Source organism: Achromobacter xylosoxidans A8 (genome assembly GCF_000165835.1).
Classification (GTDB): domain Bacteria; phylum Pseudomonadota; class Gammaproteobacteria; order Burkholderiales; family Burkholderiaceae_B; genus Achromobacter; species Achromobacter xylosoxidans_B.
Genome location: NC_014640.1, coordinates 1234899 through 1345914 on the forward strand (window position 1 = coordinate 1234899; position 111016 = coordinate 1345914).

The 111016-nt window shown below is 65.9% G+C and carries 103 protein-coding genes and 2 tRNA genes (2 of these 105 only partly in view); 62 read left to right on the top strand and 43 right to left on the bottom strand.

Annotation, left to right across the window (positions count from 1 at the left end):
* From hemH to dnaJ, 6 genes are all read left to right on the top strand, one after another.
* A protein-coding gene (hemH, locus tag AXYL_RS05805; RefSeq protein WP_041654993.1) for a ferrochelatase crosses the window boundary here: on the top strand, positions 1-1013 show its 3' portion. 103 nt of this gene lie to the left of the window's left edge; 1013 of the gene's 1116 nt are visible here — the last part of the coding sequence; the start codon falls outside the window, past its left edge; its stop codon occupies positions 1011-1013.
* Positions 1003-1236 (top strand): hypothetical protein, encoded by a 234-nt coding sequence (locus AXYL_RS05810; protein ID WP_013391860.1) that lies wholly within the window; start codon positions 1003-1005, stop codon positions 1234-1236. Before hemH ends, AXYL_RS05810 begins: the two co-directional genes overlap by 11 nt.
* A gap of 235 nt (positions 1237-1471) precedes the next feature.
* A complete protein-coding gene (grpE, locus tag AXYL_RS05815; protein ID WP_013391861.1) occupies positions 1472-2029 on the top strand; it encodes a nucleotide exchange factor GrpE in 558 nt (185 codons plus the stop codon).
* Positions 2030-2043: 14 nt separating this feature from the next.
* Positions 2044-2448, top strand: coding sequence for a thioredoxin family protein (locus AXYL_RS05820; protein WP_013391862.1), 405 nt, complete (start codon positions 2044-2046; stop codon positions 2446-2448).
* 80 nt (positions 2449-2528) lie between these two features.
* Positions 2529-4454, top strand: coding sequence for a molecular chaperone DnaK (gene dnaK / locus AXYL_RS05825; RefSeq protein WP_013391863.1), 1926 nt, complete (start codon positions 2529-2531; stop codon positions 4452-4454).
* A gap of 109 nt (positions 4455-4563) precedes the next feature.
* Positions 4564-5694 carry a molecular chaperone DnaJ gene (gene dnaJ, locus AXYL_RS05830; protein ID WP_013391864.1) on the top strand — a complete coding sequence of 377 codons (1131 nt, stop codon included), beginning with the start codon at positions 4564-4566 and terminating at the stop codon, positions 5692-5694.
* Positions 5695-6011: 317 nt separating this feature from the next.
* On the opposite strand, the gene AXYL_RS05835 is transcribed toward dnaJ, so the two are convergent.
* Entirely contained in the window at positions 6012-6401 is a 390-nt protein-coding gene (locus tag AXYL_RS05835; protein WP_013391865.1) for a DUF4148 domain-containing protein, read from the bottom strand.
* 285 nt (positions 6402-6686) lie between these two features.
* Positions 6687-9443 (bottom strand): M16 family metallopeptidase, encoded by a 2757-nt coding sequence (locus AXYL_RS05840; RefSeq protein WP_013391866.1) that lies wholly within the window; start codon positions 9441-9443, stop codon positions 6687-6689.
* A 122-nt stretch (positions 9444-9565) separates the two neighbouring features.
* On the opposite strand from AXYL_RS05840, the gene AXYL_RS05845 reads away from it, so the two are divergent.
* From AXYL_RS05845 to AXYL_RS05855, 3 genes are all read left to right on the top strand, one after another.
* Entirely contained in the window at positions 9566-10165 is a 600-nt protein-coding gene (locus AXYL_RS05845; RefSeq protein WP_013391867.1) for a GNAT family N-acetyltransferase, read from the top strand.
* 249 nt (positions 10166-10414) lie between these two features.
* Positions 10415-10792: a hypothetical protein gene (locus AXYL_RS05850; protein ID WP_013391868.1), complete on the top strand. Its 378-nt coding sequence runs from the start codon at positions 10415-10417 to the stop codon at positions 10790-10792.
* 115 nt (positions 10793-10907) lie between these two features.
* Entirely contained in the window at positions 10908-11465 is a 558-nt protein-coding gene (locus tag AXYL_RS05855) for a GNAT family N-acetyltransferase (RefSeq protein WP_013391869.1), read from the top strand.
* A 20-nt stretch (positions 11466-11485) separates the two neighbouring features.
* Here the strand turns inward: AXYL_RS05855 and AXYL_RS05860 are convergent, their stop codons facing one another.
* Together AXYL_RS05860 and AXYL_RS05865 are read right to left on the bottom strand one after the other, a co-directional pair.
* A complete protein-coding gene (locus AXYL_RS05860) occupies positions 11486-12658 on the bottom strand; it encodes a vWA domain-containing protein (RefSeq protein ID WP_013391870.1) in 1173 nt (390 codons plus the stop codon).
* Between the two features lie 28 nt (positions 12659-12686).
* Positions 12687-13568, bottom strand: a complete 882-nt coding sequence (locus tag AXYL_RS05865; RefSeq protein WP_013391871.1) for an AAA family ATPase — start codon at positions 13566-13568, stop codon at positions 12687-12689.
* A 175-nt stretch (positions 13569-13743) separates the two neighbouring features.
* Here AXYL_RS05865 and AXYL_RS05870 point away from each other — a divergent pair, with 175 nt between their 5' ends.
* Together AXYL_RS05870 and AXYL_RS05875 are read left to right on the top strand one after the other, a co-directional pair.
* Positions 13744-14097 (top strand): c-type cytochrome, encoded by a 354-nt coding sequence (locus AXYL_RS05870; RefSeq protein WP_013391872.1) that lies wholly within the window; start codon positions 13744-13746, stop codon positions 14095-14097.
* A 12-nt stretch (positions 14098-14109) separates the two neighbouring features.
* Positions 14110-14472, top strand: a complete 363-nt coding sequence (locus tag AXYL_RS05875; RefSeq protein WP_013391873.1) for a c-type cytochrome — start codon at positions 14110-14112, stop codon at positions 14470-14472.
* 72 nt (positions 14473-14544) lie between these two features.
* On the opposite strand, the gene AXYL_RS05880 is transcribed toward AXYL_RS05875, so the two are convergent.
* Positions 14545-14970, bottom strand: coding sequence for a DUF1841 family protein (locus tag AXYL_RS05880; protein ID WP_013391874.1), 426 nt, complete (start codon positions 14968-14970; stop codon positions 14545-14547).
* Between the two features lie 202 nt (positions 14971-15172).
* Here AXYL_RS05880 and icd point away from each other — a divergent pair, with 202 nt between their 5' ends.
* The 3 genes from icd to AXYL_RS05895 all read left to right on the top strand — a co-directional run bounded on the left by icd (position 15173) and on the right by AXYL_RS05895 (position 19566).
* Entirely contained in the window at positions 15173-16429 is a 1257-nt protein-coding gene (icd, locus tag AXYL_RS05885) for an NADP-dependent isocitrate dehydrogenase (RefSeq protein WP_013391875.1), read from the top strand.
* Positions 16430-16547: 118 nt separating this feature from the next.
* On the top strand, positions 16548-17807 hold the full coding sequence (locus AXYL_RS05890) for an O-antigen ligase family protein (RefSeq protein WP_013391876.1): 1260 nt from the start codon (positions 16548-16550) through the stop codon (positions 17805-17807).
* Between the two features lie 217 nt (positions 17808-18024).
* Positions 18025-19566 (top strand): methyl-accepting chemotaxis protein, encoded by a 1542-nt coding sequence (locus tag AXYL_RS05895; RefSeq protein ID WP_013391877.1) that lies wholly within the window; start codon positions 18025-18027, stop codon positions 19564-19566.
* On the opposite strand, the gene AXYL_RS05900 is transcribed toward AXYL_RS05895, so the two are convergent.
* The 9 genes from AXYL_RS05900 to kdpF all read right to left on the bottom strand — a co-directional run bounded on the left by AXYL_RS05900 (position 19544) and on the right by kdpF (position 30045).
* The gene (locus AXYL_RS05900) at positions 19544-20443 is read right to left on the bottom strand and encodes a 4-hydroxy-tetrahydrodipicolinate synthase family protein (RefSeq protein ID WP_013391878.1); all 900 of its coding nucleotides are present in this window, start codon (positions 20441-20443) and stop codon (positions 19544-19546) included. The genes AXYL_RS05895 and AXYL_RS05900 overlap by 23 nt on opposite strands.
* A gap of 3 nt (positions 20444-20446) precedes the next feature.
* Positions 20447-20770 carry a hypothetical protein gene (locus AXYL_RS05905; protein WP_237709981.1) on the bottom strand — a complete coding sequence of 108 codons (324 nt, stop codon included), beginning with the start codon at positions 20768-20770 and terminating at the stop codon, positions 20447-20449.
* 145 nt (positions 20771-20915) lie between these two features.
* Positions 20916-21692 carry a TorF family putative porin gene (locus AXYL_RS05910; RefSeq protein WP_013391880.1) on the bottom strand — a complete coding sequence of 259 codons (777 nt, stop codon included), beginning with the start codon at positions 21690-21692 and terminating at the stop codon, positions 20916-20918.
* Positions 21693-21809: 117 nt separating this feature from the next.
* On the bottom strand, positions 21810-22502 hold the full coding sequence (kdpE, locus tag AXYL_RS05915; RefSeq protein WP_013391881.1) for a two-component system response regulator KdpE: 693 nt from the start codon (positions 22500-22502) through the stop codon (positions 21810-21812).
* Between the two features lie 12 nt (positions 22503-22514).
* Positions 22515-25301, bottom strand: coding sequence for a sensor histidine kinase (locus AXYL_RS05920; protein WP_013391882.1), 2787 nt, complete (start codon positions 25299-25301; stop codon positions 22515-22517).
* 51 nt (positions 25302-25352) lie between these two features.
* Positions 25353-25961, bottom strand: a complete 609-nt coding sequence (gene kdpC, locus AXYL_RS05925) for a potassium-transporting ATPase subunit KdpC (RefSeq protein ID WP_013391883.1) — start codon at positions 25959-25961, stop codon at positions 25353-25355.
* Between the two features lie 24 nt (positions 25962-25985).
* Complete coding sequence (gene kdpB, locus AXYL_RS05930) at positions 25986-28145, bottom strand: potassium-transporting ATPase subunit KdpB (protein WP_013391884.1); 2160 nt, start codon at positions 28143-28145, stop codon at positions 25986-25988.
* 8 nt (positions 28146-28153) lie between these two features.
* A complete protein-coding gene (gene kdpA / locus AXYL_RS05935) occupies positions 28154-29956 on the bottom strand; it encodes a potassium-transporting ATPase subunit KdpA (RefSeq protein WP_013391885.1) in 1803 nt (600 codons plus the stop codon).
* Positions 29956-30045 carry a K(+)-transporting ATPase subunit F gene (gene kdpF / locus AXYL_RS05940; protein WP_013391886.1) on the bottom strand — a complete coding sequence of 30 codons (90 nt, stop codon included), beginning with the start codon at positions 30043-30045 and terminating at the stop codon, positions 29956-29958. The genes kdpA and kdpF overlap by 1 nt, the downstream gene beginning before the upstream one ends.
* A gap of 731 nt (positions 30046-30776) precedes the next feature.
* Here kdpF and AXYL_RS05945 point away from each other — a divergent pair.
* The gene (locus AXYL_RS05945) at positions 30777-31055 is read left to right on the top strand and encodes a DUF4212 domain-containing protein (protein ID WP_013391888.1); all 279 of its coding nucleotides are present in this window, start codon (positions 30777-30779) and stop codon (positions 31053-31055) included.
* Positions 31055-33145 carry a sodium:solute symporter family protein gene (locus AXYL_RS05950; protein ID WP_013391889.1) on the top strand — a complete coding sequence of 697 codons (2091 nt, stop codon included), beginning with the start codon at positions 31055-31057 and terminating at the stop codon, positions 33143-33145. Before AXYL_RS05945 ends, AXYL_RS05950 begins: the two co-directional genes overlap by 1 nt.
* On the opposite strand, the gene AXYL_RS05955 is transcribed toward AXYL_RS05950, so the two are convergent.
* Genes AXYL_RS05955 through trxB form a run of 5 tightly spaced genes read right to left on the bottom strand, consistent with a single transcriptional unit; the run spans position 33142 to position 36855 of the window.
* Complete coding sequence (locus AXYL_RS05955) at positions 33142-34284, bottom strand: hypothetical protein (protein WP_013391890.1); 1143 nt, start codon at positions 34282-34284, stop codon at positions 33142-33144. The two genes, AXYL_RS05950 and AXYL_RS05955, sit on opposite strands and share 4 nt — an antisense overlap.
* Positions 34271-34918, bottom strand: coding sequence for a hypothetical protein (locus AXYL_RS05960; protein WP_013391891.1), 648 nt, complete (start codon positions 34916-34918; stop codon positions 34271-34273). Before AXYL_RS05960 ends, AXYL_RS05955 begins: the two co-directional genes overlap by 14 nt.
* On the bottom strand, positions 34915-35244 hold the full coding sequence (locus AXYL_RS05965) for a DMT family transporter (RefSeq protein ID WP_013391892.1): 330 nt from the start codon (positions 35242-35244) through the stop codon (positions 34915-34917). Before AXYL_RS05965 ends, AXYL_RS05960 begins: the two co-directional genes overlap by 4 nt.
* Positions 35241-35909 (bottom strand): Smr/MutS family protein, encoded by a 669-nt coding sequence (locus AXYL_RS05970; RefSeq protein ID WP_013391893.1) that lies wholly within the window; start codon positions 35907-35909, stop codon positions 35241-35243. The genes AXYL_RS05965 and AXYL_RS05970 overlap by 4 nt, the downstream gene beginning before the upstream one ends.
* A complete protein-coding gene (trxB, locus tag AXYL_RS05975; RefSeq protein ID WP_013391894.1) occupies positions 35896-36855 on the bottom strand; it encodes a thioredoxin-disulfide reductase in 960 nt (319 codons plus the stop codon). The genes AXYL_RS05970 and trxB overlap by 14 nt, the downstream gene beginning before the upstream one ends.
* Before the next feature lie 42 nt (positions 36856-36897).
* Here trxB and AXYL_RS05980 point away from each other — a divergent pair, with 42 nt between their 5' ends.
* Together AXYL_RS05980 and lolA are read left to right on the top strand one after the other, a co-directional pair.
* On the top strand, positions 36898-39282 hold the full coding sequence (locus AXYL_RS05980; RefSeq protein WP_085947787.1) for a DNA translocase FtsK: 2385 nt from the start codon (positions 36898-36900) through the stop codon (positions 39280-39282).
* On the top strand, positions 39282-39905 hold the full coding sequence (gene lolA, locus AXYL_RS05985) for an outer membrane lipoprotein chaperone LolA (RefSeq protein ID WP_013391896.1): 624 nt from the start codon (positions 39282-39284) through the stop codon (positions 39903-39905). Before AXYL_RS05980 ends, lolA begins: the two co-directional genes overlap by 1 nt.
* Positions 39906-39950: 45 nt before the next feature.
* Here lolA and AXYL_RS05990 read toward each other — a convergent pair whose 3' ends face one another.
* The 9 genes from AXYL_RS05990 to AXYL_RS06030 form a co-directional block, all read right to left on the bottom strand.
* Positions 39951-40364, bottom strand: coding sequence for a RidA family protein (locus AXYL_RS05990; RefSeq protein ID WP_013391897.1), 414 nt, complete (start codon positions 40362-40364; stop codon positions 39951-39953).
* 41 nt (positions 40365-40405) lie between these two features.
* On the bottom strand, positions 40406-41860 hold the full coding sequence (locus AXYL_RS05995) for an N-acyl-D-amino-acid deacylase family protein (RefSeq protein ID WP_013391898.1): 1455 nt from the start codon (positions 41858-41860) through the stop codon (positions 40406-40408).
* Between the two features lie 13 nt (positions 41861-41873).
* A complete protein-coding gene (locus AXYL_RS06000) occupies positions 41874-42746 on the bottom strand; it encodes a MurR/RpiR family transcriptional regulator (RefSeq protein WP_013391899.1) in 873 nt (290 codons plus the stop codon).
* A 36-nt stretch (positions 42747-42782) separates the two neighbouring features.
* The gene (locus AXYL_RS06005) at positions 42783-43784 is read right to left on the bottom strand and encodes an ABC transporter ATP-binding protein (RefSeq protein ID WP_013391900.1); all 1002 of its coding nucleotides are present in this window, start codon (positions 43782-43784) and stop codon (positions 42783-42785) included.
* On the bottom strand, positions 43781-44788 hold the full coding sequence (locus AXYL_RS06010) for an ABC transporter ATP-binding protein (RefSeq protein WP_013391901.1): 1008 nt from the start codon (positions 44786-44788) through the stop codon (positions 43781-43783). The genes AXYL_RS06005 and AXYL_RS06010 overlap by 4 nt, the downstream gene beginning before the upstream one ends.
* Positions 44789-44790: 2 nt before the next feature.
* Positions 44791-45666: an ABC transporter permease gene (locus AXYL_RS06015; RefSeq protein ID WP_013391902.1), complete on the bottom strand. Its 876-nt coding sequence runs from the start codon at positions 45664-45666 to the stop codon at positions 44791-44793.
* Position 45667: 1 nt separating this feature from the next.
* A complete protein-coding gene (locus tag AXYL_RS06020) occupies positions 45668-46609 on the bottom strand; it encodes an ABC transporter permease (protein WP_013391903.1) in 942 nt (313 codons plus the stop codon).
* A 141-nt stretch (positions 46610-46750) separates the two neighbouring features.
* Entirely contained in the window at positions 46751-48307 is a 1557-nt protein-coding gene (locus AXYL_RS06025; RefSeq protein ID WP_013391904.1) for an ABC transporter substrate-binding protein, read from the bottom strand.
* A 107-nt stretch (positions 48308-48414) separates the two neighbouring features.
* Positions 48415-49686 (bottom strand): amino acid deaminase, encoded by a 1272-nt coding sequence (locus tag AXYL_RS06030; protein ID WP_013391905.1) that lies wholly within the window; start codon positions 49684-49686, stop codon positions 48415-48417.
* Between the two features lie 154 nt (positions 49687-49840).
* Here AXYL_RS06030 and AXYL_RS06035 point away from each other — a divergent pair, with 154 nt between their 5' ends.
* From AXYL_RS06035 to AXYL_RS06050, 4 genes are all read left to right on the top strand, one after another.
* On the top strand, positions 49841-50632 hold the full coding sequence (locus AXYL_RS06035) for a deaminated glutathione amidase (RefSeq protein ID WP_013391906.1): 792 nt from the start codon (positions 49841-49843) through the stop codon (positions 50630-50632).
* Positions 50633-50713: 81 nt separating this feature from the next.
* Positions 50714-52054: a replication-associated recombination protein A gene (locus AXYL_RS06040; RefSeq protein WP_013391907.1), complete on the top strand. Its 1341-nt coding sequence runs from the start codon at positions 50714-50716 to the stop codon at positions 52052-52054.
* Between the two features lie 42 nt (positions 52055-52096).
* Positions 52097-53455, top strand: coding sequence for a serine--tRNA ligase (gene serS, locus AXYL_RS06045; protein WP_013391908.1), 1359 nt, complete (start codon positions 52097-52099; stop codon positions 53453-53455).
* 232 nt (positions 53456-53687) lie between these two features.
* Positions 53688-53936, top strand: coding sequence for a hypothetical protein (locus tag AXYL_RS06050; RefSeq protein ID WP_013391909.1), 249 nt, complete (start codon positions 53688-53690; stop codon positions 53934-53936).
* A gap of 256 nt (positions 53937-54192) precedes the next feature.
* On the opposite strand, the gene AXYL_RS06055 is transcribed toward AXYL_RS06050, so the two are convergent.
* Positions 54193-54525: a virulence factor gene (locus AXYL_RS06055; RefSeq protein ID WP_013391911.1), complete on the bottom strand. Its 333-nt coding sequence runs from the start codon at positions 54523-54525 to the stop codon at positions 54193-54195.
* Between the two features lie 147 nt (positions 54526-54672).
* Here AXYL_RS06055 and AXYL_RS35065 point away from each other — a divergent pair, with 147 nt between their 5' ends.
* Complete coding sequence (locus tag AXYL_RS35065; protein WP_158307663.1) at positions 54673-54846, top strand: hypothetical protein; 174 nt, start codon at positions 54673-54675, stop codon at positions 54844-54846.
* On the opposite strand, the gene AXYL_RS06065 is transcribed toward AXYL_RS35065, so the two are convergent.
* Complete coding sequence (locus tag AXYL_RS06065) at positions 54843-55355, bottom strand: PmgT domain-containing protein (protein WP_013391912.1); 513 nt, start codon at positions 55353-55355, stop codon at positions 54843-54845. The two genes, AXYL_RS35065 and AXYL_RS06065, sit on opposite strands and share 4 nt — an antisense overlap.
* 191 nt (positions 55356-55546) lie before the next feature.
* Here AXYL_RS06065 and AXYL_RS06070 point away from each other — a divergent pair, with 191 nt between their 5' ends.
* Positions 55547-55744 carry a hypothetical protein gene (locus AXYL_RS06070; protein WP_013391913.1) on the top strand — a complete coding sequence of 66 codons (198 nt, stop codon included), beginning with the start codon at positions 55547-55549 and terminating at the stop codon, positions 55742-55744.
* A gap of 66 nt (positions 55745-55810) precedes the next feature.
* Positions 55811-57007, top strand: coding sequence for an amidohydrolase family protein (locus tag AXYL_RS06075; protein ID WP_013391914.1), 1197 nt, complete (start codon positions 55811-55813; stop codon positions 57005-57007).
* A 10-nt stretch (positions 57008-57017) separates the two neighbouring features.
* On the opposite strand, the gene AXYL_RS06080 is transcribed toward AXYL_RS06075, so the two are convergent.
* Positions 57018-57896 carry a LysR family transcriptional regulator gene (locus AXYL_RS06080; protein ID WP_013391915.1) on the bottom strand — a complete coding sequence of 293 codons (879 nt, stop codon included), beginning with the start codon at positions 57894-57896 and terminating at the stop codon, positions 57018-57020.
* Between the two features lie 158 nt (positions 57897-58054).
* Here AXYL_RS06080 and AXYL_RS06085 point away from each other — a divergent pair, with 158 nt between their 5' ends.
* The 4 genes from AXYL_RS06085 to AXYL_RS06100 all read left to right on the top strand — a co-directional run bounded on the left by AXYL_RS06085 (position 58055) and on the right by AXYL_RS06100 (position 63409).
* Entirely contained in the window at positions 58055-59182 is a 1128-nt protein-coding gene (locus AXYL_RS06085) for a mandelate racemase/muconate lactonizing enzyme family protein (RefSeq protein ID WP_013391916.1), read from the top strand.
* A gap of 159 nt (positions 59183-59341) precedes the next feature.
* Positions 59342-60322, top strand: coding sequence for a Bug family tripartite tricarboxylate transporter substrate binding protein (locus AXYL_RS06090; RefSeq protein WP_013391917.1), 981 nt, complete (start codon positions 59342-59344; stop codon positions 60320-60322).
* Between the two features lie 98 nt (positions 60323-60420).
* A complete protein-coding gene (locus AXYL_RS06095; RefSeq protein WP_013391918.1) occupies positions 60421-62007 on the top strand; it encodes an EAL domain-containing protein in 1587 nt (528 codons plus the stop codon).
* Positions 62008-62227: 220 nt separating this feature from the next.
* Positions 62228-63409, top strand: coding sequence for a porin (locus tag AXYL_RS06100; RefSeq protein WP_013391919.1), 1182 nt, complete (start codon positions 62228-62230; stop codon positions 63407-63409).
* A 42-nt stretch (positions 63410-63451) separates the two neighbouring features.
* Here the strand turns inward: AXYL_RS06100 and AXYL_RS06105 are convergent, their stop codons facing one another.
* Positions 63452-64297 carry an IclR family transcriptional regulator gene (locus AXYL_RS06105; RefSeq protein ID WP_013391920.1) on the bottom strand — a complete coding sequence of 282 codons (846 nt, stop codon included), beginning with the start codon at positions 64295-64297 and terminating at the stop codon, positions 63452-63454.
* A gap of 171 nt (positions 64298-64468) precedes the next feature.
* On the opposite strand from AXYL_RS06105, the gene AXYL_RS06110 reads away from it, so the two are divergent.
* The 3 genes from AXYL_RS06110 to AXYL_RS06120 are packed head-to-tail and all read left to right on the top strand — an operon-like array spanning position 64469 to position 67717.
* A complete protein-coding gene (locus AXYL_RS06110; RefSeq protein WP_013391921.1) occupies positions 64469-66121 on the top strand; it encodes an MFS transporter in 1653 nt (550 codons plus the stop codon).
* A gap of 15 nt (positions 66122-66136) precedes the next feature.
* Positions 66137-67096, top strand: coding sequence for a carbon-nitrogen hydrolase family protein (locus AXYL_RS06115; RefSeq protein WP_013391922.1), 960 nt, complete (start codon positions 66137-66139; stop codon positions 67094-67096).
* 3 nt (positions 67097-67099) lie between these two features.
* Positions 67100-67717 (top strand): flavin reductase family protein, encoded by a 618-nt coding sequence (locus AXYL_RS06120; protein ID WP_013391923.1) that lies wholly within the window; start codon positions 67100-67102, stop codon positions 67715-67717.
* A 612-nt stretch (positions 67718-68329) separates the two neighbouring features.
* Here AXYL_RS06120 and AXYL_RS06125 read toward each other — a convergent pair.
* Positions 68330-68420, bottom strand: a tRNA-Ser gene (locus tag AXYL_RS06125).
* A gap of 280 nt (positions 68421-68700) precedes the next feature.
* Here AXYL_RS06125 and AXYL_RS06130 point away from each other — a divergent pair.
* From AXYL_RS06130 to yaaA, 3 genes are all read left to right on the top strand, one after another.
* Positions 68701-69918 (top strand): cation:proton antiporter, encoded by a 1218-nt coding sequence (locus AXYL_RS06130; protein WP_013391924.1) that lies wholly within the window; start codon positions 68701-68703, stop codon positions 69916-69918.
* 102 nt (positions 69919-70020) lie between these two features.
* Complete coding sequence (locus AXYL_RS06135; RefSeq protein ID WP_013391925.1) at positions 70021-70803, top strand: 3-hydroxybutyrate dehydrogenase; 783 nt, start codon at positions 70021-70023, stop codon at positions 70801-70803.
* Positions 70804-70817: 14 nt separating this feature from the next.
* Positions 70818-71588, top strand: a complete 771-nt coding sequence (gene yaaA, locus AXYL_RS06140) for a peroxide stress protein YaaA (RefSeq protein WP_013391926.1) — start codon at positions 70818-70820, stop codon at positions 71586-71588.
* A gap of 58 nt (positions 71589-71646) precedes the next feature.
* Here yaaA and AXYL_RS06145 read toward each other — a convergent pair whose 3' ends face one another.
* Positions 71647-73869: an FUSC family protein gene (locus AXYL_RS06145; protein WP_013391927.1), complete on the bottom strand. Its 2223-nt coding sequence runs from the start codon at positions 73867-73869 to the stop codon at positions 71647-71649.
* Positions 73870-74340: 471 nt separating this feature from the next.
* On the opposite strand from AXYL_RS06145, the gene AXYL_RS06150 reads away from it, so the two are divergent.
* The 4 genes from AXYL_RS06150 (at position 74341) to pssA (ending at position 78603) form a co-directional block, all read left to right on the top strand.
* Positions 74341-76056, top strand: a complete 1716-nt coding sequence (locus AXYL_RS06150) for an acetolactate synthase 3 catalytic subunit (RefSeq protein WP_013391928.1) — start codon at positions 74341-74343, stop codon at positions 76054-76056.
* Between the two features lie 11 nt (positions 76057-76067).
* Positions 76068-76559, top strand: coding sequence for an acetolactate synthase small subunit (ilvN, locus tag AXYL_RS06155; protein WP_006223608.1), 492 nt, complete (start codon positions 76068-76070; stop codon positions 76557-76559).
* 76 nt (positions 76560-76635) lie between these two features.
* A complete protein-coding gene (gene ilvC / locus AXYL_RS06160) occupies positions 76636-77652 on the top strand; it encodes a ketol-acid reductoisomerase (protein WP_013391929.1) in 1017 nt (338 codons plus the stop codon).
* A gap of 177 nt (positions 77653-77829) precedes the next feature.
* Complete coding sequence (pssA, locus tag AXYL_RS06165; protein ID WP_013391930.1) at positions 77830-78603, top strand: CDP-diacylglycerol--serine O-phosphatidyltransferase; 774 nt, start codon at positions 77830-77832, stop codon at positions 78601-78603.
* Positions 78604-78671: 68 nt separating this feature from the next.
* On the opposite strand, the gene AXYL_RS06170 is transcribed toward pssA, so the two are convergent.
* Positions 78672-79190, bottom strand: a complete 519-nt coding sequence (locus AXYL_RS06170) for a hypothetical protein (RefSeq protein WP_013391931.1) — start codon at positions 79188-79190, stop codon at positions 78672-78674.
* Between the two features lie 313 nt (positions 79191-79503).
* Between AXYL_RS06170 and rpsO the strand changes: the two genes are divergently transcribed.
* From rpsO to AXYL_RS06190, 4 genes are all read left to right on the top strand, one after another.
* A complete protein-coding gene (gene rpsO, locus AXYL_RS06175) occupies positions 79504-79773 on the top strand; it encodes a 30S ribosomal protein S15 (RefSeq protein ID WP_006223612.1) in 270 nt (89 codons plus the stop codon).
* A 93-nt stretch (positions 79774-79866) separates the two neighbouring features.
* Entirely contained in the window at positions 79867-82029 is a 2163-nt protein-coding gene (gene pnp / locus AXYL_RS06180) for a polyribonucleotide nucleotidyltransferase (protein WP_013391932.1), read from the top strand.
* 223 nt (positions 82030-82252) lie between these two features.
* Positions 82253-82978 (top strand): hypothetical protein, encoded by a 726-nt coding sequence (locus AXYL_RS06185; protein WP_013391933.1) that lies wholly within the window; start codon positions 82253-82255, stop codon positions 82976-82978.
* Between the two features lie 13 nt (positions 82979-82991).
* Positions 82992-84209, top strand: a complete 1218-nt coding sequence (locus AXYL_RS06190; protein WP_013391934.1) for a threonine ammonia-lyase — start codon at positions 82992-82994, stop codon at positions 84207-84209.
* 15 nt (positions 84210-84224) lie between these two features.
* Here the strand turns inward: AXYL_RS06190 and AXYL_RS06195 are convergent, their stop codons facing one another.
* The 3 genes from AXYL_RS06195 to AXYL_RS06205 form a co-directional block, all read right to left on the bottom strand.
* Positions 84225-84788, bottom strand: coding sequence for a PIN domain-containing protein (locus AXYL_RS06195; protein WP_013391935.1), 564 nt, complete (start codon positions 84786-84788; stop codon positions 84225-84227).
* Between the two features lie 228 nt (positions 84789-85016).
* A complete protein-coding gene (locus AXYL_RS06200; protein WP_013391936.1) occupies positions 85017-85706 on the bottom strand; it encodes a glutathione S-transferase family protein in 690 nt (229 codons plus the stop codon).
* Positions 85707-86228: 522 nt separating this feature from the next.
* Positions 86229-87152, bottom strand: a complete 924-nt coding sequence (locus AXYL_RS06205) for a carbon-nitrogen hydrolase family protein (protein WP_013391937.1) — start codon at positions 87150-87152, stop codon at positions 86229-86231.
* Between the two features lie 83 nt (positions 87153-87235).
* Between AXYL_RS06205 and AXYL_RS06210 the strand changes: the two genes are divergently transcribed.
* Positions 87236-88168: a LysR substrate-binding domain-containing protein gene (locus AXYL_RS06210; RefSeq protein WP_013391938.1), complete on the top strand. Its 933-nt coding sequence runs from the start codon at positions 87236-87238 to the stop codon at positions 88166-88168.
* A gap of 9 nt (positions 88169-88177) precedes the next feature.
* Here the strand turns inward: AXYL_RS06210 and AXYL_RS06215 are convergent, their stop codons facing one another.
* The gene (locus tag AXYL_RS06215) at positions 88178-89713 is read right to left on the bottom strand and encodes a tetratricopeptide repeat protein (RefSeq protein ID WP_013391939.1); all 1536 of its coding nucleotides are present in this window, start codon (positions 89711-89713) and stop codon (positions 88178-88180) included.
* A gap of 21 nt (positions 89714-89734) precedes the next feature.
* Positions 89735-90823: an RDD family protein gene (locus AXYL_RS06220; protein ID WP_013391940.1), complete on the bottom strand. Its 1089-nt coding sequence runs from the start codon at positions 90821-90823 to the stop codon at positions 89735-89737.
* Positions 90824-90927: 104 nt separating this feature from the next.
* On the opposite strand from AXYL_RS06220, the gene AXYL_RS06225 reads away from it, so the two are divergent.
* From AXYL_RS06225 to AXYL_RS06240, 4 genes are all read left to right on the top strand, one after another.
* Positions 90928-91848, top strand: a complete 921-nt coding sequence (locus AXYL_RS06225; protein ID WP_041652531.1) for a LysR family transcriptional regulator — start codon at positions 90928-90930, stop codon at positions 91846-91848.
* A gap of 163 nt (positions 91849-92011) precedes the next feature.
* Entirely contained in the window at positions 92012-93220 is a 1209-nt protein-coding gene (locus AXYL_RS06230; protein ID WP_013391942.1) for a CaiB/BaiF CoA transferase family protein, read from the top strand.
* 70 nt (positions 93221-93290) lie between these two features.
* Positions 93291-94250 (top strand): Bug family tripartite tricarboxylate transporter substrate binding protein, encoded by a 960-nt coding sequence (locus AXYL_RS06235; protein WP_013391943.1) that lies wholly within the window; start codon positions 93291-93293, stop codon positions 94248-94250.
* Positions 94251-94267: 17 nt separating this feature from the next.
* Positions 94268-95194, top strand: a complete 927-nt coding sequence (locus tag AXYL_RS06240; RefSeq protein WP_013391944.1) for a hydroxymethylglutaryl-CoA lyase — start codon at positions 94268-94270, stop codon at positions 95192-95194.
* 25 nt (positions 95195-95219) lie between these two features.
* On the opposite strand, the gene AXYL_RS06245 is transcribed toward AXYL_RS06240, so the two are convergent.
* Positions 95220-95657, bottom strand: a complete 438-nt coding sequence (locus AXYL_RS06245) for a universal stress protein (protein ID WP_013391945.1) — start codon at positions 95655-95657, stop codon at positions 95220-95222.
* Between the two features lie 221 nt (positions 95658-95878).
* Between AXYL_RS06245 and AXYL_RS06250 the strand changes: the two genes are divergently transcribed.
* Positions 95879-96505, top strand: coding sequence for a DUF4202 domain-containing protein (locus tag AXYL_RS06250; RefSeq protein ID WP_013391946.1), 627 nt, complete (start codon positions 95879-95881; stop codon positions 96503-96505).
* 23 nt (positions 96506-96528) lie between these two features.
* On the opposite strand, the gene AXYL_RS06255 is transcribed toward AXYL_RS06250, so the two are convergent.
* Positions 96529-96616 (bottom strand) — tRNA-Ser (locus AXYL_RS06255).
* A 146-nt stretch (positions 96617-96762) separates the two neighbouring features.
* Here AXYL_RS06255 and AXYL_RS06260 point away from each other — a divergent pair.
* The 4 genes from AXYL_RS06260 to AXYL_RS06275 all read left to right on the top strand — a co-directional run bounded on the left by AXYL_RS06260 (position 96763) and on the right by AXYL_RS06275 (position 100226).
* Entirely contained in the window at positions 96763-97740 is a 978-nt protein-coding gene (locus AXYL_RS06260) for an NAD(P)H-quinone oxidoreductase (protein WP_013391947.1), read from the top strand.
* Positions 97741-97883: 143 nt separating this feature from the next.
* Positions 97884-98630, top strand: a complete 747-nt coding sequence (tpiA, locus tag AXYL_RS06265) for a triose-phosphate isomerase (RefSeq protein WP_013391948.1) — start codon at positions 97884-97886, stop codon at positions 98628-98630.
* A 21-nt stretch (positions 98631-98651) separates the two neighbouring features.
* The gene (gene secG / locus AXYL_RS06270; RefSeq protein ID WP_013391949.1) at positions 98652-99158 is read left to right on the top strand and encodes a preprotein translocase subunit SecG; all 507 of its coding nucleotides are present in this window, start codon (positions 98652-98654) and stop codon (positions 99156-99158) included.
* Between the two features lie 165 nt (positions 99159-99323).
* The gene (locus tag AXYL_RS06275; protein ID WP_237709982.1) at positions 99324-100226 is read left to right on the top strand and encodes a MurR/RpiR family transcriptional regulator; all 903 of its coding nucleotides are present in this window, start codon (positions 99324-99326) and stop codon (positions 100224-100226) included.
* Here AXYL_RS06275 and AXYL_RS06280 read toward each other — a convergent pair.
* Positions 100220-101059, bottom strand: coding sequence for an HAD-IIA family hydrolase (locus AXYL_RS06280; RefSeq protein WP_013391951.1), 840 nt, complete (start codon positions 101057-101059; stop codon positions 100220-100222). The two genes, AXYL_RS06275 and AXYL_RS06280, sit on opposite strands and share 7 nt — an antisense overlap.
* 230 nt (positions 101060-101289) lie before the next feature.
* Here AXYL_RS06280 and AXYL_RS06285 point away from each other — a divergent pair, with 230 nt between their 5' ends.
* The 9 genes from AXYL_RS06285 to AXYL_RS06320 all read left to right on the top strand — a co-directional run.
* A complete protein-coding gene (locus AXYL_RS06285; protein WP_013391952.1) occupies positions 101290-102225 on the top strand; it encodes a phosphate/phosphite/phosphonate ABC transporter substrate-binding protein in 936 nt (311 codons plus the stop codon).
* A gap of 17 nt (positions 102226-102242) precedes the next feature.
* On the top strand, positions 102243-103088 hold the full coding sequence (locus AXYL_RS06290) for a phosphonate ABC transporter ATP-binding protein (protein WP_013391953.1): 846 nt from the start codon (positions 102243-102245) through the stop codon (positions 103086-103088).
* Positions 103085-104104, top strand: coding sequence for a phosphonate ABC transporter, permease protein PhnE (gene phnE / locus AXYL_RS06295; protein ID WP_013391954.1), 1020 nt, complete (start codon positions 103085-103087; stop codon positions 104102-104104). The genes AXYL_RS06290 and phnE overlap by 4 nt, the downstream gene beginning before the upstream one ends.
* An 86-nt stretch (positions 104105-104190) precedes the next feature.
* Positions 104191-104361, top strand: coding sequence for a hypothetical protein (locus AXYL_RS35165; protein ID WP_013391955.1), 171 nt, complete (start codon positions 104191-104193; stop codon positions 104359-104361).
* A gap of 37 nt (positions 104362-104398) precedes the next feature.
* Positions 104399-106654: a phosphocholine-specific phospholipase C gene (locus tag AXYL_RS06300; RefSeq protein ID WP_013391956.1), complete on the top strand. Its 2256-nt coding sequence runs from the start codon at positions 104399-104401 to the stop codon at positions 106652-106654.
* A 79-nt stretch (positions 106655-106733) separates the two neighbouring features.
* Positions 106734-108155 carry a YadA family autotransporter adhesin gene (locus tag AXYL_RS06305; RefSeq protein ID WP_148260583.1) on the top strand — a complete coding sequence of 474 codons (1422 nt, stop codon included), beginning with the start codon at positions 106734-106736 and terminating at the stop codon, positions 108153-108155.
* Between the two features lie 86 nt (positions 108156-108241).
* On the top strand, positions 108242-109183 hold the full coding sequence (locus AXYL_RS06310; RefSeq protein ID WP_013391958.1) for a LysR substrate-binding domain-containing protein: 942 nt from the start codon (positions 108242-108244) through the stop codon (positions 109181-109183).
* 81 nt (positions 109184-109264) lie between these two features.
* Complete coding sequence (locus AXYL_RS06315; protein WP_041655053.1) at positions 109265-110662, top strand: VOC family protein; 1398 nt, start codon at positions 109265-109267, stop codon at positions 110660-110662.
* Positions 110659-111016: the start of an alpha-hydroxy acid oxidase gene (locus tag AXYL_RS06320; RefSeq protein WP_013391960.1), read on the top strand. It continues 818 nt past the right edge of the window; only the first 358 of its 1176 coding nucleotides appear in the window; its start codon is at positions 110659-110661; the stop codon falls past the right edge of the window. The genes AXYL_RS06315 and AXYL_RS06320 overlap by 4 nt, the downstream gene beginning before the upstream one ends.

Here is a 111016-nt window from a genome sequence, read left to right on the forward strand (position 1 = left end):
AGGTCGGTGTGCTGCTGGTGAACCTGGGCACGCCAGACAGCCCGGGCAAGCAGGACATACGCAAGTATCTGGGCGAGTTCCTGTCGGACCCGCGCGTGATCGAGATCCCGCGCTATCTGTGGAAGCCCATCCTGCATTGCCTGGTCCTGACCTCGCGGCCCAAGAAGCTGGAGCCGCGCTACGCCGGCGTCTGGCTAAAGGAAGGTTCGCCGCTGATGGTGTACAGCCAGCGCCAGGCCGACGGCGTGCGCGCCGCCCTGGCCGAGGCCGGCATCGACGCCGTGGTGGAGCTGGGCATGCGCTACGGCAATCCTTCGATCCCCGACGCCATCTCGCGCCTGCGCAAGCAGGGCTGCGAACGCATTCTGACCGTACCGCTCTATCCCCAGTACGCCGCCAGCACCACCGCCACGGTGGTGGACGCGGTCACCCGCCACGCCGGCCGCTTGCGCGACCAGCCCGAACTGCGCTTCATCAAGCGCTTCCACGAAGAACCGGCCTACCTGGACGCGCTGGCCGGCCGGATCGAGCGCTATTGGCAGGAACACGGCAAGCCGCAGAAGCTGGTCATGAGCTTCCATGGCCTGCCGCGTTATTCGATCGAATTGGGCGACCCGTACTACCGCGATTGCATGGAGACCGCGCGCCTGCTGGGCCAGCGCCTGTCGCTGCCGCGTGAGCAGATCGAGGTGACCTTCCAGAGCCGCTTCGGCACCGCCCGTTGGCTGGAGCCTTACACCGAACCCACCCTGAAGGCGCTGGCCGCGGCAGGCGTGACCGAGGTCGATGTGGTGTGTCCGGGTTTTGTGGCAGACTGTCTGGAAACCCTGGAAGAGATCAGCCTGGAGTGCCGCGACGCCTTTATCGGGGCCGGCGGCAAGCGCTTCCGCTACATCCCGGCGATCAACGACGATCCGGCCTGGATCGCAGGGCTGGCCGACCTGGTGGCACGCCACTTGCAGGGGTGGCCCACGCAAATCACGGACTTGAAGGAGAAGGCGCATGCACCATGATCCCAAGACTGGCAAGATCGTTAAAAAGGGGCAGGTCAGCACCCCTGTGGACGAAGATCAGGTGGAACACGAACTGGACGAGGCGCTCGCCGAGACTTTTCCCGCCAGCGATCCCATCGCGATCAGCCCCGAGCCCGACGAGGATCGGGCCGTGGACCGCGCCCTGAAGGACAGCTTTCCCGCCAGCGACCCGGTCGCGCCCGCGCAACCGCACAAGAAGTGAAGTAGCTAGCCGCGGCAGGTGTCCGCCGTTTGCCGGATGGCGGTGGAAAACGCCGAATCTATGCTTGCAGTCTTAGATTTGACGGCATTTGGCGGAAATTGGGCGGGTTTTTGAGTACATTCAGACTGCCTCTGCTGCCCGGTGCCGTCAGGGAATATTTGCTTTCCCGGGCTTGAAATAGGGGTATTGGCCCCCATTCATGTCTGCGAAAGCCATTCTTTTTGGAGGATTCCCCATGACGGCACCCAACGAGCCTGTAGACCAGACGCCCGAAGTCGGCCAGAACGCCGATGCGGCCTCCGCCGCCGAGGACGCCATGCAGGCCGAGCTGAACGAGTTGCGCGCCCAGCTGGACGCCGCCCAGGCTACCGTCAACGAGCAGCAGGACCAGCTTCTGCGCATCCGGGCCGAAGCCGAGAACGTGCGCCGCCGCGCCCAGGAAGACGTGTCCAAGGCGCGCAAGTTCGGCATCGAGTCTTTCGCCGAAAGCCTGGTCCCGGTCAAGGACAGCCTGGAAGCCGCGCTGGCCCAGCCTGACCAGACCGTTGAAACGCTGCGCGAGGGCGTGGAAGTGACGCTCAAGCAATTGACGGCCGGCTTCGAGCGCAATCTGCTCAAGGAAATCGCGCCGGTGCAGGGCGACAAGTTCGACCCGCACCAGCATCAGGCCATTTCGTCCATACCCGCCGAGCAGCCCGCCAATACCGTGGTGCAGCTGCTGCAGAAGGGTTATGCCATCGCCGACCGGACCCTGCGCCCGGCCTTGGTGGTGGTGTCCGCCGGCCAGGGCTGAACAGGCCGCGCGCCATGACGGATCCCCGGTTCGACCCCGCCCAGGTTTTCCAGGTGTTCGGCATGCGTCATGTCGACACCGCGGGATTCGACGAGGCGGTGGTTCAGGCGCCGGGGACGGATCTGCGCTGCGTGTTTCTGTGGGGCCAGGATTGCTACAACTGCAATCTTTTCAAGCAGGCGGCCCTGCTGCATCAGGAAACGCTGCTGGGACTGGGCCTGACCTGGTTCGAGGCGGACGTCTACGCGGACGAAGCGCTGGGAAGGCGCTTTTCCCTGCATGGCGTCCCCACTTTTGTGCTGTACCGCGCCGGGAAGCGGCTGGGCCGAATCACGGGCTGGCCTGGCTTGCCGCAGTTCACGGCGGCCATGCGCCGCTTGCAGGAGCCGGCTGCAGAAAATTCCGGCCAGGCGTCTTGAAAAACCCTGCGGACAGCCCCAGTTATGTGGGGACAAGAAGTTTCTCCCTATTTTCATAGATTCAATCAAGGTAACCGACCATGAGCAAGATTATTGGCATTGACCTGGGCACGACCAACAGCTGCGTGGCTGTCATGGACGGCGGGCAGGTCAAAATCATTGAAAACGCGGAAGGCGCTCGCACCACCCCCTCCATCGTCGCCTACATGGACGATGGCGAGACCCTGGTCGGCGCGCCGGCCAAGCGCCAGGCTGTGACCAACCCGCGCAACACCCTGTACGCGGTGAAGCGCCTGATCGGCCGCAAGTTCGAAGAAAAGGCGGTGCAGAAGGACATCAACCTGATGCCCTATGCCATCGTCAAGGCCGACAACGGCGACGCCTGGGTGGAAGTGCGCGGCAAGAAGATGGCGCCTCCCCAAGTGTCGGCCGACGTGCTGCGCAAGATGAAGAAGACCGCCGAGGACTACCTGGGCGAAGAAGTGACCGAGGCCGTCATTACCGTGCCCGCCTACTTCAACGACAGCCAGCGCCAGGCCACCAAGGACGCCGGCCGCATCGCTGGTCTGGAAGTCAAGCGCATCATCAACGAACCCACCGCCGCGGCGCTGGCGTTCGGCCTGGACAAGACCGAAAAGGGCGACCGCAAGATCGCTGTGTATGACCTGGGCGGCGGCACGTTCGACGTGTCCATCATCGAAATCGCCGATGTGGATGGCGAAAAGCAGTTCGAAGTGCTGTCGACCAACGGCGACACCTTCCTGGGCGGCGAAGACTTCGACCAGCGCATCATCGACTACATCATTGCCGAGTTCAAGAAGGAACAAGGCGTTGATCTGTCCAAGGACGTGCTGGCCCTGCAGCGCCTGAAGGAAGCGGCCGAAAAGGCCAAGATCGAGCTGTCCTCGACGCAACAGACCGAAATCAACCTGCCGTACATCACGGCGGACGCCTCGGGTCCGAAGCACCTGAACCTGAAGATCACCCGCGCCAAGCTGGAAGCGCTGGTCGAAGAGCTGGTCGAACGCACGATCGAGCCTTGCCGCGTGGCCATCAAGGACGCCGGCGTGAAGGTTTCCGACATCGACGACGTGATCCTGGTCGGCGGCATGACCCGCATGCCCAAGGTCCAGGAAAAGGTGAAGGAATTCTTCGGCAAGGATCCGCGCAAGGACGTGAACCCCGATGAAGCCGTCGCCGCTGGCGCCGCCATTCAAGGTTCCGTGCTGTCGGGCGACCGCAAGGACGTGCTGCTGCTGGACGTCACCCCCCTGTCCCTGGGCATCGAAACCCTGGGCGGCGTGATGACCAAGATGATCCAGAAGAACACGACCATCCCGACCCGGTTCTCGCAGACCTTCTCGACCGCTGACGACAACCAGCCGGCCGTGACGATCAAGGTGTTCCAGGGCGAGCGCGAAATTGCCGCGGGCAACAAGGCCCTGGGCGAGTTCAACCTCGAAGGGATCCCGCCGTCGCCCCGCGGCATGCCGCAGATCGAAGTCACGTTCGACATCGACGCCAACGGCATCCTGCACGTGTCCGCCAAGGACAAGGGCACCGGCAAGGAAAACAAGATCACCATCAAGGCCAACTCGGGTCTGTCGGAAGACGAGATCCAGCGTATGGTCAAGGATGCCGAGGCCAACGCCGAGGAAGATCACCGCGTCGCCGAACTGGCTCAGTCGCGCAACCAGGCCGATGCGCTGGTGCATGCCACCCGCAAGTCGTTGACCGAGTATGGCGACAAGCTCGAGGCTTCCGAAAAGGAAGGCATCGAAGCCGCCATCAAGGAACTGGAAGACACGCTGAAGGACGGCGACAAGGCCGCGATCGACGCCAAGGTGGAAGCCCTGTCGACGGTTTCGCAGAAGCTGGGCGAAAAGATGTACGCCGACATGCAGGCGCAGCAAGCCGCCGGCCAGCAGCAAGCGGCCGATAACGCGAAGCCGGTGGACGACAATGTCGTCGACGCCGACTTCAAGGAAGTCAAGCGCGACCAATAATGGCCGGGCGCTGACCTGCCTCTGCCGCCCGGTAGCCGGAGAAATCCGCCTACCGGGCGTACTCATTCTGTAGCACTGAAAAGAAGGCTCGTTTTCGAGCCCACGGATCATGGCAAAACGTGACTATTACGAAGTCTTGGGCGTTGCGAAGAACGCTTCGGACGACGACCTCAAGAAGGCCTATCGAAAGCTGGCCATGAAGTACCATCCGGACCGCAACCCGGACAGCAAAGAAGCCGAAGAGAAGTTCAAGGAAGCCAAGGAAGCCTACGAGGTCCTGGGTGACGATCAGAAGCGCGCCGCCTACGACCGCTACGGCCATGCGGGCGTGGACCCCAACTCCGCCGGCATGGGCGGGGGCATGGGCGGCGGTTTCGCCGACGCCTTCGGCGACATCTTTGGTGAAATCTTCGGCGGCGGCGGTGGCGGTGGCCGCCGTGGCGGCGGCCCGCAGGTCTACCGCGGCGCCGACCTGAAGTACGCGCTGGAAATCACGCTGGAGCAGGCCGCGGCCGGCTTCGACACCGAGATCCGCGTGCCCAGCTGGGAACACTGCGACACCTGCCACGGTTCCGGCGCCAAGGCCGGCACCTCGCCCAAGACCTGCCGCACTTGCGGCGGCTCCGGCGCCGTGCGCATGCAGCAGGGTTTCTTCAGCGTGCAGCAGACCTGCCCGACCTGCCACGGCAACGGCAAGGAAATCACCGATCCGTGCCCTGCCTGCGATGGCGTGGGCCGCATCCGCCGCAACAAGACGCTGCAGGTCAAGATTCCGGCCGGCATCGACGACGGCATGCGCATCCGCTCCAGCGGCAACGGCGAGCCGGGCATCAACGGCGGCCCTCCGGGCGACCTGTATGTGGAAATCCACATCAAGCAGCACAAGATCTTCCAGCGCGACGGCGACGACCTGCACTGCGAACTGACCATCCCGTTCACGTCGGCGGCGTTGGGCGGCGAGCTTCAGGTGCCGACGCTGGGCGGCAAGGCCGAGATCTCGATCCCCGAAGGCACGCAGTCCGGCAAGACCTTCCGCCTGCGCGGCAAGGGCATCCGCGGCGTGCGCGGCAGCTACCCGGGCGATCTCTACTGCCATGTGGTGGTGGAAACGCCGGTGCGCCTGAGCGACGACCAGAAGAACATCCTGCGCCAGTTCGAGGCTTCGCTGAACGATGGCGGCGACCGCCATTCGCCGCAAAGCAAGTCCTGGACCGACCGGGTGAAGGAATTCTTCAGCTGAATCGCCTGATGCAAGCAAGAAGGCCGCGACGTTGTCGCGGCCTTTTTTTCGTCTTGGGATAAAGCAAAGGCGCCGTTGCGGGAAGATGGCGTGCGCAAATGAAAAGACCGCGGCGCGAGCCGCGGTCCTGGTGCTGCTACTACAACTGCGATCACTGCTATTGCTACTGCGGTTACTGCAACTGCTGCATCAACTTCAACTTCAAACTTCAGCTTCTACCGCTACTTCTACTGCTACATCGACCGCTGCTGTCGCCGGTAAAAAACCGGCCTCAAACCATGATGCCGTCCGAGGCCGGCCGGGCCACAGCAAGCAGCTCACCGGGTGATCGGCGGGTACTCGAGTTCGCCGAACGTGTATTGGCCGCTGGCCTTGGCTTGCGCCAGTTCCTGCTGGACGTCAGCGCGCGTCATGGCGCTGGCGGGGGCGGACACAGCCGCCGGGTATTCCAGTTCGCCAAACGTGTATTGGCCGCTGATCTTGGCTTGTTGCAGCTGGGCTTGCACTTCCTGCGAGCTCAGGCTGGTGGTCTGGGGCAGGGCGGGCGGATAGTCCAGCTCGCCGAAGGTGTACTGGCCGCTGATCTTGGCTTGCTGCAGTTCGGTGGCGACCTGGGCGCTGCTCTTGGCTTGTTCCGCGCCGGCGGCTTGGGCGCCAACGCCAACCAGGGCCAGGGATAGCAGCAGGGTGGTGGTTAGGGTTTTCATGGTGGACCTCCAATTCGTCTTGGTTTGGGACCGAATCCGGCGGCCTTCCGTCGTGGTTCGTTGTTTGTTCCCGATGACTGAATTCTGCTCGTTATCTCACCTGGGATAAACCCGTATATCTTGAAAACATCTTTCCAAATAATCGAGTAATCATGTTCGCTTTTATGATTTCGTCCATTTTTGGCATAGTCGAGGGGTGTCCCTGTGAGTTTTGGTGAACTGACTCAGGGCGGCCAGGCGAAAAAAGCCCCGCCGTAGCGGGGCTTTGCAGGGAAACGGGGAGGCTCAGGGTGCGGTCTTCTTCTTGAAGTCGCCGGCAACCGCCGTGCTGAAACCGTCCGCGCGCAGGCTCTTGCGCATGGCCGCATTGACCGATTCGGCGGTCAGCGCGGAGATCTTCTTGTCCATCTCGGCCGACCAGGCGAAAGTGCGGCCGCGTTGCATGTAGTCCAGCCAGGTGCTTGCCAGCACGTCATCCTGGGCGCGGGCCAGGTTGCGGTAGTTCAGCAGGGCCGTGATGCCATCCGAGATCTCCTTGTCCGAGAAACCGTCCTTCAGTACCCGCGCCAGTTCCTCGCCGATCGCCTTTTCCAGGCGCTCGCGGTTTTGCGGGGCGTAGATGGCGTACATGGTCCAGCTGGCGGAGGGTTCGAACGACGAGACCGACAGCGAGCTGCGCACGTTGTACGACAGGCCTTCGGTTTCGCGCACGCGGTTCCACAGGCGCGAGGTTTCGGAGGCGCCGAACAGGTAGTTGGCCAGGTACAGCGCGGCGTAGTCCGCGTCCGTGTCCTGCAGCTTCAGCGGCATGCGCGAGATGTAGAAGGCATTGGCCTTGTCCGGCGTTTCGATGTCGAACTGCTTGGCGGGAATGTCGCGGTACGGGTTGGGCACGCGGGTGTAGGCGGGCGCCTTCTTCCAGCCGGCCAGTCCGGTCTTGAGCGCGTTTTCCACCGCCGCCGGCTCGAAATCGCCCACTGCCGAATACTCGATGTCGCCGGCGCCGTAGAACTTGGAGTGGAACTTGACCAGGGCGTCGCGGTTCAGTCCGCGTATGCCCGCCAGCGATTCCTCGAAGGTCGGCACGTAGCGCAGGTCATTGGCGGGCCACGGGTTGTCCTGGCGCGCCAGCGCGCGGCCGGCCAAGGCCGAAGGTTCGGTCATGGCGTTCTGGATCGAGGTTTCGAGCTGGCGCTGGTATTCCTCGAGCTGTTCCTTGGGGAAGTTGGCGTTGCGCACGATGTCCAGCGCCAGGGCGGTGAGTTCGGGCAGGTTTTCGCCCTTGGTCGACATGGCAATCTTGAGCGTGGTGCCGCCGCCGCTGAAGCCCAGTTCCGCCTGCAGCTTGTCCAGGCGGTCCTGGATGTCCTGGCGCGACAGCTTGGCCGTGCCGCGGGTCAGCAGGTCGGCCACGGCGCTGGAGTTCACGCGTTGGCCGAGCAGGTCTTTTTCATTGCCGAACTGGATCAGCATCTGCGCCTGCACCCGGTTGCCGCGGGTGGCCTTGGGCAGGAGCGCCAGCTGGACCGTACCGTTGGACAGGTCCAGCTTCTTGCGTTGCGTCAGCTTGTCGATGTTCTCGGGCGTGGGATCGAAGGCCGAGGCGGCCTTGAAGTCGGGGTCGCCCTTGTAGTCTTTGAAGACGGCCGTCAGATCCACGCGCTGCTCCTGCGGCGCGCGCAGCGGCTTTTCGGTCGGAATGTAGCGGCCTTCGATGCTGTTGCTCTGGACCAGATAGGTGGTCGCGGCGCGCTGCACGTCGGCCAGCGTGGCCTTGCGGGCGCGGTCGCGCTGCAGGAAGAACAGGCGCCAGTCGCCGGCGGCGATGGCCTCGGACAGCGCCACGCCGACCTGTTCAGGATCGCTGTAGGTCTGTTCCCAGGCGGTCAGCCACTTGCTGCGGGCGCGGTCCAGCTCCTGCTGGGTGAACGGCTTCTTGCCCAGGGATTCCAGCGTGCCGGTCAGCGCCTTCATGGCGGCGTCCAGGCTCTTGCCCGGCGTCAGCTGGGCGGCGAACATCGCCAGGCCCGGATCCAGGTTTTCCATGGTGAAGCCGAACACGCCGGAGGCCAGCTTGGTCGGGACCAGGGCGTGGTAGAGACGGCCCGAGGGCGTGTCGGCCAGGATGGTGGCGGCCAGGTCCAGCGGCACGAAATCGGCGCTGCCGGCGGCCGGGATGTGGTACATCGCCGCGACCAGCGGCGTGCCGCCAGTGCGGCGCAGGGTCACGGAACGCTCGCCGTCCTGAGCGGGTTCGACGGTGTACTCGGGCGGCAGCTTGCGCTCGGGCTTGGGCAGCTTGCCCAGCGTTTCCTCGATATCGGCCAGCGTCGCCTGCGGGTCGAACTTGCCCGCCACGATCAGCACGGCGTTATCGGGCTGGTAGTACTCATGATAGAAGGCGCGCAACTGGCCGATGTCCACATTCTCGACGTCGGAGCGGGCGCCGATGGTGTTCTTGCCGTAGCTGTGCCACTGGAAGGCCGCCGACTGCATCTTCTGCATCAGGATGCGGAAGGGACTGTTTTCGCCGCTTTCCATTTCATTGCGGACCACGGTCATTTCCGAGTCCAGGTCTTCCTTGGCGATCAGGGAATTGACCATGGCGTCGGCCTGCCAGCCCAGGTACCACTTGAGGGTTTCGGGGTTGGCGGCGAAGCTGGCGAAATAGTTGGTGCGGTCGCTGGAGGTCGAACCGTTGGCCTGCAAGCCGCGGCGCGAGAACTCGCCCATGGCGTTGCGGGTGGTGGAGGTGCCCTTGAACAGCATGTGCTCCAGCAGGTGCGCCATGCCGGTCTGGCCGTAGTTCTCGTTGCGCGAGCCCACCAGGTAGGTCATGTTGACGGTGGTGGACGGCTTGGATTCGTCGGGAACCAGCAGCACTCTCAGGCCGTTGGCCAGGCGGTATTCGGTGATGCCTTCAATCGAGGCGGCCTCCGAGACGCCGGCCGGCAGGCTGGCGGCGCCGGCCTGAAAGGCCAGGAAGGAGGAAAACAGCAGCACGCCCAGCGGGCGCGGCAGCTTCGATAGGGACAGGCGCATGGCAGACAATTCCTTTGGCATGGCAGAATCCGTTGGAGTGTATACGTTGGCAATGGTTCAGGGGCTGCGGGGCGGCTTTCTCCGCGACGCATGGCCCGGGACCGCAAGCAAGGATGTCCGTCATGTCTCTATCCCTGGAAGTCGAAACGCCGCGCCTGGTGCTGCGCCAATGGCGTGCCGCCGACCGCGAACCTTTCGCGGCGCTGAACCAGGATCCTCGCGTCACCGAGTACCTGTTGCCGCTGAGCGCACAGGAAAGCGATGCGCTCGCCGACCGGCTGGCTGCTGGCATCGACGAGCACGGCTGGGGCTTCTGGGCCGTGGAGGCGCCGGAGGTGGCTCCCTTTATCGGCTTTGTCGGCATCAAGCCGCTGGCGCCCACTCTGCCATTCGCGCCTGGCGTGGAGATAGGCTGGCGCCTGGCGCAGCGGCACTGGGGCAAGGGCTACGCCAGCGAGGCGGCCGAGGCAGCTTTGCGGGCGGGGTTCGAGCAGGTGGGGCTGGACCAGATCGTGGCCTTCACGGCCACGGGCAACCTGCGCTCGCGCGCGGTGATGGACCGCCTGGGCATGAAGGAAGATCCGGATGGTTTCGACCATCCTGCCGTCCCGCCGGGACATCCGCTGTGCCGGCATGTGCTGTACCGGATTGGTCGCGAGGACTGGCGTGGACGAAAAAATGGTGACGCAGATGCAGGCGCCACGCCGGTCGCGGCGGCATAAAGCGCTGGAAGCGCCGTCAATCCGAAATGCTGCATTGCAGCATGGCGAATTGCCGGGCTGATTTGGGGTATGCCGGCCCGCGGGTGTAAGCTTTTCAGGACGCAGTACCAGTTGCTGACGGGATGCGCGACAGCCCGCCCACAGGCTTCCCGTCCAACGCCAGACGCCGTCTCTTACGCGGCGTCGGTGCTTGTCGTTCGCGCCTTCGCCGCCGGCATCGTGCCGGCGCATTTACCGGAGGAACGACCCATGCTGACCGAGATCGTCACGCGTGCCTTGTCCCAATTGACCGGCAGCTCCTTGAGCGGCGACGGGATCAAAGGACAGTTTCAGTACGCCTATGCCAGTGATGACGGCCAATTCGTGGCCATACTGACCCATGACATGACCACCTATGTGGTGGACTTGAGCACACAACGATATTTTGCGGAGTGCGGTGGCTCGCCACGGGGCTTTGCCGGGCATGTGCTGGAAATGGAAGGCGCGGCGGCTCGCAGCCATCCCTGGCCCGCCGCCAACGACCTGTTCGATCTGGACATGGATGCGGACGAGCTCGCCTGGCGTCAGTGTCCTGGCCTGCGCCGCGAACCGGCCGCCAATCGATCTGCGGAGAGCCGCGCCGCCTGAGAGTGGCCAGAAGCGGCAACACCTACCTGAACCGGCGGCTTCGCCGGTTTTTTTTGCCTGGAGCGGCCGCCAACCCAATAGCCGCAGGGCCCTGCGGCTCGCTACAATTTGCGCCATGACTACGCACGCCGAAACCCGCGCGCCGGATGGCGCAACCCTGGTCGATTGCACGCATGAACGTCATGCCGACCAGATCCTGGCCATACTCAACGAAGCCATCGTCAATTCCACCGCGCTGTACGACTACAAGCCGCGGCCGCGCGAGGCGATGCAAGGCTGGTTCCAGGCCAAGCAGCAGGGCGGTTTCCCGGTGGTGGGGTACGAGAACGCCGCCGGCGAACTGATGGCCTTCGCCAGCTACGGCACCTTCCGCGCCTGGCCCGCCTTCAAGTACTCGGTGGAACACTCCGTGTATGTGGACGGACGCTTTCGCGGACTGGGTTTGGGCGAGGCGCTGATGCAGGTGCTGATCCAGCGGGCACGCGCCAATCAGGTGCACGTGCTGGTCGGCGGCATCGATGCGAGCAACCAGGGCAGCATCCGCCTGCACGAGAAGCTGGGCTTCAAGCATGCAGGCACCATCCGCGAGGCCGGCTTCAAGTTCGGGCGCTGGCTGGACCTGGCGTTTTATCAGCTGACACTGGATACGCCTGAGCAGCCTGTCGACGGCTGAACCCTCGCCGCCGGGCCTTCCTACTTCGATAGCACGCGCATGGCCTGTTCCAGGCCGGCGACCGTCACGGGATACATGCGGCCCTGCATGATGTCGCGCATCAGCGCGATCGACTGGCGGTACTGCCAGGAGGCGGTAGGCTCGGGATTGAGCCAGACCGATTTGGGCCACGCGTCCAGCAGGCGGCGCATCCATTCGGCGCCGGGCTCCTTGTTGTAGTGCTCTACCGAGCCGCCCGGCTGCAGGATTTCGTAGGGGCTCATGGTGGCGTCGCCGACGATGATCAGGCGCCAGTCGGGGTTGTACTTGCGCAGCACGTCCCAGGTATCGAAGCGCTCGTTCTGGCGTCGGCGGTTGCTTTGCCACAGGCTTTCGTACGGGCAGTTGTGGAAGTAGTAGACCTCCAGATTGCGGAACTCGCTGCGCGCCGCGGAGAACAGTTCCTCGACGCGCCCGATGTGGTCGTCCATGCTGCCGCCCACGTCCAGCAGCATCAGCACCTTCACGGTGTTGTGGCGTTCCGGCACCATGCGCAGGTCCAGGTGGCCGGCATTGCGCGCGGTGCTGGCGATGGTGTCGTCCAGGTCCAGCTCCATTTCCGCGCCTTGCCTTGCGAAGCGCCGCAGGCGGCGCAGCGCCACCTTGAAGTTGCGCGTGCCCAGTTCGACCTGATCGTCGTAGTCCTTGAACTGGCGCATGTCCCAGACCTTGACCGCGCTGCGGTTGCCGGCCGAATCGCCGCCCACGCGGATGCCCTCGGGGTGGTAGCCGCCGTTGCCGAAAGGCGAGGTGCCGCCGGTGCCGATCCATTTGCTGCCGCCGGCATGGCGCTCCTTCTGTTCTTCCAGGCGCTCCTTGAAGAGCTCCATCAGCTTGTCCCAGCCGTGCTTTTCGATCGCGGCCTTTTCTTCCGGAGTCAGGCTTTTCTCGAACTGCTTGATGAGCCAGTCCAGCGGGATTTCCTTGCCCGGGGGCAGGGCGGCCGCGATGCCTTTGTAGTAGGCGCCGAAGGCCTTGTCGTAGCGGTCGTAGAGCGCCTCGTCCTTGACCAGCGTGGCGCGCGCCAGGAAGTAGAACTCGTCCAGCGTGGGCGCCATGAGGTCCTGGCGCAGGGCGTCCACCAGGGTCAGGTATTCCTTGACCGAGACAGGCAGCTTGTGCGCCCGGAGGTGGTAGAAGAAGTCGATCAGCATTTGCGGGCCGCCGGTGGTTGCTGGCGGATCAGCGGCGCTGGCCGCCGCGCGTCATGGCCGCCAGGCGTTCCAGCAGGTGCACATCCTGCTCGTTCTTGAGCAGCGCGCCGGCCATCAGCGGCACGGCGGTGGCCGTGTGCGCGTCGATTTCGGCGGCGGTCGAGCCTTCTGCCAGCAGCAGGCGCAGCCAGTCCAGCAATTCGGAGGTGGACGGTTTTTTCTTCAGGCCCGGCGCGTCGCGCAGCGCGAAGAAAGTGTCCAGCGCGGCGCGCAGCACTTCCTGCTTCAGGTGCGGATAGTGCACGGCCACGATGTCGCGCATGGTCTCGCGGTCGGGGAAGCGGATGTAGTGGAAGAAGCAGCGGCGCAGGAAGGCGTCAGGCAGGTCTTTCTCGTTGTTGGACGTGATGATGACCAGCGGACGATGCCGCGCCGAGATGGTCTCGCGCGTTTCGTAAACGTGGAATTCCATACGGTCCAGCTCGCGCAGCAGGTCGTTGGGGAATTCGATGTCGGCCTTGTCGATCTCGTCGATCAGCAGCACTACCGGCTCTGGCGACTGGAAGGCCTGCCACAGCGTGCCCTGCACGATGTAGTTGCGGATGTCGCGGACTTTTTCGTCGCCCAGCTGCGAGTCGCGCAGGCGCGACACCGCGTCGTACTCGTACAGGCCCTGATGGGCTTTGGTGGTGGACTTGATGTGCCATTGCAGCAGCGGCCACCCCAGCGCGCGCGCCACTTCCTCGGCCAGCATGGTCTTGCCGGTGCCGGGTTCGCCCTTGATCAGGAGCGGGCGCTGCAAGGTGAGGGCGGCGTTGACGGCGAGTTTCAGGTCATCGGTGGCGACATAGTTGTCGGTCCCGTCGAAGCGGTCTGGCGAGGCGGAAGTAGCGGACTGGGCTGCGGACATGGTCTGATGGCTTCTGAGGTTTGACGGTGATCAATACCATCGTAAGGTATTAATCCTGAGCAATTATCGTACAATCAGGCGGTTTTGCTTTGGGTTCGACCCGCAACGTGTTTGCCGAGGGCCTTTTCGTGTGAGCAGGCCCTAGTCCTTAGCCATACCAAGAAGAGCCATTCCAATGAAGTTGCGAACCTCTCTGAAGTACACGGTATCCGTGTTGGCCGCGATGGCATCCTGTGCGATCGCCGGCCAGTCTGTTGCTGCAGACGCAGCAGTGGTCGGTAATGTCCAGAATGCCCGCGACAAGGTTTCCATGTGCATCGGTTGCCACGGCATCGAAGGCTACAAGGCGACATTTCCCGAGCTGTACCACGTGCCGATGATCGCTGGGCAGAATGCCAAGTACATCGAAACCGCCCTCAACGAGTACAAGAAAGGCGCGCGCAGCCATCCCACGATGGACGCCATCGCCGGCAGCCTGTCCGACCAGGACATCGCCGACCTCGCCGCGTACTACTCGAATCTCAAGTAAGGGGGCAAACACATGAATCGCTACATGCTTGCCCTTGCGGGCGCGACCCTGGCCATGACGGGCGTTGCCGCCCAGGCGCAGGACCTGGCGGCCGGCAAGGCCGTCTTCGACAAATTCAATTGCGCTTCCTGCCATGGCGCGGACGCCAAGACGGCCGTGGATCCGGCCTACCCGACCCTGGCCGGCCAGCACGCGGACTACCTGGTCCACGCCCTGAAGGCCTACAAGCGCGGCGCTTCCGGCAGCGCGGCCACCGCCAACGTGCGCAAGAACCCCATCATGGGCGCTTTCGCGACCCAGCTGTCGGACCAGGACATCTCCAACGTGGCGGCATGGCTGTCGGCGCAGCCCAGCGACCTGGGCGTGCGCAAGTAAGCCGTCCTGGCGTGTCCCGAAAACAAGAAAGCCCTCGATCGAGGGCTTTTCTTCGTTGGGCGGACGCCGCGCTCAGCGGCTGGCGCGCTGGCGGATCAGATCGATGTAGGTGTCGCTGTCCAGAGGGGTGCCCAGGCGCTGCGCTTCCCAGACCACCTGGCCCAGGCATTCCATGATTTCATGCGCCGCGTGGTGGGCGTCGCTGCGCGCCACCAGTTGCTGGTAGGCGTTCCGGATCCCGGGCGGATGATCGATGGACAGCTGCTCGGCGATGGCCAGATGCATGGAAAGGTGCAGAAAGGGGTTGGTGCGGCCCTTTTCCACCGAGTACTCGGCCGTCATGGCCTCGGGACTTTCCAGGTCGCCGTGGTACTCGGGATGCTCGATGATCCAGTCCAGCGCGATGGCTTCGAGCGGCGTCAGCACTTCGGCAGCGCGGTGTTTGCGCCAAGTTTCGATAAAGAATTCGCGGACTTGGTCGCGGGAAGGATTGAACATCTGAGGGGGCGGAATTCGGGCTGGAGATGCATTATTTTACCGCCGCACGCGGCCCGTCAGGCGCGCAGGCCTTTTTGCGATATAGAATTGGTTGCTATCGGCCATCCAGTGCGCGGTTCCCGTGGGCGATCTTCCCCGCCGGAACGGACACTTCCCGATGCCGGCGCGTGCAGAAAAACCACTCGGAGCAAATGGAGCATTCATGTCCTACCAACATATCAAGGTTCCCGCTGGCGGCCAGAAGATCACGGTCAATGCTGATTTCTCGCTGAATGTGCCCGATCAGCCCATCGTCCCCTACATCGAAGGCGACGGCACGGGCGCCGACATCACCCCGGTGATGATCAAGGTCGTCGACGCGGCGGTGCAGAAGGCCTATGGCGGCAAACGCAAGATCCACTGGATGGAAGTCTATGCCGGCGAGAAGGCCACCAAGGTCTACGGCCCGGACGTGTGGCTGCCCGATGAGACCCTGGAAGTCGTCAAGGATTACGTGGTGTCCATCAAGGGTCCGCTGACCACGCCCGTGGGCGGCGGCATCCGTTCGCTCAACGTGGCCCTGCGCCAGCAGCTGGACCTGTACGTCTGCCTGCGTCCGGTGGCGTACTTCAAGGGCGTGCCTTCGCCGGTGCGCGAGCCCGAAAAGACCAACATGGTGATCTTCCGCGAGAACTCGGAAGACATCTACGCCGGCATTGAATACATGGCCGAAAGCGAGCAGGCCAAGGAACTGATCCAGTTCCTGCAGACCAAGCTCGGCGTGAAGAAGATCCGCTTCCCGAACACCTCGTCCATCGGCATCAAGCCGGTGTCGCGCGAAGGCACCGAGCGCCTGGTGCGCAAGGCCGCGCAGTACGTCATCGACAATGACCGCACGTCGCTGACCCTGGTGCACAAGGGCAACATCATGAAGTTCACGGAAGGCGGCTTCCGCGACTGGGGCTACGCGCTGCTGCAGAAGGAATTCGGCGCCACACTGATCGATGGCGGCCCGTGGTGCAAGTTCAAGAACCCGAAGACGGGCCGCGAGATCATCGTCAAGGACGTGATCGCCGACGCCTTCTTGCAGCAGATCCTGCTGCGCCCGGCCGAGTATGACGTAATCGCCACCCTGAACCTGAACGGCGACTACATCTCCGACGCGCTCGCCGCGCAAGTAGGCGGCATCGGCATCGCCCCGGGCGCCAACCTGTCCGACTCGGTCGCCATGTTCGAAGCCACCCACGGCACCGCGCCGAAGTACGCCGGCAAGGACTACGTGAACCCCGGTTCCGAAATCCTGTCGGCCGAAATGATGCTGCGCCACATGGGCTGGACCGAAGCCGCCGACCTGATCATCTCCAGCATGGAGAAATCCATCCTGTCCAAGAAGGTCACGTACGACTTCGCCCGCTTGCTCGAAGGTGCGACTCAGGTGTCGTGCTCGGGCTTTGGCCAGGTGATGATCGATAATATGTAATTGGCGGCTTGCCGCCAGTACTTTCCTTGAACCCGCCCGCCGTCAAGGCGGGCGGGTTTTGTGTAACTAGCCAAACGGCATGATGCATGCCGCATTAGTCTTTCTCAGGTTGAGTGTTGTGCCCCGACAGTATGTTTCCTTAGCCATGTGGCTGACGTTATTGGTTCCTGCTCTGGCTTTGACCAGTGCCACGGGAGGTCCGGCGATTATCTATTCGGCAGGTTTGATTGCACTGATCGCGCTGACCGTCAATGTGATCAAGCGTTACGAGCCCATGGATTTCCGCGCCATATGGCCCATGGCGCTGGCATTGTTGTTGCCCTTGGCCTGTCTATTTATTACGTCCTTCGCGCGAGGGGTCTGGAGCGGCTCCGAATTGGAGAAAACGCTTCGGTTTGCCCTGGCGGTGCCGGTACTCTGGTTATTGCTCAGAGCGCCGCAAGAATGGTTGAAGCAGATCCAGTGGAGCATCCTGGCCGGTGCGCTGGCGGGGGCGGGAATTCTGATAGTGACCATGGCGTTCTGGGACAGAGGCGCAGTGGTCGATATCGGCGGCCGTTACAACGCCGTCGCCTTCGCCAACATGACCCTGCTGTTCGGCTCGATGTCCTTGTTGTCGATTGGTTGGGGCGCCACGACGCGCTGGCCGCGTGCGGAAAATGGGCTCAAGGTGCTGGCTTTCGCTTTGAGTGTATGGGCTACCTGGTTGTCGCAAACCCGTAGTAGCTGGATGCTTCTTCCCATACTGGCCCTGGTGTTCTTGCTGGGACTGCATGGCTGGAGCCGGCGCCACAAGGTGTATTGCACTGTTGCGCTCAGCGTGGTTCTGGCCGTTAGCGCAGTCGGAATCTGGAACTTCAGCAGTCGCATGAAAGAGGTCGTGACGGATTTGCAGAGCTTCTCTACGTCGGGCGACCGCGATACCTCGTTTGGCATCCGCCTGCAACTCTGGCATGCATCCGTCCTCATGTTCCAAAAAAGCCCTGTCGTAGGCGTGGGTCCGAGCAATTTCCGCGGTGAATTGTTGGAACTGGAAAAGCAAGGCGTGGTGTCGCGCGAGGTCGTCGAGGGTTATGGCGAACCCCACAACGACCTGCTCGCCGCCCTGTCCGGATACGGGCTGTTGGGCCTGTTGAGCATACTCGCGCTGTATTTGGTGCCGGCCTACATTTTTCTGCGCCGCCTGGCCAGCGATGATCGTGTCATACGCGTCGGCGCGCAAATGGGCTTGCTGTTCTGCCTGGGCTATTGCGCATTCAGCCTGACTGAAATGATGTTCCGAAATATGCGCAGCGTACCGACGTATTCCTTGATCGTGGTGGCCCTGATCGCGCTGACCACGCCGCGCTCCGCAGGCGCCCCCCGGGCGCCGGCCTAGGAAAGCGCTGTACGAAAAGCGGAATGAACCGCCACTACAAAAAAACGCAAGGCAAGCGCGCCTTGCGTTTTTTTTATGGGCCTTGCGCTAGATCAATCAATCCGTGCAGCCCTGGCGAAAACCCTGATGCTGTCCCTTATTCTGACGAAATAACTACATAAATCGTCACATTCAGCCTTGATTGGTTTCATGACCGGATGAACAGGATAAGAGGACTATGAAAAATTCCAGCTTGCGCAGGGAGCTGCTGTGGTTCGTGTTCGCGATCGGCGTGGCCGTACTGGCTTTGGGCGGCTGGGACGCCTGGGAGCGCCGCGCCGAGATGGTGGCCGAGCGCAAGACCGAATTGCGCCACGTCCTCGATCTGGCATCCAGCATCGTGCGCAACGGCAAGCAAAGCGTGCGCGAGGGCATGCCTCTGGATGAGGCCCAGCGCAATGTGACGCGACGGCTGGCGCAACTGCGCTATGGCGAGGACGGTTACGTGGGCGCCTTCGGCGACGGCTACGACCTGCTGGTGCACCCCGATCCCAAGCTGGTCGGTACCAATGTCCGGTCCGTCAAGGACAGCGCAGGGCAGCCGATCTTTGAAAACCTCTACGCCCAGGGCAAGGCCGGCGGCGGCTATACGCGCTACCAATTCCCGCGGCCGGGAACGGAACAGGCGCTGCCCAAGATCAGTTACGCCGCCTACGACGCCGACTGGGGCTGGCTGTTGTTCACAGGCCTGTACGTGGATGACGTCGATCAGGCGTTCTATGCCACCTTGTGGCGGCAGGGCGGCGTGACGCTTGGCCTCTTGGTGCTGCTGTTGGCGGCGGCGTTGCGCTTTTTCCGCTCGCACGTCCTTCGTCCGCTGGACCAGGCCGTCGCGGTATGCGAACGCGTGGCCAATGGCGATCTGTCCGGCAGCGTGCCGCGCAACCAGCGCGGCGAGATCGGCCGCCTGTTCGACGCCCTGGCGCGGATGCAGGAACGCCTGGACGGGGCGGTGCGCAGCATCGTGCATTCCACCACCTCGATCGCCGCGGCCTCGCGGCAGATCGCGGCGGGCAGCATGGACCTGTCGGACCGTACCGAGAAACAGGCCGCCGCGTTGGAGCAGACCGCCGCCAGCGTGGAGCAGATTACCGCGACCGCGCAGCAGAGCGCGCAACACGTGCGCGAGGTCAGCGCGCTGGCCGGCCAGGCAGCGCAACTGGCCCGGCAGGGCAGTGATGAAACGCAGCATGCCATCGACGCCATGCGCGAGATTTCACATAGCTCGCAGCGCATCGACGAGATCATCCGGCTGATCGACGAGATCGCGTTCCAGACCAACATCCTGGCGCTGAACGCCGCCGTGGAAGCCGCAAGGGCCGGAGAGCAGGGCCGAGGCTTCGCGGTGGTGGCGGGCGAGGTGCGCGCGCTGGCTCAGCGCTCGGCCACCGCCGCCAAGGAAATCAAGACGCTGATCGAAGCGTCGGCGGATTCGGTGGCGCGTGGCAGCCAGCGCGTGGAGCAGGCCAGCGCGACGATGGGCAACGTGCTGGAGTCGGCCGCCACCAGCGCGCCGCTGATGGGTGAGATCGCCACGGCCTCGGCCGAGCAGAGCGTGGGTATCGAGCAGATCAACCAGGCCGTGACGCATCTGGACGGCGTGACGCAGCAGAACGCCGCGCTGGTGGAAGAGTTCGCCGCGTCGGCTGCGGCCCTGCGCGACCAGGCGGGCGAACTGGCGAACGCGGTGTCCGTCTTCAGGCTGTCTGCAGCCGGCTAGGCGAGCCCTGCACCGCGCTCATGGCCCGTTGCAGGCGTTGTCCAAGCTCGCGGCTGGCGCTGGTCATGGGCATGCGCAGCTCGTCGGCGATCAGCCCCTGCAGGGCCAGGGCGCGTTTGATCGGCGCGGGATTGGGTTCGGCAAACAGCAGTCGGATCAGGCCGCGCAGCGGCTCGAACAGTTCGCGCGCGGCTTCCGCGTGGCCGTCGCGGGCCAGCTGCATGACCTCGACATAGCGCTCGGGATAGATATGCGCGGCCGCCGGGATGGCGCCGCGGCCGCCGGCCAGGAAGTGGTCCAGCAGCGCGATGTCGTCGCCGCATAGCGGGGCCAGCGCGCTGCGCCGGTTCAGCGCCGACAGCACCGAGGGATTGCATTCCTTGACGGCGCTGAAGTTGGGTAGCGCGGCCAGCGCCTCCATGGTTTCGACCGTCATCGTCACCCCGGCGCGCTTGGGGATGTTGTACAGAATGATGGGCCGTTCCGTGGCCCAGGCGATCTGACGATAGTGCCACAGTATGCCGGCCTGCGACGGTCCCAGGTAGTAGGGCGGCGGCACCAGATACCCGGCCGGCCGATACTTGTCCAGGCGCCGGATCGCGGTTGCCACGCCGCGCGTGTCGACGCCGCCCGCGCCGAACACTAGCGGCAAGGCGTGCGGATCGCTGGATATGGCTTCTATCATGCCGATCTTTTCCGGCATGCTGAGCAGATTGCCTTCGCCGGTGGATCCGAACAGCACCAGGCCGGCGATGCCCGCGTTGCGGTAGTAGCGGGCCAGCGCCTGGGCGGCGTCCAGGTCCACATAGCCGCCGCGCATCGGCGTGACCATGGGTAGCCAGAGGCCCTCGAATGCGGTCTTGCGTGGCATGTCCATGGCTTATTGCACCGTCATCGCAGGGGCCGGACGCACCGCGCCGAACTCGGCGCGAGGCAGGCCGGACATCACTGCGTGCATCAAGGCATCCAGCTGTCCGCGTTCGCATTGCAGCTGCAGCACGCTTTGCGCATGGGCGTGATCCACCGACAGCACGTAGACGCCGATGCGATCGTCCAGCGCGCGGTGCAGCGCCAGCCGCACGTTCAGCGCGTCCAGCGTGTCTATCCTGATGGTCAGCGCGACCAGGTCGGCACGGGTTTGCGCGCGCTGCGCGGGCAGGATGCCGGGCATGGGGGAAGGGCGGGCTTGCAGTCGGGGGATCATGGCGGGGGAGCGGGGCGGAGACGCCGCTTGCGGCATTCCGGGGATCCGGTTGGTTGATGACGGTTCCACTATAGGAAGCGCGCCATAAATCCCGCCGATAAAAGCGGACGCGGCGCGTAAAAAACGCGTCAACGTCCGGTTGCGGTCAGAAAGTCTTGGTCAGTGACAGCAGGCCCGTCGCCCGACCCATGTCGCGGCCGCGGGTATTGGTGTAGACGGCGCGGTCGGCATTGGTGTCCAGATAGGCCAGCGATACCGACAGGCCTTGGCCGAAGTCCTTCGTCAGCCCCAGTTTCCAGTCCGTGTAGTTGGCGTGGTCGACGTTGCGCACCAGTTGCCGGCCGAGGTGGGCGTTGAGCGTCAGGCCCCACACGCCCGTATCGAAGTTGCCGGACAGGTCGAAGTACTGGCTGTGCTTGCTGTCCGCGAAACCGAACAGATTGGTCATGGCGATGGAGTACTTGAACATCAGAGGTCCATAGCCGATGCCAGCGTACAGCTCGGTGGTGTCAGGGCTGGTGTAGCCCGACGGATAGTCGCCGGGGTAGTAGTACTGCAGGACGCCCAGGTCTACCGGTACGTCCTGCGCGAGGTTGCCCTTGTAGCCGCCGTAGAAGTCCATTTCGACGGGGGCGGAGACTTCGCTGTTGCTGTCGTTGAGCCAGCTGATGCTGGAGTTCCAGTTGCCCAGGTAGAAGCCGCTGGAATGAACCAGATCGAATCCGCCCTGGATGGCCGGCTTGTTATTGCTTTGCATCAGGCCGCGGTAGCGGTACTGGCTGGCCAACGTGAGATTGGCCGTCAGCGTGAAATCGGAAGCAGACGGCGCTGGATCCGTGGGCACGTCGGCGGCCAGCGCGTTGCCGGCATGAGCGGCGGACAGGGTCAGCAGCGCGAACGCGGCCAGGGTGTGGCGGGGCATGGGAGGGCTCCTGGTGTTGGATGGGATCGCAACAATAGGAGGAACGGCATAAAGGCCGAGACAAGACTTGCGGGCTGCGCGTAAACGCGGCGTCAATGCGCGTCCGCGGCGCGCGGCTCAGCCCGCGAAGCGATAGCCCACGCCGATCTCGGTCAGCAGGTAGACGGGCTGGGCCGGGTCGGCTTCCAGCTTCTGGCGCAGATGGCCCATGTAGATGCGCAGGTAATGGTTGCTCTCGACGTGCGACGGCCCCCACACTTCGCGCAGCAGTTCGCGGTGCGTCATGACCTTGCCGCGATGCGCCAGCAGCGCCGCCAGCAGCCGGTACTCCATCGCGGTCAGGTGCACGTGCAGGCCGCCGCGCTCGACCACGCGCTTGGCGAAGTCCACGCGCACGTCGCCGAAGCTGATTTCGGATGCGTTGCCGGCGCCGCCCCTGGCGTGCCGCCGCAGCAGCACGCGCAGGCGCGCCAGCAATTCGCTGACGCCGAAAGGCTTGGTCAGGTAATCGTCCGCCCCTGCATCCAGCGCGGCGACCTTGTCGGCCTCGGCGCTGCGCGCGGACAGCACCAGCACCGGTACTTCGGTCCAGCCGCGCAGCTCGCGGATCAGGGTCATGCCGTCCTCGTCCGGCAGGCCCAGGTCCAGCACCACCGCGTCGGGCTGTCGGGTGCCGGCCTCGATCAAGCCGCGCTTGACGGTATCGGCCTCGTGCACGGCGCAGCCCTCGCTTTCCAGGGCCTGGCGCACGAAGCGCCGGATGTTGGCGTCGTCTTCAATGATCAGGACGGTAGGCTGGTAATCGAACATGCGTGGCGGCGTTCAAGGGGTTTCGGATTGGATCGGGGGCGGCGTGCCCAGGGGTAGGGTGAAGACGAACTGCGCGCCGGATTCCTGGCCAGGCGCATGCTCGACCCAGATTTTCCCATGGTGGGCGGCGATGATGGCTTCGCATACGGCCAGGCCCAGGCCGACGCCCGGCGTGGCGGACTCGCGATCGCCGCGCGTGAATTTCTCGAAGATGCGGCGTTCCGCGCCCGGCGGCACGCCCGGTCCGTTGTCGCTGACGGCCACTCGCAGTTCGCCTTCGTGCACGTCCGCATGCACGCGCAGGGTGCTGCCGGCGGGCGTGTACTTGGCCGCGTTCTCCAGCAGATTGCACAGCACGCGCTCGATCAGCACGCCGTCGCATTCCACCAGCGGCAGCTGCGACAGGCTGTCCACGGCGACGCGGTGCGCGGCCAGCGGTTCGCGCATGGCGGCAAGCGAGGCGCCGACCAGTTCTTCGATGGATTGCCATTCCAGGCGCAGCGGCGTGTCGCGGTTCTGCAGCCGCGCCATATCCAGCAGGTTGACGACCAGCGCATGCATGCGCTGGGCCTGGTCGCGCATGGCGCGGATGGTGTCGTGGATGCCGGGCGGCAATGCCGCCTGCTGGCGCATCAGCGTGTCCGTCATGCCGACCAGGCTGGTCAGCGGGGTGCGCAGATCGTGCGATACCGCCGCCAGCAGCGAGTTGCGCAGCTTCTCGGATTCCATGCTGACCAGCGCCTGCTGCGCCACTTCCACGTAGTGCAGCCGCTCCAGCGCGATGGCGATGAGGGTGGCGTAGGCTTCGATCTGGCGGCGCGAGTCGGGATTCGAGAACAGGCTGCGGCGCGGGGCCGCCAGCGCCAGCACGCCGCGCGTGCGCATGGGCGCTTTCAGCGGCAGGTACAGCAGCTCGCTGTTGGACAGGGTGGCGGTGCCTGCGCCCGCAGGCTGCCCGTGGTCGTAGACCCATTGGGCCAGCGCCGATTCCAGCGGCGGCATGTCGTCCGCGGCGGGAGACGCCAGCTTCAGCCTGTCGTCCATGCCCAGGATGTACAGCGCGCAGCGCGAGCCGAAGGTGGCATGCACGAAGGCCCCGGCCAGAGTGACGATCTGCTCAGGCAGCAGCGCGGACGACAGTTCGCGCGCGAATTCGTAGAGGCTGCGCGCATCGGCTTCGCGCTTGACCGAGGCTTGCGCCTGCAGCCGCAGGCCGGCTGTGAGCTGGCCGATCAGCAGGCCCACGGACAGCAGCACGCCGAAGGTCAGCAGGTACTGCACGTCCGACACGGCGAACGACGCCAGCGGTTGCACGAAGAAGAAATCGAACAGCCCGACGCTGATGACCGAGGCTAGCGCGGCTGGCCCGCGCCCGTGGCGCAGCGCCACGGCCACCACCGCCAGCAGGAACAGCATGACGATATTGGTCTGGTGCAGGGCCGGGAAGGCCAGCGCGGACAGCGCCGTGGCGGCGGCGCAGTAGCACAGCGCCCAGGCATAGCCCGCCAGCGGCCGCGGATTGCGCTCGTCGGCGCCCAGGCGCGCCCGCTGGCCCAGCGTGAGCGGGTCGCGTCCGGGCGCTGCGGCGGCGGGCAGGGGCGGCGCGCCCAGGCGGATGATGTCGATCTCTGGGCAGCCCGCGGCCAGCATGTCGGCGAAGCTGTGGCGGCGCCACAGCCAGCCCGGTGAGATGGCTGCGGTCAGCACCGCGGACAGCGACAGGCGCAGGCGCTGCAGGCCGCTGGCGCGGGTCCGGCCGATGATGGCCTTGGTAATGTTGTGGCGGCGCACGTAGCGCACCACGGCGTCGACCATGTCGCCGCCGGCCAGGGTTTCGCTGCGCGCGCCCAGCGCATCGGCCAGGGCCAGGCTGCGCTGGATGCGTTCCTGTTCGGCCTGGGGCGGCGGCGCCGCGCGCGGCGTGTCGATGGTGACCACATGCAGATCGCATTCCAGTTGCTGGCTCAGGCGGTGCGCACTGCGGATGACGTACTCGGCGTCCACGTCCGGGCCGATGCAGGCGACCACGGCCTCGCGCGTGCGCCACACGGGCTCGATGGCGCGGTCGCGGCGATAGGCCTGGACGTCGTCGTCGACATGGTCGGCGGTGCGGCGCAGCGCCAGCTCGCGCAGCGCGATCAGGTTGCCCTTGCGGAAGAAATTGCGGGTGGCGTGGCGGGCCTGCTCGGGCAGGTAGACCTTGCCTTCCTTCAAGCGGCGCAGCAGCTCATCGGCCGACAGATCCACCAGAATGACTTCGTCGGCCGCGTCGAAGACCTCGTCGGGTACGGTCTCCCAGACGCGCACGCCAGTGATGCTGCCTACCGCTTCGTTCAGACTGTCCAGGTGCTGCACGTTCAGCGTGGTCCAGACGTCGATGCCGGCGGCCAGCAGTTCCTGGATGTCCTGCCAGCGCTTGGCGTGGCGCGAACCGGGCGCGTTCGAGTGGGCCAGCTCGTCCACCAGCACCAGGTCCGGGTGGCGGGCCAGCGCGCCGTCCAGGTCGAATTCCTTCAGCACGTGGCTGCGGTACGGCACGTCCTGCAGCGGCAGGACGGGCAGGCCCTCCAGCAGTGTGGCGGTTTCGCGCCGGCCGTGGGTTTCGACGATGCCGGCCAGCACCTCGACGCCCTGGGCGGCCTGCGCGCGGGCCGCCACCAGCATGGCGTAGGTCTTGCCCACGCCGGCTGAAGACCCGAAGTAGACGCGCAGCTTGCCGCGCACCGCCTGGCGCGCGGCGTCGTCCAGGGTCTTCAAGAGCGCGTCGGGATCGGGACGCTCGCCAGCGATATCAGCCATGAACGCGCAATAGGTGGGAGGGAACGGCTGGCAATACTATACGCCGCGGCATCAGCGCGCCGGTCGCAGTTGGTCCAGCGCCAGGTTCAGCGTCAGCACGTTGACCGCGGCGTCGCCCAGCACGCCCAGCCAGGGCCTTTCGGTATGGGCCTGGATCAGGGCGTCGACCTGCGCGCGCGGCAGGTTGCGGGCGCGCGCGACGCGCTCCGCCTGATAAGCCGCGGCAGCCGGGCTGATGTGCGGATCCAGCCCGCTGCCGGAGGCGGTGACCAGGTCCACCGGCACGGGCACGGGGTTGGCGGGATCGGCCGCCTTCAGCGCGGCGATGCGGGCCTGGATGGCGTCGGCCAGCGCCGGATTGCGCGGCCCCAGGTTCGAACCGCCGGAGCCGGCGCCGTTGTACGGCATGGGCGCGGTGGCGGACGGACGGCCCCAGAAGTAGCCGGGCGAACTGAACGACTGGCCGATCAGTTCGGAGCCCACGACGCGTTCGCCCTGCTTGATCAGCGAGCCGGCCGCTTCGTGGGGGAATACGGCGGCGGCGATGCCCGTGGTCAGGAAGGGGTAGGCCAGGCCGGTCACCAGCGACAGCGCGGCGAAGACGACCAGCGCCGGGCGCAGGATGCCGCCTTGGCGCGGCAGGGTAGCGAAATTTTTCATGATGAGTTCCTTGCAGTGTGGGGCTCAGGCCCAGCCCAGGGCGGCCAGCACCATGTCGACCAGCTTGATGCCGGCAAACGGCACCAGCAGGCCGCCCAGGCCATAGATCAGCAGATTGCGGCGCAACAGCACGGCCGCGCCCAGCGCCCGGTAGCGCACGCCCTTGAGCGCCAGCGGGATCAGCACCACGATGATCAGCGCGTTGAAGATCACGGCCGACAGGATGGCCGAGGCCGGCGTGGCCAGGCCCATGATGTTGAGCACGTTGAGCTGCGGATAGACGGTGGCGAAGGCGGCCGGAATGATGGCGAAATACTTGGCCACGTCGTTGGCCACGCTGAAGGTCGTCAGCGCGCCGCGGGTCATCAGCATCTGCTTGCCGATTTCGACGATCTCGATCAGCTTGGTGGGGTTGGAATCCAGATCCACCATATTGCCCGCCTCCTTGGCGGCCTGGGTGCCCGAGTTCATCGCCACCGCGACGTCGGCTTGCGCCAGCGCGGGCGCATCGTTGGTGCCGTCGCCCGTCATGGCAACCAGCCGGCCTTCGGCCTGATAGGCGCGGATCAGCTTGAGCTTGGCCTCGGGCGTGGCTTCGGCCAGGAAATCGTCCACGCCGGCCTCGGCGGCGATGGAGGCGGCCGTGAGCTTGTTGTCGCCCGTGATCATCACGGTCTTGATGCCCATGCGGCGCAGTTCCGCGAAGCGCGACTGGATGTCCGGCTTGACGATGTCTTTCAGTTCGACCACGCCGAGCGCGCGGTTGCCGTCGCTGACCATCAGCGGCGTGCTGCCGCGGCGCGCCACGTCTTCGGCCAGGCGCAGGGCCTGCTCCGGCACCGTCGCGTCTTGCGCGGCCAGCCAGGCCTGCACGGCGTCGACCGCGCCCTTGCGGATCATGCGGCCGTTCAGGTTCACGCCGCTCATGCGCGACTGCGCGGTGAAGGGCACGAACTCGGCGTGCGCCATGGCCGGAGCCGGGGCGTGGATGGACTTGTCGGCCAGTGCGACGATGCTGCGGCCTTCCGGCGTTTCGTCGGCCAGCGAGGCCAGGCGCGCGGCATCGGCCAGTTCGCGCGCGGACACGCCGGGCGCCGGCAGGAAGGTCGAAGCCTGGCGGTTGCCGAAGGTGATGGTGCCGGTCTTGTCGAGCAACAGCACGTCCACGTCGCCCGCGGCTTCGACCGCGCGGCCCGAGGTGGCGATGACGTTGGCGCCCATCATGCGGCTCATGCCCGCCACGCCGATGGCTGACAGCAGGCCGCCGATGGTGGTGGGAATCAGGCAGACCAGCAGCGCGACCAGCACCGTCACCGTGACGGCGGAGCCGCCACCGGCGGCGTTGACCGCGTAGATCGAGAACGGCATCAGGGTCACGACCACCAGCAGGAACACCACGGTCAGGCCGACCAGCAGGATGGTGAGGGCCAGTTCGTTCGGCGTCTTCTGGCGCTTGGCGCCTTCGACCATGGAAATCATGCGATCCAGGAAGCTCTCGCCCGGATCGGCGGCGATACGCACGAAGATCCAGTCCGACAGCACGCGGGTGCCGCCAGTGACCGACGAGAAGTCGCCGCCGGATTCGCGGATCACGGGCGCGGATTCGCCGGTGATGGCGCTTTCATCCACCGATGCCACGCCGGCGATGACCTGGCCGTCGCCGGGGATGGTTTCGCCCGCTTCGACCAGCACCACGTCGCCCCGGCGCAGCAGGCCCGAGGGCTGGCTGACGGTTCGGCTACGCCACTCGCCCGGCTGCGCCGTGCTGGCGTCGACGTCGCGAAAGCCCTTGAGCAGGCGGGCATCGATGGTGGTGCGCAAGCCACGCAGCGTGGCCGCCTGTTGCTTGCCGCGGCCTTCGGCCAGGGCTTCGGCGAAGTTCGCGAACAGCACCGTGAACCACAGCCACACGCTGATCGCCAGGATGAACCCGGCGGGCGCCTCGGCCTGGCCGCGCAGGGCCATGATCCACAGCACCGTGGTCAGGATGCTGCCCACGTAGACCACGAACATCACGGGATTCTTCAACTGCGCGGCGGGCGAGAGTTTGCGCAGACTGTCCAGCACGGCGGGGCCGACCAGGGCGCGTGACCACATGCCGAACTGGCGTTCATGGGCGCTGCTAGCCGCGGCGCGGGCGGCGCCGCCGCCGGCGCCAGTAGTAGAGGTTTCAATCTTGGCCATTTTCATTCCTAGCCTTTCAATTGCAGGTGTTCCGCGACCGGACCCAGAGCGAGCGCGGGCACGTATGTCAGGGCGCCTACCAGCAGCACCGCACCGATCAGCAGCACCACGAAGAGGGGGCCGGTGGTGGGCATGCTGCCGGGGCCGGCGGGATGCCGGCGCTTGGCGGCCAGCGAACCCGCCATCGCCAGGATGGCGACGATGATGGCAAAGCGGCCGAACCACATGGCGATGCCCAGCAGCACGTTGTAGAACGGCGTGTTGGCGGACAGTCCGGCGAAGGCGCTGCCGTTGTTGTTGGCGGCGGACGTCAGGGCATAGAGGATTTCGGAGAAACCGTGGATGCCGGGGTTGAGCACGCCGGCCTGGCCGGCCGCCACCGAGACCGCCAGGGCCGTGCCGCAAAGCACCAGCAGCGGCGTGGCCAGGATGACGATGGAGACCATCTTCATGTCGTAGGCCTCGATCTTCTTGCCCAGGTATTCCGGGGTGCGGCCTATCATCAGCCCGGCGATGAAGACGCCCAGGATGGCGAAGGCCAGCATGCCGTACAGGCCCGAGCCCACGCCGCCGAACACGACCTCGCCCAACTGCATCAGCAACATCGGCGTCAGTCCGCCCATGGCGTTGAGCGAATCGTGCATGCCGTTGACCGCGCCGCAGGAGGCCGCCGTGGTGACGGTGGCGAACAGCGAGGTGGCGGCGATGCCGAAGCGGGTCTCCTTGCCCTCCATGTTGCCGCCGGGGGAGAAGGCGCTGAGCGTGCTGTCTGCGCTCGCCTGGGCCGCCATCGGGTTGGGCTGCTGCTCGAAGTAGGCGGCGGACAGCGCGAATACCGCGAACAGCACCGTCATGGCCGCCAGGATCGCGATGCCCTGGCGCCGGCTGCCGACCATCTCGCCGAACGAGAAGCACAGCGCGGCGGGGATCGCCAGGATGGCCAGCATCTCCAGGAAGTTCGCCAGCGGCGTGGGGTTCTCGAAGGGGTGCGCGGAGTTGGCGTTGAAGAAGCCACCGCCATTGGTGCCCAGCAGCTTGATCGATTCCTGAGACGCTACCGGTCCCATGGCCAGGGTCTGGGTCTTGCTGACGGCGGGGTCGGTCACGGCCTGCCCCTTGGCGTCGAGCACGGGCTGGCCCTGGGCGTCCATGCGGGGCTGATCGTAGTGCACAGCCTCGACGGTCTGGACTTCCTGGTAGGGGCTGAAGTTCTGGACTACGCCCTGGCTGACCAGCGCCAGCGCCAGCACCAGGGACAGCGGCAGCAACACATACAGCGTGCTGCGCACCATGTCGGTCCAGAAATTGCCGACGGTGGCCGAGCAATGGCGCGACAGGCCGCGGATCAGCGCGAACACCACCGCAATGCCGGTGGCGGCCGAGACGAAGTTCTGCACCGTCAACGCCAGCATCTGCGTCAGGTAGCTCATGGTCGATTCGCCGCCGTAGCCCTGCCAGTTGGTGTTGGTGACGAAGCTGATGGCGGTGTTCAGGGCGGAGTCCGGCGACACCGCGCCCATGCCGGCGGGATTGAGCGGCAGCACGCCCTGCAGGCGCTGCAAGGCGTAGACCGCGGCGATACCGATGATGTTGAAGGCCAGCACCGCCACGGCGTAACGCTTCCAGCCCATCTCGGCCTGCGGGTCTATGCCCGCCAGCCGGTAGATGCCGCGCTCTATCGGGCGGCCCCAGGCGGTCAGCCGCGACTGCCCGTTTTCCATGGCGATGCGGATATAGCGCCCGAGCAGGGGCGCGATCGCTAGCAGGACTGCCAGGTACACGACCAGCAATCCGATGAATTCGGCGGTCATCAGAATTTCTCCGGTTTGAACAGCGCGACCAGCAGGTACACGAACAACAGGGCGGCCGTCAGGCCGCTCAGCCAGTAGAGCCAGTTCATGGTTGCTCTCCCGAAGACAAGGCTTCGCAGAATCGGAGCAGGGCGAAGATCAGCCCGGCCATGACGGCGAAGACGGCGATATAAATGGCATCCACGTATTTCCTCCCGGGAGCGGCGCTCCCTTCGAACGACGGGCCTGCGCGGCGGATAGGGATGCGCGCCGGGCAGGCGTATTGACCAATCAGGACACCGGCAGGTTACGGAGCAGGGGGTAAAAACGGGGTATACGTTTGGGAGAGGGATATAAATGAAACGTAAACGCCCGCATTCAGGCCGTCGCTGCCTGAATGCGGGCGTGACGCACACACCGTTATGGATCAGACCCAGGCGGCGTGGCGGAGGGGAGTGCAGCGGTGGAGAGGCGTGTGCCGTACCGACTCTAGGGCGTTCTAAAAATCCCAGTATTTAGAACATGCAACCCAAGGTGCACCAATTTGGTGCAGAAAATATGTAAATGAATGCTCCTTCTTAGGGCATTCCCCTAGTGTGACAATCCCGCTTCTGGTGCAGAATCTCATCCCATGCAGGTGAGGAGACAAAGCCCTGCATGGGCAAATACCGGCGGCACCGGTACATAAAAAAAGTAAAGCAGTACCCAAAAAAAGCAAAACGCACAGCGGCTGGCACCAGGTAGTGCCAGCCGTTGTCGCATAAAAAGCCGGCATTTGAAGTACCCGGGCTTTTCAAGCGCCGCGTTTCGCGATAATCAGACAGGGTCCGCTCACCCAGCTATGCCGGAATCGCGCCTTTCCTCCCCAAAGCCAGCCACGACTCTCTATTGGCGCCGCAACCTGCGGCTGATCCTGGTGTTGCTTGTCGTCTGGGCCGCGCTGACCTTCATTCCCGCCTATTTCGCCCGCAACCTGAACTTCGACTTCATCGGCTGGCCGTTCGCGTTCTGGATGGCGGCCTACGGCGCGCCGCTGGCATACCTGATCATCATCGGCATTTACGCCCGGGTCATGAACCGCGCCGATGAACACTCCGAAGACGCCGGGGGACACCGCTGATGCCGTTTTTCAGCGGAGATACGCCCCAGCAATTCAGAGTCCGGCTGCGCCGCATCTACGTGCTGTATACGGCAGGCTTCGCGTTGATGATCCTGTTGATGGCGCTGGCCGAGATCCTGGGCATGCCGCGCAACTGGATCGGCTATGTGTTCCTGCTGGTCACGGTCAGCCTGTACGCCGGCATCGGCATCGTCTGCCGGACCTCGGACCAGGTCGAGTACTACGTGGCCGGCCGGCGCGTGCCGGCAATCTACAACGGCATGGCCACGGCCGCCGACTGGATGTCGGTGGCGTCCTTCATCGGTGTTGCCGGCACGCTCTACCTGACGGGCTATGGCGGGCTGGCCTACATCATGGGCTGGACCGGCGGCTATGTGCTGGTGGCCATGTTGCTGGCGCCCTACTTGCGCCGCTTCGGCCAATACACCATTCCCGACTTCATGGGCGCGCGCTATGGCGGCAACATGCCGCGCCTGGCGGGCGTGGCCTGCGCCATTCTCTGTTCCTTCACCTATCTGGTGGCGCAGATCTACGGCGTGGGCATCATCACCACCCGCATGACCGGGATTTCGTTCGAGCTAGGCATCTTCGTGGCTCTGGGCGGCATGCTGGTCTGTTCGTTCCTGGGGGGCATGCGCGCGGTCACCTGGACGCAGGTGGGGCAGTACATCATCCTGGTGATCGCCTACCTGGTGCCGGTGGTGTGGCTGTCGATCAAGCACACCAATATGCCCGTGCCGCAGCTGTCGGCGGGCGTGGTGCTGCAGCAGGTCACTGAAAAAGAGGTGTACCTGCAGAACGATCCCTCCGAAATCGAGGCGCGCCGGCTTTGGCAAGAGCGCGCCAACGAGATGGGCCACCGGGTGGCGGCATTGCCCGAATCCTGGACGCTGGAAAAGGACAAGCTGCGCAGCCGGCTGGCCCAGCTCAACGCCACCGATGCGCCCATGGTCGAGATCCGCTCGGCGGAGCGCGAGCTGTCCAGCTACCCCGGCAGCGTGGAAGAGGCGCGCATTGCATGGTCGCAGTCCAAAGCCACTTTCGAAGCGCGGGCCGCGCCGGCCACGCCGCATGCGGAACCCTTTCCCTCCAAGGACCCGGAAGAGCAGCGCAACATGCGCATCAACTTCCTGGCGATGGTGCTCTGTCTGATGCTGGGCACTGCGGGCATGCCGCATATCCTGATGCGCTCATACACCACGCCTTCGGTCGTCGAGGCGCGCAAGTCGGTATGCTGGTCGCTGCTGTTCATCCTGCTGCTGTACTTCATGGCGCCGGCGCTGGCGTTGCTGGTGAAGTACGAGGTCTATACCCAGGTGGTGGGATCCAGCTTCCTCAGCCTGCCCAATTGGGTGCATGCCTGGAGCGCCGTCGACAGCAATCTGCTGGACGTGACCGACGTCAACCGCGACGGCATCGTGCAGCTCAGCGAGATCAGCATGGGCGCCGACGTGGTGGTGCTGGCCATGCCGGAAATCGGCGGCTTGCCTTACGTGATTTCGGCCCTGGTGGCGGCGGGCGGCCTGGCCGCGGCGCTATCCACCGCCGACGGCTTGTTGCTGACGCTGTCCAACTCCCTGTCGCACGACATGTGGTATCGCATGGTGTCGCCGCGCATGTCGGCGGCGCGCCGCGTGATGGTGTCCAAGATCCTGTTGCTGCTGGTGGCTTTTGGCGCCGCCTGGGTGGCCGCGCGAAAGCCGGCGGACATACTCTTCATGGTGTCGGCCGCGTTTTCCTTCGCGGCTTCGTCCTTTTTCCCGGCGCTGGTCATGGGCGTGTTCTGGCGCCGCGCCAACAAATGGGGCGCGACGCTGGGCATGGCGGCGGGGCTGGCGGTGACGTTCGCCTACATGACGCACACGCATCCGTGGCTGCGCGAATGGGTGCTGGGCATATCGCGCACACAGCCGGTGGACCTGTGGTGGGGCATCCAGCCGATCGCGGCGGGCGTGTTCGGTGCGCCGGTGGCTTTCCTGACGATCATCGTGGTGTCGCTGCTGACGCCGCCGCCCGACCGCGCCACGCTGGCGCTGGTGGACTATCTGCGCCATCCGGGCGCGTCCAAGCCGCAGGGGGAGCGCGCCTAAGGCGTGCCGCAGGCGTCGGCCTTCCGGTTTTCCGGGTCGATGCAGGACGCCCACTGCGCCGCGGGCATGGCCTGCAGCAAGGTATAGGTCTGGCCGGGCGCCCATAGCCATTGCACGCCGCCCGGCGTCCGGCCGGCGGCGTCCCAGATCCGCTTGCGTTGCGCGGCGCTCATGAGGAACTGTCCGTTGCTGTCGCTGGTGCCTTTTGCCAGGACCTGGGCGGGGTCGCGCTTGGCGGCATAGATGCTGGCCGTGCCCTCGGCCGTCTTCCGGGGCTGCACGACGGTCCAGTCGTAGTGGTACGAGTCCAGCGCGGGCGCTTGCCAGGCCGGGCCGGGCAGTACCAGCACGGCGTACGGGTTCGGGCTGGCGCGGTAGGGCAGCCCCAGCACGGGGGTCTCGTCCGACCATGTCTTCCGTTGGCGTAAATAGCGCTGTGCCTCGCGGCCTTGGACATCGTGCGTCACGACTTCGAACGCGTCGTCGGATTTTTCTTGATACGAAATGGTGCGCAGGAGCCGGCCCGCTTCGTCATGCACGTAGCGGGTCACAGGCCGGGACGCTGCGGCGCAATCGTTGGCGCCCAGTTCGGCCAGCCAGCCGTGGGCGTCGTAGCGCAGGCAGAATCGCGCTGGCGGGTTGCGGCGGCCGTCCCAAGCGCGCGAGCGTTCTTCGTAGCCCGTCAAGCGGCCGCTGGCGTCATAGTAGAAGCGCGTTTCCGCGTGCGGCGCGGGTAGCGCGGCCACGCCCGATTCCCGGGCTTCCTGCACGGCGCTGGCGCTGTAGCGGGCAATGCCGCATAAATGCCGACGGCCGTCCGCGCCGCTTTCCCAGCGCAGCATGGTGACGCCGATGCGGGCGTCGGGCGCGGCCGCGTAGACCGACCAGTCCACGCGTTCTGCCCAGATGATGGCGGTGGCGCGGGCGCCCGTGTCGATGGCCACGCCAGGCAGCCACGAGCGGATGCGCGAACCGTCCAGCGCCAGCAAGGTGTTCGCGTCGTCCAGCGAAACGTCCATCACTCCGGTTGTGCGCTGCGCGGACGCGGCCAGCGGTTCGCAGAGCGCGCTCGCCAGCCCGGGCATCATGGACAGCGCCGTCAGCGCCAGCAGCCGCAGCGCGGAATCAGAGCGTGGCATTGTGCAGGTAGGCGATCAGCCCCCAGAGTTCGCTGCTGACGCCGCCCAGGCGCAGGGCGCCATCGCGCGTGTCCATCAGCAGGAAGGGGTAGGCGTTGCGCTCCAGCTTGCCGGGAGGCGGCAGCCGGTAAGGCGTGAAGTGTTCGCCCGATAGCAGGTAGGTATTGCTCATGTCGCCGACATCCACATGCAGGTACCAGACGGTCAGGTCCGTGACGTTGAGAGCCGGGTCCGCTTCGGGGTATATGCCGCCCTGGCCGGCAGGGATGGCGCTGTCCAGCACGGCCATGAGCACGGCGCGCGGGCCGGGTCTTGGAAAGTAGCCGCCTTCGCCGCCGCGCTGCGTGAAGGCCTGGCGGATGAACCCCGCGCCGCGCGTGCCAGGCGTCACCGTGCGGGTGAACAGCGCGTCCAGCTCGGTTTCCGAGAGCGGGCGGGGCGTGGCGGACAGCCGGTCCAGGTCTTGCTTGAAAGCGGTGAACCAGGCGCGGTAGCGCACGAGTTCGGCGGCGCGGTTGAAGTCCTGGGCCCAGGCGTTGCTTGCCGTCAGAAGGCCCAGGCCGCCCAGGCACAGAGCCGCTGTCAGCCAGCGGCGGATGCGGAAGTACACCGTCGGCTGGGCGCGGGGCTTCAATGCGAGACGGATTTCGAGAAGACGTTCATCACCACCACGCCGGCGATGATGAGTCCGATGCCGATCAGCGCGGGCGTGTCCAGGTGTTGCTTGAACAGCACCGCGCCCACGATGGAAATCAACACGATGCCCACGCCGGACCAGATCGCGTAGGCGATGCCCACGGGAATTTCGCGCAACGTCAGCGACAGGAAATAGAACGAGATCAGGTAGCCGACCACCGTGATGATGGACGGCGTCAGGCGCGTGAAGCCTTCGGATCCCTTGAGCGCGCTGGTCGCGAAGATCTCGGCGATGATGGCCACACCCAGGTACAGCCACTTCATTTGCGCGATCCTTCGGATTGCCGCAGCAGCACCAGCAGGGCGCCGGCGCCGCCTTCGCGTTCGGGGGCCTCGGAAAATGCCAGCACTTCGCTTTTCTGCACCAGCCAGGTGCGGGCCTTGTCCTTCAATACCGGCTCCAGCCCCTGCGAACCGTAGCCCTTGCCGTGCACCACGCGCACGCAGCGGATACCGTGTTCCTGGCATTCGTCCAGGAACGACAGCAGGGCGTGGCGGGCCTGTTCCACCCGCAGGCCGTGCAGGTCCAGTTCGGCGCCGGCGCGCCATTGGCCGCGGCGCAGGTTGCGGGCGGTATCGGGCGCGGCGTCGCTGCGCACGAAGGCGGTGCCGCCTTCGGACAGCAGGTGCGTGATTTCACCGCCATCGGAGACGCCGGCGTCGGCGCGTGCGGGCGTTTCGCCCAAGGCATTGGCGCGGCGCAGCGCGGGCGCGGGTTCCGCCACGGGCTTGTGTTCCACCCGGGCGGCCTGCTTGATCGGCGTGACCGACTTCATGGTGCGCTTGAACGCCGCCATGTCGTCCACGGGGGCGGTTTCGGGCTTTTTCAGCACCGCCACCCGCTGGGCGAGGGCGGCGCGCTCGCGTTCGGCCTGCAGGTCTTTCTTCAGGCGTTTCAGGTCGGCCAGGCCGACCTTACTGCCCCGCATTCTCCAGCCACCGTTGTGCGTCCAGCGCGGCCATGCAGCCCGTGCCGGCGCTGGTGATGGCTTGGCGGTAGACGTGGTCCTGCACGTCGCCGGCGGCGAACACGCCCGGGACCGAGGTCATGGTGGCCATGCCGGACAGGCCGCTCTTGGTGACGATGTAGCCGTCCTTCATTTCCAGCTGGCCCTGGAAGATTTCGGTGTTGGGCTGGTGGCCGATGGCAATGAAGGCGCCGGTGACCGTCATGTCCTCGGTGGCGCCGGTGTCCACGTGGCGTACACGCACGCCGGTCACGCCGCTGTCGTCGCCCAGCACTTCTTCCAGGGTATGGAACAGCTTCAGTTCCATGTTGCCGTTCTCGACCTTGCTCATGAGCTTGTCGACCAGGATGGGTTCGGCGCGGAACTTGTCGCGGCGGTGGATCAGGGTGACCTTGCGGCAGATGTTCGACAGGTACAGCGCTTCTTCCACGGCGGTATTGCCGCCGCCGACCACGACCACGTCCTGGTTGCGGTAGAAGAAGCCGTCGCAAGTGGCGCAGCCGGACACGCCGCGGCCCATGAAGGCCTCTTCCGAGGGCAGGCCGAGGTACTTGGCCGAGGCGCCGGTGGCGATGATCAGGGCGTCGCAGGTGTAAACCTTGCCGGTGTCGCCCGTAAGGGTGAACGGGCGCTTGGACACATCGACCTTGGCAATGTGGTCGAAGATCATTTCGGTGTTGAAGCGTTCGGCGTGCTTCTGGAAGCGCTGCATCAGGTCCGGACCCTGCACGCCATCGGCGTCGGCCGGCCAGTTGTCGACGTCCGTGGTGGTCATGAGCTGGCCGCCTTGGGCCAGACCTGTAACAAGAACAGGGCTCAGATTGGCGCGTGCCGCATAGACGGCCGCCGTGTAACCGGCAGGGCCGGAACCGAGTATCAAAACTTTAGCGTGCGTAGGCGTGGACATGGGCGGGTATCTTTAGGTTAACGCCCAATTATAATGAGCCGCATGCCGCGTATCTCGACTGCTTCTCCGCGCGCTTCGCGCAACACCCGTAACGGGCCTTCCCCCCTGCAGACGCGCTTGTCCGCGCTGCTGCGTGAAGCCCGTTGGATCCTCTTCGCCGCCCTGGCGGCCTGGCTGACGCTGGTGCTGGCCACCTGGAACGCCGCCGACCCGGGCTGGTCGCATTCCGTCCCCGCCGGCGCCATCCACAACCGGGGCGGGACCCTGGGCGCCTATCTGGCGGACATCCTGCTCTATCTGTTCGGTTTTTCCGCCTGGTGGTGGGTAATTCTGCTGTTGCACCGAGTGCGGGCGGGCTATCGCCGCCTGGCCAGTCACCTTCGCGTTACCAATAGTAAGCAGCCGGAAGTGTTGCCCCGCGTCCACTGGGAAGAGGGTATCGGTTTCTTCCTGCTGCTGGTGGGTTCGCTGGGCATGGAAGCCCTGCGCCTGGCCAGCCGCGGCACGCACCTGCCGGGCGCCTCGGAAAATACCAGCGGCGCGGGCGGCGTGATCGGCCAGACGCTGGCCGACCTGATCGGCCGCAGCATCGGCTTCACCGGCAGCACCCTGGCCTTCCTGGTCATGCTGGCCATCGGCCTGAGCCTGTTCTTCTCGTTCTCGTGGCTGTCCATCGCCGAACGCGTGGGCTCCTGGCTGGAAGGCCTGGTGCGCCGCGTCCGCGATTCCTATGCCGCGCGCGAAGACCGCAAGGTCGGCGAGGTCGCCAAGGCCGTGCGCACCGAACAGGTCGTGGCCAAGCAGGAAAAACTGGTGCATGAGCAGCCGGTCCGGATCGAACCGGCGATTACCGTGGTGCCCAAGTCCGAACGGGTCGAAAAGGAAAAGCAGCAGTCGCTGTTCTTCGCGCCCTCGGGCGGCGCCGAAGGCGACCTGCCGGCCATCAGCCTGCTGGATCCGCCCTTGGCCAACCAGGAAACGGTGTCGGCCGAGACCATCGAATTCACCTCGCGCCTGATCGAAAAGAAACTGGCCGACTTCGGCGTGTCGGTCACCGTGGTGGCGGCGCAGGCCGGTCCGGTCATTACGCGCTACGAAATCGAGCCCGCCACGGGCGTGAAGGGCAGCCAGATCGTCAACCTGGCCAAGGACCTGGCGCGCGCGCTCAGTTTGGTCAGCATCCGGGTGGTGGAAACCATCCCGGGCAAGAATCTGATGGGCCTGGAACTGCCCAACCCGCGCCGCCAGATGGTGCGCCTGTCCGAGATCCTGGGTTCGCAGACCTATCACGCCAGCCATTCCGTCGTGACGATGGCGCTGGGCAAGGACATCGCCGGCAACCCGGTGGTGGCTGACCTGGCCAAGATGCCCCACCTGCTGGTGGCGGGTACGACGGGTTCGGGCAAGTCGGTGGGGATCAACGCCATGATCCTGTCGCTGTTGTACAAGGCGGACGCGTCCCATACCCGGCTGATCCTGATCGATCCGAAGATGCTCGAAATGAGCGTCTACGAAGGCATTCCGCACTTGCTGGCGCCGGTGGTCACCGACATGCGCCATGCTTCCAACGCGCTGAACTGGTGCGTGGGCGAAATGGAAAAGCGCTACCGCCTCATGAGCAAGATGGGCGTGCGCAACCTGGCGGGCTACAACACCAAGATCCGCGACGCGATCAAGCGCGAGGAACCCATCCCCAATCCGTTCTCGCTGACTCCGGACGCACCCGAGCCGCTGTCGCCGCTGCCCACCATCGTGGTGGTCATCGACGAACTCGCCGACCTGATGATGGTGGTCGGCAAGAAGATCGAAGAACTGATCGCCCGCCTGGCGCAGAAGGCGCGCGCCGCCGGCATCCACCTGATCCTGGCCACGCAGCGTCCCAGCGTGGACGTGATCACCGGCCTGATCAAGGCCAACATCCCGACGCGCATCGCGTTCCAGGTGTCGTCCAAGATCGACTCGCGCACCATTCTGGACCAGATGGGTGCTGAAACCCTGCTGGGCCAGGGTGACATGCTCTACATGCCGCCGGGCACCGGCCTGCCGGTGCGCGTGCACGGCGCGTTCTGCAGCGACGACGAAGTGCATCGCGTGGTGGAAAGCCTCAAGGCGCAGGGCGAACCCAACTACATCGAAGGCCTGCTGGAAGGCGGCTTGGACGGTGACGGCGGCGAAGGCGCCAGCAGCGTCACCGGCATCGGCGGCGACGCCGAATCGGATCCGATGTACGACCAGGCGTGCGAAGTGGTGCTCAAACACCGCCGCGCCTCCATCTCGCTGGTGCAGCGCCACCTGCGCATTGGTTACAACCGTGCTGCCCGGTTACTGGAGCAGATGGAGCAATCGGGTATGGTGTCGGCGATGCAGTCCAATGGCAACCGCGAGATCCTCGTTCCCGCAGCCGCCGCCGCCCGAGAGGAAGCTTGATGAAGATGTTTCGCCAACTGGCCGCCGTCGCGGCCCTGAGCCTGGCGCCCGCCCTGGCGTTCGCCGCCAGCGCGCAGGAGCAGTTGCGCGCCTTCGTGGCCACGGTGACCTCCGCCACCGGCTCCTTCTCGCAGTACACGGTGAACAACCAGGGCCGCACGCAGCCTGCCCAGACCGGCGTGTTTTCGTTCCAGCGTCCCGGCAAGTTCAAGTGGGCGGTGCAGAAGCCGTATGAACAGTTGGTGGTGTCGGACGGTCGTCAGGTGTTCCAGTTCGATCCGGACCTGGCCCAGGTGACCGAACGCAAGGTCGACGCCGCCATCGGCACCTCGCCCGCGGCCATCCTGTTCGGCTCGGGTTCGCTGGAGCAGTCGTTCGACGTTTCGGCCCTGCCGTCCGAGGACGGGATCGACTGGCTGCGCGCCAAGCCGCGCACCGCCGATGCGGGCTTTTCGCGCGTCGACATCGGCATGAAGGACAACCTGCCGGTGCGCGTGGAACTGCTGGATTCGTTCGGACAAACCACCCGCGTGGATCTGTCCGGTATCGCCGCCAATCCGCAGCTGCCGGCGAAGGAATTCCAGTTCGTCGCGCCGAAGGGCGTGGATGTGGTGAAGATGTGAAAAAAAAGCCTGGCAACGCCAGGCTTTTTCTTGCGTGGTGTCCGCTTAGGGACGCTTATACGCAATACAGTCGACCTCTACCTTGGCGTCGACCACCAGCGACGATTGCACGCAGGCCCGCGCCGGCGGATTCTCTCCAAAGTACTCCTTGAACACCTTGTTGAACGACGCGAAGTCGCGCGCGTCGTCCAGCCATACGCCGCAGCGCACCACGTGTTCGGGGCCGTAGCCCGCTTCTTTCAGGATCGCCAGCACCTGCTGAATGGCCTTGTGCGATTGGGTCACGATGCCGCCTTCGACGACTTCGCCATTGTCCATCGGCACCTGGCCGGACACGTGCAGCCAGCCGTCGGCCGCGACCGCGCGGGCGAAGGGCATGTGCGAGCCGCCCTGGCCGGTGCCGCCGGCGACGCCGTAGCGGGTGATGCCGTTGTTGTCGGCGGTGGGAGCAGTGCTCATGGTTCTCTCCTTGGAATGAGGGTCGGTCTGGCGCAGGGCGCCTATTGGAAGTTCTTGCGCAGGTCGCCGCTGCGAGGCAGCCAGCGGCCGGCGCGGTCGCCGGTGGCCTCGCCCTGGCGGTAGGACAGGGCGCCATTGACCCAGACCGCCTCGATGCCGGCGGCGGTCTGCACCGGGGCGGCGAAGGTGGCGCGGTCGATGACCGTGGCCGGATCGAACAGCACCAGGTCCGCGTGGTAGCCCTCGCGCACCAGGCCGCGCTCGGCCAGGCCGAAGCGCGCGGCGGACAGGCCCGTCATCTTGTGCACGGCCTCGGTCAGCGGGAACAGCCCCACGTCGCGGCTGTAGTGCCCCAGCACGCGCGGGAACGCGCCCCACAGCCGCGGGTGCGGCATGGGATCGTTGGGCAGGCCGTCGGAGCCCACCATGGTAAGCCGGTGCGACAGCACGCGGCGCACGTCGTCTTCGTGCATGTTGTGGTACACAGCGCCCGCCGGCTGCAGACGCGCCGCCGCTTCCAGCAAGGGCAGGCCCCAGTCGGCGGCAATGTCCGCCAGCTTGCGGCGGGCCTGCTCCGGATGCGGCACGGACCAGGTGATGTCGATGTCGAATTCGTCCGTGACCTGCTTCAGATCCAGCGTGGACGAGCTGGCGGAATAGGGATAGCAGTCGCAGCCTACGTGTTGCAGGCGGCCCGCGGTTTCCAGCGTGGCCAGGACTTCCTTCGTGCGGCCCCAGTTGCCGGCCCCGGCGCACTTCAGGTGCGAGACCACCACCGGCACGCGGGCATGTTGGGCGATGTCGAAGGCTTCCTGCATGGCTTCCAGGATGGTCGCGAATTCCGAGCGCAGGTGGGTGGTGTAGAGCGCGCCGAATTCGTCCAGGGCCTCGGCCAGCAGCTTGACCTCGTCGGTATCGGCGTCGAAGGCGGAGGCATAGGCCAGTCCGGTGCTCAGGCCGACGGCGCCGTGCGCCAGCGCATCGCGCAGCTGTGCGCGCATGGCCAGAACTTCGTCGCGCGTGGCGGCGCGGTCGAGCCGGTCCATGTGGTTGCTGCGCAGGGCGGTGTGGCCGACCAGCGCCGCCACGTTCACGGCGGGCTGCGCGGCCTCGATGGCGCGGGTGTAGTCGGCAAAGGTGGGATAGCTGAAGTCGGCGCGGGACCCCAGCAGGTTCATCGGATCCGGCGGTTCGCCGCGCAAGGCCACGGGCGAGGCGCTGATGCCGCAGTTGCCCACCACCACGGTGGTAACCCCCTGGGACAGCTTGGGCAGCATGTCCGGCGTGCGGATGACGTTGGTGTCGTCATGCGTGTGCACGTCGATGAAGCCCGGGGCCAGCGCCAGGCGGGTGCCGTCGAAAAGATGGCGGGCGGACGCGCCGGGCAGGTCGCCGATGGCGGCGATGCGGCCGTCGGCCAGCGCCACGCTGGCGCGGTAGGCGGGTTCGCCGGTGCCGTCCAGGACCAGCACATTGCCTATGAGGGTGTCGTACATCTTGTGTTCCAGTTCAATCGCCCAGCGGCAGGCGGTTCGGGCCGCCGCGGTGTTCGTCCAGCGCCAGTTTGATGCGGCGCAGGCGCTCCCGGTTTTCTTCCTGGTTCAACATGGCCAGTTCGGTCGAGAGCAGGTCTATGGCCAGCATCAACGCGTAGCGCGACGCCGAGGGTTTGTAGATGAAGTCGGTTTCGTCGGTGCGGATGGGCAGGACTACGTCGGCCAGTTCGGCCAGCGCCGAGGTCGCGTCGGTGATGGCGACGATGCGCGCCTGGTACTGCTTGACGATGCGGGCCGCGCCCACGATTTCCGGCGTCAGGCCTGACGCCGACAGGATCAGTACGGCATCGCGCTCGTCCAGGGTGGCCGCGACCATGCGCAGCAGCACCGCGTCGCTGTAGACGGCGATGGGGTAGCCCAGCCGCACCAGGCGCGACTGCACTTCCTGCGCCAGCACGGCCGACGCGCCGCCCATGCCGAACACGTAGATCATGCGCGCGCCGTCGACGATGCCGGCGGCCGCTTCGAACAACTGCTCGGTAAAGTTGGGCAGATGCGCGCGCAGCGTGCTTTCGATGTCGGCGTAGATGCGGGCGTAGAAGGTGCTTTCCTCGGGCGCCGCGCTGGGGTCGAGAAAGCGGCTGCCCACGGTGCTGGCCTGGGCCAGCTTCAGCTTCAGGTCGCGCGTGTCGTCGCAGCCGACCGTGCGCGCGAAGCGCGAGATGGTGGCGATGCTGACGCCGGCCTTGGCGGCCAGCTGGTCGACGGTGGCGCTGGCGCCCCAGATGATGTTGTCCAGAATGGCGTCGGCGACTTTGCGTTCGGTCACGCTCAGCGAGTCCCGTCGACTGCGTATCTGGAAGACGATGTCGCGGATGATGTTCATGTGGGCTTCCTGGGTCTGGTCTGGACAGGGCGGCGATCAGGCGGCCAGTTCGGCATCGCCGATGCGCGAACAAGCCACATAGTGGCCCGGACCGACGTTGGCGGCCTGCGCCTCGGTGGTCGCGCAGCTTTCGATGGCGTACGGGCAGCGGGTGCGGAACACGCAACCGGAAGGCGGATTGACCGGGCTGGGGATGTCGCCCTTTAGCAGGATACGCGAGCGCGGCGCGCGCGGGTCCGGCACCGGCGCGGCGGACAGCAGCGCGCGGGTATAGGGATGGCGGGGGCGGGCATAGACCTCGCTGGTGGGGCCGCGTTCCATGACGCGGCCCAGGTACATCACCACGACCTCATCGCACAGATAGTCCACCACCGCCAGGTCGTGGGCCACGAACAGCATGGTCAGCCCCAGGTCGCGCTGCAGGTCCTGCAGCAGGTTCAGCACCTGAGCCTGCACCGAGACGTCCAAGGCCGAGACCGGCTCGTCGGCCACGATGAAGTCGGGCTCGACCGCCAGGGCTCGGGCGATGCCGATGCGCTGGCGCTGGCCGCCCGAGAACTCGTGCGGATAGCGGCGGCTGTGGTCGGCGTTCAGTCCCACGCGTTCCAGCAGCTCGCCGATGCGGGCCATGCGGCGGTTCTGCGCCAGGCGGTGCGTGTCCAGCGCCTCGCCCAGGATCTCGGCCACGGTCATGCGCGGGTTGAGGCTGGCGTAGGGGTCCTGGAACACGATCTGCATGCGGCGGCGCCAGGGCAGCATCTGTTTTTCGGACAGCTTGGTGATGTCCTGGCCGTCGAACAGGATGCGTCCGGCGGTGGGCGCGAACAGGCGCAGCAGGGCGCGGCCCGTGGTGGTCTTGCCGGAGCCGGACTCTCCGACCAGACCGACGATGGTGTTGCGCGGCACGTCGAAGCTGACGCCGTCCACGGCCTTCACCACGGGGGCGTTGCGCGCCTGCGAGGTGGGGAAGTGGACTTTCAGGTCCTGGATCCGCACCAGCGGCTCTTCGGCGCGGATGGGAATGGGGCTAGTCGTCATATCGGATTCACCTTGATGCAGCGCGCGCGGTGTTCGGTCTGCACCGGCATGAGTTCAGGCACGGCGGCGCGGCAGTCGTCGGCGGCCAGCGGGCAGCGCGGCGCGAAGGTACAGCCGGGCGGCAGCGACAGCACGCTGGGCACGTTGCCGGGAATGGCGCGCAGCCGTTCGCCGGAGGCCAGCAGGGCGGCGGTGGGAATGCAGGACAGCAAACCGCGGGTGTAGGGATGCGTGGGCTTTTCGAACAGGTCGTAGACGCCGGCGTCCTCGACCACGCGGCCCGCGTACATGACCGCCACGCGATGCGCGATCTCGGCCACCACGCCCAGGTTGTGCGTGATGAACAGGATGCTCATGTTCATCTCGGCCTGCAGCCGGCGCAGCAGGTCCAGGATCTGCGCCTGCACGGTCACGTCCAGCGCGGTGGTGGGCTCGTCGGCGATCAGCACGGCGGGGTTGCAGGCCAGGGCCAAAGCGATCATCACGCGCTGGCGCATGCCGCCCGACATCTGGTGCGGGTACTCGTTGACGCGGCGGTCGGCCGCCGGGATTTCCACGCGCTCCAGCATTTCGCGGGCGCGTCGGAGCGCGGCGTCATAGGAGCCGCCTTCGTGCTGCAGCACGGCTTCGGCGATCTGGTCGCCCACCGTGTACAGCGGGTTCAGGCTGGTCATGGGCTCCTGGAAGATCATGGCGATTTCGGCCCCGCGGATCTTGCGCAGGGTGGCCGGCGTGGCCTGAGCCAGATCGTGCTGCGCGCCCTGGCGGTCGCGGTACAGGATCCTGCCGGCCTCGATGCGACCCGCCGGTTTGGGCAGCAGGCCCATGATGGACAGGCTGGTCACGGACTTGCCGGAACCGGACTCGCCGACGATGGCCAGCGTTTCGCCGCGGGCCAGGTCGAAGGTCACGCCATCCACCGATTTGGCGATGCCGTCGCGGCTGTGGAACCAGGTCTTCAGTCCTTCCACGGAAAGCACGACGTCTCGGGTGCTTGCGGTCATGATTACAGCTCCTTGCGCAGGCGCGGATCGAGGACGTCGCGCAGGCCGTCGCCGACCAGTTGCAGCGACAGCACGGACAACACGATGGCGATGCCGGGGAAAATCATGATCCAGTCGGCCGAACCCATGTACTGCTGGCCGGCGTTGATCATGGTGCCCCAGGTCGGGATGTCGGGCGACACGCCCACGCCCAGGAAGGACAGGCCGGCTTCGGCCAGGATCGCGTAGGCGAAGATGAACGTGCCCTGCACCAGGATGGGCGACACCAGGTTGCGCAGCACGTGCACGGTGACGATGCGCCAGGTGGGCACGCCCAGCGCGCGGGCCGCTTCAACAAAGGGCAGTTCGCGGATCACCAGGGTCGAGGCGCGCACGATGCGGGCCAGGCGCGGCGTGTAGACGATGCCCAGCGCGATCACCACGTTGACCAGCGAGGGACCCAGCGCGGCCACCAGCGAGATTGCCAGCAGGATGTCGGGGAAGGCCATCATGGCGTCGATCAGGCGCGACACGAACTTGTCCGCCGTGCGGAAGAAGCCGGCGATCAGGCCCAATGCGATGCCCAGGATGCTGGACACGATGACGACGGAGAAGCCCACCATCAGCGACAGGCGGCCGCCATAGATGACGCGGCTGAACACGTCGCGGCCGAAGTCGTCGGTGCCGAACCAGTGCGCGGCGCCCGGCGCCTTGAGCCGGTTCATGATGGACAGCTTGAACGGATCGTAGGGGCTGAGCCAGGGCGCCAGCAGCGCGGCGGCCACCAGCACGATGATCACGATCAGGCTGATCAGCACGGTCTTGCGCGACACCAGCAGGCGCAGGACCTGCCAGCGGTCGGCACCAGCGGCGGAGTTTGCGGAAGTTGCGATAGCCATATCAGTAGCGCACCCGGGGGTCGACCAGCAGATAGAGCAGATCGATGATGAGATTGATCAGGACATAGATGGCCGCGATGATCAGCAGCGCGCCCTGGATGACGGGGTAGTCGCGGCGCAGCACCGCCGATACCACCAGGCTGCCTACGCCGGGCAGCCCGAACACGGTTTCGGTCACGACCGCGCCGCTGATCAGCAGCGCCGTGGTCAGGCCCAGCACCGTCAGGATGGGGATCAGCGCGTTGCGCACGGCGTGCTTCAGGATCACCTTGCTTTCCGGCAGGCCCTTGGCGCGCGCGGTACGCACATAGTCGTCGCGCAGCACGTCCAGCATGCTGGCGCGGATAAAGCGCGTGATCAGCGCCGAGTTCACCAGGCCCAGCACCACGGCGGGCAGGATCAGGTGCGACAGCCGGGTCATGAGCGAGGCGTCCGGTCCGCCGTAGCCGGCCACCGGCAGCCATCCCAGCTTGACCGAGAACACCTGCATCAGCAGCAGCCCCAGCCAGAAGCTGGGCACGCTGGAGGTGAACATCGAGAACGACAGCACCGACTGGTCCAGCGTGGTGCCGCGCTTGACCGCGGACAGGATCCCCACGGGGAGCGCGATGGCGCTGGCGATCAAGAGCGACATGAGCGTCAGCAGGATGGTGGGCTCGGCGCGGTCGGCCAGCGCCGACAGCACCGGCTTGTTCATGAAGATGGATTGGCCCAGGTCGCCTTGGGCCAGCTTGCCCAGCCACGACAGGTATTGCACGACCATGGGCTGGTCCAGCCCCAGCTGGGTGCGCAGCGCGGCGATGTCCTGCTGGCTGGCCTGCGGACCCAGCATCACGGCGGCCGGATCGCCAGGCGTGACGCGGATGATCACGAACACGATGGTCGCGACGATGAACATCACGGCCACCAGCCCGACCAGCCGGTTTAAGAGATAACGCAACACGATGGATGTCCTAAAAAAGCGTCGTATCGTGGGGAGGGGGCGGCGCGCTTGTTGGAAGGGCGCGCTCTGCGGGGCATGCGCTGATGCGTCGCGCGCGGCAGGAGGGCTGGATTACGCCTTTGCCCTGCCGCGCTACGCCATTTACTTCGACTTCCAGGCGTTCCAGAAGTAGGGCCACGGCACGGCCTTGGTGCCTTGCAGCGACGGCGAGCGTGCCGCTTGGGCGTTGAAGTCGCCGACCTTGATGAAGGGCACTTCGTCGTACACGGCCTGCTGCACGTCAGCCCAGCGCTTGACGCGTTCCTCCTGGCTGCCGGCCTGGTTGAAGGCGTCCAGCGTCTGGTTGCGGCGCGGCGTGTCCCACCAGCCCGGCGCGTCCTTGGACGGGAAGTCGATCAGGGCCGGTTCGGGCAGGAAGGGGCTGTGGGTAATGAAGACGTCCCACAGCGCCGGATCCTGGCGGCGTTGCGTCAGCGTGGCCCAGTCCACCACCTGCATGTCGACGGTGAAGCCGGCGGCCTTCAGGTATTCGGCGGCCACCAGGGCCATCTTGTAGTGGAACTCGTACTGCTGGCTGGTCAGGATGCGGATCTTGCGGTCCTGCACGTTGGCGCCGTCCACCAGTTTCTTGGCGCCGGCGGCGTCGCCCTTGTTGTAGACCTTGCCGCCCAGCGAGGTGGCCCAGGGATAGCCCTCGGGATAGAGGTCGCCGTTGAGCTTGTAGAAGTTCTTGTCGCCGAAGGCGGCGTACAGCATGTCTTCTTCGTTCAGCGCCAGCTGTACGGCCTGGCGGACCGCCAGGTTCGACATGATGCCCTGCTTGGTGTTGAGCACCAGGCGCGGCCAGCCGAAGGGCTTGAGCATGACGGGGTCGGAGCGGCCGTTCTTGAGCTTGGGCAGCGATTCCACCGGCAGCGAATCGACGTAGTCGAACTGGCCGGCCACCGCGCTTTCGACGCGGGTATTGGCATTGCTGACCGGCACGAAGCGGATCTCGTCCAGGTACTGTTTGCGCGCGCCGCCAAAACCGTCGGGCTCGCCTTCGCGCTGCTTGTAGCCTTCGAAGCGGACCAGTTGGATGTACTGGTCGGGCACGCGCGCCTTCAACTGGTACGGGCCGGTGCCGACGAATTCGGTCAGGGCCGGAGCGATCTTGCCCTTGGGCATGATGACGGCGGCGCTGTTGTTCATGGCCAGCAATGCCGTCAGCGGCGCATAGGGCTGCTTGAGCGTGATGCGGATGGTGTTGGCGTCAGGCGCTTCCATGCCGGTGATGATCTTGGCGGCCATCTTGCCGCGCGTGGCGGTCTCGGTCCAACGCTTGAGCGAGGCCAGCACGTCGGACGAATCCATCTTGGAGCCGTCGTGGAAGGTGATGCCCTGGCGCAGCGGGATCGTATAGATCAGCCCGTCAGCCGAGACTTCCGGCAGCTTGTCGGCCAAGAGCGGGGTCAGGTTCCACTTGCCGTCGAAGGTGTACAGCGTTTCGAAGAAATGCTGGGTCAGGATGCCGACCAGGTCAGCCGTGCTGGTCATCGGATCCAGCGTGGGCGGCTCGCCTATGGTGGCGACCGAGATCGTGCCTCCCTTGATCGGCGTGGCACAGAGGGCGGGGGACGACAATGCGGTCAAGCCAATTGCGCCGGCCAGCAGCAGGCTATTGAGCCCACCGCCTCGCCGGGAGGTACGGAAGTTCATGATTCTCTCTCCAGAGGGTCAAAAACGGGTTTTGCTTGTAGTTAGATGAGTGCGCCGGGGTCCCGCGATGCTTCCTGCCCCCGCTCCGGCGCGGCGGGCAGGGACGTTCAGAAGAAGGTTTCGGCCACGTCGGTGACGCGATATTGCTCGTCCACCAGCAGCACTTGGCGCCACTTGTCGAAGGTCAGGCAGGGGTGGGAGATGTCGAAGGCAATCATGTCGCCGACCTGGATGTCGTCGCCTGCGCCGATCTGCATGAAGGCGTGCTGGTCCATCATCGCGCTCAGCTTCCAGTGCGCGGGGGCCTGGCCGGGCGCGGTGTCGCGGCCGGGGCGGAACAGCGCGGCGGGCGTGGGCAGGCCGGCGTCGAAGGCGGCGTCGCGCTTGCCCATGGCGACGATGGCGCGGCCCGGTTCGGGCAGCGACTGCACATAGGCCCAGACCTGCAAGGCCGGCTGCAGGCCGGGTTCCATTTTCTGGGCGACCGGGTTGTGGGCGTTGATGCGCTCGGCGGCCGAGCGGTAGATGCCGACGTCGTGCGACAGGTAGCAGCCGGGGCGCAGCACGATTTCCAGCGGCGCGCCGATATCCAGCTGCGAGAATTCCTCGGCCACTACGTCGAACCAGGCCGAACCGGCGCCCGAGATCAAGGCCGGGCCGTTCTTGCGCAGGCGGCCGGCGGCGGCCAGGCTGCGCAGAGAGTCGGTGGCGCGGCGCAGGAAGGCGCGGATCGCGTTTTCTTCCTGCAGCACGCCTTCATAGACTTCGATGCCGGCCAGGGCCAGGCCGGGCCATTTGCCGATCTCTTCGACCAGCGCCTGCAATTGGGCATCGTCGCGCACGCCGGTGCGGCCGCCCTGCGGGCCCAGTTCGATCAGCACCGGCAAGATCAGCCCCTGTTCGCCGAAGTAGGCGCCCAGCTGGGCCGCGTTGGTGGGGGAGTCCACGATGCAGAAAAAGGTGAAAGCCGGGTCGCGCAGCAGGCGGGCGATGATGGCCATGTTGGCGCGGCCCACCAGCTGATTGGCCATCAGCACCCGGCGGATGCCGTGCTGGTAGGCCGCCTGGACCTGCGGCGCGGTCGCCAGTGTGATGCCCCAGGCGCCGCCCTCGATCTGGCGCCGGAACAGCGCCGGGCTCATGGTGGTCTTGCCGTGCGGCGCCAGCTTGACTTTGTACGCTTCCATGAAGCGTTGCATCCATTGCAGGTTGTGGCGCACGCGGGTCTCGTACAGCACCGCCACGGGCAGGCTGACGTCCTCATTGAGCAGATTCCAGTTCAGCGCGGCCACACCCGCGGTGGTACAGGATTCCGGAAAGGCGCCCAGGCCTTTGCCGTTCGCGTCCAAGGGGGCTGCGGGGGAGGAGGAATTCGTCATGGGGCCGCCTGCTATGGAAAATATTTACGTCAAATCTGGTTTTTTTCATTATCGTGAAAAGAATTTACAAGCGGGAGCTAGGAGTTTCCCGTAGTCGGCGTTGTCCGGCGGTTGGCGCGACAATAGGAAAATCCTCCGACACAAGGAAAGCGTCATGCTGAAAGTTGCTTTGGGCCAGTTCGCCGTCAGCCGCGTCTGGGAAGAAAACGCCCAGGTCTGCATAGACTTGATGGAACGCGCCCGCGCTGGCGGCGCCGGCTTGCTGGTCCTGCCTGAAGGCATCCTGGCCCGCGACATCACCGATCCGCAGATCGTCCTGAAGGCGGCCCAGCCGCTGGACGGCCCCTTCATGAGCCGCCTGCTGGAAGCCAGCCGCGGCTCGCAGCTGGCGACCATGATGTGCGTGCACGTGCCGACAGGTGAAGGGCGCGTCTGGAACACGCTGGTGACGCTGCGCGACGGCCAGATCCTGTCGCAATACCGCAAGCTGCACCTGTACGACGCCTTCAATATGAAGGAATCCACCAACGTCACGCCCGGCATCGACATCCCGCCGCTGCTGGACATCGGCGGCCTGCGCGTCGGCCTGATGACCTGCTATGACGTGCGTTTTCCCGAACTGGCGCGGCGCCTGGCGCTGGACGGCGCGGATCTGCTGGTGCTGCCGTCGGCCTGGGTCCGCGGCCCGTTGAAGGAAATGCACTGGGAAGTGCTGGTCACGGCCCGGGCGCTGGAAAACACCTGTTATGTGGCGGCCACCGGCGAATGCGGCGAACGCAACATCGGCTGCAGCATGGTGGTGGACCCGCTGGGCGTGGTGACGGCGCGCGCGGGCGAGGCGCCGGCGCTGGTGTTCGCCGACATCGACCCCGAACGCCTGGCCCATGCCCGCAAGGTGCTGCCGGTGCTGGCGAACCGGCGCTTCGGGCTGCCGGGGCTGGCCTAGGGCCATACTGGGGAGGCGCGGGCCGTTGCCATGGTGTAATGCTGACTTGAATTACTTGCTGTCTCCCCTCATCTCCTGCCAATGAGCAACGATCTCTTCGCGGCCGATCCTGCGCATCGGCCCTATGTGCCCCTGGCCGAACGGCTGCGCCCGCGTACGCTGTCCGACGTGGTCGGGCAGTCGCACCTGCTGGGGCCGGACAAGCCGCTGCGCGTCGCGTTCGAGTCGGGGCGCCCGCACTCCATGATCTTCTGGGGGCCGCCGGGCGTGGGCAAGACCACGCTGGCGCGGCTGATGGCCGACGGCTTCGACGCGCAGTTCATCGCCATCTCGGCGGTGTTGGGCGGGGTCAAGGACATCCGCGACGCCGTCACGGTGGCCCAGGTGGCGCAAGGCCAGGGGCGCCGCACCATCCTGTTCGTCGACGAGGTGCACCGCTTCAACAAGGCGCAGCAGGATGCGTTCCTGCCCTACGTGGAAAGCGGGCTGTTCACCTTCATCGGCGCCACCACCGAAAATCCTTCGTTCGAGGTCAATTCGGCGCTGTTGTCGCGGGCCCGGGTGTACGTGCTGCAATCGCTCACCGCCGAGGAACTGCAGCAGCTGGTTGACCGCGCGGTGCAGGCCCTGAACGACGGGCTGGAAGAGGGCGAGCGCATCCATGTCGATGCAGACGCGCGCGAACAGCTGGCGGCCTGGGCCGACGGCGACGCGCGCCGCCTGATCAGCGCGGTCGAAGTCGTGGCCGAATCGGCGCAGGCCGCCGGCCGGGACACGGTGGACGCGGCCTGGCTGGAGATCTCGCTGTCGCAGAACCTGCGCCGCTTCGACAAGGGCGGCGATGCGTTCTACGACCAGATCAGCGCGCTGCACAAGTCGGTGCGCGGTTCCAATCCCGACGCCGCGCTGTACTGGTTCTGCCGCATGATCGACGGCGGCGCCGACCCCAAGTACCTGTCGCGCCGCCTGGTGCGCATGGCGGTGGAAGACATCGGCCTGGCCGATCCCCGCGCCACCGACCTGGCCGTGAATGGCGCCGACATTTATGAACGCCTGGGCTCGCCGGAAGGCGAGCTGGCGTTGGCGCAGGCGGTGGTCTACATGGCCTGCGCCGCCAAGTCGAACGCCGTCTACAACGCCTACAACCAGGCGCGCAAGTTCGCGGCCGAGCACGGCAGCGCGCCGGTGCCTATCCACCTGCGCAACGCGCCCACCAAATTGATGAAGCAGCTGGGCCACGGCAAGGCCTACCGCTACGCGCACGACGAGCCGCATGGCTACGCTGCCGCCGAGCAATATTTCCCCGATGGACTCAATCCCTCCTTCTATCGGCCGACCGATCGCGGCCTGGAGGCTAAAATCCAGCAAAAGCTGGCATTCCTGCGCGAGCTGGACGCCCAGGAACGCGCCAAGAAACGGTAACGGGCCGCGCCCGTTGCTTCACGCAACCTCACCGATATCACCATGCTAGACCCGATACTGCTGCGCAAAGACCTGCAAACCGTCGTCGACCGCCTCAAAAGCCGTGGCGTGTCCTTCGACACGGAACGGTTCAATGAGCTGGAATCCCGCCGCAAGGCCGTCCAGACCGAAACCGAGTCCCTGCAAGCCCGCCGCAACGCGCTGGCCAAGCAGATCGGCCAGCTCAAGGCCAAGGGCGAGGACGCCAGCGCCGTCATGGCGGAATCCCAGGCCGTGCCTGTGCGCCTGAAGCAGCTGGAAGAAGAGTTGGCCGCCTTGCAGCAGCCGCTCAACGAATTGCTGATGTCGGTGCCCAATCTGCCGCACGCCAGCGTGCCGCTGGGCGAGTCCGCCGACGACAACGTCGAGGTGCGCCGTTGGCTGCCCGGCGCTGCGGGGGCCGACGGCAACCCGCCCGCCCTGGCGTTCGAGGCGCGCGACCACGTCGCCATCGGCGAACCCCTAGGGCTGGATTTCGACATGGCCGCCAAGCTGTCCGGCGCCCGCTTCTCGTTCATGCGCGGCCCCATCGCGCGCCTGCACCGCGCGCTGTCGCAGTTCATGCTGGACTTGCAGACCGGCACGCACGGCTATACCGAGTGCTACACGCCCTACATCGTCAATGCCTCGACGCTGTATGGCACGGGCCAGTTGCCGAAGTTCAAGGACGACATGTTCGCCGTGTCCAAGGGCGGCGGCGACGACGATCCCAAGGTCGACGACCAGGGCAAGCCTTATGTGCGTGAAGACCAGTACCTGATCTCCACCTCGGAAATCACCCTGACCAGCGTGGCGCGCGACACCATCCAGGCCGCCGCCGACCTGCCGCTCAAGCTCACCGCTCACACCCCGTGCTTCCGTTCGGAAGCTGGCAGCGGCGGCCGGGATACCCGCGGCATGATCCGCCAGCACCAGTTCGACAAGGTCGAAATGGTGCAGATCACGCAGCCCGATCAGTCCTACGAGGCGCTGGAAGACATGGTCGGCCACGCCGAGCGCGTGTTGCAGCTGCTGGGCCTGCCGTACCGCGTGGTGCTGCTGTGCACCGGCGACATGGGTTTCGGCTCGGCCAAGACCTATGACCTGGAAGTATGGCTGCCGGCGCAGAACACCTGGCGCGAGATTTCCTCGGTATCGAACTGCGAGACCTTCCAGGCCCGCCGCATGCAGGCGCGTTTCCGCAATGCCCAGGGCAAGCCGGAATACGTCCACACGCTCAATGGTTCGGGCCTGGCCGTGGGCCGCGCACTGGTCGCCGTGCTGGAAAATCACCAGCAAGCCGACGGTAGCGTGCTGATTCCGCAAGCGCTGCAACCTTATATGGGCGGCCTGACGGTATTGAATCCGGCGGCGCAAGCCTGACGCGACATAGCCTGTCCATCCGTCATTTGGCGGAGTAAAAGACGGAGCCTTTGGGGCTCCGTTTTTTTATTATCAATACATATTCCTGTCGCTTCAGGTCATTAACCTGCGGGCGAGAGCGCTTGATTATGATGTGAGCAATTGTGTATTCCAATAAAAGGGCCGGATAGTTACGGCACAATACGCCCCGTGTGCTACACGCTTCATTCACTTAAATAACAAGGAGTTGCCCATGACTTCAAGAATGATTGGAGATTTTCGTGTGAGATGCTCCGTGGCTCAGGAAGACGAGCAGGGCTACCGTGTGCAGATATGGACCCGCCGCGTCGGCGGTACCGCGCCGGAAAAATGCTGGACCGTGCCCGGGCAGGCGCCGTTTTCGAGCCTGCACGAAGCCGAGCAGGAAAGCCGGCAGTTGTTCCAGGGCATCAACGGGGTGCGTTTCAACGGTGAACCGGAGTTTGCCCATGCGTCCGCATAATGGCTGGTGGCGGTCGTCGAGCGAGCCCCGCCGTTGGATCGATCTCGTTCAGGAAGCGCCGCGGTGGGCCGATGACAAGGCCAGCAAAACCCCGCAGCAACCGGCCGTGCTGGCCGGCAAACCCGTGCAGGCCCCTACGGCCTGAGGCACCTCCGCGCGGCACCGGATATTGCCGCGCAGAAAAAAGGCCACTCTTGCGAGTGGCCTTTGTCTTTTCCGGAGTTATCAGGCCTGCGCCTGGCGACCGTCCCGCGGTTTAATCGTCGCGGTCATGTCCGCGGCCGCGGCCGTGGTGATGGTCGTGTCCGCGTCCGCGGCCATAGTAATAACCGCGGTCATAGTAGCGGCCGCCGCCGCGATAATAAACCGGCGCCGGGTAGACCACCGGCGGCGCGACATACACCGGCGCCGGGCGGTAATAGACGGGGGGCGGGGGCGCCACGTAAACCGGCTGGGGCGCGACGTAGACCGGCGCGGGGTACACGACGCCCGGGATGCCGATCGAGATGCCGACGTCCACGCGAGCCAGGGCGACGCTGGAGATCAGCAGACCAGCGGCACCAGCACCAGCGATAAGCCATTTTTTCATGTTGCACCTGCCTGCCGCATGACGCAGCAAAGTTGAGTATTCGTTGATGCCATTTTCGGTTTTTTTGATCAGGCAGACGTAAGCGGGCCGGCGTCAATCGCGACAATCCGCAACCGTCCCCGCAAACGCGGCATGCGGCTTGCTGCCATGCAGCAGCAATTGCCCGCTCTGGAGCGGCCGCGATTGAAATCGATTGAAATCGCCTGGAATCAGGTGAAGTCGGGCGGGCAGGTTACAGGCGGTCACCATCCGCCCCTGTTTCCCGGTAACGGCGTTGCGCGGACGCAGCAGTTTCTGGGCTGCGAGCGCAAGCCGCGCTAGGCGTCCGGCTCGTCGTCGGCCTGCTGGCGGCGGAATTCGACGACCCATACCCAGGGGTTGGCGGCCCAGGCATGTGAGCCGTAGCGCTCGCACCAGGTCAATGCAAACGCTGTTTGCAGCGGCACGCCCGGCAGCAGGGCGGAGCTTTGATACAGGGCCTGCGTGCCTTCGGCGCGGGCATCGGCCTCGGACAGCGTTTGCAGGCGTTGGACCCGCACCCCGACGATCACTGCGGTGGCGAAGGTATTGCCGACTTCATCGGTCAATTCGATGCTGTCGCCGGATTTTCCATAAGGGCACCTGACCCAGCTGGAGGTCTTGCGCAGTTCGGTTGGATGATCCAGCGAAGGGCCCATGGCCACCCATCTGCCGGAATCGGCGGCATCCGCATACCAGACCGTGGTCAGCTTGGTGGGCTGCGGCTTCAGGATGCGCCGGCTCTGTACTTTGTGGCCGTCCAAAACAGCTTGTTTAAGCGGCTCGCTGAATTGAAGAGACTGCCTTTTCATACGCTCGCGGTTCCTCTCACGATCAAAGCATATGCGCCCATGCGGCGACTGCCGGGTCGACGCATGCCAACGGTGCGGGCGGTTTGGGCCTGGAATCGGGAAGTATGCCGCCTCATGACCATCATGTCAGGCATAGCCTGGGTTTTTGTGTCTTTTTGAATACGGCGCGGGGATGTTTGTATACTCGAAACATGACTACAAACCTGCATGATCTCAAGCCGGGTTACTACTGGTACACCATGGCGAACGACCCGCTGGCCATCATTCATATCCACGAGGATGGCGGCGCCACGCTGATGGGCACGGACTACCGCATCGGCGCCGAAGGCGTGGCCGACATGGTCCGCCAGGGCGAACGTTTTTTCTGGATAGAACCGCCTCAAGCCTGAGTCGACGGCGCGTGCCGCCTGGTCTGTGCAAGGCCGGCCGCCACGCGCGGCGCCTGGAAGCCTGCCATGACTGATCTGTTGTTGAAGAATGTCCGCGCGCCGCAAGGCGCCGCGGTGGATGTGCTGGTGCGCGACGGACTCATCCAGAGTATCGGGCCCGGCCTCGCCGCCGAGTCCGGCGTGCCTGTCGAGGACGGCTTGGGCGCCTTGCTGCTGCCGGGCCTGGTCGAAGGCCATACGCATCTGGACAAGACCACCTGGGACTCGCCCTGGTACGTGAACGAGGTGGGGCCGGCGCTGACCGACCGCATCGAGAACGAGCGGGCTTGGCGTGCCCGCAGCGGCCATGATGCGGCCAGCCATTCGCGCGCCTTGGCGCTGGCCTTCCTGCGCGAAGGCACGACCCGCATCCGCAGTCATGTGGACATCGATACCGACGCCGGACTGCGCCACCTGGAAGGCGTGCATGCCACGCGCCAGGAGCTGGCCGGACGCGTCGAGATCCAGACCGTGGCCTTTCCCCAATCGGGCTTGTTGATCCGGCCCGGCACGGCCGAACTGCTCGACCAGGCCCTGGCGCAGGGCGCGGACGTGCTGGGCGGCCTGGATCCGTCGGCCATAGACCGCGATCCGGCGAGGTCGCTCGACGTGTTGTTCGGCATCGCCGGCAAGCATGGCAAACCTATCGATATCCATTTGCACGAACCGGGCGAACTGGGCGCATTCACGCTGGACCTGATCCTGGACCGGGTCCAGGCGCTGGGCATGCAGGGCAAGGTCGTCATCAGCCACGCCTTCTGCCTTGGCGGCGTGGACGCGAAGCGGCTGGACGGCCTGCTGCGGCGGCTGGCCGCGTTGGATGTGGCCTTGTTGACCACGGCGCCGCCATCGCGTCCCGTGCCGGCCGTGCGCGCCTGCCGCGAAGCAGGGGTGACGATCTTCGGCGGCAACGACGGCATCCGCGACACCTGGACCCCTTACGGCAGCCCCGATATGCTGGCGCGCGCCATGCTGATTGGCCTGCGCAACGACCTGCGGCGCGACGATGAGGTCGAGTGGGCTTTCGATTACGTGACCGCCGCCGCAGCCCGCGCCTGTGGTTTCGCGGACTATGGCCTGGCGCCGGGCGCCCGCGCCGACCTGGTATTGGTCGACGCCAGTTGCGTCGCGCAGGCCGTGGCGACACGGGCGCCGCGCCGATTGGTGGTGTCCGGCGGCGTGGTCGTGGCTCGCGATGGCCGCGACGCGGACCCGCAGCGCTGATCTTCCGCGCTTAGCCCAGGCCGAGCTGAGCCTCGGCCATTTCCACGAACGCCTGCATCAGCGCCGAACGTACGCCCGACCGCAGCCATATCGCGCCCACCGTGCGCACCGGGCAAGGCGGCGGCAGCGGCCAGCGCCTGACGCGGGCTGGCGGTTCGCCCGTGGTCGCCCAGTCGGGCAGCAGCGCCACGCCCAATCCTTCCGACACGAGCTTGGCGATGGAGTCGATGCCATCGAGCTCGAAGCGCACATGCGGCCGCAAGCTGCGCGCGCGCAGGTAGTCGTCGGCCATTTTGCCGCCCACCACGCTGCGGTCATAGCAGATGTAGGGTTCGCGCGCGATGACCGCCAGCGGATCGCGCACCTTCATGTCGGCCGGCGTGACCAGCACCAGGGGCTCCTGCCACAGGTCGCGCCAGGCGCAGGTCTTGGGGATGGCGAACAGCGGATGCACCAGCAGTGCGCCGTCCAGTTCTCCCGACAGCACCTTGCCGTAGAGCAGGGTGGTGGGTGCAGGTTCTATGTAGATTTCGATGTGGGGATGGCGCGCGGTCCAGGTGCGCAGCACGGGCGGCATGATGCCGGTCAGCGCGGTGGGGGTGGCGCCCAGGCGCAGCGGCCCGGCGGGCAGTTCGGTGTCGGACGCGGCGGAACGCAGGTCGCGCACGTCGCGCAGGATGGCGCGGGCGCGCTCCAGAATCCGCAGGCCCGCCTGCGTGGGTTTCACGGTGCGGCCGGAGCGCGCGATCAAGGCGCTGCCCATGTCCGCTTCCAGCGCGCGCAAGCGCTGCTGCACCGTGGCGGGCGTCAGCCCCTGGTGACGCGCGGCCTGGGCGATGGAGCCCAGCTCCACCACGTGCACATAGGTTTGCAGAAAGCGCGAATCCACCGGCGCCGCCCTCCTTAAAAGATGTTTTTTTCATATTCTAAAGATGGATGAAGATAATTGTTGTTTTCTTTGGCCGCGGCAAGAATACAGACAGAGCGTTGAGGCCGCGCACGCCGCGCCGGCCCCGCCCGACCATCCCGCTTACCAAGGAGCCAGTTGTGCCCATCATTGAATCCATAGACGTGTGCGCCGCCGCGGTGCCCCTGGACAAGGTCACCTCGTTTTCGAACCGCAGCGTGTCGACGCGCCACTACGGCCTGGTGAAGGTCCGCTCCTCCGACGGCGTGGAAGGCATCGGCTTCTGCTACGTGGGCAGCGCGGGCGGCGCCATCTTCGAGGCCGCGGTGCGGGATCTGCTGGGGCCCGTGCTGCTGGGTAAGGATTCACTCGCCGTCGAAGGCCTGTGGCAGGCGATGTATCAGGAAGCCCTGCTGCAAGGCCGGCAAGGCACCGTGATGCGGGCGCTGAGCGCCCTGGACATCGCGCTGTGGGACCTGAACGCCAAGACCGTCGGCCTGCCGCTGCACAAGTACCTGGGCGCGGTTGAACTGGAAACCGTGCCGGCCTACGCCAGCGGCGGCTATTACCTGGACGGCAAGACCCCCCAGCACCTGGGCGAGGAAATGGCGAGCTATGTGGACAAGGGCTTCCGCGCCGTGAAGATGAAGACCGGCCGCCTGTCCCCGGCCGAGGAAGAGGCCCGTTTGAAGGCCGCGCGCGAGGCCATCGGACCCGACGTCGAACTGATGATGGACTGCAACAACGCCTGGCAGGACGTGACCCAGGCCATGCAATACATTCGACGCTTCGAACAGTACGATCCGTACTTCATCGAAGAACCCTTCGGCCCCGACGACATCGACAGCCATGCCAAGCTTGCGCGCCTGACGCGCTTGCCCATCGCCACCGCCGAGATCGGCTATGGCCGCTGGTATCACAAGGAGTTGCTGGACAAGGGCGCGGCCGGCATCCTGCAGACCGACGCAGCCGTCTGCGGCGGCATCACCGAATGGAAGCGCATCGCCGCCACCGCCGCCAGCTACGGCGTGGTGGTCTGCCCGCACTGGTTCCATGATGTGCACGCGCCGCTGGTTGCCGCCACGCCCAATGCGCGCTATGTCGAATTCTTCTGGGACGACCAGGTGCTGAATTTCCGCAGGCTGGTGGATCGCCAACTGACCCACAAGCAGGGGCGCGTGGTGCTGCACCAGGAACCCGGCCTGGGCTTCGGTTTCGATGAGCGCATGGTCGAACGCTACGGCAAGTGGAGCCGCGTCGGCAAATAATGGCCGGAACGCGGTCGGTCGGCATCGCCGCCGACTGGCCGCGACGAGCCGCGCAGGAGCGCCGCAGCCAGGTCGCGCAAGACGGCCGGAGGCGGTGAATGCTGGCAGTGTTTCGATAACCAGTCGCCGGCCATCGGACCGGCGCGCGAGGAGACAGCAATGCAACGTAGGCAATTCATGACCGGCGCCGCTGCGCTGGGGGCCGCGCTGGTCCTGCCGGCGGCGGCGCGGGCGCAAGACCTGCCGCAGGGGCCGGTCAAGATCGTGGTGGGTTTTCCGGCTGGCGGCGGCACCGACGTGCTGGCGCGCCTGCTGGGGCAGAAGCTGGGCGTGATGTGGAACATTCCCGTCATCGTCGAAAACCGCGCCGGCGCGGCCGGCATCATCGCCGCCGAGCAGGTGGCGCGCCAGCCCAACGACGGCAACACGCTGTTGATGGCGCACGTCAACAGCCACGGCATCGCGCCGGGTCTGCAGCCCAAGCTGGCCTATTCCGTGGAGCGCGATTTCACGCCCATCGCGCTGGTCGGCAAGACCCCTACCATCCTGATGGGCGGCGCCGCGCAGCCCGCCAAGACGCTGCCCGAACTGGTCGCGCTGTGCAAGGCGCAGCCGGGCAAAATCGTTTTCGGTTCGGCCGGCAGCGGTTCGGCGCAACACCTGGCGCTGGAAATCTTCAAGGCTCGCGCCGGCATCGACGTGCTGCACGTGCCTTACAAAGGTTCGGCGCCCCTGATGAACGACCTGTTGGGCGGCCACGTGCAGTATTGCTTCGAAGGCATGACCACTGCCACGCCGCTGGTGCAATCCGGCAAGGTGATCGCGCTGGCGCAGACACTGCTGCAGCGCTCCAAGAGCCACCCCAATGTGCCGACCGTGGCCGAGCAGGGCTATCCCGGCTTCGAGGCCAGCATCTGGTTCGGCATGGTCGGTCCGGGCAAGATGCCCGCCGCCATGGTCCAGCGCATGAACCAGGACATCGACCGCGTCCTGGCGATGGCCGATGTGCAGGAAAAGCTGGCGCAGGTGGGAGCGGAGGACGGCGGCGGCAGCGTCCAGCGCTTCGCTGACTTCATGAAGCAGGAGCAGCAGAAGTACGCCCAGACCATCCGCGACGCGAAGATCGTGGCTGAAGGCTGAGGCGCCGCCGGCGGGCGGAAATTGATGGAGACACTGGCCCCCCAAAAAGTGTAAAAAGATATAACCTCGCCTGCCGGCGATTCCTGGGGACGGCCTCGATGCCGCGCAAGTTAGTAATCGGCATCGCCATCGCTCTCGCCGCCGCAGCGGCGCTGCTGCCCATCGGCTTCGCACTGCATATGTCCTGGTCCCGCGCCGTCGCGGGCGAACAGCGCTACCTGGATGACCAGGCCCAGCGCATCCTGACGGAAACCCAGGACCTGCTGGACCAGACCGTGGCCACGCTGCGCGACTTGGACGGCCTGGCGTTCGATCCCTGTTCACCGCAGCACATCCGCCATATGCGGGCCCTGGCCCTGCGGGACCGGGCCGTGGACGACCTGGCCTATGTGGCGGGCGGAGTCGTCCTATGCACTACCTGGGGCGTGCCCAGCTACGAGGAGCCGCTGGTTCCGGCCCAGGTCGAACTGGCCAACGGCGCACGTCTGCTGCTGGACGCGGTGCCTGTACTGAGCCCCGGCATCAGGATGGTTGCCGTGCGCCATGGCGATTACAGCGCCTTGTTCGAACCGGGCCGGTTCACCGAAAAGGCGGCTACCGACGGCGCCCAGCTCGCCGTGGTCCTGCCGGGCGTGGGCATGCTCGGCACGCGCAATGACCCCGACCTGGTGCTGGTGTCGCAGGCGCTCAACGGCGGCAAGCTGGACATCGACGAGGCCTATCTCAGCGCCGTCGCGCGCAATGCGGACCTGGCCGTCGTCCTGCTCGAACCACAAACCGAAGCGTTGGACATGTTGCCGCGCGAACGCCTGTTCTGGCTGCCCATCGGCGCGCTGGTCGCCGGTGTCATGATCGCGCTGGTGGTCTGGCTGTCGCGCCGGCGCCTGTCCATCGCGGGCGAACTGGCCGCCGGCATCAGGCGGCGGGAGTTCGCCGTGCACTACCAGCCCATCATCGATCTGCGCACCGGCCGCTGCATCGGCGCGGAGGCGCTGGTCCGATGGACAAGGCGCTGCGGCAATACGTTGCGGCCCGACCTGTTCATCTCCATCGCCGAAGACAACGGGTTGATGACCCGCATCACCGAAGAAGTGTTCCGCCTGGTCATTCGGGACATGGAGGATCTGCTCGGTGAGGACCGCGGGGCGCACATCTCCGTCAACCTGAGCGCCAGCGATCTCAAGGACGGGCGGGCGCTGCGGGTGCTGCAGCGCATGCTCGAAGGGACGGCCATCGACCCCCGGCAGATCTGGCTGGAAGCCACCGAGCGCGGCTTCATGGATGTGGACAAGGCCTGCAGCGTCATCGAGCAGGCCCGCGCGCAAGGCCATGCCGTGGCCATCGACGACTTCGGCACGGGCTACTCCAGCCTGTCCTATCTCCAACGGCTGCCGCTGGATTCGCTGAAGATCGACAAGTCCTTCGTCGACACCATCGGCACCGATTCCGCCACCCACAAGGTGACGGACCACATCATCGACATGGCGAAGTCGCTGAACCTGCTGACCGTGGCCGAAGGCATCGAGCGCCAGGAGCAGGAAGACCACCTGAAAGCGCGCGAGGTGGATTTCGGCCAGGGCTGGTTGTATGGCAAACCCATGCCGGCACCGGAGTTCATCGCCTACTACAAGAAAAACGTGGCCAGCACGCCGCCGCCCAGCCGGATGCCCGACGCGCGGGCTTGAGGCGAGGGGCGATACGCCCTGAAGTGCCAGCAGATCCCGTGTCGCTTTGGCGAATACGGGAAACCTCGCATTGTTCCCGGCGCGTGCCCTTCTTAATAATAGAATCAGAATTCAAATTCTAAATAAAGAGCCACGGTAGCTTGAGAGGCGGCGTAGGTGGAGAAGGGCCGTTGCAGGCGTTGTCGACGTGGCTCGTCACAACAAACCTGAGGAGACACTTGTGGGTCAGGAAGTCGCTATTCGTCGGGACGAGCCGCCATGCCGGCCGGATTCATCAACGTTGCGGGTTTCGGGCGGCATCTCTCGCCTGCTTTCGCGCTTGAGTGTGGGCGTCATAGCCCTGCTGTCGTGCGCGACCGGGGGCGACTCGATAGCGGCGACCCTGCAGTTCTATGGTCTTATCGATACCTTCGTGATGTACGCCCACAATGGTGGCGCTTCTCACTTCAGGATGGGTAGCGACAGCGGCGTGTTCGAACGCAAATACGCGACCGCCACCGATTCGTTCTGGGGCCTTCTGGGGACTGAAGACTTGGGGGATGGGGTGCAAGTCCAATTCCGTCTGGAAGGCGGCGTGCACATGACCAACGGCGCGACGCGCTATCCAGACACTCTCTTCAACCGCGAGGCAAACCTGGCCGTCGGTTCGGCATCCTGGGGGACGCTCAAGTTGGGCAGACAGTACCCGGCGGTGGTGTCCCATACCGCCGATCCGTTCTTCTTTTCCGAAGCGTTCTCACCCGCGGCCTCGGCTTCTCAAATGATGATGGATCTTGGGGAGGGCGCCGCAAGGATACAGGTGCGGGTCAACGACGCCATTTCATATCAGACGCCGTCGATGAACGGGCTGGTCATCCACGCGCTATATGCCCCGCAGCAGCGCAAGAAGCTGTTCGCGATGAATGGAGATAACGCCAGCGGGCCCACCGAGGGCGACACCGGCGCCCTGGCGACCTACACCAGTGGGCAGTGGGTGCTGGGCGGCTCCTACAATGCGTTGCGGTCGGAGTCGTTGCACGGATCATTCCGTACCGATCTGTTTGTCGCCAGCACCGCGTATACGACTGGCGCGCTGCAATCCTCCATCGTGTACACCCTGGTGCGGCCCAAGGCGCCGGGCACCATTTCCGCACAGATCATGACCTTGAACTCCTTATGGCAGCAGGGCCCGCACATGTTGCGCGGCACGCTGCTCTACCGGGCGCTCAATGGCCGATCGGACCACACGATAGGCGGCTTGCTCGGCTACGACTACGCGCTGTCGAAGCGGTCCAGCGTCTACACGCGGGCGGGGGGGTTCAAGAACACTTCCAGGGCCTTCTATGGGCTCGGCGCCAGCGTGCCAATGCAGGCGGGCGCCAGTTCCACTGTTCTCGCGCTCGGCATCATGCACCGGTTCTGACGCCGGCCGGCAGGACTTGCCGGACCCTTTGGGCCGCAGCGCCTAGCGCGCCTGCGGTTCCACCCAACCCGCCGTGGCCGAAATCGAGCGCGCTTTTTCACTGAGCAGCCGCGCTGTATCGGATTGCAGATCATCGTCGATGGCGCCCACGGGGCCCATCAGCGTGATGGCCGCCTTCATCTCGCCCAGCATGTCGAAAATGGGCGCCGACAGCGACGTGAAGTGCGGCAGCAGCGCATCGCGGCAGCGGCTGAGGTGGTGCTGGAGCACTTCCTCGCGGATGGCCTGTACGTCTTTCTGGGTGTAGGGCCTGCCGGCAACGCCATATGCGTCTGCCCCGGCCGTGGCCATTTCCTGCTCCAGCAGTTCGCGCGTGCTGGCTTCCGGCAAGTGGGCCAGGAAGTTGCGGCCCAGCGCGGATGACAGCAACGGCAGCACGCTGCCCACGCGCAGTTCCAGCAGGGGGCGGCTGCGGGCGCCTTCGACGCGGTAGACGATGGTCGGGCCCTTGTTGCCCCACACGCCAAGGAACACGGTGTGGCCGGTGATCGCGGCCACTTCGGCCATGATGGGCCGGGCGGTGGTGAACACGTCGAACTGCTCCAGGGCCGCCAGACCCAGCCGCAAGGCATAAGGTCCCAGGCCGTAGTGGCCGGTATCCGCGTGCTGCTGCACCACGCCCACCTTCTGGAAGCTGACCAGGTAGTAGTGGACGTTGGGTACCGTCAATTCACAGGCGTCGGCGATTTCCTTCAGGGGCAGGGGGCGGCCGGCCTTGCGGATGACGTCCAGGATCCGGAACCCCACTTCGATCGACTGGATGCCCCTGCGCGCGGCGGCAGGCGCCTGTTCCGCGTTCTTTTCTACCTTGCCGGCGGGCCTTGCCATTGCTGCCTCCACTGATTTTCTGGCGGGAGTTTAGCAGCGGGGCGTGCCGCTTCCGCCAGGGCCCAACGGCCGTCGCGCCGGGTTTTCCCTAGTTTTTCATGCCCTGATTTAAGTTTGATAATAGTTAATGACTACAGCATTATCAATCTAAAGCGATTGGGGAAAGCAGGCATGGAAGCGAATGTGGCAATGCAGCGGATCGACGCGGGTCCGACGCTCAGCAGGAAGGAGGAACGCCAGGTGGTGGTGGCCTCGACCCTGGGCACCTTGTTCGAGTGGTACGACTTTTTCATCTACGGGACCCTGGCCGTATTCATGAGCCAGGTGCTGTTCCCGCAGGACAACCCCACGGTGGCGCTGCTGGCCGCGCTGGGCGCGCTGGCGGTGGGCTTCATCATCCGGCCGCTGGGCGCGGTGATGTTCGGCTACCTGGGCGACAAGCTGGGCCGCAAGTACACCTTCCTGATCACCGTGGTCATGATGGGCGGCGCAACCGTGCTGATCGGCTGCCTGCCCACCTATGAGTCGGCCGGCCACCTGTCGTGGATCCTGCTGCTGACCCTGCGCGTGGTGCAGGGCCTGGCGGTGGGCGGCGAGTACGGCGGCGCGGTCATCTATGTGGCCGAGCACTGCGAGCCCAAGCGTCGCGGACTGCTGACGGGCTGGATCCAGATCACCTCGTCGGCGGGCCTGATCCTGTCCCTGATCGTGATCCTGTGCACGCAAGCCGCGATGAGCGCCGAGGATTTCCGCCAGTGGGGCTGGCGCCTGCCGTTCATCCTGTCGATTGTGATGTTGGCGATTTCGATCTACGTGCGCGCCAAGCTGCATGAGTCGCCCGTGTTCACGCGCATGAAGCAGCAGAACCGCCTGTCCAAGAACCCGGTCAAGGAAACCTTCGGCCAATGGTCCAGCCTGCGGCTGGTGCTGCTGGCGCTGATCGGCGTGACCGCCGGCCAGGGCGCGACTTATTTCACCGGCCAGTTCTACGTCATGATCTTCCTGCAGCAGGCCGTGCAGCTGGACCAGACCAGCGTCTACACACTGATCCTGATCGGCTTCATCATCGGCGCGCCGACCTTCGTGCTGTTCGGCTGGCTGTCGGACCGCATCGGCCGCAAGTGGATCATGATGGTCGGCCTGTTCGTTGCCGCCATCGGCTACCACTCCATGTTCGAGGTGCTGCTCAAGGCTGGCAATCCGGCGCTGGCCCAGGCCATGCAGAGCACGCCGGTGCGCGTGCATGCCGACACCAGCGGCGGCGCCTGCGACTTCGGCCTGCAGGCGGCAATGATAGGCAGCCATGCCGACCACAAGAAGGTCTGCGTGCAGGCCAAGAAATTCCTGGTCGGCAAGGGCATCAACTTCGAATACGCCGCGCCGCTGCCCGGCCAGAGCATCGCCATGAGCGTGGGCGGCACGACCGTCAACGGCTTTGACCGCGCCGCATACACCAGCGCGCTGACGGCCGCCGGCTATCCGGAGCGCGCCGATCCCGCGCGCGTCGACCGCACGACCATCATCCTGATCCTGGTGCTGATGACCGCCGTCGTCGCCATGGTCTACGGCCCGGTGGCGTCCTATCTGGTCGAACTGTTCCCGGCCCGCATCCGCTATACGGCGCTATCCTTCCCGTATCACATCGGCGCCGGCATCTTCGGCGGTATCGTGCCGTTTACCGCCACCTACCTGGCCCAGGCCAGCGGCAATATCTTTGGCGGCCTGATGTATCCGGTCGTCGTGACCGCGGTGGTCGGCGTCATCGGCAGCCTGTTCCTGCCGAATACCCGCGCCCGCGCCATCGACGAAGACACCGCGCACTGAGAAAAAAGGAGAGACATGTCCATGCAACAGAGCTTCAAGGCTGCCGTCATCCAGGCGGCCTCCATTCCGACCGACAGCATCGCCTGCGCCGAGAAGGCGGCGTCCCTGATCCGCCAGGCGGCGGAGCAGGGCGCCCGCGTGCTGGTGTTCCCCGAGGCCTTCCTCGGCGGCTACCCCAAGGGCAACTCCTTCGGCGCGCCCATCGGCATGCGCAAGCCCGAAGGCCGCGACGCCTTCGCCAGCTATCACCGCCAGGCCATCCGCCTGGACGGCGAGGAAGTCGCGCTGGTGGCCCAGGCCGCGGCCGACACCGACAGCTTCGTGGTCATGGGCTGCATCGAGGCCGATGGCGGCACGCTGTACTGCACCGTGCTGTACTTCAACGGCCGCGAAGGACTGGCGGGCAAGCACCGCAAGCTCATGCCCACCGCCGGCGAACGCTTGATCTGGGGCTTTGGCGACGGCTCCACCATGCCCGTCTTCGACACCCCCTACGGCAAGATCGGCGCCGTCATCTGCTGGGAAAACTACATGCCCATGCTGCGCATGTACATGTACAGCCAGGGCGTGGCGCTATATTGCGCGCCGACCGCCGACGACCGCGATTCCTGGATTCCCAGCATGCGCCACATCGCGCTGGAAGGCCGCTGCTACGTCCTTACCGCCTGCCAGCACCTGCGCCGCGACGCCTATCCCGACGACTTCGAATGCGCGCTGGGCGATGCGCCCGACACCGTGTTGATGCGCGGCGGCAGCGCCATCATCGATCCGCTGGGCGAAGTGCTGGCCGGCCCGGATTTCTCCGCCGAGACCATTCTGTACGCGGACATCAATCCCAACCAGATCCTGCGCGGCAAGTACGACTTCGACGTCTCCGGCCATTACGCTCGTCCGGACGTGTTCCAGTTGCAGGTCGACACGCGCGAAAAGCGCGCCGTCTCGGCGCTGAACGGCGGCCAGAAACAGGAGGCTTGAGTCATGCATTTTGATTTCAGCGCCTTGCCGACGCAGACGGTCTACAACGTGCTGACCTCGACCGTCACGCCGCGCCCGATCGCGTGGCTCACCACGATTTCCGGCACAGGCGTTGTCAACGCGGCTCCTTTCAGCTTCTTCAATGTCATGGGGCCTCAGCCGCCGACGGTTGCCATCGGGCTGATGCGCCATGCCAGCGGCGAACTGAAGGATTCCGGCGCCAACATCATCGAGAACGGCGAGTTCGTGGTGAACCTTGTGCCGGAGTCGCTGGTCGCGCAGATGAACCAGACCTGCGCCGATTATCCGGCGGACGTGGATGAACTGGCGGCGGCCGGCTTGACCGCGCTGCCGGCAACCCATGTGCGTCCCCCGCTGATCAAGGGCTCTCCGGTGTCGCTGGAATGCGTCAGCCAGGCGACCATCGTGACCGGTCCGCGCCAACTCGTGGTGATCGGCCGGGTGCTGGGCGCGCACGTCGACGACGCCTATGTGCAGGACGCCGAGCGTGGTTACATGGACACGCCGGCCATGGGGCTGATTGCGCGCATGCATGGCGGCGGCTGGTACGCGCGCAGCACGGACCTGTTCCAGTTGGCGCGGCCGACGGCGCCGTTGTGATAGTCAGGCGGGGGCGGCCTGCGCACTTGCCATATGGTGCCAAAGTGACATGGGTCCATAGGTGGGGCTGCGCTTCGGATCCCTCTGCCCGGCCCCGGCTCACGGCCTCTGCTCATGAACGGGGTCCAAACCCAACGCATTAGGCGACTGCCAGCCGAGGACCCCGGAGCCATCCGAAGCGCAGCCCCAGCGGGGCGAGCATCGGAATGGCGCAGGGCAGCCTCGGCGGCTTAAGAACCCCGACATCCGCAAGCCCGAAGCCCTGCCGCCCCGCACTTCGGTTTTGAAAGGCTGGGGTTCTTGAACCGCCGGCGTCCGGACTGCGGGATTCCGATGCTCGCCCCGGTGGGGCTGCGCTTCGGATCCCTCCGCCCGGCCCCCGGCTCACGGCATCTACCCGTGAGCGGGGTCCAAACCACCGCATTAAGCGACTGCCAGCCGAGGACCCCGGAGCCATCCGAAGCGCAGCCCTGCCGGGGCGAGCAGCGGAATGGCGCAGGGCAGCCTACACGCAAGCCGGCGCGCGCTGAGCCTGTGCGTTTTTAGTTTTTATGAAGTCCGAAGGAAAAAGAAAAAGGCCAATCCCGAGGGATTGGCCTTTTTTGCAATACTTGGCGGAGAGGGTGGGATTCGAACCCACGGTACGGGGATACCGTACGCCTGATTTCGAGTCAGGTACATTCGACCACTCTGCCACCTCTCCGTGGCTGGGTTTCGTAACGGCGGTTGTCCTGGATGGGTTGCCCCATAGCCGGGTCTTCCACTAAAGATCCCTGGTCGGAAGGATCTTCGTTGTCGAAGCAGCGAAGCCCGCAATTCTACAGGATTTTTTTTGTTTGTGTAAAGAGGGTGATTGAAAGTCCCCTACAGCGGGTTTCAACCGGCTTTCGGAGGCGGCGTTCTTTGCCCAGAATTCCGGTATGCCTGACGTTCCTGCCCAGGCATCCATCCGTCTCGGCGTTCATCCCGGAACCGCTAGTCCCATGGATCTGATCCTCATTCTCCTACTTGCGGCCGTGCTGTGCGTGCCCCTGACCCAGCTGCTGGGCCTGGGCGCCATCCCGGGCTACCTGCTGGCCGGCGTGCTGGTGGGGCCGTCCTGCCTCAGGCTCGTCACCAATGTGGACACCATGATCAACGTGTCTCAATGGGGCGTGGTGATGATGCTGTTCATCATCGGGCTGGAGCTGTCGCCCAAGCGCCTGTGGGCCATGCGCAACGAAGTCTTCGTGCTGGGTTCCTTGCAGATGCTGGCTTGCGGCCTGCTGCTGGCGGTGGTGTTTGGCGCGGCGCTGCGGCATCTGGCCGGCATGGAGTGGCAGGCGGCGATCCTGTGCGGCCTGTCGCTGGCCTTGTCGTCCACCGCAGTGGCCTTGCGGCTGCTGGACGAGCGCGTGCTGACGCGCACGCCATTGGGCAGATCGGCGCTGGGCATATTGCTGTTCCAGGACATGGCGGCGATCCCGATGCTGGTGGCGGCGGGCCTGCTGGGTTCCGATGGTGCGTCGGCGCCTTCCTTTAAAGAGGCGCTGATTGCCGTGCTGGTGGTGGCAGCCGCCTACCGGCTGAGGCTGCTGGGATGGGCGGCCAAGGCGCAATTGAACGAATTGTTCACCGCCGCCGCGCTGTTGATGGTGGTGGGCGCAGCCCAATTGTTCGACTTTGCCGGCTTGTCCGCCGGCCTGGGCGGATTCCTGGTGGGCGTGCTGATGGCCGAATCCCGCTACCGGCACGATCTGGAAAAGGCGATCGACCCGTTCAAGGGCTTGCTGCTGGGCCTGTTCTTCGTGGCCATCGGCATGTCCGTGAATTTGAAGGTGGTGGCCAACCACTGGCCGTTCATCTTCGTGGGCGTGTTCGCGTTGCTGCTGGTCAAGGCCTTGATCTTGTACGGTTTTTCGCGCTTTCTGGGCTTGCCGCGCTATCACCGCCTGCTGTTTGCCCTGGCGCTGGCGCAGGGCGGCGAGTTCAGCTTCGCCATCTTCAATGAAGCCTGGGACAACCACCTGATGAACCTGGAACAGCGCGACCTGCTGTCGGTCATCGTGGCGATTTCAATGGGCGTGGTGCCTGTGTTGATCAAGCTGCTGGAACGCATCCCCGAGAACCGCGGCGGCATGGCCGATCTCCCGACGGCGGAACCCGCCAAAGACGAGGCGTCCCAGCCGCCCGCGCCGCGCGATCCTCCTCCCGCTGCTTGACCCTGCGCAGCGTACGGGCATGGCATGATTGCCGTCTTGCCGGGCAGCTACACTTGACGCCTGCTTTGCCCGCCCAACGTGCCCGACCACAGGAGAATGCTCATGCTTAAAGGAAAAGTCGCCCTTGTCACCGGTTCCACCAGCGGCATCGGCCTGGGTATCGCCACCGCCTTTGCCCAGCAAGGCGCCGATATCGTCTTGAATGGTTTCGGCGATGCCGCCGAGATCGAAAAGGTCCGCGCAGGCCTGGCCGACAAGCATGGCGTCAAGGTGATCTACGACGGCGCCGACTTGTCCAAGGGCGCCGCTGTGCGCGAGCTGGTCGAGAGCGCGGTGCGCCAGATGGGCCGCATCGACATCCTGGTCAACAACGCCGGCATCCAGCACACCGCCCTGATCGAGGATTTCCCCGCCGAAAAGTGGGACGCGATCCTGGCGCTGAACCTGTCGGCCGTGTTCCACGGCACCGCCGCCGCCTTGCCGCACATGAAGAAGCAGGGCTTCGGCCGCATCATCAACATCGCCTCGGCCCACGGCCTGGTGGCCTCGGCCAACAAGTCGGCCTACGTGGCGGCCAAGCACGGCGTGGTCGGCTTCACGAAGGTCACCGCGCTGGAGACGGCGGGCCAAGGCATTACCGCCAACGCCATCTGCCCCGGCTGGGTCCGCACCCCGCTGGTTGAAAAGCAGATCACCGCGCTGGCGGAAAAGGACGGCGTCGACCAGGAAGCCGCCGCCCGCGAACTGCTGAGCGAAAAGCAGCCGTCGCTGCAATTCGTGACGCCGGAGCAACTGGGGGGCACCGCCGTGTTCCTGGCTTCGGACGCCGCTGCGCAAATCACAGGTACGTCCGTCTCGGTCGATGGCGGCTGGACGGCACGCTAAAAAGGAATACCCGAATGCTGTTTCTGCTTTCTCCCGCCAAGAAGCTGGACTACGACTCGCCGCTGCACATCGAGACGCATACCCAGCCGCTGTTCGTGGACCAGGCCGCCGGCCTGATCAAGGTGCTGAAGACCAAATCGGCTGAGGACATCTCCGAGCTCATGAGCCTGAGCCCGGCGCTGTCCGAGCTGAACGTGCAGCGCTACGCCCACTGGAAGCGCAGCTTCACCCAGGCCAATTCGCGCCAGGCGGTGCTGGCCTTCAACGGCGACGTCTACGAAGGGCTGGAGGCCTCGACCCTGTCGGCCAAGCAGCTGGACTGGGCGCAAGAGCACGTGGCCATCCTGAGCGGCCTGTATGGCGTGCTGCGCCCGCTGGACCTGATGCAGCCCTACCGCCTGGAAATGGGCACGCGCCTGGCTACGCCCAAGGGCAAGAACCTGTACGAGTACTGGGGCCCGGCCATCGCCGGCTACCTGAACGAACGGCAGGCCGGCCAGAAAGCGCCCGTGATCATCAACCTGGCGTCCGAGGAGTACTTCAAGTCGGTCGACCTGAAGGCTCTCAAGGCGCGCGTGGTGCAATGCGTGTTCCAGGACTGGAAGAACGGCGCCTGGAAGGTCATCAGCTTCCACGCCAAGCGCGCGCGTGGCCTGATGGCGCGTTATGCGATCCTGCACAAGGTGTCCAAGCCGGAAGGCCTGCAGGGTTTTGACCTGGAAGGCTACAAGTTCGACGCCTATGCTTCGTCGGACGACAAGCTGGTCTTCCGCCGCAAGGTCTGACCCGGTCCCGGGCCTTGCGCCCGGGACGTCCCGATTTCGCCTGATCAATCCAGGGTAGTCACGCTGCCGCCGCCACTGGCGGCGCGTGCGTGGGATCGGCCAACGCGTGCAGTTCCTGGCGGATCATGTGCGCGGCCTTCAGCATTTGTTTGACCGGATAGACCAGCGCGGCCTGCTCGCCTTCGGTCTCGAACTGGTTCGGCAGGCCGGTAGGCGCCTGCGCCCGGTTTTCGTCCAGCAGGTCCACCATGCCGGCCAGCGCCCGCTGCACGGCCTCGGGCGTGGCGGGCAGGGCGGCCAGCATGGGTATGGCCGCCGTGATCTGCGAGGCCAGTATGTGGTTCTGGATCAGCAGGTTGTTCAGCTCGGGCACGCTCACTTGGTGCGAGGTGGGCTCGCTCATCATGCGGTAGAAGGCCTCGGCGAAATTGCTGAACGAGATGTGCACGTTCTTGCGCGCCAGCCGCCACGCCAGGTCGGCGTCGGTCACTGCCGGGGTCTCGCCCGCCGCGGCGCCCACGGGCGCGCCGTGGGCCTGCATGGCCTCGACGTAGCGCAGGCCCGCGATCAGGTACTCGCGGTTGGCGCGCGTGGCCGCGGCCGCCAGCGGCTTCAGGTAGCGGGCCTCCCACCAGGGCAGGATATAGCTGCAGATCAGCGCCAGCGCGCAGCCGATCAGCGTGTCGATGGCGCGTTCGCCGATCACCGACATGGACACTGTGCCTGGGGATACGAAGTGGAACACCAGCACCACGAACAGCGTATTGAAGGTGGCGCTGGCCATATAGTTCAGCTGCACCAGACTGTTGCCCATGATGCAGGCGCCGAGCAGCGCCGCGAACAGCAGTTCCGGGCGGTCGGTCAGGTTGAACAGCAACAGGGCCAGGATGCAGCCGATCAGCGTGCCGGTCAGGCGCCAGCTATTGCGCTGGCGCGTCAGCGCGAAGCCCGGCTTCATGATGATGACGATCGTCAGCATGATCCAGTAGTTGTGCGCGGAAAATGCCGGCGACAGCCACTGGCTGGCCAGGGTCATGGCGATGGCCGCGGCGGCCGTCACCCGCAGCGCGTAGCGGAAGTGCGGCGAATCCAGGCGCAGATTGCTGGTCAAGAGTCCCACGCGGAATTCCTGGCGCGAAATGAAGCGCGTCAGCGACTTGTTGATGCGCAGCACGTCGGTGGGCTTGGCATCGGGCGAGGCGGCGGTGTGGTCGGCCAGGCGGTCGACGATGCGCGCCGAATTGCGCAGCCTGCGCAGCACCTGGACGATCAGCGCCAGCATCTCGGGCTCGCGCTCGCCCAGGCCCTGCTGCTTGAGCTGTTCGATTTCGTACTCGATGGCGCGCAGCTCGGCCTTGGCGCTGCTGCGGTACTGCACCTTGCGTCCGCGCGACACGTCCAGCGCGATGCGGTTGAGCTCCAGCGACATCTTCACCAGCGCGTCGCGCATGAACATCAGGCAGTCGCTGCCGGCCAGCGCGCGGCGCAGCGCCGCGTAGTCGGTATGCGTGGCCACCAGCGTGTCCAGCAGCTGCAGCATGTCGACGAACATGTTCCAGATCATCACGCGCTGGCGGTCGCCCAGGCCCTTGCCGCGGGGCAGGGCGCGCAGCACCATGTCGCGCGCCGCCTGGTGCTTTTCCGTCATGACGGACTGGCGTTGGATCAGTTCGCGGTAGGCGTCGTCCAGGTCGGCGGTTTCATCGTAGAAGGCGGCGCGGGCCGCCACGTAGTCGGCGGTGGCGAACAGCGCCACCGACATGGCCTGTTGCTCCTCGCGCAGCCAGAACAGGCGCGAGAACCCCAGGCTGAACGCGACGTAGAACAGCGCCCCGCCCAGCGTGGCCGCGGCGTGCGCCAGCACCTCGTGGGGCGCCAGCGGCGAATGCATGGTCAAGGTCATCAGCAGCAGGCCGGCAAAGCCGATCAGGCCGCCGCGCTTGCCGAATACCGTGAACATCGAATAGACGAAGCACTGCGCAATGACCGCCAGCCAGATCAGCACGGGATACGAGGAAGCGAACCCGGTGATGATGACGGTCAGGGTACCCAGCGCGGCGCCGCCCAGCATCTCGTTGGTGCGATGGCGCTGCGGCCCGCCCGGCTGGTCGATGATGGCCAGGCACTGCGCGCCGAAGGTCGCGACCAGCCCCGTGGTGTAGTTGCCGAAGACGCCGCCCAGCACCAGCACCGGCAACAGCATCCCCACCCCCTGGCGCACCCCTCCGAAGAAGTAGTGGCTGTAGAGGAAGCGGCGAATGCTGGCAATGCGCAAATCCATGGGTGGGGGCTCGGTTCTGGACGACAAAACAAGTATAGAGATGCTGCTCAATTTTTTGGGGCCAGATAGTTACCGAACCTTCCCTGCAACGGTCCGCGAAAGGCCGATTTGCCACCTTTGACGCAACGCGGTAAATTGCTCCACTTGCGCCGGTCTGCCTATCCGAAACCGGTGCGTTGAGGCGGATTGCCAGGGTCACCTCCCAGCCATCCCGCAGCAGTTACACCTGCCGTTGGCCGCGCCACAAGCGTGTGTTGCCAAGGCTTCCATTTCGACCTCCAGCGTCCCCCAGGGGCGTTTGCACTGCGTTCTGTCGAGCGTGTGCCGGGTCGGCAAGGTGTCCGGGTGGCGTGGCTCCGTGAGCCGCAAAGCGCCGGATCATGTTGTCGGAACCGGTATGGGTTCAGTTGCCGCCGTATCCGGGCGAGCAGCAGTCAGGGTTGCAGGGCCGGTACTGAAAGGAAAGACAACATGGAACTGAATGGCGCCGATATCGTCGTGCGCTGCCTGGCCGATGAAGGCGTGGAACACGTTTTCGGCTACCCCGGCGGCGCGGTGCTTTACATCTACGACGCGATTTTCAAGCAAGACAAATTCCAGCATATCCTGGTTCGTCACGAGCAGGCCGCCGTGCACGCCGCCGATGCCTATTCGCGCTCGTCGCAAAAGGTCGGCGTCTGCCTCGTGACCAGCGGACCGGGCGTGACCAATGCCGTCACCGGCATCGCCACCGCCTATATGGATTCCATCCCCATGGTCATCATCAGCGGGCAGGTGCCCACTGCGGCCATTGGCGAGGACGCCTTCCAGGAATGTGACACCGTCGGCATCACGCGTCCCTGCGTCAAGCACAACTTCCTCGTGCGCGACGTCAAGGACCTGGCCGAAACCATGCGCCGCGCGTTCTACATCGCGCGCACCGGCCGTCCCGGCCCGGTGCTGGTGGATATCCCCAAGGACATCACCATCGCGCAGTGCAAGTACACGCCGCCCAAGGGCGAAATCTCGATGCGTTCCTATGCGCCCGTCAACAAGGGCCACCAGGGGCAGATCAAGAAAGCCGTGCAGATGCTGCTGGCCGCCGAGCGGCCCATGATCTACACGGGCGGCGGGGTCATCCTGTCGAACGCCGCGCCCGAGCTGAACAAGCTCGTGTCGCAACTGGGCGCGCCCTGCACCAGCACCCTGATGGGCCTGGGCGGCTACCCGGCCAGCAGCGGCCAGTTCGTCGGCATGCCCGGGATGCACGGCACCTACGAAGCCAATATGGCGATGCAGCATTGTGACGTGCTGCTGGCCATCGGCGCCCGTTTCGATGACCGCGTGATCGGCAACCCCAAGCACTTCGCCCAGAACGCCCGCAAGATCATCCATATCGATATCGATCCCTCGTCGATCTCCAAGCGCGTGCGCGTGGACGTCCCGATCGTCGGTAACGTCAAGGACGTCCTGGCCGACCTCAGCGCGCAGTACGACATCGCCGCGGCCGAGCACAAGCCCGCCCCGATCACCAAGTGGTGGGAGCAGGTCGAGTCCTGGCGCGGCAAGGAATGCCTGAAGTTCACCAACTCGGACGAGGTCATCAAGCCGCAATACGTGGTGGAAAAGCTCTGGGAAGTGACCGGCGGCGACGCCTTCGTCACCTCCGACGTGGGCCAGCACCAGATGTGGGCCGCGCAGTACTACAAGTTCGACAAGCCGCGCCGCTGGATCAACTCCGGCGGCCTGGGCACCATGGGCGTGGGCCTGCCGTACGCCATGGGCGTGCAGATGGCCAATCCTGGGCACGACGTCGCTGTCATCACCGGCGAAGGGTCGATCCAGATGAACATCCAGGAACTGTCGACCTGCCACCAGTACCGCCTGACGCCCAAGATCATCTGCCTGAACAACCGCTTCCTGGGCATGGTCCGGCAGTGGCAGCAGATCGACTACGGTTCGCGCTATTCCGAGTCCTACATGGATTCGCTGCCCGATTTCGTCAAGGTGGCCGAGGCCTATGGCCACGTGGGTCTGCGCATCGAACGCCCGGCGGACGTCGAGCCGGCGCTGCGCGAAGCGTTCAAGAAGCACAAGGACCGCCTGGTCTTCCTGGACTTCATCACCGACCGCACCGAGAACGTGTGGCCGATGGTCAAGGCCGGCCGCGGGCTGACCGAAATGCTGCTTGGCTCTGAAGACCTGTAAGGAGGCCACCCATGAAGCACGTGATTTCCGTCCTCCTCGAAAACGAACCCGGCGCGCTGTCGCGCGTGGTGGGCCTGTTTTCCGCGCGGGGCTACAACATCGAGACCCTGACGGTGGCGCCCACCGAGGACTCCACGCTGTCGCGCATGACCATCGTGACTACCGGTTCGGACGAGGTGATCGAGCAGATCACCAAGCACCTGAACCGCCTGGTGGACGTGGTCAAGGTCGTCGACCTGACCGAAGGCGCGCACATCGAGCGCGAGCTGATGCTCGTCAAGGTGCGCGCGGTCGGCAAGGAACGCGAGGAAATGAAGCGCATGGCGGACATCTTCCGCGGCCGCATCATCGACGTCACCGACAAGTCCTACACCATCGAACTGACGGGGGTGCAGGAAAAAGTACAGGCCTTCCTGGAGGCCCTGGACCGCAGTGCAATCCTTGAAACCGTGCGCACCGGCGTGTCCGGCATCGGACGCGGTGAACGGATTTTGAAGATTTGACCGGCCTTCCAGGCCAAGCCGCACCCTACATCTGAATTAAACAAATATCCAAAATACTGGAATCTGGAGCACAACCATGAAAGTTTTCTACGACAAAGACTGCGATCTCTCCCTCGTCAAGGGCAAGACTGTTGCCATCATCGGCTACGGCTCGCAAGGCCACGCGCACGCGCAGAACCTGCATGAGTCCGGCGTGAAGGTCGTGGTCGGCCTGCGCAAGGGCGGCGCCTCGTGGAACAAGGCCGCCAATGCCGGCCTGGAAGTCAAGGAAGTCGCCGACGCCGTCAAGTCCGCCGACATCGTCATGATGCTGCTGCCCGACGAGAACATCGCCTCGGTCTACAACAAGGAAGTGCACGCCAACATCAAGCCCGGCGCCGCCCTGGCGTTCGCTCACGGCTTCAACGTGCACTACGGCCAGGTCGTGCCGCGCGAAGACATCGACGTCATCATGATCGCCCCGAAGGCCCCGGGCCACACGGTGCGCAACACGTACAAGCAAGGTGGCGGCGTGCCCCACCTGGTGGCCGTGTACCAGGACAAGTCGGGCGCCGCGCGTGACGTGGCCCTGTCGTACGCCAGCGCCAACGGCGGCGGCCGTGCCGGCATCATCGAAACCAACTTCCGCGAAGAAACCGAAACCGACCTGTTCGGCGAACAGGCCGTGCTGTGCGGCGGTACCGTCGAACTGATCAAGGCCGGTTTCGACACGCTGGTGGAAGCCGGCTACGCGCCCGAAATGGCGTACTTCGAGTGCCTGCACGAACTGAAGCTGATCGTCGACCTGATCTATGAAGGCGGCATCGCCAACATGAACTACTCGATCTCGAACAACGCCGAGTTCGGCGAGTACGAAACGGGTCCGAAGATCGTCACCGACGAAACCCGCAAGGCCATGCGCCAGTGCTTGACGGACATCCAGACCGGCGAATACGCCAAGAAGTTCATCCTGGAAAACACCGCCGGCGCTCCGACGCTGACCTCGCGCCGCCGCATCAACGCGGAATCGCAGATCGAGCAAGTGGGCGGCAAGCTGCGCGCCATGATGCCCTGGATCGCCGCCAACAAGCTGGTGGACAAGTCCAAGAACTGATCCACGCCTGCGCGGGGCCAGCCCCCGCGCAATCAGGGTCGAAGCGGCATGCCTGCGAGGGCATGCCGCTTTTTTTGCTGGCGTTCCCGTCGATTGGCCGGGCACGCAGCTTGCTCCGCTCCGCAAGCGGGGCCAGATGGGTTAACCTTTCAGTGTTCGTTGTAAGTTATTGAGACCATGCCCAATTTTTCCATGCGCGATTCCGAGAACCGCCACCGCAGCATCTACCTGCTGCCGAACGCGTTCACCACCGCGGCACTGTTCGCGGGCTTCTATGCCGTCGTACAGGCCATGAACGACCGCTTCGAAGTCGCCGCCATCGCCATTTTCGCGGCCATGGTGCTGGACGGCATGGATGGCCGGGTCGCCCGCCTGACCAACACGCAGTCCGCCTTCGGCGAGCAGTACGACTCCTTGTCCGACATGACCTCCTTCGGCGTTGCGCCGGCACTTGTCATGTACGAATGGATCCTGAACGACCTGGGCCGCTGGGGCTGGCTCGCCGCCTTCGTCTACGTGGCTGGCGCCGCGCTGCGCCTGGCCCGCTTCAACACCAATATCGCCGTGGTCGACAAGCGCTACTTCCAGGGCCTGCCCAGTCCGGCCGCGGGTGCCCTGGTAGCGGGCTTCGTCTGGCTGGCGGTGGACAACAAGCTGCCCATCCATGACAGCCTGATGGCCTGGGCGGCGTTCACGCTGACCATGTATGCAGGCATTTCCATGGTGTCGAACGCGCCGTTCTTCAGTGGCAAGAGCTTCGCCCTGGGCCGCAGCGTGCCGTTCTGGGGCATCCTGCTGGTGGTGGCGGTATTCGTGTTCGTGTCCAGCGATCCTCCGGTCGTGCTGTTCGGCCTGTTCGTGCTGTATGGCCTGTCGGGCTGGATCATGTGGGCCTGGCGCTGGAACCGCGCGCGCCGCCTGACGCAGGAACGCCGCAGCCAATCCTCCTGACCCGCGGCAGCCTTGCCGCCCAAAACAAAACCCGCCGGATGGCGGGTTTTTTTTCTGGGGCGCAGGAATCAATGCCACATGAGCCGGTCGTCGTCGTACATGGGGTCCGGGCCGGGATGGAAGTGCGTCAGTCTGTTGCCGTCGCGGCTCATGTACACGTACATCAGCGAGTTCCAGACGCCGTTTTCCTTGTAGCGGTATGACCAGACCACCTCGCGTTTTTCACCCAGGCCGGCTTCCTCGATCTTGGCGGGCGGGCCGAATTCGCAGCGCACGCGGTCGGGGCCCCATTCGCCTTCGCTCAGGACCTTGAAGTGCGCGTCCGTCAGCAGCGGCACTACCGGACCCACGCGGCCGTCGGCGCCGACATTGGTGCCCCAGGCGTACTGGCCCATGGGCTGCTGGGTCCAGATCACGCGCCGCCCGCCATTGGCTTGCGGGCACTCGAAGTTGGGCCGGCCGAACTGGGCCTGCACGTCGGCGTAGGGAGTGCCGGGCGGAATCTGGGCCATGTTCGCGCACGCCGCCAGGGTGGCCAGCGCGGCGGCGGCCAGCGCGATGCGGGCGCCTCTGTAATATTTAGACATGCTTCTCTCCTGATGTCGGATTGCGGCCCGCAGCGGGGCGGGCACCCGTCACTGGGGTAATTTTATCGAATCGGCTATAATCATCGAGCTTTATCAAGTGTATTGATTTTGCAACATCCTTTGCGCTGGCCGCAGAGCGGGTCCAGGTATCAGGTCCCGGTGTCGAAACACCGCGTCCACAACCGGGTTCCAGGCTTCTGTTTGAGTCATCAATGGCAGCAGTGAGAAAGCGAATTCAGCCAGGTTCGCGCAAAATTTTTTCCAAACCACGTCAGGGCGCCTCGGCCCTGTCGCATGTCCGAAGAGGTCATAAATGTCTGTAGCTGACATCAAGAAATCCGATATCGTCGCGCAATTCCAACGCGCTCAAGGCGATACCGGCTCCCCCGAAGTTCAGGTGGCTCTGCTCACCGCCCGTATCAACGAACTGACCGGTCACTTCAAAGAACACATGAAGGACCATCACTCGCGCCGCGGTCTGCTGCGTATGGTCAGCCGTCGCCGCAAGCTGCTCGACTATCTCAAGGGCCGCAATCCCGATTCGTACCGCGCACTGATCGAAAAACTCGGTCTGCGCAAGTGATCGACGGGGCTGGCTCCCCATGACGCAATAACCGTGGTCGGTGCGACGCATGTCGCGACGGCCACGGTTTTTCATTTGTAAGGAATAATCGTCATGTTCAATAAAGTGACAAAATCGTTCCAGTACGGCCAGCACACGGTCGTCCTGGAAACTGGCGAAATCGCTCGCCAGGCCTCCGGCGCCGTGGTGGTGTCGATCGAGGACACCGTCGTCCTGGCCACCGTCGTGGCTTCCAAGAAGGCCAAGCCGGGTCAAACGTTTTTCCCGCTGACCGTTGACTACATCGAGAAGACCTACGCCGCCGGCCGTATTCCGGGCGGGTTCTTCAAGCGCGAAGGCAAGCCCTCCGAGAAGGAAACGCTGACCTCGCGCCTGATCGATCGTCCCCTGCGTCCGCTGTTCCCCGAAGACTTCTACAACGAAGTCCAGGTGGTCATCCACACGCTGTCGGTCAATCCCGAGATCGATCCCGACATCGCCGCCATGATCGGCGCCTCGGCCGCGCTGGCCATTTCGGGCATCCCGTTCAACGGCCCGATCGGCGCCGCGCGCGTGGGTTACATCGATGGCCAGTACGCCATCAACCCGACCGCCTCGCAACTGAAGTCGTCCAAGCTGGACCTGGTTGTCGCCGGTACCGAAAACGCCGTGCTGATGGTGGAATCGGAAGCCGACCAGCTGTCCGAAGAAATCATGCTGGGTGGCGTGGTCTACGGCCACCAGCAAATGCAGGCCGTCATCAACGCCATCCACGAACTGGTCAAGGACGCCGGCAAGCCCGATTGGGACTGGCAAGCTCCTGCCAAGGACGAGGCCCTGATCGCCGCGGTCACCGCCGCTGCCCAGGAAGGCCTGAACGCCGCCTACCAGATCCGCGAAAAGCAGGCCCGCACCACCAAGCTGCGCGAAGTGTCGGCTGACGTGTCGGCCAAGCTGGCTGCCGCCGCCGCCGAAAAGGGCGAAGCGCTGCCGGACGCCGTGACCGTCGACAACATCATGTTCTCGCTGGAATCGGCCATCGTCCGCGGCCAGATCCTGAATGGCGAGCCGCGCATCGACGGCCGCGACACCCGCACCGTGCGCCCCATCAGCGTGCGTCTGGGCGTGCTGCCCCGCGCACACGGCAGCGCGCTGTTCACCCGTGGTGAAACGCAAGCGCTGGTCGTGGCCACGCTGGGCACCAAGCAAGACGAACAGATCATCGACGCGCTCATGGGCGAGTACCGCGACCGCTTCATGATGCACTACAACATGCCTCCGTTCGCCACCGGCGAAACGGGCCGCATCGGCGTGCCCAAGCGCCGCGAAATCGGCCACGGCCGCCTCGCCAAGCGTTCGCTGATCCCGCTGCTGCCGGCTCCGGAAGACTTCCAGTACACGATCCGTATCGTGTCGGAAATCACCGAGTCCAACGGCTCGTCGTCGATGGCTTCGGTCTGCGGCGGCTCGCTGGCCATGATGGACGCCGGCGTGCCGGTCAAGGATCACGTGGCCGGCGTGGCCATGGGCCTGATCCTGGACGGCGGCAAGTTCGCCGTGCTGACGGACATCCTGGGCGACGAAGATCACCTGGGCGACATGGACTTCAAGGTTGCGGGCACCGAGAACGGCGTCACCGCACTGCAGATGGACATCAAGATCCAGGGCATCACCAAGGAAATCATGCAAGTGGCGCTGGCTCAAGCCCGCGAAGGCCGCCTGCACATCCTGGGCAAGATGAAGGAAGCGCTGGACGGTTCGCGTGGCGAGCTGTCGGCTTTCGCTCCCCGCATGCTGACCATCAAGATCAACCCCGAGAAGATCCGCGACGTGATCGGCAAGGGCGGCGCCACCATCCGCGCGCTGACCGAAGAAACCGGCACGCAGATCGACATCTCCGACGACGGCACGATCGTGATTGCCAGCGTCGACGAAGCGCAGGCCAAGGAAGCCCAGCGCCGCATCGTCGAGCTGACCGCCGACGTCGAAGTGGGCCAGATCTACGAAGGCGCCGTGCTGCGCCTGCTGGATTTCGGCGCCATCGTGCAAGTGCTGCCGGGCCGCGACGGTCTGCTGCACATCTCGGAAATCGCCAACTACCGCATCGCCAACATCAACGATGTGCTGAAGGTCGGCCAGCAAGTCCGCGTCAAGGTCATCGAGGCCGACGACAAGGGCCGCCTGCGCCTGTCCATCAAGGCCATCGGCGGCATCGAGCAGCAGCAAGCCGCTGCGGCTCCCGAAGCTGCCCCGCAATCGGAACCGCAAGCTGAATAAGCCTGCTTGACCGACAGCATGAGACGGCGCCTTCGGGCGCCGTTTTTCATGGACCGGCAGCGGCCGCGGTGGCCATGCCCGATTCATCTTCTTGCTTCTTCAGGCCCCGGACATCTCCCAACTGCGGCTACCTTCCTGTAAAGTCTTGCGCGAGAGCGCAGCCCCCCGATTGCGGAGGACGGCATGCGCGACGTGGCAAAAGGGGGAAACGGATGGGCAAGGCATGACGGCGTGGGCCAGACCCGCCTGTGCCGCGGCGCTGCTTGCGGCGCTGCTGAGCGGCTGCATGAGCAGCCCCGGACCGGGGCAGGGCAGTCCCAAGAGCGAAGACATGTCCGCCGACCAGTTCGGCCAGACGGACTTCAACCGCACCGTCACGCTGGAGGTGCGCGACAACCTGGCCAGCCTGTACGTCCTGCTGGACAAGCTCTACCGCCGCAATCCGCGCGAATGGCGCAAGACTGGCGCGCCTGACCTGGCCAAGGCGGTGTTGCTGGTCAAGCATTCCATCGAGGTCCGCATCCCGCCCAAGGACCTGGCGGGCCTGCGCGACATCCAGATCCTGGCGGTAGCCCTGGACCCCAACTATTCTGGCGACCGGGTCGGTGCCTTCATCTACGGCCTGGCCGACACCATCATCGCGGCGCACAACGGCAAGACCCGCCTCTACGCCACCGACGCGCTGGATGGGCAGCGGGTCTACAATGCCGCACGGAACGTCGAGGCAGCCGCCTGGCTGTTGGCGTCGCGCCGCAACGCCCAGGGCGAACCCTTGCTGCTGGCCAATGAAATGTCCCAGAACGCCACCAACCTTAGCTTTGAACGCGAATTCGGCGCCATCATCGGCCGCCTGGATCTGATCGCCAATCTGCTCGGTGAGAACACGCGGCGTATCGGGATCAACTACGCGCAGGGCCTGCTGCTGTTCAATTTCCTGCCGGTGCGCTAACAGGATTTCCACCGTGATCGATATCGCCTCCATTCAGACCGCCCGCGAAAACTTGCGCGGCCAGGTGCTGAAGACCCCGTTTACCCTGTCCCGCACGCTGTCCGATATCTTCGGCGCCGAGATCTGGCTGAAGTTCGAGAACCTGCAGTTCACGGCTTCGTTCAAGGAGCGCGGCGCGCTCAACCGGATGCTGACGCTGTCGGAAGCAGAACGCGCCAAGGGCGTGATCGCCGTGTCGGCTGGCAACCACGCGCAGGGCGTGGCCTACCATGCCCAGCGCATGGGCGTGCCCGCCGTGATCGTGATGCCGCGCTTCACGCCTACCGTCAAGGTCGCCAACACCCGCCGCTTCGGCGCGGAGGTGGTGCTGGCCGGCGATACCTTCGACGACGCCAAGGCGCGCGGCTACGAGCTGGCGCAGGAGCGCGGCCTGATCATGATCCACCCCTATGACGACGAGGCCGTCATTTCGGGGCAGGGCACGGTAGCGCTGGAAATGCTGGAAGACCAGCCGCAGCTGGACACCCTGGTCATCGCTATCGGCGGCGGCGGCCTGATTTCCGGTATCGCCACCGCGGCCAAGGCGCTCAAGCCCGGCATCGAGATCATCGGCGTGCAGACCGAGCGTTTCCCCTCCATGTACGCGGCAGTCAAGGGCGTGACCATGCCGCAGGGCGCATACACCATCGCCGAAGGCATCGCGGTGAAGTCGCCGGGCGCGCTGACCCAGCCCATCGTGACGCAGTTGGTCGACCGCCTGGAACTGGTCAGCGAAAGCGATATCGAGCACGCCATCGTGGTGCTGCTGGAAATTGAAAAATCGGTGGTCGAAGGGGCGGGCGCCGCAGGCCTCGCCGCGCTGCTGCGCGCGAAGGAGGAAGGCAGCGACCGCTACCAGGGCAAGCGCATCGGCCTGGTTCTGACCGGCGGCAACATCGATCCCTTGATGCTGGGCGAACTGATCGAGCGCGGCATGGTGCGCGCCGGCCGGCTGGCCCGCATCCGGGTCGACCTGCGCGATCTGCCGGGCGCGCTGGCGCATGCCACCAAGCTCATCGCCGATGCCCAGGCCAACATCACCGAAGTGCACCACCAGCGCGCCTTCACCTCATTGCCGGTGCGCAATGTCGAAGTGGATTTCGTGCTGCAGACGCGCGGCCATGAGCACATCCAGGAAGTGATCGAAGTGCTGAACGCGGCGGGCTTCGCCGCCAGCAATCACGACCACTGAGGCAGCGTGCGCGGTTCAGGCGGCGCCGCTCTGCGCGGCGTCGCGCGCCAGCAGGTTCTTCAGGCCGTACAGCCGCTCGCGGTGCAGCGTGGCCGATAGCGGCTCCGGCTCGCGGCCGAGGGCCACGTAGTCCGCGGGCACCTGCGCCGCCGCCGCGCGGATGGCGTCGGGAGCGGCCTGCCACCACTGCGTCAGCATGCGGTCGGGGTTGTAGACATCCAGCCCCTGGCGGCGCAGTTCGGAACGGTTGAAATCCTTCAGGTTCCAGGTCAGCACCTGCACCACCGGCGGCTGCTGCAAGCCGCAGCGCGCGCGCCGCGCCAGGCCGGCTGCGATCACGTGGAAATCCTTGGGGTCGCTGTAGCGCAAGGAGGCCTCGTACACCTGCGTGTCCGCTTCGCGGGCGGCGGGGAGACGGGCATTCATGTCGTCCCACATTTCCATCATCACTTCTGGCGGGATTTCCCAGATGCGCGAGGCGTTGCGGCGCCATTCCTCGCCGATGCGCTCGGTCCAGACCGGCGTGTACACGCCGGCCTCGGCCAGCCTGAGCAGCAGGCGGCGCAGGATGCCGGACATAAGGACGCAGGCGTCGAGGACGATGAAGGGAGGGGAGGCGGGAGCGGCGGTCAAGTGAGGTCTGAAGCCCTGCCTATGGAGGCTGCGCCGTAAGGAGATCGGGGCGGCGGGCAGGGCGGGAAAAAGAAAAACGAGGCGCAAGAATAACGTTTTTGGGGGCAGCCGGGGTGGGGGACGGGATACGGCAGGTCCACGCCTGGCGCCTTTCAGCGTCGCCAGGCGGTCCTCCTAACCCAGTTCGGCGCGCACGGCGTTGCAGTGGCTCACCAGATTGCGCCGCGACACCAGGCATTGCTTGAGCGGGGTGTCGATGGCGTAGAAATAGATATTGGCGAGAAAACCGTACAGGCCCGCATCCACGCTGCCGGGATTGGCGCCGAACATGAAACCGTTGTCTCCCAGCAGGCTGGATATGACCTCCAGATCGGCGACGCCGCGGGCGTAGGCGTCCTCGGGCGCATAGCGGCCGATGCCCTGGTAGTGGTAGCGCTGGAAATTGTATTGGCGGGCGGCTTCCAGTTGCTCGGGCGTGACGTCCGGATGGGTGTCCAGCAGCGCCTTGCGGAAGGTCGGCCAATAGCGGTCGTCGCGCCAGCGTGAATAGGACATGACCCAGTACAGGTCGTCCAGCGCGCGGCGGACCAGCAGATCCTGCCGCTGCTGCACCGGCGTGAGGGAGCCGTCGATGGTCAGGTCGTACTGGCGCTTCAGGTACGCGACGATGGCGTCGCTGTCGCCGATGCGCAGATCGCCATCGGCGATGTAGGGCAGTTGGCCGCGCGGAGCGGACTGCACGTCGAGCGTATGCCGGTGGTCGAACGGCAGCCGGCACAGCTTCAGGAAGGCGTAGATCTTCAGGCCGTAGGGGTTGTTGTCTTCCAGCCCATAGAGTCCGGGGTACGAGTAGAGGGTGATCATGGCGCGCTCCCTGGTTACCGGTCTAGCTTAGAACGGCCGAGGGATTTTTGCGCGCATCAGTTTGGCGAGGCAGGCGGTTCGCCGGCTTGCGACGAAGGGAGGACGCCTTGCCTGTTGCGGGTGGTGCCCGAGACCGGAATCGAACCGGTACGGCCGCGAGGCCGAGGGATTTTCTTACCACTTCGGCTTTCGCCGCCAGCGCGGTTGCGCTGTTCGTGGTCTGGAGCACGCCTTCACCTTAGCCTTCTGGCCTTAGGTGCCCGCCGTCTGCTCTCTACACCTTCCCCGGTCATGCAACCAGGGCTTGGCTCGGCGTTGGCTCGGAACGGGTCCAGGGCATTCGCCGAGTTTGACGGGCTACACCTTTGGAGTTTCCCCCAAAGGGCTCAAATTAGTTCAAGTCCCTTGTGTCTACCAATTTCACCACTCGGGCGTTGCGCGGCCCTGGAAGGGCCGGCAGCGGGCGAGACTATACCATCCCGGCGCCAGGGAACCGGAATGCGGGCCCCTGGGCGCTGGCGCTCAGGAGACGAAGCGCACGGCAGGGCGCGGGCGTTCATCCACCGTCAGCGCGAAGACATCGGGGCGCGAATAGTGGCCGACCACGTCGAAGTCGTAGCGGGCGCGTACCAGTTCCCCCGTGTCGATCTGGGCGGTCAGCAGGCCGGCCTTGCCGCGCAAGGGACCCGCCAGCACGTCGCCCAGCGGGCCGACGATGACCGAGCCGCCGTTGATCAGCGGCCGGTTGGCGTCCCAGCCCGGCACGTCCTGGCCCAGCTCGGCGGGCGAGGGCTGCACCTGGCAGGCGCTGACCACGAAGCAGCGGCCTTCATGGGCAATGTGGCGCATCGAGCATTGCCAGATGTCGCGCTCGTCCACGGTGGGGGCGCACCAGATTTCCACGCCCTTGGCGTACATGGCAGTGCGCAGCAGCGGCATGTGGTTTTCCCAGCAGATGGCGCCGCCGATGCGGCCGGCCCCGCTGTCGACCACCGGCAGGGTCGAGCCGTCGCCCTGGCCCCAGATCAGGCGTTCGGTGCCAGTGGGCATGAGCTTGCGGTGCTTGGCGGCCAGGCCGGTGGCGGGTTCGAAGAACAGGGCAGTGCAGTACAGCGTGTTGCCGCCGCGTTCGATCACGCCCACGACCAGGCTGGCGCCGGTGCGCTGCGACAGGGCGGCCAGCGCCTCGGTTTCGGGGCCGGGCACGTCGATGGCGTTTTCGTAATAGCGGGCAAAGGCTTCCCGGCCTTCGGGCAGGCGGTAGCCCAGGCGGGTGCCGAAGATCTCGCCCTTGGGATAGCCGCCCAGCAGCGCTTCGGGCATGACCACGAGCGAGGCGCCCGAGGCGGCGATTTCGCTTTCGTAGGCCAGGATGTCTTCCAGGGTGCGGGCGCGGCCTGCGGGCGAGGAGCCGATCTGCAATGCGGCGACGGTTTTCGTGGTCATAGTGGGGGCTCGGGTGGGGTAGGAACAGGCTTCAGTGTCGGACCGGCTCTAAAATCAATCAATCCTGGTCAGAGATAAATGATATGAACCAGATTGATATCGAATCGGCGGACCTGAACCTGCTCAAGGTCTTCGAGGCCATCTACGACGAGGGCGGAGCCGGGCGCGCCGCGCTGCGCCTGGGCGTGACGCAGTCGGCCGTCAGCGCGGCGCTGGGGCGCCTGCGCGGTCTCTATGGCGATCCGCTGTTCACGCGCACGGGCCGGGGGCTGACGCCCAGCCTGCGGGCGCGCGAGTTGCGGCCCGTTATCGGCGAGGCGCTGGACAAGTGCCGACAGAGCCTGTCGCTGGCGCGTCCAGGCGCGGCGGGCTTTGCTGGCAGGTCAGTCACGCTGGGGCTGTCGGATGATTTCGAGATTGCCCTGGGCCGAGACGCGATCCGCGCGCTGGCGCAAAGCGCGCCCGGCCTGCGCATCATCTTCCGGCAGACCCACAGCCGGCTGGCGGCCGACATGCTGATGGCACGAGAGGCTGATCTGGTGATCGCCTCGGGCGGACTGGCCGCGCATGCCTTGCAGCGCGTGACGGTCGGACAGGGGGGCTATGCCTGCCTGCTGGATCCCGCCAGCCTGGCCCCGGGGCAGACGACCCTGTCGCTGGAGGAATTCGTCCGCCGCCAGCACGTGCTGGTGTCGTCCGGTGGATTCATCGGCGTGGTGGATGAAGTGCTGCACGGGCTGGGACTGACGCGGCGGGTGCAGGCCTCAACCACACATTTCGCGGCGTTGGCGTTCCTGCTGCCGGGCAGCGATGCCCTGTCGACCCTGCCCGCGCATGCGGCGCGCGGTTTGGCCGCGGCGTCCGGCTTGCGCATGCTGCCTTGCCCGGTAGCCATGCCGGGGTACGCCATCGAAATGGGCTGGCGTCCCGACGCCTTGCGCGACGAGGCGGTGGCGGCGGCGAGGCGCGGCTTGCTGGGCTTGTTGAACGGCTATGAATGGGAGTGCGCGGCGTAGGCGCGCGGCCTACTTGCGCCCGAACAGCCGGCCCAGCAGGCCGCGCGGCGCGGCGGCGGCCTGTTCCGCGGCCAGGGCATTGTTCAAGGACAACTCCTGGTACTGCGGCTTGCCATTCTGTTGATAGGCTGCGGCGGCCTGGCGATAGGCCATGGCGGACTCCGCGTGACGCTTCATTTCGCCATAGGCCTGGCCGCGCGAAAACAGCGCCCAGCTGCGGTACTCCGGATCCATCGCGATCAGGCGGTCGCAGGCCGCCAGCGCTTCGTCGTGGCGCTTGGCCGCGATCAGCGCGTTGATGCGCTCGGCGTGCAGGGCGCCGTCATCGGGCCAGCGTGCCATGGCGCGGTCGGCGTCGGCCACCGCCTCGTCCGCCCGGCCCAGATGGGTCAGCGCTTCGATGCGGGCGCGGCGCCACTTGAGCCAGTCCGGATCCAGCGAGATCGCCACCTCAGAAAGCGGCAGGGCTTCGTCGTGACGCTCCAGCCGGTTCAGCATGTCAGCCGCATTGCCGGGTAGGAAGTCGTTGTCGGGCGCCAGCTCGTAGCCCTGCAGGTAGTACGCCAGCGCCTCGTCCCAGTTGCGCTGGTCGCGCTGGGCGTTGCCGGCCACGAATAGCAGTTGGGCATCGCCGCTGGTCATCGGATCCAGCCCTTGCAGCGCCTGTTCGGCCAGTTCCGGATCGCGGCTGCGCACGTACTCGCGGGCCTGTTCCCTGCGGCCTTCCCAGCCGCTGTCCGAGAGCGCGTCCAGATGCCGCCATAGCGGCACGGCTTCGTCCGCGCGGCCCAGCCGGTGCAGGGAACGCGCCTTGCCCTCCAGAGGCCATTCCCAGTCGGGCTCGCGGCGCAGCAGGCTGGTCCATTCCTCGACCGCGTCCGCGTGGCGTTCCAGCGCTTGCAGGCACGAGGCGCGGTTGTGCTGGATGGCGTTCTGCTCGCCCAGAATCGCGCGGGCGCGGTCGAACATCGCGATGGCGTTGCGCAGGTCGCCCAGGCTGCGATAGGTATTGCCGGCGTCGTACAGGAACATGCCGTTGCCCGGCGCCAGCGAGGTCGCGCGCCGGAAATGGGGTTCGGCCTCGGCGTGGCGTCCGGCATTGGCCAGGTTGGACGCGATGTAGCAATGCGGCGCGCCGGCGGATGGACGCAATTGCGCGGCGCGGGTCCAGCATGCGATGGCCTCGTCCAGGCGGCGGTCGTTGATCAGCAGATAGGCCTGCGCCATCAGCAGCCCGAAGTGCGAGGGTGCGCGCTGCTGGGCGTCGCGCAGGATGCGCCAGGCTTCCTGCCGTTCGCCCGCGTTGTAGAGCACGGTGCACTGGACGCGGATGGCGTCGCCGCAATGCGGGTCCAGCGCCAACGCCCGGTCCAGATCGGCCTGGCGCGCGGCATGGGCGTTGCGCTTGTCGTGATAGCGGGCGCGCAGCGCCCACATGAGGGCGGAGGCGGGCTGTTCGCGCAGTCCCTGTTCGCACAGCGCCAGCATTTGCGCGTGCTCGTCGCCGTCGTCGGCGCGATGGATGGATTCGATCAGGCTGGACATGCGCGGGATTCCGTGTCGGGACTAGGGTGCCGAGGCGCCGGCTTCGTGGCGGCAGCTGTAGGGGCGGTCGGCGCGCGGGATGTCGTCGCTGCCGCATTGCCAGCGGCGGATGCCGCCGCCCTTCTTTTCCGAGCGCAGTTCGGGCAGGTAGACCAGGTGCTTGCCGCCCAGCGCGGGGGTGTCGGCGGTGCCGGGCTCTCCGGCGATGGTGAAGCGCAGCACGCCGTTGACCGGATTCAGGCTCAGCGCGCTGAAGCCGCTGCTTTTCAACGATTCCGGAGTGACGCCAAGCGCCGCCATGTCCGGGGCGTAGGCCCCGGTGCGCCGGTAATGGTTCTCGGCCAGCATGCGCACCGGTTGCGATACTAGGTCCAGGTGGATCACCTCGGCGCGCAAGGGGTTGTCTTCCTGCTTCGAGTCCATGACGATGGCGCCGATGATCATGCCGCCCGCGACCAGCGCCAGCACGCCCAGCACGGCGAAGATGAACTTGCCCGCGCCCGTGATGGAGCGGGTCTTGGCGATGGCGGGCCGGATGGCTCGCGGGTCCGCCTGGCTGGAGACCACATAGCTGCCCGAGATCCAGTTATGCATGGCGCGGTCGCCGAAGATGGTGCGCTGGATGCGGTAGAAGATACCGGGCAGGGCAAGATTCAGCACGTATTTCATCAAGTGGCGCCAACTGGCGCGCAGGACGCCGGGATTGTCGCCATTGCGGTTCACGACGCGCAGCTTCAGCAGCCGCTTGCCCGGGGACCCGCCGCCCCAGGCGTCCATCAGCGCCGGCAGCATCAGGCCGATGAAGCCAGCGGCCATCGCCAACAGGACGGGGCGCGGATCGCCGGCCAGCGATTCGTAGGTCAGGTTGGCAGCCGTGCTGAACCCAATCATGGCCGCCACCATCACGGCGGCGTCGATTGCGGTGGCGCCCAGCCGCGGCCAGATGCCGGGGAAGACGGGCGCATTGCCGGCGCGGGCCGGGGCGGGCTTGGCCGTTTTCGCCGTCTTCGCAGCAGGCGCGGCCGCAGCCGGGGCGGCCAGCGGCGCGTTGCAGCTGAAGCACAGGGTATTGGAGGCCGGATTCTGCCAGTTGCAGCGGGGGCATTGCATGGGCGGCGGTGGCGGCGCGAGAAAGCCGCATGAGCGTGGGGAGTGCGGATGTTACCGGGAAAACCCCGATCCCTGGGCGGGCGCAAAGCACGACACTTCCGGGCATGAAATCCGTCCAGCCCCCTTTGCAGCATCCCCGCGATATCGATCCCGTCTCTCTGCGCCTGTTCCTGGCGGCGCTGGAAGAGGGCAGCCTGGCGCGCGCCGCCGCCCGCGAGAACATCGTTCCTTCCGCCGTCAGCAAGCGCATGTCGGAAATGGAGGACGCCTTCGGGGTGCCGCTGCTGGAACGCGGGGTCAAGGGCGTGCAGCCCACGCCGGCGGGCAATGCCCTGGCCACGCATGTGCGCATGGTGTTGCAGAGCATGGACCGTATGCGTCGCGAGATGGCGGGCTTTGCCACTGGCGTGCGCGGCAGCATCCGGCTGGCCGTCAGTGTGGCGGCCCTGTCTGGCGAACTGCCGGCGCAGATCCAGTCCTTCCGCCGGGCCTATCCCCAGATCGACATTTCGCTGGAAGAGGGCACCACCCAGGAAGTGTTCCGCGCGGTGCTGGACGGGCAGGCCGACGTGGCGGTGGGTTCCGACTTCGGCCATGACGGCTTGCAGGTCTTTGCTTGCGGCCGCTGCGATCTGGCGGCGGTGGTGCCCGGGCAGCATCTGCTGGCCGACCGCGACACGCTGGACTACGCGCAGCTATTGCCCTTCGAGCAGATCGAGCTGAACCGCGACAATGGCATCAGCGCGGTGTTCCAGCAGGCGGCGCAGGATGCGGGCGTGGCGCGGCGCATCAGCGCCCGGGTCAGCTCGCATGAAACCATCTGCATGCTGGTGGCGCGCGGCATGGGCGTGGCCGTGGTGCCCATGTATCTCAAGGCGCGGCACGCCAATCTGGACATCCGCTTCATTCCGCTCTCCGGAGCCTGGTCCAGCACTTCCTTGTGCATTGCCGTGCTGGGGCTGGAGGCCTTGCCGCCTGCTGCCCGCGTGCTGCTGGCGCACCTAGGCGTGGCCGACGCAGCCTGATTGTCGCGGGGCTCAGGGCTTTCCCGGACGTTCCCAAACGAGAATGCCCCGGTGCTGAAAGACCGCTACCCGCTGGCCCGGCTTGCCGCCGATGATGGAGGAATAGGGGCATCGGCTCACTCCGCCGCCCGTTTTTCATCGCGTCAGGCCCAAGGATATGCAGATGGCAGCAACACCGGCTTCACCCTTCATGGACCACACCGAATTGCCGCTGCGCGGCATCAAGGTGCTGGAGCTGTCCCACATGATCATGGGCCCGGCGGCCGGACTGGCGCTGGCGGACCTGGGCGCCGAAGTCATCAAGGTGGAACCGATAGAAGGCGACCGCACCCGTCGGCTGAAAGGCTCGGGCAGCGGTTATTTCCCGGTCTTCAACCGCAACAAGCAGAGCCTGGCGATCGACCTGAAGACCCGCGAAGGGCAGGCCGTGGTGCGCGAGCTGGCCTTGCAGGCCGATATGGTGGTGGAGAATTTCCGCGACGGCAGCCTGGCCCAGTACGGGCTGGACTACGAGTCGTTGTCCGCCGAGAACCCCGGGCTGATCTACGTGTCGCTCAAGGGTTTTCTGTCCGGCCCCTACAAGCAGCGTACCGCGCTGGACGAAGTGGTGCAGATGATGGGCGGGCTGGCCTACATCAACGGCGGGGCGGATACGCCGCAGCGCGTCGCGGCCTCGGTCAACGACATCCTGGGTGGCACCTTCGGCGTGGTGGGCGCGCTGGCGGCGCTGCACGACCGCCACGCCACCGGGCGCGGCCGGCACGTGCGCTCCGGTCTGTTCGAGAACAACTTGCTGCTGGTCGCGCAGTTCATCGCGCAGTTCCAATTGACCGGCGCGGCGCCCAAGCCCATGGGCGCGGAACGTCGGCCGCCCTGGGGCGTGTACGACGTGTTCGAGACCGCGGACGGACGGGTGTTCGTCGCCGTGGTCGGCGATGCGCAGTGGCGCAACTTCGCCCAGAAATTCCTGCCGCCCGAGTGGGCCGCGGATCCGCGCCTGGCCACCGCCGTCGACCGCGAGTCCGCGCGACCCTGGTTGGTGCCGGGCGTGGGCGAGATCCTGAAGACCTGGAAGACCGACGAGCTATGCGCGGCGCTGGAGGCCGCCGGACTGTCTTACGGTCCGATACGCCAGCCGCACGACCTGCTGGACGACGCGCATCTGAACGCCGGCGGCGCGCTGCTGAAGACCCGGCTGCCAGACGGCGGCGAGATTTCCGCGGCCGCGCTGCCCATCGAGTTCGACGGCCTGAAGGCCGGCAAGCGTTCCGATCCGCCGCGGCAAGGCGGCGATACGCAGGCCATCCTGCAGGGGCTGGGTTGGGATGCCGCGCGCATCGAGGCCCTGCGCACCGCCGGAGTGATTGCATAAGAGGGCTTTAGCGCCCGATATCGGTCGAGGCGGCGCAGACCGCCAAGACATTCATCCAAGAGGAGACAAGATGATCCGCAAACTATTCGCGGTGGCTGCGTTGGCCGCGGCCTGTGCCGCGCATGCGCAGGACTACCCCAGCAAGCCCATCCGCATCATCATCCCGTCCACGCCGGGCGGAGGCACCGACTATATCGGGCGCCTGATGAGCACCAAGCTGCATGAACTCAACGGCTGGTCGGTCATCCCCGAGAACAAGCCGGGCGCGGGCACGGCGCTGGGTCTGGCCGAGGCCGCGCGTTCGCCGGCGCAGGGCTATGACCTGGTGATCGGCCAGTCCGACAACGTCACCTTGATTCCGCTGCTGATGAAGGTGGCGTACGACCCGGTCAAGGACCTGGCCCCGGTGGCGCTGGTGGCCACCACGCCGATGGTGCTGCTGGTGTCGGAGAACTCGCCATACAAGACCTTGCCCGAAGTCATCGACGCCGCAAAGAAGGATCCCAACAAGATCTCCTACGGCACCTCGGGCACGGGCGGGGGCGTGCACATCGCTATCGAAATGCTGCAGCATGCGGCCGGCTTCAAAATGCAGCACGTGCCGTACAAGGGCTCGGCCCCGGCGCTGGCGGACCTCATGGGCGGGCATTTGCAGTTCGCGGGTTCCTCGATCTCGTCGGCGGCCACGCTCATCAAGTCTGGCAAGGTGCGCGCGCTGGCGGTGACTTCGCCCAAGCGCAACCCGGCGCTGCCGGAAGTGCCCACGGTGGCGGAGCTGGGCTACAAGGATTTCAGCGTGGTGACCTATTACGGCGTGCTGGCCCCGGCCAAGACGCCGCCGGCCATCGTGTCGCGCCTGAACAGCGACTTCAACAAGCTGCTGGCGCGCAAGGACGTGCAGGAGGCGCTGGCGGCGCAGGGACTGGAAACCGATCCAGTATCCACCGAGCAGTTCGCCGCGCTGATCCAGTCGGACATCGGCAAGGCACGCCAGACCATCGAGAGCGCGGGCATCGTGGTGCAGCAGTAAACAGGATAGGACAGCACATGAACCAGGAAATCAGGCTTTGCGAAGTGGGTCCGCGCGACGGGCTGCAAATGGCCAAGGGCATGATGTCGGCGGCCGACAAGCTGCGCTGGATCCGGCAGCTGGCCGACGCCGGCCTGCGCGAGATCGAGGCGGGCAGCTTCGTGTCGCCGCGGCTGGTGCCGCAGATGGCCGATACCGGCGCCGTCCTGCCCGAAGTCCTGAAGATCGACGGCCTGACCGTGGTCGCGCTGGTCTGCAACCTCAAGGGCGCCATCGCTGCCTACGAGGCCGGCGCGCACGCGCTGTCGTTTCCCGTTTCGGTCAGCGACACGCATAGCCGCGCCAACGTGGGCAAGGGCACCGACGCGCAAGTGGACGTGCTGGCGTCGATTGTCGATTGGGCGCGGGCGCAGCCGCGGCCCATGCGCATCGACGCGGCGGTCGCCACGGCCTTTGGTTGTTCTCTTGAAGGCGCGGTGCCGGTGGGCCGGGTGGCGCAGGTGGCCGCGGCCACCGCGCTGGCGGGCGCCGATGAGATCGCGCTGGCCGATACCGTGGGCTACGCCCATCCAGCACTGGTGCGCGACGCGGTGCGCGCCACGCAGGACGCCGTGGGCGCGCGGCTGGTCAAGCTGCACCTGCACGACACGATGGGGCTGGGCCTGGCCAACGCGCTGGCCGGCCTGAACGAGGGCATCCGCGCTTTTGATTCCTGCCTGGGCGGCCTGGGCGGCTGTCCCTTCGCGCCCGGCGCGTCGGGCAACATCGTCACCGAAGACCTGGTCTTCATGCTGGAAAGCATGGGGTACCGGACGGGCGTCGATCTGCCGCGGCTGCTGGCGGCGCGCACCTTGCTGGCAGCGGCACTGCCGCACGAACATCTGCGCAGCGGCGTGGCGGCCGCCGGCATTCCCAAGACCTACGGAGCACTGGCCGCGGCATAGCGCTGGGACGCGCGAGACGCCCGCCTCAGCGGTAGACAATCACCGGCAGCGTCGAATGCGCCATTACCTTTTGCGTCTGGCTGCCCAGCAGCACGGCCGCCAGCCCGCCGTGGCCGCGCGAGGCCATGGCGATCAGGTCGCAGCCTTGCGTCATGGCGACGTCGATGATGGTTTGCGCCGGGTTGTTGCTTTCACGCATTTCGGTGGTGCAGGGCACGCCCGCCGCATCGGCCTGCGCGGCGGCTTGCGACAAGTACGACCTGGCTGATTCCGTGGCCTCGCGTTCATACTCCGTGTGCACGCCTTCCAGATGCACGGTTTCCATGGAAGTCGGGCGGAAGGCGCTATACACCGTCAGTACGGTGACGCTGGCGCCCAGGGCGCTGGCCAGGCCCAGTCCTTGCGCCAGGCCGGCATAGGCCCGTGCGGAACCGTCGATGGGGATGAGTATGTGCTTGTACATGACGACCTCCTGAGGGTGTGGAGGGCGGCGCGAGTCCGCGCGGCCCTAGGAGCGTGAACAGCAGCTATCCTCATACTACGCCTTGCGGTGGCATTCGGCGAACCGCGAGGGGAACGCGGCGCTTGCGGCCGGCACACGCATGGCGCTTGCGCGGGCGGTACCTGCTGCATCGGTATTCCGTATGTGCTGCTATCTGACTGAAGACAAGACAGGAGTTTGGAATGGAATTCCCGCCCACACCGACGGACGCTGAGAATGCGCCGCTGCAGCGCGCCTTGCAGCTGTTCGATGACTACAACCGGCGTGATCCCAACCAGCTTTCCTGGGATGGCGCGATGCAGCCGCGCGAATGGCTGCACGCCCAATTCCTCCACGGCTGGGTGCTGAAGTTGGCGCCGCAGGCCGGCACCGCCTTGCGTCTGGCCGCCCGCTGCCAGCACATCGGCCGTTGGGAGGTGCCGCGCGAGGCCTGTCCTGCCGGCAGGGCGGGCTATCTGCAATGGCGCAATACGCTCAAGGAGCATCACGCAGGCATCGCCGCAAGACTGCTCGCGAGCGCGGGCCATGACGCGGAAACCGTGCAGGCGGTGCTGAGGATCGTGCGCAAGCAGGGCATCAAGCGCGATGCCGATGTGCAATGCATGGAAAACGCGCTGTGCCTGGTGTTCCTGGAACACCAGTATGAGGAATTCTGTGACCGTTATCCGGACAAGGTCGTCGCGGTACTGCAGAAGACCTGGAGCAAGATGGACGACGCCGGCAGACACGCGGCGGCGTCGCTGTCCTTCAGCGAACGGGGCCGGGCGTATCTGGAGGCTGCGCTGGCGGGCGCGGAGCCAGTCGTCTAACCCATTGAACTTCATGGGTGTTCTGGCGGAAGCGGTGAGATTCGAACTCACGAACGGTTGCCCGTTGCCGGTTTTCAAGACCGGTGCAATCGACCACTCTGCCACGCTTCCGGGGATTGCTCTGCTGCTGACTGGATGCAGCTTTGACGGCGTATTGTCCTGCGCGGCGGCCATCAGGCAAACAATCTGCCCGGGCGAAAGCGCGATACGCCGTAAAGGGCGCAATAATAATCTATTTGCTGCAAAGGAGGCACGCGATGCACGCCGTAGAAATCTCTCGCCCTGGTGGCCCCGAGGTCCTGGTCCCCGTGGAACGCCCCACGCCGGATGCCGGCGCGGGTGAAGTCCTGATCAAAGTGAGCGCCGCGGGCGTCAACCGCCCCGACGTGTTCCAGCGCAAAGGCAACTACGCGCCGCCGCGCGGCGCCTCGGACCTGCCGGGCCTGGAAGTGGCCGGCGAGATCGTCGGCGGCGACCTGGCCGGCAGCGGCTACGCGCTGGGCGACAAGGTCTGCGCCCTGGTGGCGGGCGGCGGCTATGCAGAATACTGTGTCGCGCCCGCGGCGCAATGCCTGCCCATCCCCAAGGGCTTGTCCGACATCGAGGCCGCCGGCCTGCCGGAGACCTACTTCACCGTCTGGAGCAATGTGTTCGACCGCGGCCGCCTGTCCGAAGGCGAAGCCCTGCTGGTGCACGGCGGCGCCAGCGGCATCGGCACCACGGCTATCCAGTTGGCCCGCGCCATGGGCCATAAGGTCTATGCCACGGTCGGCAGCGACGACCGGGCCCGCGCGGTGGAAGCGCTGGGCGCCGAGCGCGGCATCAACTACAAGACCGAGGATTTCGTGAAGGAAGTGCTGGACGCCACCGGCGGACGCGGCGTGGACGTGATCCTGGACATGGTGGCCGGCGATTACATCGGCCGCGACATGCAGTGCCTGGCCGACGACGGCCGCATCGTCATCATCGCCCAGTTGGGCGGCGCGCACGCCAATGTCGATACGGCCCAGGTCATGCGCCGCCGCCTGACCATCACCGGCTCCACCTTGCGTCCCCGTCCGGTCGCCTTCAAGGGCGCCATCGCCCGCGCGCTGCGCGAGCAGGCCTGGCCCCTGCTGGAAAAAGGGGCCATCAAGCCCATCGTGCACGCCACCTTCCCGCTGGCCGAGGCTTCGCGCGCCCATGCCATGATGGAAAGCGGTGAAAACATCGGCAAAATCATCCTGACCATGTAAGAAATGGGGGGGCGCCCGGCGTAGCGCCCCGCAACAGGATACAATCACGGGTTTCGCCTGGAGTTTTTTTCCAGGCAGACCTGTGGGCGGTTGCTAAGCAGCCTTCTGGCTCGCCCCAGTCCAACCGTTACATATACCTCGCCATGACTTCAGTCGAAAACCGCGCCCGCCTCGTGCTGGGCAACTGGAAGATGCACGGCAACCTGGCCGAGAACGCCGCGTTGCTGACCGAGTTGCGCGCCGCGGATGCTGCGAGGCACTGCGAAATCGGCATCTGTGTGCCGTTTCCCTATCTCGCGCAGGCGGCGTCGGCCCTGACCGGCAGCAGCGTGTCGTGGGGCGCGCAAGACGTCAGCGCCCATGACAAGGGCGCCTACACCGGGGAAGTGTCCGGCGCCATGCTGAAGGAATTCGGCTGCCGCTGGGCCCTGGCCGGCCATTCCGAGCGCCGCGTGCTGCATGGAGAGACCGACGAAATCGTCGCCGCCAAGGCCCAGGCCGCGCTGGCCGCCGGCCTGACCCCGGTCGTGTGCGTGGGCGAATCCCTGGCCGACCGTGAAGCCGGCAACACGCTGACCGTGATCGAACGCCAGTTGAAGCCCGTGCTGGCGCTGGGCGCCGAGGCGGTATCGCGCGTGGTCCTGGCCTATGAACCCGTCTGGGCCATCGGCACCGGCCGCACCGCCAGCCCCGAGCAGGCGCAAGAAGTCCATGGCGCGATCCGCGCCGCCCTGCGCGCGCTGGGCGCGGCGCAGGTGCAAGTGTTGTACGGCGGCAGCGTCAAGGCTGCCAATGCCGCCAGTTTGTTCGCCATGACCGATATCGACGGGGCCCTGGTCGGTGGCGCGTCGCTCGTGGCCGAAGAATTTTTGCGAATCGCCGCTATCTAAGTTTCCGTTCCGGAGTCTGTAATGCCCTTGATGCTCAAAATCCTGCTGGCCGTCCAAGTGATCTCGGCGCTGGCTATCATCGTCCTGGTCCTGCTTCAGCAGGGCAAAGGCGCCGACATGGGGTCCGCTTTCGGTAGCGGCTCGGCCGGCAGCCTGTTCGGCGCCACCGGCGCGGCGAACTTCCTGTCGCGCGCGACCAAGTGGGCCGCCGTGGTCTTCTTCGCGTCCACCGCTGGCCTGGCTTATGTCAGTCACAAGGGCACCAGCGGCCCGGCCGTCGATTCCGGCGTGATGCAAAGCTTCCCGGCCGACCGCTCGGTGCCGCAAGTGCCGGGCGCGGCGCCCGCTCCCGCCGGCTCGTCGGTTCCAGGCGCGTCCTCGGTCCCTGGCGCCGGTTCGGCGCCCGCGGCTCCGGCCAACCCCGACACCTCGGTGCCCTCGGCCCCGGCCACGCCCACCACCCCGGCCGCTCCGGCCACTCCGGCCACTCCGGCCGCAGGCGAAACGCCCGCAACGCCGGCGAGGTAAGCCGCAGCACACGGAAAGGCCGGCGCATGCCGGCCTTTTTCATGGGTGGCTTGCGGCTGCCCGGACATCCTGTCATCAGCGGCCGGTAGCATGCGCCATCGCCGCGCCGGCAGCGGGTAGAGTATCGTTGCCTTCGCATCCGGTTTCCGTCCCCCAGACCCCGCCATGGCCACATCCAAACGCTCCCCCCGAACGCCGTCCGCCGCCGATCCGCAGCGGGGCTCGCCCCAGGCCATGCTGGCGCGCATCCAGAGCCTGTTGCCGTCGATGGGGGCGGCCTCGCAGCGCATCGGCGAATTCGTCATAAGCCATCCCGCGGACGTGGTGCACATGTCGGTCAGTGAAGTGGCGGAACGCACCCAATGCAGCGAAGGCAGCGTGGTGGGCTTCTGCAAGCTGCTGGGCGCCACCGGCTTTCAACAGCTGAAGATCGCGCTGGCGCAGCAGATCGTGCAGCCCGTGCAGTACATCCACGAAGACCTGGCTGCCAAGGACACGCCCGAGCAGGTCGTCAGCAAGATCTTCCACAGCAACATCCAGACCCTGCAGGAAACCGAATCGGTGCTGGACGTGGCCGCGCTGAGGGCGGCGGTGGAGCTGATCCGCCGCGCCCGCCGCGTGGAAATCTACGGCATCGGCAGCTCGGCCGTGATCGCGCACGACGCGCACTACCGCATGTTGCGCATCGGCCTGCATGCCACGGCAGTGACCGATTCCCACGTGCAAGCCATCAGTGCATCGCTGACCGGGCCGGACGTCGCCGTGCTGACTATTTCGCACTCGGGCAGCACGCACGAAACCGTGCTGGCGACGCGGCTGGCGAAAGAAGCCGGCGCGCGCACCATTTGCATCACCAATTTTGGCAAATCGCCCATCCAGGAGCACGCGGACGTGGTGCTGCACACCATGTCGCGCGAGACTCGATTCCGCACCGAGGCGATGACCAGCCGGCTGGCCCAATTGGCCATCATCGACACACTCATCGCCTGCCTGGCCCTGTCCGACTACGACAAGGCCGTCTCTACCCTGCGCAGCACTTTCGACGTGCTGTCGAACAAGCGCTACTGATCGCCTTCGATGCCCGCCGGCAGCGCATGCCTGCGCGGGCATGCGCTATCCAGCAGCCCGGCCACGTCCGGCGCATCCGCGTAGGGCGCATTCCCAACCAGCAGATAACCCATGCCCAGGCGCACCGCGCCCAGGCCATCCGTGCGCACGTTGTCGCCGATGACCGTGGTGTCCGCTGGCGTCAGGCCCAGCCGGCGCAATCCTTCCTCCAGCAGCATGGCCCCGGGCTTGCCGAGTATGCGCGGGCGCACACCGGGCGCGCAGGCCAGCACCGACTGCAGCAGCGCGCCCGTCTCCGGGACGATGGCGCCTTGCGGGCCCGGGTGGGTGAGATCGCCGTTGCTGACCATCAATGCCGCGCCTCGGGCGAGTTCCCTTGCCAGGCTCTGCAGCGTCCCATAGCCGAAGGCGAGATCGCGCGCCAGCAGCACGATGTCCGCATCGCGCTCCACCAGCGCCAGCCCCAGGCCTGCGGCGCAGGCCCGCAGCGCGTCCGAGGCGCAAAGCAGCAGCCTGGCGCGCGGGTGCTGGCGGGCGATATGGCGCAAGGCCTGCTCGCCGGCCAGGACCAGCGTGTCGGCTTCTACCGGCAGGCCCATTGCCCGTAAGCGTGGCGCCAGGCCCGCCGCGGTATCGGTGGAATTATTGGACACGATGACGCAGCGCCCCGCCCAGCGGGTCAGCAGTTCGCTGGCGCCGGGTATCACCTCATACCCGCGTATCAAGGTCCCGTCCAGGTCCAGGATCAGTCCGCGCGAGCGGACGGTCCAAGGCGATTCGGCCGTCGGGGCTTGGGGGGAGTCGGAGACGGGAGTGCAGGCAATGCGGGTCATGGATCGGCGGTTGGGCGTCGAAGCGCGTGCAAGGTTGAAGGAGTGGGCGTCCGCTGTGATTCGGGGTACCCGGCGGCTGTGATTCTATCTGAACAAAATTCAAAAATTCATTTTTTTGATTTGAGAAATTTTCATTTGCCTGTCATGTGCGGTGACTAATCTGCGTTCCGGAATCAGGGCCAAGCACGTTGCGCCCCGATGGCAACCTCATCAAGACTAGGAACAACGAAATGAAGATCCGCACCTGCGCGCCTGCCCTGGCGCTCGTTTCCCTGCTGGCCGCCGCGCCTCTCGCGCAAGCCCAATCCCTGGCCGATGGTTCGCAGCAGCGTCCGCTGCGCGTGCTGCTCATCCCCGCCGATGGCGGCACGGAATCGGGCACCAAGGCCGACTACGCCCCGATCTTCAACGCGATCACGCGCAGCACCGGCCTGCATTTCCAGCTAACGGTGGGCCAGTCCTATGGCGCCGTGGTCGAAGGCATGTGCAACCAGTTGGCCGAGGTCGCGTTCCTGGGGCCGGTTTCCTACGTGCAGGCGCATGAGCGCCAATGCGCACAATTGCTGGCCGTGGGCGTGCAGAAGGGCGAGTCCGCCTATTACGCAGCGATGTTCGCCAAGGCCGATTCGCCCATCAATACGCTCGCCGACCTGAAGGGCAAGCGCGCCGCGTTTGGCGATGTGAATTCGGCCTCCAGCTTCACCTTCCAGGTGGCGTCCATGATCAAGGACGGCATGGACCCGGCCAAGGACCTGGCGGCGCTGCAACTGACCGGCAGCCACGCCAGCAGCCTGGCTGCGCTGGTGCAAGGCCAGGTCGACGCGGCCGCGCTGTCGTTCGACTCCTTCGACAAGGCGGTGCGCCAGGGCGCGGTGGATCCGAAGTCCGTGAAGGTGATCTTCAAGAGCGAGCCCATCCCGTATCCGCCGCTGGCCATGAACACCAAGCTGCCCGAGACGCTGAAGACCACGCTCAAGCAAGCCTTTGCCTCGGTGCACCAGGCGCCCGGAGTGACGCCGGACATGGTGCGCGGCTACGGCGGCGCCAAGCTGGATCGTTTCGATACCGAGTTCTCGGAGGCGCAGTTCGCGGGCCCGGCTTCGAAAATGGCTCTGCTGACCGATGAGATCAAGGGCGAAATCCTGCAGAAGGCGGCCCAGCGGTGATCGCCGGAGCAAGCGGAATGGACATGTTGCGCTACGACGCCGTGGGCATGCGCTACGCCGACGGGACCGCGGCGCTGAACTCGGTGTCGCTGCAGGTGCCGCGCGGCCAGTTCTGCGTGATCCTGGGCGCTTCGGGCGCGGGCAAATCGACCTTGCTGCGCATGGCCAACGGACTGACCACGCCGACCCAGGGCGACGTGTGGGTCGATGGCACGCAGGTGCAGCCGTCGACGCTGGCGGCGGTACGGCCCCGGATTGGCATGGTGCATCAGCACTTCAACCTGGTGTCGCGCGCCACGGTGGCGACCAACGTGCTGTCGGGCGCGCTGCCCGGTCTGCCGGCATGGCGTACCTATCTGATGCGCTTTCCCGCGGAATTGCGCGAGCGCGCCTGCCGGTTGGTGCGCGAAGTCGGCCTGCAGCCCGAACACCTGCAACGCCGCGTGAGCGAATTGTCGGGCGGCCAGCAGCAGCGCGTGGGCATCGCCCGCGCTTTCATGCTGGCGCCCGCCTTGCTGCTGGCCGACGAGCCGGTGGCCAGCCTGGATCCGCGCATCAGCCGCGACATCCTGGCGCTGTTGCGCAATCAGGCGCGGGAACGCGGCGCCACCGTGCTGTGCAGTCTGCATCAGGTCGACCTGGCGCGGGAGTTCGCCGACCGCATCGTGGCCTTGCGCCATGGCGTCATGGTGTTCGACGGGCCGGCCGGCGCGTTCGATGAGGCCACAGCCCGTGCGCTCTATCAGGCCCCGCAGTCGGAGAGCGGCATGGCTGCCGTCGATCTTGCGGGCCGCGGCCATGCCGAGCCGCGCACGGCCAGGCCGATCCGGCCCGCGCTGTTGTCGGCAGGAGGCGCGCAATGAATACGCACGCATTGAAGACGACGGCCGATAACGCCGGATGGCGCCTGGATCCGCCCTATGGCGCTCGTGCGCTGCTGATCGTGATCGCCGCGCTGATGCTGTTTCTCTACACCGGCCAGCGGGTCGAGATGGGCCGCATGGCGGCGCTGACCCTGGACGGCGCGTTGGCCGCGGTCGGCCTGAAGGAGCAGTCCCAGGTCACGTCCGGCCTGGGCGCCCTGGCCGACAGCCTGTTCCCGCTGCAAATCTCGTATCGCACCGAGACCTCGCGCATCGAGGGCTTCGATCCGGACAAGCTGCCGTGGCTGGCGCGCGTGGAAACGTTGCAGGTGACCGAGAGCCGGCTGAATCCGCACACGCTGAAGATGGAAGACGAGGTGTCCACGCAGACCTACCTGGTCGAGCCGCTGGGCTATCTGTGGCGGGTGGCGGTCAAGATGGTGGAAACCTTCGAGATCGCGATCTGGGCGACCCTGCTGGCCGTGTTGGGCAGCGTGCCGCTGGCCTATTGCAGCGCCCGCAACTATGCGCCCAACCGGCTGCTGTACGTGGCGGCGCGGGCCATCGTCAGCATGTTCCGCGCCATGCCCGAACTGATCTGCGCGCTGTTCCTGGTGCTGGCCTACGGCTTCGGCCCGATTGCCGGGGTGCTGGCGTTGGCCATCCATTCGATGGGCTTCCTCGGCAAGTTCTACGCCGAGGACATCGAGACGGCCGACACCAAGCCGCAAGAGGCGCTGGCGGCGATCGGCGCCAGCAAGCCGCGCGTGCTGGCCTATGCCGTGTTGCCGCAGGTCATGCCCAAGTTCACCGGCTACACCCTGTACATCCTGGACCGCAACGTGCGCATGGCCACGGTGGTGGGCCTGGTGGGCGCGGGCGGCATCGGGCAGGAGCTGAAAGGCCGCTACGACATGTACCAGTACGCCCACGTCGGGACCATTCTCGTCGTGATCTTCATCACCGTGTTCTTGCTGGACCAGGTTGCCGCCCGGCTGCGGCGCCGCTTGAGCTGAGCCGGCGCGGCGGCCCGCCGGGCCGCCGCGCCCCGATAGGTTTTCTGCCGGACGAACCCGGCAACGTTCCCCGACCAGGAGTTTTCATGACCCCGTACTTTGCACTGGGCCGCGCCCTTGTTGCGGCCATCGCCCTGAGCCTGACCCTTGCCGCCTGCGGCGGCGACGACGACTCGGACGACGGCGCGACCTCGCCGCCCGAGACCGGACAGCCCGAGCCGCAGCCGCCCGCGCCGCAATTGCGCTGCGCGCCCTGAACGCTCGTTCCGCCCAACCCAACGCAAGAGTAGCCCCATGACCAAGACCTATTCCTCGCCTTCCGCCAGCGTGTCCCCGGCTTTGCCGGGCCGCCGGCAGTTCTTCCGCGCCTCGGCCCAGGCCGCCGGCGCCCTGTCGGCGATGGCCTTGCTGCCCGCCTCGATCCAGCGCGCGCTGGCGGTTCCCGCCGCGGTCGACAGCGGCACGATCAAGGACATCAAGCACATCGTGATCCTGATGCAGGAGAACCGTTCGTTTGACCACTATTTCGGCACCATGCGCGGCGTGCGCGGCTTCGGCGACCGTTTCCCGATTCCGCTGGCCAGCGGCAAATCGGTGTTCTTCCAGCCTGATCCCAAGGGCGGCCAGGACATCCAGCCCTTCCGCCGCGACTCCAGGACCAGCAACGCGCTGATCGGCTCCGGCACCCCGCACAATTTCCCCGATCAGCAGGCGGCCTGGAACCAGGGCAAGATGGACCAGTGGATCCAGTTCAAGAACCAGGCCACCATGGGCTTCTTCATGCGCGAGGACATTCCGTACCAGTTCGCGCTGGCCGACGCCTTCACGGTCTGCGACGGCTACCACTGTTCCATCCTGACCGGCACCGACCCGAACCGCATCGTGTTCTGGTCGGGCGCCAACGCCAATCCCGAACTGCGCAAACTGGGGGTGAACAGCACGGACACCGATTCGGAACCCGTCAACTCGCGCTGCTGGCCGAGCCCGTCCAACTGGGTCGCGGGCCGGGCGCAGCTGACCGACGGTTCAGGCCAGATCGACCCCGCGACCGGCGCCTACAACTACAAGTACAAGAACAGCGCCTTCAAGTGGGACACCTTGCCCGATCTGCTGCAGCGCGCCGGCGTCAGCTGGCATATCTACCAGAACATGAACAACAACTGGACCGGCGCCATGCACGGCTGCCTGGCCTTCAAGAGCTTCCGTACCGCGCAGCCGGGCTCGCCGATCTATGAGCACGGCCTGACGGGCGGCCCGGAGAAGAACGACGGCGCCGTCAATTTCCTCGCGCAGCTCAAGCAGGACGTGGCCAATGGCACCTTGCCGCAAGTTTCGTGGGTGCTGCCCACGCAGGCCTTGGCCGAGCATCCGGGCAGCAGCGAAGGCGTGGCCGGCGCGGCCGACTTCATCGCCGACGTGCTGGACGCGCTGACCTCCAATCCCGAAGTCTGGAGCAAGACCGCGCTGTTCGTGACCTTCGACGAGAACGACGGCTTCTTCGACCACGCGGCCATGCCGGCGGTGCCGTCCTATGACGCCAACGGCGTGCTGATGGGCAAGTCCACCGTGCCGCTGGAAGGCGAGTACTTCGATGCTTCCGTGGGCAACTACCTGAAGGCCGAGGACAAGATCACCGGCAACATCCGTCCGTGGGGCCTGAGTTCGCGCGTGCCGATGTACGTGGTGTCGCCGTGGAGCAAGGGCGGCTGGGTCAACTCGCAGGTGTTCGACCACACCTCGGTGGGTCGCTTCCTGGAGCAGCGATTCGACATCAAGGTCGACGCCATCAGCCCGTGGAGCCGCGCGGTCTGCGGCGACCTGACCACCTGCTTCGACTTCGTCAGCCCCAACGATCCGCGCGTGCCCACGCTGCCCGACACTAGCAACTTTCCCGCGGTCAATGCGGCGCAGAAGCTCCTGCCCACCACCGCGGTGACGCAGGCGCCCGCCATCCCGCAGCCGCTGTTCCAGGAGACCGGCACGCGGCTGTCGCGCGCGCTGCCCTATGAGCTGCACACCAGCGCCCGGCTGGGCGTGGACGGCTCGGTCGAATTGCTGTTCAGCAATACAGGCGAAGCCGGCGCCGTGTTCCATGTGTACGACAAACGCAACCTGGACCTGATCCCGCGACGCTACACCGTTGAAGCGGGCAAGACGCTGTCCGACACCTGGACCGGCGGCGACTATGACCTGTGGGTCTACAGCAGCAACGGCTTCGTGCGGACCTTTTCCGGCAACACCCAGCGCGGCGCGGCGCTGGAAGTGCAGGTCTGCTACGAGCCCGCCGGCAGCGCGCTGTACGTGAAGGTCTCCAACCGCGGCACGGCCCGCTTGCAGGCATCGCTGCAATCCAACGCCTACCGCACGGATGGCCCCTGGACCCTGGCGGTCGAGCCGGGCGCGGTGGCGGAACACCATTGGTCCATCAAGGACAGCGGCAATTGGTACGACTTCACCATTACCGCCGAGGGTTTCGAGCGGCGCTTCGCTGGCCGCATGGAGAACGGTCGCAACAGCGTCAGCGATCCCGCCATGGCGCTGCATCTGTGATGGTCCAGGCATGAGCGGGCCGGGCGCGCATCGGGGTGCGCGTCCGGCCGGTCCGCAATAAAAAACTACCAACATGATCATGAAAAACATATACGCAATTTTGGCCGCCAACGGTTTGTCGGTGGCGGTCCTGGTGGGCGCGCTGGCCGGGGGATCGGCCGCGCAGGCGCAGACCGCGCCGCCCGTAAAGTGGGACGGCAGCAACCTCGGTTACGGCTCAGGCGCCGGCCAGGGCGTGACCGGCAAGAGCAATCAAGCGATAGGCAAGAGCGCCGGCACCAACGTGACCGGCAGCAACAACATCGGCCTGGGCAACGGCGCGGGCAAGGACGTGAGCACCAACTGGAACGTCGCCATTGGCGAGGGCGCGGGTTCCAAGGTCGGCGGCAAGAACGCCAACCAGGCCATCGGCTACTACGCCGGCACCAATGTGCAAGGCGGCTGGAACCAGTCGTTCGGCCGCAGCGCCGGCCAGAACGTCACGGGCGACTACAACGATGCCTATGGCTTCTGGGCTGGCACCGACACGGTGGGCAACAACAATGCCGCCTATGGCACCAATGCGGGGCGCAACGTCACCGGCAACGGCAACTCGGCCTTCGGCCAGGAAGCCGGCCGCAATGTCGTCGGAGACGGCAATCTGGCGCTGGGCCAGAACGCGGGCCAGAACGTGGAAGGCGAAGGCAATCTGGCGCAGGGCAAGAATGCCGGGCAGAACGTGACCGGCGCCAACAACCTGGCCGCCGGCGCCTACGCGGGCTATGGGGTGCAGGGCGACGGCAATACGGCAAGCGGCCTGGCCGCCGGCCGCGAGGTCGTCGGCAACAACAACGTGGCGCAGGGCACGGCCGCGGGTTCGGGCGTGCGCGGCAGCGACAACGTATCGATCGGCTCGAATGCCGGGCGCGGTTCGGAGGCGGATCGCAGCGTGTCGGTGGGCGCGGAATCGTCCGCGGCCACCCAGAGCGTCGCGGTGGGCGCCGGCGCGGTCGCGGCGGCGCCCAACAGCGTGGCGCTGGGGGCCGGTTCCACCGCAGCGCGCGGCGCGCAGGAAAACTACGCGGCCTATGGCATGGCGCAGCCCCAAAGCTCGACAGGCGAGGTGAACGTGGGCGGGCGCCAGATGACGGGCGTGGCGGCAGGCAGCGAGGACTCCGACGCCGTCAACGTGGGGCAGCTGCGTGCCGCCAGCAGCGCGAGCGAAGCGCGAGTGGGCGCCGTCGAACACTCCTTGCAGAACCTGCGCAGCGACCTGGATTCCCAGGAGCGCATGCTGAGCGCGGGCGTGGCCGCCGCCATGGCGACGGCCTCCCTGCCGCAAGCCTACTTGCCGGGGCGCAACATGCTGTCCCTGGCCGGCGGCACCTGGAACGGCGAGTCCGGCTATGCCATGGGGCTGTCGCGGGTATCCAGCGGCGGGCGCTGGGTCTACAAGGTATCCGCCAACGGCACCTCCCGCGGCGACTTCGGCGGCGCGGCGGGAGTCGGATACCAGTGGTGAGTCCGGGCCTGCGATAATGCCGCAAGCGCGGCGGCCGGCGATGGGACGCAGGCTGCCGCCAGCACAGGCATACCCGGATCGGCCCCATGGAAAAGCGTTTGATGCCATCGATGATGGCGCTGCAATGTTTCGAGGCGGTGGCGCGGCACATGAGCTTCACGCGCGCCGCCGAGGAACTGCATATGACCCAGAGCGCGATCAGCAAGCAGATCGCGCAGCTGGAGGCGCTGCTGCGCAATCCGCTGTTCCTGCGCGTGCGGCGGCGCCTGCAACTGACGCCCGCCGGGGCTTTGTACCAGTCCGAGGTCAGGGCCATCCTGAACCAGGTGGACATGTCATCGCGCTACATCCTGACCTACGGCAGCGAGACCCAGGTGCTCACCATTGGCACCCAGCCCACCTTCGGCGCGCGCTGGCTGATCCCGCGCCTGCAAGGCTTCATGGCCGCGCATCCGGACATCCAGGTCAAGGTGCGCAGCGAAACCCGGCCCTTCGACCTGATGCAGGCCAAGATCGACATCTCCTTTTTCTTCGGCCACGGCACCCTGCCGGGGGCGCAGTGCCGCGAACTGTTCGAGGCCGAGGTGGTGCCGGTGTGCGCGCCCGGCTTTCTGCCAGGCGACAGGGTCGACAGCCTGGAAGCATTGAGCGCGCAGGCGCTGATCCAGTGCGCCTCGCGCCCGGAGGCCTGGCACGACTACTTCTCGCGCCAGCAATTCCAGTCCGACCGCAGCTACCACGGTCCCCGCTTCGATACCTTCTACATGTGCGTGCGCGCCGCCGAAGGGGGTTGCGGCGTGGCGCTGACGCCGCGCCTGCTGGCCGAAGAAGAGCTGCAGGCCGGCAAACTGGTGATTCCCTGGGATTACGTGCAACCCAGTGATGGCGCGTACTTCGTGGCGTATTCCGAGCACTCGGCCGAAGTGCCCAAGATCAAGCAGTTCGTCGCCTGGGTGGAAGGTGAAGCCGCGCGCAAGCGCGAGCGCGACGCCCAGCGGACGCGATCCATGAAAAAACGGACTGATTAAGCCAATTTTTTTCATTTGATTGCGGTCGCGGCGCATGATGTCATGCGGGCCATCCTTGTTTACCGATGTGCCGAGCCCGCCATGAGTCAGAATTTCGTCAATCCGGATCAGATCCGCGCCTGGTTCTCCCGCGCCATGTCCGACATGTACAAGTCGGAAGTGCCGCTGTACGACACGCTGCTGGACCTGGTGGCCCAGGTCAACGCCCAAACCCTGGCAGCACAACCCGAACTGGCCGCGCAACTGGCGCGCACCGGCGAGATCGAGCGCCTGGACGTCGAGCGCCACGGCGCGATCCGCGTCGGCACCGCGCAGGAACTGGCCAATATGCGGCGCGTGTTCGCCGTGATGGGCATGCAGCCGGTAGGCTACTACGACCTGTCGCCGGCCGGCGTGCCGGTGCATTCGACCGCTTTCCGCGCCACCCACGAAGCCTCGCTGCAGGCCAGCCCGTTCCGCGTCTTCACCTCGCTGCTGCGGCTAGAACTGATCGATGACGCGGTGCTGCGCGCGAAGGCCGCCCGCATCCTGGCCGCGCGCCAGATCTTCACCGCGCGCGCGCTGGAACTAGCCGCCCGCTTCGAGGCGCAGGGCGGGCTGGAAGAAGCCGATGCCCGCGAGTTCGTGGCCGAAGCCCTGCACACCTTCCGCTGGCACAGCGAGGCGACCGTCAGCCTGGACGACTACCATGAACTGCACGGCCTGCATCGCCTGATCGCCGACGTGGTGGCCTTCAAGGGGCCGCACATCAACCACCTGACGCCGCGCACGCTGGACATCGACGAGGCCCAGGCCGAGATGCCGCGCCGCGGCGTGTCCGCCAAGGCCGTGATCGAAGGCCCGCCGCCGCGCAAATGCCCGATCCTGTTGCGCCAGACCAGCTTCAAGGCGCTGGAGGAAGCGGTCCTGTTCGCCGGCGCCGACGGCCAGTCCGCCGCCGGCAGCCACACGGCACGCTTCGGCGAGATCGAGCAGCGCGGCGTGGCGCTGACCCGTAAGGGCCGGGCCTTGTACGACCAACTGCTGGACCTGGCCCGCAGCCGCATCAGCGGCGCGCCCAACGAAGGCAACGCCGCTGCCTACATGCAGAACCTGCAGGACTGCTTTGCCGCGTTCCCGGACGACTACGAGCAACTGCATGCGCAAGGGTTGGCGTACTTCCGCTATTTCCTGACCGGCAAGGAGGGCGGGGATCCCGACGCCGGCCTGCAAGACCTGATAGCCCAAGGCCATATCCGCTTCGAGCCGCTGGTGTACGAGGATTTCCTGCCCGTCAGCGCCGCCGGCATCTTCCAATCCAATCTGGGCGACAAGGCCCAGGCCGAGTACGCACAGAACGCCAGCCAGGCCGCCTTCGAGCAGGCCCTGGGCGCCCAGGTGCAGGACGAGCTGGCGCTCTACCAGGACACACAGGACCGTTCGCTGGATGCCTGCATGCAGGCGCTGCGCGCGCAAGCCGGCTCGCCGGTGGCTGCATGAGCCGTCTGGACCGCTGCCTGTCCGTGCGCGACTTCGAGCGCGCAGCGCGGCGCATCATGCCGCGCTGCGTCGAAGGCTACGTGTGTGGCGGCACCGAGGACGGCGCTTCGCTGACCGAGAGCGTGCGGGCGCTGGGCGACGTGGGCTTTCGGCCACGCGGCCTGCGCGTGGTCGACCAGCGCAGCAGCCAGGTCGAACTCTACGGCCAGAGCTACGCCATGCCGCTGGGATTCGCGCCCACCGGGTTTTCCGCCATCGTTATGCACGAGTGCGACCTGGCGTTGGCGCAGGCGGCCCAGCAGGCCGGGATTCCGTTCATCATCAGCGGCGCTTCCAGCGTGCCGCTGGAACGTT

Bases quoted from the DNA above. Each gene is read 5' to 3' on its own strand.
- AXYL_RS06070 (WP_013391913.1), top strand. From the start codon at position 55,547: ATGACTACAAACCTGCATGATCTCAAGCCGGGTTACTACTGGTACACC.
- AXYL_RS06315 (WP_041655053.1), top strand. From the start codon at position 109,265: ATGAGTCAGAATTTCGTCAATCCGGATCAGATCCGCGCCTGGTTCTCC.
- AXYL_RS06290 (WP_013391953.1), top strand. From the start codon at position 102,243: ATGGACATGTTGCGCTACGACGCCGTGGGCATGCGCTACGCCGACGGG.
- AXYL_RS06150 (WP_013391928.1), top strand. From the start codon at position 74,341: ATGGAACTGAATGGCGCCGATATCGTCGTGCGCTGCCTGGCCGATGAA.
- AXYL_RS06110 (WP_013391921.1), top strand. From the start codon at position 64,469: ATGGAAGCGAATGTGGCAATGCAGCGGATCGACGCGGGTCCGACGCTC.
- AXYL_RS05860 (WP_013391870.1), bottom strand. From the start codon at position 12,658: ATGCTGATCGACTTCTTCTACCACCTCCGGGCGCACAAGCTGCCTGTC.
- AXYL_RS05820 (WP_013391862.1), top strand. From the start codon at position 2,044: ATGACGGATCCCCGGTTCGACCCCGCCCAGGTTTTCCAGGTGTTCGGC.
- AXYL_RS05895 (WP_013391877.1), top strand. From the start codon at position 18,025: ATGAAAAATTCCAGCTTGCGCAGGGAGCTGCTGTGGTTCGTGTTCGCG.
- AXYL_RS05865 (WP_013391871.1), bottom strand. From the start codon at position 13,568: ATGTCCGCAGCCCAGTCCGCTACTTCCGCCTCGCCAGACCGCTTCGAC.
- AXYL_RS06135 (WP_013391925.1), top strand. From the start codon at position 70,021: ATGCTTAAAGGAAAAGTCGCCCTTGTCACCGGTTCCACCAGCGGCATC.
- icd (WP_013391875.1), top strand. From the start codon at position 15,173: ATGTCCTACCAACATATCAAGGTTCCCGCTGGCGGCCAGAAGATCACG.
- AXYL_RS06250 (WP_013391946.1), top strand. From the start codon at position 95,879: ATGGAATTCCCGCCCACACCGACGGACGCTGAGAATGCGCCGCTGCAG.
- AXYL_RS06025 (WP_013391904.1), bottom strand. From the start codon at position 48,307: ATGAACTTCCGTACCTCCCGGCGAGGCGGTGGGCTCAATAGCCTGCTG.
- AXYL_RS06240 (WP_013391944.1), top strand. From the start codon at position 94,268: ATGAACCAGGAAATCAGGCTTTGCGAAGTGGGTCCGCGCGACGGGCTG.
- AXYL_RS05955 (WP_013391890.1), bottom strand. From the start codon at position 34,284: ATGCCACGCTCTGATTCCGCGCTGCGGCTGCTGGCGCTGACGGCGCTG.
- AXYL_RS06065 (WP_013391912.1), bottom strand. From the start codon at position 55,355: ATGAAAAGGCAGTCTCTTCAATTCAGCGAGCCGCTTAAACAAGCTGTT.
- AXYL_RS05905 (WP_237709981.1), bottom strand. From the start codon at position 20,770: ATGATCCCCCGACTGCAAGCCCGCCCTTCCCCCATGCCCGGCATCCTG.
- AXYL_RS06170 (WP_013391931.1), bottom strand. From the start codon at position 79,190: ATGTCTAAATATTACAGAGGCGCCCGCATCGCGCTGGCCGCCGCCGCG.
- AXYL_RS05875 (WP_013391873.1), top strand. From the start codon at position 14,110: ATGAATCGCTACATGCTTGCCCTTGCGGGCGCGACCCTGGCCATGACG.
- AXYL_RS06000 (WP_013391899.1), bottom strand. From the start codon at position 42,746: ATGAACATCATCCGCGACATCGTCTTCCAGATACGCAGTCGACGGGAC.
- AXYL_RS05920 (WP_013391882.1), bottom strand. From the start codon at position 25,301: ATGGCTGATATCGCTGGCGAGCGTCCCGATCCCGACGCGCTCTTGAAG.
- AXYL_RS05835 (WP_013391865.1), bottom strand. From the start codon at position 6,401: ATGAAAACCCTAACCACCACCCTGCTGCTATCCCTGGCCCTGGTTGGC.
- AXYL_RS06050 (WP_013391909.1), top strand. From the start codon at position 53,688: ATGACTTCAAGAATGATTGGAGATTTTCGTGTGAGATGCTCCGTGGCT.
- AXYL_RS05965 (WP_013391892.1), bottom strand. From the start codon at position 35,244: ATGAAGTGGCTGTACCTGGGTGTGGCCATCATCGCCGAGATCTTCGCG.
- kdpE (WP_013391881.1), bottom strand. From the start codon at position 22,502: ATGTTCGATTACCAGCCTACCGTCCTGATCATTGAAGACGACGCCAAC.
- rpsO (WP_006223612.1), top strand. From the start codon at position 79,504: ATGTCTGTAGCTGACATCAAGAAATCCGATATCGTCGCGCAATTCCAA.
- AXYL_RS06075 (WP_013391914.1), top strand. From the start codon at position 55,811: ATGACTGATCTGTTGTTGAAGAATGTCCGCGCGCCGCAAGGCGCCGCG.
- AXYL_RS06310 (WP_013391958.1), top strand. From the start codon at position 108,242: ATGGAAAAGCGTTTGATGCCATCGATGATGGCGCTGCAATGTTTCGAG.
- ilvN (WP_006223608.1), top strand. From the start codon at position 76,068: ATGAAGCACGTGATTTCCGTCCTCCTCGAAAACGAACCCGGCGCGCTG.
- grpE (WP_013391861.1), top strand. From the start codon at position 1,472: ATGACGGCACCCAACGAGCCTGTAGACCAGACGCCCGAAGTCGGCCAG.
- AXYL_RS06115 (WP_013391922.1), top strand. From the start codon at position 66,137: ATGTCCATGCAACAGAGCTTCAAGGCTGCCGTCATCCAGGCGGCCTCC.
- trxB (WP_013391894.1), bottom strand. From the start codon at position 36,855: ATGTCCACGCCTACGCACGCTAAAGTTTTGATACTCGGTTCCGGCCCT.
- AXYL_RS05845 (WP_013391867.1), top strand. From the start codon at position 9,566: ATGTCTCTATCCCTGGAAGTCGAAACGCCGCGCCTGGTGCTGCGCCAA.
- AXYL_RS06245 (WP_013391945.1), bottom strand. From the start codon at position 95,657: ATGTACAAGCACATACTCATCCCCATCGACGGTTCCGCACGGGCCTAT.
- AXYL_RS06195 (WP_013391935.1), bottom strand. From the start codon at position 84,788: ATGTCCGGCATCCTGCGCCGCCTGCTGCTCAGGCTGGCCGAGGCCGGC.
- AXYL_RS06305 (WP_148260583.1), top strand. From the start codon at position 106,734: ATGAAAAACATATACGCAATTTTGGCCGCCAACGGTTTGTCGGTGGCG.
- AXYL_RS06280 (WP_013391951.1), bottom strand. From the start codon at position 101,059: ATGACCCGCATTGCCTGCACTCCCGTCTCCGACTCCCCCCAAGCCCCG.
- phnE (WP_013391954.1), top strand. From the start codon at position 103,085: ATGAATACGCACGCATTGAAGACGACGGCCGATAACGCCGGATGGCGC.
- kdpF (WP_013391886.1), bottom strand. From the start codon at position 30,045: ATGAACTGGCTCTACTGGCTGAGCGGCCTGACGGCCGCCCTGTTGTTC.
- AXYL_RS06205 (WP_013391937.1), bottom strand. From the start codon at position 87,152: ATGACCACGAAAACCGTCGCCGCATTGCAGATCGGCTCCTCGCCCGCA.
- AXYL_RS05950 (WP_013391889.1), top strand. From the start codon at position 31,055: ATGCCGTTTTTCAGCGGAGATACGCCCCAGCAATTCAGAGTCCGGCTG.
- secG (WP_013391949.1), top strand. From the start codon at position 98,652: ATGCCCTTGATGCTCAAAATCCTGCTGGCCGTCCAAGTGATCTCGGCG.
- AXYL_RS05995 (WP_013391898.1), bottom strand. From the start codon at position 41,860: ATGTACGACACCCTCATAGGCAATGTGCTGGTCCTGGACGGCACCGGC.
- AXYL_RS06005 (WP_013391900.1), bottom strand. From the start codon at position 43,784: ATGACGACTAGCCCCATTCCCATCCGCGCCGAAGAGCCGCTGGTGCGG.
- AXYL_RS06035 (WP_013391906.1), top strand. From the start codon at position 49,841: ATGCTGAAAGTTGCTTTGGGCCAGTTCGCCGTCAGCCGCGTCTGGGAA.
- AXYL_RS05840 (WP_013391866.1), bottom strand. From the start codon at position 9,443: ATGCGCCTGTCCCTATCGAAGCTGCCGCGCCCGCTGGGCGTGCTGCTG.
- tpiA (WP_013391948.1), top strand. From the start codon at position 97,884: ATGACTTCAGTCGAAAACCGCGCCCGCCTCGTGCTGGGCAACTGGAAG.
- dnaK (WP_013391863.1), top strand. From the start codon at position 2,529: ATGAGCAAGATTATTGGCATTGACCTGGGCACGACCAACAGCTGCGTG.
- yaaA (WP_013391926.1), top strand. From the start codon at position 70,818: ATGCTGTTTCTGCTTTCTCCCGCCAAGAAGCTGGACTACGACTCGCCG.
- AXYL_RS35165 (WP_013391955.1), top strand. From the start codon at position 104,191: ATGACCCCGTACTTTGCACTGGGCCGCGCCCTTGTTGCGGCCATCGCC.
- AXYL_RS06200 (WP_013391936.1), bottom strand. From the start codon at position 85,706: ATGATCACCCTCTACTCGTACCCCGGACTCTATGGGCTGGAAGACAAC.
- AXYL_RS06235 (WP_013391943.1), top strand. From the start codon at position 93,291: ATGATCCGCAAACTATTCGCGGTGGCTGCGTTGGCCGCGGCCTGTGCC.
- AXYL_RS06215 (WP_013391939.1), bottom strand. From the start codon at position 89,713: ATGTCCAGCCTGATCGAATCCATCCATCGCGCCGACGACGGCGACGAG.
- AXYL_RS06010 (WP_013391901.1), bottom strand. From the start codon at position 44,788: ATGACCGCAAGCACCCGAGACGTCGTGCTTTCCGTGGAAGGACTGAAG.
- AXYL_RS06260 (WP_013391947.1), top strand. From the start codon at position 96,763: ATGCACGCCGTAGAAATCTCTCGCCCTGGTGGCCCCGAGGTCCTGGTC.
- AXYL_RS06225 (WP_041652531.1), top strand. From the start codon at position 90,928: ATGAAATCCGTCCAGCCCCCTTTGCAGCATCCCCGCGATATCGATCCC.
- AXYL_RS06300 (WP_013391956.1), top strand. From the start codon at position 104,399: ATGACCAAGACCTATTCCTCGCCTTCCGCCAGCGTGTCCCCGGCTTTG.
- AXYL_RS06275 (WP_237709982.1), top strand. From the start codon at position 99,324: ATGGCCACATCCAAACGCTCCCCCCGAACGCCGTCCGCCGCCGATCCG.
- AXYL_RS05945 (WP_013391888.1), top strand. From the start codon at position 30,777: ATGCCGGAATCGCGCCTTTCCTCCCCAAAGCCAGCCACGACTCTCTAT.
- AXYL_RS06230 (WP_013391942.1), top strand. From the start codon at position 92,012: ATGGCAGCAACACCGGCTTCACCCTTCATGGACCACACCGAATTGCCG.
- dnaJ (WP_013391864.1), top strand. From the start codon at position 4,564: ATGGCAAAACGTGACTATTACGAAGTCTTGGGCGTTGCGAAGAACGCT.
- AXYL_RS06220 (WP_013391940.1), bottom strand. From the start codon at position 90,823: ATGCAATGCCCCCGCTGCAACTGGCAGAATCCGGCCTCCAATACCCTG.
- AXYL_RS05970 (WP_013391893.1), bottom strand. From the start codon at position 35,909: ATGCGGGGCAGTAAGGTCGGCCTGGCCGACCTGAAACGCCTGAAGAAA.
- ilvC (WP_013391929.1), top strand. From the start codon at position 76,636: ATGAAAGTTTTCTACGACAAAGACTGCGATCTCTCCCTCGTCAAGGGC.
- AXYL_RS06130 (WP_013391924.1), top strand. From the start codon at position 68,701: ATGGATCTGATCCTCATTCTCCTACTTGCGGCCGTGCTGTGCGTGCCC.
- AXYL_RS05990 (WP_013391897.1), bottom strand. From the start codon at position 40,364: ATGAGCACTGCTCCCACCGCCGACAACAACGGCATCACCCGCTACGGC.
- kdpA (WP_013391885.1), bottom strand. From the start codon at position 29,956: ATGACCGCCGAATTCATCGGATTGCTGGTCGTGTACCTGGCAGTCCTG.
- AXYL_RS06185 (WP_013391933.1), top strand. From the start codon at position 82,253: ATGACGGCGTGGGCCAGACCCGCCTGTGCCGCGGCGCTGCTTGCGGCG.
- lolA (WP_013391896.1), top strand. From the start codon at position 39,282: ATGAAGATGTTTCGCCAACTGGCCGCCGTCGCGGCCCTGAGCCTGGCG.
- AXYL_RS06210 (WP_013391938.1), top strand. From the start codon at position 87,236: ATGAACCAGATTGATATCGAATCGGCGGACCTGAACCTGCTCAAGGTC.
- AXYL_RS05850 (WP_013391868.1), top strand. From the start codon at position 10,415: ATGCTGACCGAGATCGTCACGCGTGCCTTGTCCCAATTGACCGGCAGC.
- AXYL_RS05980 (WP_085947787.1), top strand. From the start codon at position 36,898: ATGCCGCGTATCTCGACTGCTTCTCCGCGCGCTTCGCGCAACACCCGT.
- pnp (WP_013391932.1), top strand. From the start codon at position 79,867: ATGTTCAATAAAGTGACAAAATCGTTCCAGTACGGCCAGCACACGGTC.
- AXYL_RS06105 (WP_013391920.1), bottom strand. From the start codon at position 64,297: ATGGCAAGGCCCGCCGGCAAGGTAGAAAAGAACGCGGAACAGGCGCCT.
- AXYL_RS06030 (WP_013391905.1), bottom strand. From the start codon at position 49,686: ATGACGAATTCCTCCTCCCCCGCAGCCCCCTTGGACGCGAACGGCAAA.
- AXYL_RS06015 (WP_013391902.1), bottom strand. From the start codon at position 45,666: ATGGCTATCGCAACTTCCGCAAACTCCGCCGCTGGTGCCGACCGCTGG.
- AXYL_RS05880 (WP_013391874.1), bottom strand. From the start codon at position 14,970: ATGTTCAATCCTTCCCGCGACCAAGTCCGCGAATTCTTTATCGAAACT.
- serS (WP_013391908.1), top strand. From the start codon at position 52,097: ATGCTAGACCCGATACTGCTGCGCAAAGACCTGCAAACCGTCGTCGAC.
- AXYL_RS05870 (WP_013391872.1), top strand. From the start codon at position 13,744: ATGAAGTTGCGAACCTCTCTGAAGTACACGGTATCCGTGTTGGCCGCG.
- kdpC (WP_013391883.1), bottom strand. From the start codon at position 25,961: ATGAAAAATTTCGCTACCCTGCCGCGCCAAGGCGGCATCCTGCGCCCG.
- AXYL_RS05855 (WP_013391869.1), top strand. From the start codon at position 10,908: ATGACTACGCACGCCGAAACCCGCGCGCCGGATGGCGCAACCCTGGTC.
- AXYL_RS06285 (WP_013391952.1), top strand. From the start codon at position 101,290: ATGAAGATCCGCACCTGCGCGCCTGCCCTGGCGCTCGTTTCCCTGCTG.
- pssA (WP_013391930.1), top strand. From the start codon at position 77,830: ATGCCCAATTTTTCCATGCGCGATTCCGAGAACCGCCACCGCAGCATC.
- AXYL_RS06090 (WP_013391917.1), top strand. From the start codon at position 59,342: ATGCAACGTAGGCAATTCATGACCGGCGCCGCTGCGCTGGGGGCCGCG.
- AXYL_RS06095 (WP_013391918.1), top strand. From the start codon at position 60,421: ATGCCGCGCAAGTTAGTAATCGGCATCGCCATCGCTCTCGCCGCCGCA.
- AXYL_RS06145 (WP_013391927.1), bottom strand. From the start codon at position 73,869: ATGGATTTGCGCATTGCCAGCATTCGCCGCTTCCTCTACAGCCACTAC.
- AXYL_RS06040 (WP_013391907.1), top strand. From the start codon at position 50,714: ATGAGCAACGATCTCTTCGCGGCCGATCCTGCGCATCGGCCCTATGTG.
- AXYL_RS06120 (WP_013391923.1), top strand. From the start codon at position 67,100: ATGCATTTTGATTTCAGCGCCTTGCCGACGCAGACGGTCTACAACGTG.
- AXYL_RS05900 (WP_013391878.1), bottom strand. From the start codon at position 20,443: ATGGACATGCCACGCAAGACCGCATTCGAGGGCCTCTGGCTACCCATG.
- kdpB (WP_013391884.1), bottom strand. From the start codon at position 28,145: ATGGCCAAGATTGAAACCTCTACTACTGGCGCCGGCGGCGGCGCCGCC.
- AXYL_RS05810 (WP_013391860.1), top strand. From the start codon at position 1,003: ATGCACCATGATCCCAAGACTGGCAAGATCGTTAAAAAGGGGCAGGTC.
- AXYL_RS05910 (WP_013391880.1), bottom strand. From the start codon at position 21,692: ATGCCCCGCCACACCCTGGCCGCGTTCGCGCTGCTGACCCTGTCCGCC.
- AXYL_RS06055 (WP_013391911.1), bottom strand. From the start codon at position 54,525: ATGAAAAAATGGCTTATCGCTGGTGCTGGTGCCGCTGGTCTGCTGATC.
- AXYL_RS35065 (WP_158307663.1), top strand. From the start codon at position 54,673: ATGCAGCAGCAATTGCCCGCTCTGGAGCGGCCGCGATTGAAATCGATT.